The sequence below is a fragment of the Saccharothrix luteola genome, from assembly GCF_020859565.1.
GTDB classification, from domain to species: Bacteria; Actinomycetota; Actinomycetes; order Mycobacteriales; family Pseudonocardiaceae; genus Actinosynnema; species Actinosynnema luteola.
On the sequence record NZ_JAJHUO010000001.1, the window covers coordinates 162,685 to 278,027 of the forward strand.

General features: G+C 71.5%; 92 protein-coding genes and 1 pseudogene (2 of these 93 only partly in view). 36 read left to right on the top strand and 57 right to left on the bottom strand.

From position 1 onward, the window contains the following. On the top strand, nt 1-1,490 hold the 3' portion of the coding sequence (locus LNK82_RS00625) for an ABC transporter ATP-binding protein (protein WP_230564888.1). 259 nt of this gene lie to the left of the window's left edge; 1,490 of the gene's 1,749 nt are visible here — the last part of the coding sequence; its start codon lies off the left edge, out of view; its stop codon occupies nt 1,488-1,490. An 8-nt stretch (nt 1,491-1,498) separates the two neighbouring features. On the opposite strand, the gene LNK82_RS00630 is transcribed toward LNK82_RS00625, so the two are convergent. From LNK82_RS00630 to LNK82_RS00660, 7 genes are all read right to left on the bottom strand, one after another. Further along, complete coding sequence (locus tag LNK82_RS00630) at nt 1,499-2,614, bottom strand: sensor histidine kinase (protein WP_230564889.1); 1,116 nt, start codon at nt 2,612-2,614, stop codon at nt 1,499-1,501. Continuing rightward, entirely contained in the window at nt 2,611-3,270 is a 660-nt protein-coding gene (locus tag LNK82_RS00635) for a response regulator (protein ID WP_230564890.1), read from the bottom strand. Before LNK82_RS00635 ends, LNK82_RS00630 begins: the two co-directional genes overlap by 4 nt. 134 nt (nt 3,271-3,404) lie before the next feature. Then, entirely contained in the window at nt 3,405-4,544 is a 1,140-nt protein-coding gene (locus LNK82_RS00640) for a DUF418 domain-containing protein (protein WP_230565129.1), read from the bottom strand. A 228-nt stretch (nt 4,545-4,772) separates the two neighbouring features. Beyond that, on the bottom strand, nt 4,773-5,144 hold the full coding sequence (locus tag LNK82_RS00645) for an amidohydrolase family protein (RefSeq protein WP_230564891.1): 372 nt from the start codon (nt 5,142-5,144) through the stop codon (nt 4,773-4,775). 8 nt (nt 5,145-5,152) lie between these two features. Further along, the gene (locus LNK82_RS00650) at nt 5,153-5,932 is read right to left on the bottom strand and encodes a hypothetical protein (RefSeq protein ID WP_230564892.1); all 780 of its coding nucleotides are present in this window, start codon (nt 5,930-5,932) and stop codon (nt 5,153-5,155) included. Next, nucleotides 5,929-6,090 (bottom strand): hypothetical protein, encoded by a 162-nt coding sequence (locus LNK82_RS00655; protein ID WP_230564893.1) that lies wholly within the window; start codon nt 6,088-6,090, stop codon nt 5,929-5,931. The genes LNK82_RS00650 and LNK82_RS00655 overlap by 4 nt, the downstream gene beginning before the upstream one ends. A gap of 262 nt (nt 6,091-6,352) precedes the next feature. Next, nucleotides 6,353-7,486: a hypothetical protein gene (locus LNK82_RS00660; RefSeq protein WP_230564894.1), complete on the bottom strand. Its 1,134-nt coding sequence runs from the start codon at nt 7,484-7,486 to the stop codon at nt 6,353-6,355. A 421-nt stretch (nt 7,487-7,907) separates the two neighbouring features. On the opposite strand from LNK82_RS00660, the gene LNK82_RS00665 reads away from it, so the two are divergent. Beyond that, the gene (locus LNK82_RS00665) at nt 7,908-8,399 is read left to right on the top strand and encodes a cellulose binding domain-containing protein (RefSeq protein WP_230564895.1); all 492 of its coding nucleotides are present in this window, start codon (nt 7,908-7,910) and stop codon (nt 8,397-8,399) included. Between the two features lie 259 nt (nt 8,400-8,658). Here the strand turns inward: LNK82_RS00665 and LNK82_RS00670 are convergent, their stop codons facing one another. Both LNK82_RS00670 and LNK82_RS00675 read right to left on the bottom strand, forming a co-directional pair. Then, complete coding sequence (locus LNK82_RS00670; RefSeq protein WP_230564896.1) at nt 8,659-9,912, bottom strand: SGNH/GDSL hydrolase family protein; 1,254 nt, start codon at nt 9,910-9,912, stop codon at nt 8,659-8,661. 244 nt (nt 9,913-10,156) lie between these two features. Continuing rightward, entirely contained in the window at nt 10,157-10,900 is a 744-nt protein-coding gene (locus tag LNK82_RS00675; protein WP_230564897.1) for a methyltransferase, read from the bottom strand. A gap of 11 nt (nt 10,901-10,911) precedes the next feature. On the opposite strand from LNK82_RS00675, the gene LNK82_RS00680 reads away from it, so the two are divergent. Next, nucleotides 10,912-11,070 carry a hypothetical protein gene (locus tag LNK82_RS00680; protein WP_230564898.1) on the top strand — a complete coding sequence of 53 codons (159 nt, stop codon included), beginning with the start codon at nt 10,912-10,914 and terminating at the stop codon, nt 11,068-11,070. Nucleotides 11,071-11,147: 77 nt separating this feature from the next. Here LNK82_RS00680 and LNK82_RS00685 read toward each other — a convergent pair whose 3' ends face one another. Together LNK82_RS00685 and LNK82_RS00690 are read right to left on the bottom strand one after the other, a co-directional pair. Beyond that, nucleotides 11,148-12,443 carry a lactonase family protein gene (locus LNK82_RS00685; RefSeq protein ID WP_230564899.1) on the bottom strand — a complete coding sequence of 432 codons (1,296 nt, stop codon included), beginning with the start codon at nt 12,441-12,443 and terminating at the stop codon, nt 11,148-11,150. Between the two features lie 80 nt (nt 12,444-12,523). Further along, nucleotides 12,524-13,024 (bottom strand): hypothetical protein, encoded by a 501-nt coding sequence (locus tag LNK82_RS00690; RefSeq protein ID WP_230564900.1) that lies wholly within the window; start codon nt 13,022-13,024, stop codon nt 12,524-12,526. Nucleotides 13,025-13,265: 241 nt separating this feature from the next. Here LNK82_RS00690 and LNK82_RS00695 point away from each other — a divergent pair, with 241 nt between their 5' ends. The 4 genes from LNK82_RS00695 to LNK82_RS00710 all read left to right on the top strand — a co-directional run bounded on the left by LNK82_RS00695 (nt 13,266) and on the right by LNK82_RS00710 (nt 16,890). Next, nucleotides 13,266-13,643, top strand: coding sequence for a response regulator (locus LNK82_RS00695; protein WP_230564901.1), 378 nt, complete (start codon nt 13,266-13,268; stop codon nt 13,641-13,643). Next, complete coding sequence (locus LNK82_RS00700; protein WP_230564902.1) at nt 13,643-15,373, top strand: histidine kinase; 1,731 nt, start codon at nt 13,643-13,645, stop codon at nt 15,371-15,373. The genes LNK82_RS00695 and LNK82_RS00700 overlap by 1 nt, the downstream gene beginning before the upstream one ends. Next, nucleotides 15,364-16,005: a response regulator gene (locus tag LNK82_RS00705; protein WP_230564903.1), complete on the top strand. Its 642-nt coding sequence runs from the start codon at nt 15,364-15,366 to the stop codon at nt 16,003-16,005. The genes LNK82_RS00700 and LNK82_RS00705 overlap by 10 nt, the downstream gene beginning before the upstream one ends. Before the next feature lie 99 nt (nt 16,006-16,104). Next, entirely contained in the window at nt 16,105-16,890 is a 786-nt protein-coding gene (locus LNK82_RS00710) for a hypothetical protein (RefSeq protein WP_230564904.1), read from the top strand. A 494-nt stretch (nt 16,891-17,384) separates the two neighbouring features. On the opposite strand, the gene LNK82_RS00715 is transcribed toward LNK82_RS00710, so the two are convergent. The 15 genes from LNK82_RS00715 to LNK82_RS00780 all read right to left on the bottom strand — a co-directional run bounded on the left by LNK82_RS00715 (nt 17,385) and on the right by LNK82_RS00780 (nt 44,250). Further along, nucleotides 17,385-18,509: a hypothetical protein gene (locus LNK82_RS00715; protein WP_230564905.1), complete on the bottom strand. Its 1,125-nt coding sequence runs from the start codon at nt 18,507-18,509 to the stop codon at nt 17,385-17,387. Further along, a complete protein-coding gene (locus LNK82_RS00720; protein ID WP_230564906.1) occupies nt 18,506-19,174 on the bottom strand; it encodes an HAD family hydrolase in 669 nt (222 codons plus the stop codon). Before LNK82_RS00720 ends, LNK82_RS00715 begins: the two co-directional genes overlap by 4 nt. Further along, on the bottom strand, nt 19,161-20,360 hold the full coding sequence (locus tag LNK82_RS00725) for an ATP-grasp domain-containing protein (RefSeq protein WP_230564907.1): 1,200 nt from the start codon (nt 20,358-20,360) through the stop codon (nt 19,161-19,163). The genes LNK82_RS00720 and LNK82_RS00725 overlap by 14 nt, the downstream gene beginning before the upstream one ends. Next, a complete protein-coding gene (locus LNK82_RS00730) occupies nt 20,357-21,874 on the bottom strand; it encodes an AMP-binding protein (RefSeq protein ID WP_230564908.1) in 1,518 nt (505 codons plus the stop codon). Before LNK82_RS00730 ends, LNK82_RS00725 begins: the two co-directional genes overlap by 4 nt. After that, complete coding sequence (locus tag LNK82_RS47485) at nt 21,871-23,196, bottom strand: enoyl-CoA hydratase/isomerase family protein (protein ID WP_230564909.1); 1,326 nt, start codon at nt 23,194-23,196, stop codon at nt 21,871-21,873. Before LNK82_RS47485 ends, LNK82_RS00730 begins: the two co-directional genes overlap by 4 nt. A gap of 26 nt (nt 23,197-23,222) precedes the next feature. Beyond that, complete coding sequence (locus tag LNK82_RS00740) at nt 23,223-26,105, bottom strand: non-ribosomal peptide synthetase (RefSeq protein WP_230564910.1); 2,883 nt, start codon at nt 26,103-26,105, stop codon at nt 23,223-23,225. Next, nucleotides 26,095-27,324, bottom strand: a complete 1,230-nt coding sequence (locus tag LNK82_RS00745) for an MFS transporter (RefSeq protein ID WP_230564911.1) — start codon at nt 27,322-27,324, stop codon at nt 26,095-26,097. The genes LNK82_RS00740 and LNK82_RS00745 overlap by 11 nt, the downstream gene beginning before the upstream one ends. Next, nucleotides 27,317-31,270 (bottom strand): non-ribosomal peptide synthetase, encoded by a 3,954-nt coding sequence (locus LNK82_RS00750; RefSeq protein ID WP_230564912.1) that lies wholly within the window; start codon nt 31,268-31,270, stop codon nt 27,317-27,319. The genes LNK82_RS00745 and LNK82_RS00750 overlap by 8 nt, the downstream gene beginning before the upstream one ends. Beyond that, nucleotides 31,267-32,454 carry a MupA/Atu3671 family FMN-dependent luciferase-like monooxygenase gene (locus tag LNK82_RS00755; protein ID WP_230564913.1) on the bottom strand — a complete coding sequence of 396 codons (1,188 nt, stop codon included), beginning with the start codon at nt 32,452-32,454 and terminating at the stop codon, nt 31,267-31,269. Before LNK82_RS00755 ends, LNK82_RS00750 begins: the two co-directional genes overlap by 4 nt. Further along, on the bottom strand, nt 32,447-36,622 hold the full coding sequence (locus LNK82_RS00760) for a type I polyketide synthase (RefSeq protein WP_230564914.1): 4,176 nt from the start codon (nt 36,620-36,622) through the stop codon (nt 32,447-32,449). The genes LNK82_RS00755 and LNK82_RS00760 overlap by 8 nt, the downstream gene beginning before the upstream one ends. Beyond that, nucleotides 36,619-38,322 carry an amino acid adenylation domain-containing protein gene (locus tag LNK82_RS00765; RefSeq protein WP_230564915.1) on the bottom strand — a complete coding sequence of 568 codons (1,704 nt, stop codon included), beginning with the start codon at nt 38,320-38,322 and terminating at the stop codon, nt 36,619-36,621. Before LNK82_RS00765 ends, LNK82_RS00760 begins: the two co-directional genes overlap by 4 nt. A gap of 209 nt (nt 38,323-38,531) precedes the next feature. Continuing rightward, a complete protein-coding gene (locus LNK82_RS00770; protein ID WP_230564916.1) occupies nt 38,532-38,723 on the bottom strand; it encodes an MbtH family protein in 192 nt (63 codons plus the stop codon). 782 nt (nt 38,724-39,505) lie between these two features. Next, nucleotides 39,506-39,631 carry a hypothetical protein gene (locus tag LNK82_RS46465; protein ID WP_268995573.1) on the bottom strand — a complete coding sequence of 42 codons (126 nt, stop codon included), beginning with the start codon at nt 39,629-39,631 and terminating at the stop codon, nt 39,506-39,508. Between the two features lie 294 nt (nt 39,632-39,925). Beyond that, nucleotides 39,926-40,327 (bottom strand): peptidoglycan-binding domain-containing protein, encoded by a 402-nt coding sequence (locus LNK82_RS00775; RefSeq protein ID WP_230564917.1) that lies wholly within the window; start codon nt 40,325-40,327, stop codon nt 39,926-39,928. 251 nt (nt 40,328-40,578) lie between these two features. Beyond that, on the bottom strand, nt 40,579-44,250 hold the full coding sequence (locus LNK82_RS00780) for a WD40 repeat domain-containing protein (RefSeq protein WP_230564918.1): 3,672 nt from the start codon (nt 44,248-44,250) through the stop codon (nt 40,579-40,581). Between the two features lie 292 nt (nt 44,251-44,542). On the opposite strand from LNK82_RS00780, the gene LNK82_RS00785 reads away from it, so the two are divergent. Further along, complete coding sequence (locus LNK82_RS00785) at nt 44,543-44,980, top strand: hypothetical protein (RefSeq protein WP_230564919.1); 438 nt, start codon at nt 44,543-44,545, stop codon at nt 44,978-44,980. 17 nt (nt 44,981-44,997) lie between these two features. After that, nucleotides 44,998-45,447 (top strand): hypothetical protein, encoded by a 450-nt coding sequence (locus tag LNK82_RS00790; RefSeq protein WP_230564920.1) that lies wholly within the window; start codon nt 44,998-45,000, stop codon nt 45,445-45,447. Between the two features lie 250 nt (nt 45,448-45,697). On the opposite strand, the gene LNK82_RS00795 is transcribed toward LNK82_RS00790, so the two are convergent. The 4 genes from LNK82_RS00795 to LNK82_RS00810 are packed head-to-tail and all read right to left on the bottom strand — an operon-like array spanning nt 45,698 to nt 51,019. After that, on the bottom strand, nt 45,698-47,410 hold the full coding sequence (locus tag LNK82_RS00795; protein WP_230564921.1) for an ABC transporter ATP-binding protein: 1,713 nt from the start codon (nt 47,408-47,410) through the stop codon (nt 45,698-45,700). Beyond that, nucleotides 47,407-49,077: an ABC transporter substrate-binding protein gene (locus tag LNK82_RS00800; RefSeq protein WP_230564922.1), complete on the bottom strand. Its 1,671-nt coding sequence runs from the start codon at nt 49,075-49,077 to the stop codon at nt 47,407-47,409. Before LNK82_RS00800 ends, LNK82_RS00795 begins: the two co-directional genes overlap by 4 nt. Before the next feature lie 26 nt (nt 49,078-49,103). Beyond that, the gene (locus LNK82_RS00805; RefSeq protein ID WP_230564923.1) at nt 49,104-50,099 is read right to left on the bottom strand and encodes an ABC transporter permease; all 996 of its coding nucleotides are present in this window, start codon (nt 50,097-50,099) and stop codon (nt 49,104-49,106) included. Further along, a complete protein-coding gene (locus tag LNK82_RS00810) occupies nt 50,099-51,019 on the bottom strand; it encodes an ABC transporter permease (protein ID WP_230564924.1) in 921 nt (306 codons plus the stop codon). Before LNK82_RS00810 ends, LNK82_RS00805 begins: the two co-directional genes overlap by 1 nt. Before the next feature lie 592 nt (nt 51,020-51,611). Here LNK82_RS00810 and LNK82_RS48180 point away from each other — a divergent pair. From LNK82_RS48180 to LNK82_RS00855, 10 genes are all read left to right on the top strand, one after another. Then, complete coding sequence (locus LNK82_RS48180) at nt 51,612-51,680, top strand: putative leader peptide (protein ID WP_372470388.1); 69 nt, start codon at nt 51,612-51,614, stop codon at nt 51,678-51,680. Between the two features lie 44 nt (nt 51,681-51,724). After that, nucleotides 51,725-52,870, top strand: a complete 1,146-nt coding sequence (locus LNK82_RS00815; RefSeq protein WP_230564925.1) for an ROK family transcriptional regulator — start codon at nt 51,725-51,727, stop codon at nt 52,868-52,870. Between the two features lie 118 nt (nt 52,871-52,988). Beyond that, on the top strand, nt 52,989-53,948 hold the full coding sequence (locus LNK82_RS00820; RefSeq protein WP_230564926.1) for a TauD/TfdA dioxygenase family protein: 960 nt from the start codon (nt 52,989-52,991) through the stop codon (nt 53,946-53,948). Next, the gene (locus LNK82_RS00825; protein WP_230564927.1) at nt 53,948-54,442 is read left to right on the top strand and encodes a flavin reductase family protein; all 495 of its coding nucleotides are present in this window, start codon (nt 53,948-53,950) and stop codon (nt 54,440-54,442) included. Before LNK82_RS00820 ends, LNK82_RS00825 begins: the two co-directional genes overlap by 1 nt. Further along, complete coding sequence (locus tag LNK82_RS00830) at nt 54,439-55,494, top strand: ABC transporter substrate-binding protein (protein ID WP_230564928.1); 1,056 nt, start codon at nt 54,439-54,441, stop codon at nt 55,492-55,494. The genes LNK82_RS00825 and LNK82_RS00830 overlap by 4 nt, the downstream gene beginning before the upstream one ends. After that, nucleotides 55,491-56,336 (top strand): ABC transporter permease, encoded by an 846-nt coding sequence (locus LNK82_RS00835; protein ID WP_230564929.1) that lies wholly within the window; start codon nt 55,491-55,493, stop codon nt 56,334-56,336. Before LNK82_RS00830 ends, LNK82_RS00835 begins: the two co-directional genes overlap by 4 nt. Next, nucleotides 56,312-57,058, top strand: a complete 747-nt coding sequence (locus tag LNK82_RS00840) for an ABC transporter ATP-binding protein (protein ID WP_230564930.1) — start codon at nt 56,312-56,314, stop codon at nt 57,056-57,058. The genes LNK82_RS00835 and LNK82_RS00840 overlap by 25 nt, the downstream gene beginning before the upstream one ends. After that, nucleotides 57,055-58,386, top strand: coding sequence for an LLM class flavin-dependent oxidoreductase (locus LNK82_RS00845; RefSeq protein ID WP_230564931.1), 1,332 nt, complete (start codon nt 57,055-57,057; stop codon nt 58,384-58,386). The genes LNK82_RS00840 and LNK82_RS00845 overlap by 4 nt, the downstream gene beginning before the upstream one ends. After that, the gene (locus LNK82_RS00850; protein ID WP_230564932.1) at nt 58,383-62,030 is read left to right on the top strand and encodes an ABC transporter ATP-binding protein; all 3,648 of its coding nucleotides are present in this window, start codon (nt 58,383-58,385) and stop codon (nt 62,028-62,030) included. The genes LNK82_RS00845 and LNK82_RS00850 overlap by 4 nt, the downstream gene beginning before the upstream one ends. Further along, nucleotides 62,027-63,049 carry an aldo/keto reductase gene (locus tag LNK82_RS00855; protein WP_230564933.1) on the top strand — a complete coding sequence of 341 codons (1,023 nt, stop codon included), beginning with the start codon at nt 62,027-62,029 and terminating at the stop codon, nt 63,047-63,049. The genes LNK82_RS00850 and LNK82_RS00855 overlap by 4 nt, the downstream gene beginning before the upstream one ends. 124 nt (nt 63,050-63,173) lie before the next feature. Here the strand turns inward: LNK82_RS00855 and LNK82_RS00860 are convergent, their stop codons facing one another. Next, nucleotides 63,174-63,509, bottom strand: coding sequence for a hypothetical protein (locus tag LNK82_RS00860; protein ID WP_230564934.1), 336 nt, complete (start codon nt 63,507-63,509; stop codon nt 63,174-63,176). Between LNK82_RS00860 and LNK82_RS00865 the strand changes: the two are divergent. The 5 genes and pseudogenes from LNK82_RS00865 (at nt 63,468) to LNK82_RS00885 (ending at nt 68,192) form a co-directional block, all read left to right on the top strand. Beyond that, nucleotides 63,468-63,961 (top strand): annotated as a pseudogene (locus LNK82_RS00865) (ROK family protein). The gene LNK82_RS00860 and the pseudogene LNK82_RS00865 sit on opposite strands and share 42 nt — an antisense overlap. A gap of 110 nt (nt 63,962-64,071) precedes the next feature. Next, nucleotides 64,072-64,521, top strand: coding sequence for a Fur family transcriptional regulator (locus LNK82_RS00870; RefSeq protein ID WP_230564936.1), 450 nt, complete (start codon nt 64,072-64,074; stop codon nt 64,519-64,521). After that, nucleotides 64,496-66,799, top strand: coding sequence for a catalase/peroxidase HPI (katG, locus tag LNK82_RS00875; protein ID WP_230564937.1), 2,304 nt, complete (start codon nt 64,496-64,498; stop codon nt 66,797-66,799). The genes LNK82_RS00870 and katG overlap by 26 nt, the downstream gene beginning before the upstream one ends. Nucleotides 66,800-67,040: 241 nt before the next feature. Continuing rightward, the gene (locus tag LNK82_RS00880; protein WP_230564938.1) at nt 67,041-67,532 is read left to right on the top strand and encodes a Gmad2 immunoglobulin-like domain-containing protein; all 492 of its coding nucleotides are present in this window, start codon (nt 67,041-67,043) and stop codon (nt 67,530-67,532) included. A gap of 306 nt (nt 67,533-67,838) precedes the next feature. Next, nucleotides 67,839-68,192, top strand: coding sequence for a zinc-binding dehydrogenase (locus LNK82_RS00885; protein ID WP_230564939.1), 354 nt, complete (start codon nt 67,839-67,841; stop codon nt 68,190-68,192). A 110-nt stretch (nt 68,193-68,302) separates the two neighbouring features. On the opposite strand, the gene LNK82_RS00890 is transcribed toward LNK82_RS00885, so the two are convergent. After that, nucleotides 68,303-69,436, bottom strand: coding sequence for an epoxide hydrolase family protein (locus LNK82_RS00890; RefSeq protein ID WP_230564940.1), 1,134 nt, complete (start codon nt 69,434-69,436; stop codon nt 68,303-68,305). 60 nt (nt 69,437-69,496) lie between these two features. Here LNK82_RS00890 and LNK82_RS00895 point away from each other — a divergent pair, with 60 nt between their 5' ends. Next, entirely contained in the window at nt 69,497-70,444 is a 948-nt protein-coding gene (locus LNK82_RS00895; protein ID WP_230564941.1) for a helix-turn-helix transcriptional regulator, read from the top strand. 40 nt (nt 70,445-70,484) lie between these two features. Here LNK82_RS00895 and LNK82_RS00900 read toward each other — a convergent pair whose 3' ends face one another. From LNK82_RS00900 to LNK82_RS00910, 3 genes are all read right to left on the bottom strand, one after another. Continuing rightward, a complete protein-coding gene (locus LNK82_RS00900; protein WP_230564942.1) occupies nt 70,485-72,494 on the bottom strand; it encodes an ABC transporter permease in 2,010 nt (669 codons plus the stop codon). Continuing rightward, nucleotides 72,491-73,912, bottom strand: coding sequence for an ABC transporter substrate-binding protein (locus LNK82_RS00905; protein WP_230564943.1), 1,422 nt, complete (start codon nt 73,910-73,912; stop codon nt 72,491-72,493). The genes LNK82_RS00900 and LNK82_RS00905 overlap by 4 nt, the downstream gene beginning before the upstream one ends. A 239-nt stretch (nt 73,913-74,151) precedes the next feature. Beyond that, nucleotides 74,152-74,844, bottom strand: coding sequence for a FadR/GntR family transcriptional regulator (locus LNK82_RS00910; protein WP_230564944.1), 693 nt, complete (start codon nt 74,842-74,844; stop codon nt 74,152-74,154). A gap of 121 nt (nt 74,845-74,965) precedes the next feature. Between LNK82_RS00910 and LNK82_RS00915 the strand changes: the two genes are divergently transcribed. Together LNK82_RS00915 and LNK82_RS00920 are read left to right on the top strand one after the other, a co-directional pair. Continuing rightward, the gene (locus LNK82_RS00915) at nt 74,966-76,123 is read left to right on the top strand and encodes a mandelate racemase/muconate lactonizing enzyme family protein (protein ID WP_230564945.1); all 1,158 of its coding nucleotides are present in this window, start codon (nt 74,966-74,968) and stop codon (nt 76,121-76,123) included. A 185-nt stretch (nt 76,124-76,308) separates the two neighbouring features. After that, nucleotides 76,309-78,624 (top strand): protein kinase domain-containing protein, encoded by a 2,316-nt coding sequence (locus tag LNK82_RS00920; protein WP_230565130.1) that lies wholly within the window; start codon nt 76,309-76,311, stop codon nt 78,622-78,624. A 335-nt stretch (nt 78,625-78,959) separates the two neighbouring features. On the opposite strand, the gene LNK82_RS00925 is transcribed toward LNK82_RS00920, so the two are convergent. The 3 genes from LNK82_RS00925 to LNK82_RS00935 are packed head-to-tail and all read right to left on the bottom strand — an operon-like array spanning nt 78,960 to nt 82,347. Beyond that, complete coding sequence (locus LNK82_RS00925) at nt 78,960-79,961, bottom strand: sporulation protein (RefSeq protein WP_230564946.1); 1,002 nt, start codon at nt 79,959-79,961, stop codon at nt 78,960-78,962. A gap of 29 nt (nt 79,962-79,990) precedes the next feature. Further along, nucleotides 79,991-81,037 carry a hemolysin family protein gene (locus tag LNK82_RS00930; protein ID WP_230564947.1) on the bottom strand — a complete coding sequence of 349 codons (1,047 nt, stop codon included), beginning with the start codon at nt 81,035-81,037 and terminating at the stop codon, nt 79,991-79,993. Continuing rightward, nucleotides 81,034-82,347, bottom strand: a complete 1,314-nt coding sequence (locus tag LNK82_RS00935) for a hemolysin family protein (RefSeq protein WP_230564948.1) — start codon at nt 82,345-82,347, stop codon at nt 81,034-81,036. The genes LNK82_RS00930 and LNK82_RS00935 overlap by 4 nt, the downstream gene beginning before the upstream one ends. Before the next feature lie 150 nt (nt 82,348-82,497). Between LNK82_RS00935 and LNK82_RS00940 the strand changes: the two genes are divergently transcribed. Beyond that, complete coding sequence (locus tag LNK82_RS00940) at nt 82,498-82,896, top strand: helix-turn-helix domain-containing protein (RefSeq protein WP_308257135.1); 399 nt, start codon at nt 82,498-82,500, stop codon at nt 82,894-82,896. Nucleotides 82,897-82,929: 33 nt separating this feature from the next. Here the strand turns inward: LNK82_RS00940 and LNK82_RS00945 are convergent, their stop codons facing one another. After that, complete coding sequence (locus LNK82_RS00945) at nt 82,930-83,682, bottom strand: TauD/TfdA family dioxygenase (protein WP_230564949.1); 753 nt, start codon at nt 83,680-83,682, stop codon at nt 82,930-82,932. A gap of 228 nt (nt 83,683-83,910) precedes the next feature. Then, the gene (locus tag LNK82_RS00950) at nt 83,911-85,152 is read right to left on the bottom strand and encodes an MFS transporter (protein WP_230565132.1); all 1,242 of its coding nucleotides are present in this window, start codon (nt 85,150-85,152) and stop codon (nt 83,911-83,913) included. Between the two features lie 373 nt (nt 85,153-85,525). On the opposite strand from LNK82_RS00950, the gene LNK82_RS00955 reads away from it, so the two are divergent. Together LNK82_RS00955 and LNK82_RS00960 are read left to right on the top strand one after the other, a co-directional pair. Then, the gene (locus tag LNK82_RS00955) at nt 85,526-86,458 is read left to right on the top strand and encodes an ATP-grasp domain-containing protein (RefSeq protein WP_230564950.1); all 933 of its coding nucleotides are present in this window, start codon (nt 85,526-85,528) and stop codon (nt 86,456-86,458) included. A 7-nt stretch (nt 86,459-86,465) separates the two neighbouring features. Next, a complete protein-coding gene (locus LNK82_RS00960; protein WP_230564951.1) occupies nt 86,466-87,716 on the top strand; it encodes an MFS transporter in 1,251 nt (416 codons plus the stop codon). An 83-nt stretch (nt 87,717-87,799) separates the two neighbouring features. Here LNK82_RS00960 and LNK82_RS00965 read toward each other — a convergent pair whose 3' ends face one another. The 7 genes from LNK82_RS00965 to LNK82_RS00995 form a co-directional block, all read right to left on the bottom strand. Continuing rightward, nucleotides 87,800-88,306 (bottom strand): Fur family transcriptional regulator, encoded by a 507-nt coding sequence (locus LNK82_RS00965; RefSeq protein WP_308257136.1) that lies wholly within the window; start codon nt 88,304-88,306, stop codon nt 87,800-87,802. 38 nt (nt 88,307-88,344) lie between these two features. Beyond that, nucleotides 88,345-89,463: a pyridoxal-phosphate dependent enzyme gene (locus LNK82_RS00970; protein WP_230564953.1), complete on the bottom strand. Its 1,119-nt coding sequence runs from the start codon at nt 89,461-89,463 to the stop codon at nt 88,345-88,347. A 16-nt stretch (nt 89,464-89,479) separates the two neighbouring features. Then, the gene (locus LNK82_RS00975) at nt 89,480-90,286 is read right to left on the bottom strand and encodes a Rossmann-like domain-containing protein (protein ID WP_230564954.1); all 807 of its coding nucleotides are present in this window, start codon (nt 90,284-90,286) and stop codon (nt 89,480-89,482) included. Then, nucleotides 90,286-91,002: a methyltransferase gene (locus LNK82_RS00980; protein ID WP_230564955.1), complete on the bottom strand. Its 717-nt coding sequence runs from the start codon at nt 91,000-91,002 to the stop codon at nt 90,286-90,288. The genes LNK82_RS00975 and LNK82_RS00980 overlap by 1 nt, the downstream gene beginning before the upstream one ends. Nucleotides 91,003-91,513: 511 nt before the next feature. Further along, nucleotides 91,514-92,290 (bottom strand): ABC transporter ATP-binding protein, encoded by a 777-nt coding sequence (locus tag LNK82_RS00985; RefSeq protein ID WP_230564956.1) that lies wholly within the window; start codon nt 92,288-92,290, stop codon nt 91,514-91,516. A gap of 49 nt (nt 92,291-92,339) precedes the next feature. Continuing rightward, nucleotides 92,340-93,425, bottom strand: a complete 1,086-nt coding sequence (locus tag LNK82_RS00990; RefSeq protein WP_230564957.1) for a FecCD family ABC transporter permease — start codon at nt 93,423-93,425, stop codon at nt 92,340-92,342. A gap of 83 nt (nt 93,426-93,508) precedes the next feature. Beyond that, complete coding sequence (locus tag LNK82_RS00995) at nt 93,509-94,387, bottom strand: ABC transporter substrate-binding protein (protein ID WP_230564958.1); 879 nt, start codon at nt 94,385-94,387, stop codon at nt 93,509-93,511. A 1,549-nt stretch (nt 94,388-95,936) separates the two neighbouring features. On the opposite strand from LNK82_RS00995, the gene LNK82_RS01000 reads away from it, so the two are divergent. Continuing rightward, complete coding sequence (locus tag LNK82_RS01000; RefSeq protein WP_230564959.1) at nt 95,937-97,097, top strand: GTP-binding protein; 1,161 nt, start codon at nt 95,937-95,939, stop codon at nt 97,095-97,097. A 118-nt stretch (nt 97,098-97,215) separates the two neighbouring features. Here the strand turns inward: LNK82_RS01000 and LNK82_RS01005 are convergent, their stop codons facing one another. The 3 genes from LNK82_RS01005 to LNK82_RS01015 form a co-directional block, all read right to left on the bottom strand. Beyond that, the gene (locus LNK82_RS01005) at nt 97,216-97,512 is read right to left on the bottom strand and encodes a hypothetical protein (RefSeq protein ID WP_230564960.1); all 297 of its coding nucleotides are present in this window, start codon (nt 97,510-97,512) and stop codon (nt 97,216-97,218) included. Between the two features lie 302 nt (nt 97,513-97,814). Beyond that, entirely contained in the window at nt 97,815-99,686 is a 1,872-nt protein-coding gene (locus tag LNK82_RS01010) for a PLP-dependent aminotransferase family protein (RefSeq protein WP_230564961.1), read from the bottom strand. Between the two features lie 700 nt (nt 99,687-100,386). Then, on the bottom strand, nt 100,387-100,848 hold the full coding sequence (locus LNK82_RS01015) for a hypothetical protein (protein ID WP_230564962.1): 462 nt from the start codon (nt 100,846-100,848) through the stop codon (nt 100,387-100,389). A gap of 417 nt (nt 100,849-101,265) precedes the next feature. Between LNK82_RS01015 and LNK82_RS01020 the strand changes: the two genes are divergently transcribed. After that, nucleotides 101,266-105,537, top strand: coding sequence for a S8 family serine peptidase (locus LNK82_RS01020; RefSeq protein WP_230564963.1), 4,272 nt, complete (start codon nt 101,266-101,268; stop codon nt 105,535-105,537). Nucleotides 105,538-105,609: 72 nt separating this feature from the next. Here LNK82_RS01020 and LNK82_RS01025 read toward each other — a convergent pair whose 3' ends face one another. Next, on the bottom strand, nt 105,610-107,268 hold the full coding sequence (locus tag LNK82_RS01025) for an amidohydrolase (protein ID WP_230564964.1): 1,659 nt from the start codon (nt 107,266-107,268) through the stop codon (nt 105,610-105,612). Between the two features lie 353 nt (nt 107,269-107,621). Between LNK82_RS01025 and LNK82_RS01030 the strand changes: the two genes are divergently transcribed. Further along, complete coding sequence (locus tag LNK82_RS01030; protein ID WP_230564965.1) at nt 107,622-108,620, top strand: putative Ig domain-containing protein; 999 nt, start codon at nt 107,622-107,624, stop codon at nt 108,618-108,620. Nucleotides 108,621-108,625: 5 nt separating this feature from the next. Next, nucleotides 108,626-108,757 carry a hypothetical protein gene (locus LNK82_RS46470; RefSeq protein WP_268995575.1) on the top strand — a complete coding sequence of 44 codons (132 nt, stop codon included), beginning with the start codon at nt 108,626-108,628 and terminating at the stop codon, nt 108,755-108,757. Between the two features lie 46 nt (nt 108,758-108,803). Here the strand turns inward: LNK82_RS46470 and LNK82_RS01035 are convergent, their stop codons facing one another. The 3 genes from LNK82_RS01035 to LNK82_RS01045 form a co-directional block, all read right to left on the bottom strand. Next, on the bottom strand, nt 108,804-109,274 hold the full coding sequence (locus LNK82_RS01035) for a cupin domain-containing protein (protein WP_230564966.1): 471 nt from the start codon (nt 109,272-109,274) through the stop codon (nt 108,804-108,806). A 155-nt stretch (nt 109,275-109,429) separates the two neighbouring features. Next, entirely contained in the window at nt 109,430-109,666 is a 237-nt protein-coding gene (locus LNK82_RS01040; RefSeq protein WP_230564967.1) for a hypothetical protein, read from the bottom strand. Nucleotides 109,667-109,698: 32 nt separating this feature from the next. After that, nucleotides 109,699-110,295: an ATP-binding protein gene (locus LNK82_RS01045; protein WP_230564968.1), complete on the bottom strand. Its 597-nt coding sequence runs from the start codon at nt 110,293-110,295 to the stop codon at nt 109,699-109,701. A 43-nt stretch (nt 110,296-110,338) separates the two neighbouring features. Here LNK82_RS01045 and LNK82_RS01050 point away from each other — a divergent pair, with 43 nt between their 5' ends. Continuing rightward, nucleotides 110,339-111,844, top strand: coding sequence for a S1 RNA-binding domain-containing protein (locus tag LNK82_RS01050; RefSeq protein WP_230564969.1), 1,506 nt, complete (start codon nt 110,339-110,341; stop codon nt 111,842-111,844). On the opposite strand, the gene LNK82_RS01055 is transcribed toward LNK82_RS01050, so the two are convergent. Next, entirely contained in the window at nt 111,803-112,075 is a 273-nt protein-coding gene (locus tag LNK82_RS01055; protein WP_230564970.1) for a hypothetical protein, read from the bottom strand. The genes LNK82_RS01050 and LNK82_RS01055 overlap by 42 nt on opposite strands. 185 nt (nt 112,076-112,260) lie before the next feature. Next, the gene (locus LNK82_RS01060; protein ID WP_230564971.1) at nt 112,261-113,406 is read right to left on the bottom strand and encodes a glycosyltransferase; all 1,146 of its coding nucleotides are present in this window, start codon (nt 113,404-113,406) and stop codon (nt 112,261-112,263) included. Between the two features lie 130 nt (nt 113,407-113,536). Here LNK82_RS01060 and LNK82_RS01065 point away from each other — a divergent pair, with 130 nt between their 5' ends. Continuing rightward, nucleotides 113,537-114,331 carry a cellulose binding domain-containing protein gene (locus LNK82_RS01065; protein ID WP_230564972.1) on the top strand — a complete coding sequence of 265 codons (795 nt, stop codon included), beginning with the start codon at nt 113,537-113,539 and terminating at the stop codon, nt 114,329-114,331. A 78-nt stretch (nt 114,332-114,409) separates the two neighbouring features. Here the strand turns inward: LNK82_RS01065 and LNK82_RS01070 are convergent, their stop codons facing one another. Further along, nucleotides 114,410-115,343 carry the 3' portion of a hypothetical protein gene (locus tag LNK82_RS01070; protein WP_230564973.1) on the bottom strand. 284 nt of this gene lie beyond the right edge of the window, so 934 of the gene's 1,218 nt are visible here — the last part of the coding sequence; the start codon falls outside the window, past its right edge; the stop codon is at nt 114,410-114,412.

Here is a 115,343-nt window from a genome sequence, read left to right on the forward strand (position 1 = left end):
CCGAGTCGGTGGTGCTGGTCGCCCGGAAGCGACTGGCCCGGCGCCTGCTGTCGGTGCGCGTGCCCGCGGTGCAGCGCGCCGAGCCGGGTGATCTGCTGTCGCGGTTCACCGGCGACACGACATTGCTGCGAGAGGTGTGCACGCACGCCCTCGTCGCGCTGGTCACCGGCTCGGTCACGACCACCGTCATGGTCGTGATGATGGGTGTGATGGACCTCGTGCTGCTGGGGGTCACGCTGGTCGTGCTGCTGGTGGTGGGGCTCCTCGCCCTGGCTGGGTTGCCGATGATCGAGAAGGCGTCCCACGCCGCCCAGACCGCAGTCGGTGAGACGAGTGCGCGGCTTGAGCGCGTGCTCGGCGCCTTCCGCACCGTGAAGGCGGCCGGGGCCGAGGGCAGGGAGGTCGCCGTGATCGAACGCGGCATCGAGGACGCGTGGCGCGCCGGCCTCCGTTCCGCGCGGTGGGAATCGTTGGTGCACGGCGCCAACGGCCTCGCGGTCCAGGTGGCGTTCCTCGCCGTGCTCGGCATCGGTGGCGCCCGGGTCGCGACCGGGGCGGTCCCGCTGTCCACGATGGTGGCGTTCCTGCTGTTCCTGTTCTACCTGCACGAGCCGATCGGGCAACTGCTGGAGGCCGGCAGCAAGCTGCAGGTCGGGCTCGCCGCGGTGCGCAGGCTGGACGAGGTGGACCGGATGCCGGTCGAGTCCGCCGGCACCGGTGGCGCCGAGGTCGACGGGCGGTGCGCGGCTCGCCTGACCTTCTCCGACGTCCGGTTCCGGTACGGGCCGGACCGGCCGGAAGTCCTGCGCGGCGTGAGCGTCGACGTGCCGGCGGTGGGCATCACGGCCATCGTCGGTCCGTCCGGTGCGGGCAAGTCCACGCTGTTCGCGCTGGTCGAGAGGTTCCACGAACCCGACTCCGGCCGCATCCTGCTGGACGGGCTCGACCTGGCGGACTGGGACCTGGCCGAGCTGCGGGCGGGCATCGGCTACGTCGAACAGGACGCGCCGCTGCTGTCCGGGTCGTTGCGCGAGAACCTCGTCTACAGCCGCCCGCGAGCGACCGAGGAGGAGGTCCGCGACGTGGTGGCGCAGACCCGGCTGGACGCGCTCGTCGAGCGGCTGCCCGACGGTCTGGACACCCCGGTCGGGCACCGCGGCACCTTCCTGTCCGGCGGCGAGCGGCAACGGGTCGCGCTCGCCCGCGCGCTGCTCGCCCGTCCGCGCTTGCTGCTGCTCGACGAGATCACCTCGCAGCTGGACGCCGCGAACGAGGTGGCGATCAGGGACGTGGTCAGCGCCGCAGCGAAGACGATGACCGTGCTCGTGGTGGCGCACCGGCTGTCGACGGTGGCGCGGGCGGACCGGATCGTGGTGGTGGACGACGGGACCGTGCGGGCCACCGGCACCCACGACGAACTCGTCCTGGCCGACCCGTTGTACGCGGGGTTCGCCGCCACTCAACTGCTCACCGGCGAATCCGGCGGATGAGCACACGCTCACCCGGGTTCTGTCCTGGCAGAGGTGACCGGCAGGCGCAGCCGCAGCCGGAAGCCGCCGTCCGGTGTGGGACCGGTGTGCAGCGTTCCGCCGAGCAGCGCGGCCCGTTCCCGGAGTCCGACGAGTCCGTGCCGGGCGCTGGGCAGGGCAAGGTGGGGTCGGGTGGGCGGGGTGTTGGTGACGGTGACGGTCAGCTCGTCGTCGTCGTGGCTGATCTCGATGGTGGCGCTCGCGCCGGGGGCGTGCTTGCGCACGTTGGTCAGCGCTTCCTGGATGGTCCGGTAGATGGCGCGCTGCGCCGGCGGCTCCAGGTCCTCGGGGGCGTTGCCGACCAGGTGCGCGTCGATCGCGCTGTTGTCGACGAGCCGGTGCAGATCGGTCAGCGTGGGCTGCGGGGTCAGTTCGGTCGCCGGGGTGCCGGAGGCGCGCAGCAGGTTCACCATGTGGCGCAGCTCGTCGAGGGTGTTCACCGAGAGCTGCCGCACGTTCTCGGCGGCCACCTTCGCGTTCGGGTCGGTGGTGCTGACCTTCAGCGCTCCCGCTTGCACCGCGATCAGGCTCACCTGGTGGGACACGACGTCGTGCATCTCACGGGCGAGCTGGTTGCGTTCCCCGGCCAGGATCGCCTCGGCGTCGAGCCGGCGCTCGTGCTCCCGCGCCTCCTCGACCTCCACCAACCGCAGCGCCAGCTCGCGCCGGGACCGCAGGAACTGGCCGAGGAGGATCGGCGCCAGCGCGGTCATCACGGCGTAGACGACGCCGAGCAGCGTGTAGGAGTCCCAGATCGAGGGAGCGAAGTCCGACATCGGGAAGACCAACGCGGTCGCGGCGACGAGGCCGCAGCCGACGAGCAGCCACCAGTCGCGGTAGCGGCTGGAGACCACGTAGAGGGCGACCAGCGCGGGGACGATCGTGCCGGGGAACAGCACGGCCGGCAGCGTCACGAGGAAGACCGGCAGCGGGAGGCGTTCGCGCGCGAGCAGGGCGAGCAGGGCGATCGCGATCGGGACGACCACGTGCGGGTCGGCCTCGCTGATCGTGGTCAACGCCCCCTCGACCACGGCGACCGCGAGCACCGCGGCATCGACGAGCCGGCCGGACCGCCCAGGGCTCACCCCTGTTCCCCGTTGCCGCTCAGCAGGCCGGCTCGCTGTGCCACCAGCGCCGCCTGCACCCTGCTGCCCACGCGCAGCTTGCCGAGGATGGCGCTCACGTGGTCCTTCACCGTGCCGACGCTGACGTGGATGCGTGCCCCGATCTCGGCGTTGGACAGCCCTCCACCGATCAGCACGAGCACCTCGCGTTCGCGCTCGGTGAGCAGGTCGACCTGTTCGGCGGCCGGCGAGCCCGCCCCGGAACCGAGGTAGCCGTCGACGACGGTCCGGGTGACCTTGGGGGAGAGCACCACGCCACCGGCGGCGAGCGTGCGGACCATCTGGGCGAGCTGCTCGGGTCCGGTGTCCTTGAGGATGAACCCGGCCGCGCCGCTCCGCAGCGCCGTGGCGATGTACTCGTCGGAGTCGAACGTCGTCAGCATCGCCACGACCGGTGGCGGCTTGAGGCGCTGCAGTTGACGCAGGATGGTGAGCCCGTCCACGTCCGGCATCCGGATGTCGAGCAGCACGACGTCGGGTTTGAGCAGGCTCGCCTCGCGCACCGCCTGCGCACCGGTCGGCGTCGCGACGACCTCGATGTCCCCGGCCGCTTGGAGGATGAGGCGGAACCCCGTCCGCACCAGCTCCTCGTCGTCCACGACGACCACCCGGATCATGTCCCCGCTCCTTTGTGGATCCCGCACGCCGCCATTGTCACGGAGCCCGGCTCCGGCCCGCCATCCGGGGAACCGGCAGGTCGTCCCCGCCGATTGGCGGGCCGGGGCCGGCCGGTCGGCGGGTGCGCCGGGTCTCACCGGATGTGCCGCGCCGGCGTGGTGGCGAGGTGGAGCAGCTGCTCCAGCGGTCCGCGGCGGAAGAAGCGGGACCAGGTCCAGGCGAAGACCGCGGCCCCGAGGACGAACAGGAGCACCGGCAGCCAGGAGTCCTGGGTCTCGGTCCCGGCGGGCACCGCCACCAGGGAGGACACCACGAAATGGCCGACGTAGGCGGTCAGGGACATGGTGCCCACGGCGATGACCGGTGCGGCCAGGCGCCGCAGCCACCGCACGCGGTCGACCGCCACCGTCGCGCACACGACCACCGTGATCGCGACTCCCACGCAGCCGACGACATCCAATGTCATCCCGCTGTGCGGCCCCGCCGTCACCAGCGCCCAAGCCGACCCGATCTCGTCGGGTGGCGCCATGTCGCCGAAGGACTTCGGCCCCGGGTCGTGCGCCGAGCCGGCCTGCACCTCCGTGACCGCCCGGACGCCGTCGACCAACCGGGACAAGAGCCAGGCGGTGCCGTAGGCGAGCACGACGAGCGCGGGACCGACCACGGCCAGCCGCCGCCGCACGGTGCCGGAAGCCAGGTCCAGGCGGCCCAGCGCCATGCCGGCCACGACGAAGGCCATCCAGGTGATCGCCGGGTAGAAGCCGGTGAGCAGGAGGTCCAGCAGTCCCACGCCGCCGAGGCGGTCGAGCGGGTCGTAGGCCTTGAGCGCGGCGGTGACCGGCTCGGTGAGCAGCGACCGCAAGAGGAACGCCAACGGCGGCATGGTGACCGCGAGCACGCCCGCGACGACCGCGAGCGTGCGAGCACGCAGCCGTACCAGCGGCAGGGCCAACAGGAAGTAGAGGCCGTAGAAGGCGAGGATCACCACGCCCCCGTACACCACCGCCATCACCGTACCCAGCGCCAGCAGGATCGCGGCCCGGATCGCGATCCGGGCCTTCGCCTGCCGGCCCGCCACACCGGTCTTCGGTTCGAGGCGGCCGGCGATCAGCATCAACGAGAACCCGGCGAGGGTGGCGAACAGGGCCGACGAGCGCCCTTCCGCCAGGCCCCGCACCCAGGCGCCGACACCCTCCGCGGCGGTCGCCGACGGGCCGAGGTGCACGACGTACATCCCGAACACGGCCAACGCGCGAGCCAGATCGACTCCCACCAAGCGCCCAACCGTGGAAGCGTGCACTGCCGCCGTCCCGGACCGGGGAGTCGACGTCTCGGGCGCAGCCGAGATGTCCTGTTGCGGTCGCATCAGATTCACGCTGCCACTGTCGCGGCACGGTCGGGCTGTGAGCGATCCGTCAGGTTTCGGTGCCACCCCCGCCGGTCGGCGGAACTTCACCCCCGAATGACGCCGCGGGCATGGATCGGGATACTGCCGCGCACCTCACTGCCACCCGCTCCCGATGTGGCGAGGAGGCCTGGTGATCGCGTTCAGCTGTACCGGCGTTCGAAGTCGGCGAAGGCGGCCTCGTGGTTCCACTGGGGGGCGGCTTTGGGATTGCCGTCGAGGAAGGCGTGGTCCAGGGAGGTGCGGGCGAGGGTTTTCAAAGTCGCGGTAGGACAGGCGGTAGTCGGTGGTGGCGCGGGTGTACTCGCGGGTGAGGTCGGTGCGGGAGATGCCCTCGTCGTCGGTGGCCAGGGTGATCGGCACGTCGAAGGTCCGGTAGGTCGGGAAGGGGTGTTCCGGGCCGGACACCTGGAGGATCTGTTCGTTGCTGGTCAGCGGGCTTTCCACCATGACGTGCCGCTCGCGCATGACACGCATCAGCTGCGGCCGGTCCTGCTCGTGCCGCGATGGCGACGCCGTGGCCGATTCGCTCGGCGTGACCGACCATCACGGCTTCGCGGATGTGGTAGGTCAGCTCTTCCGGTTGTGCCTGAACCAGTTCGGGGATCAGTTCTCCGGCGTGCAGCGTGATGTGGGCCTTGGGGCAGGTGCCGCACAGGTAGTCCAGCATCCGCATGTGCAGCCGGTAGTTGCGGTTGTCTGCCTCGGCCAACTCGAAGCCGTAGACCATGTCGGTGAACCACGTTGGGTTCGTTGTTGCGGCCGACCTGGTGGAGGTAGCGCAACGTCAGGTCGCAGCCCGGTGAGGCGTCCGGGGTGTCGCAGCCGAGCAGTTCGCGGTTGTCGGCCTCGTCGCGGTCGGTGTCCGCGCGGGCCTCGGTGAGGATGCGCGACAGCACGCCTTCGGCGAGCACTTGCCGGTGCATCGCGGCGAAGTCCTCGCTGAACGTCACCCGCTTGGCGAGCTCGGCCACCGCGCCGCCCTGGCGGGTGGTGATGGTCTCCATGCACGACTCGTTCTGCCGCCCCGCCTTGTCCACCACGTCGGCCAGCATCTCCGGCCGGTGCACGGTCGTGGGTGTGAAGCCCTCCATGGACCACGCGGCGATCACCTCGGCCCGGAACTCCGGATCGGTCACCGCGTCCGCCACCGGGCCCTCCCCCGGATCGCACGGACCGTCCACCGCGACGTGGTCCTCCACGTCGGCGCACATCCCGGCGCGGGCACCGAGGTCGATGAGCGTCTCGGTGGTCACCCCTTGGGCAGCTCGCGCGGGAACGCGTCCAGCCGCGCCGGGTCGTCGCGCACCGAGTCCAGGTAACGCTCCACCCCGAACTCCGCCGCCACGGCCGGAACCGCGCCGACGATGCCGTGACAGCCGGACACGCTGCGCGTCCAGGGAATCCCCGTCACAGCGGTGACGCAATCGACCACGGGATGTCCAACGGGAAGTGTCACGCGGCGGAGATCATCACTGCGTTCTGTGCGCAGACGAAGGAACTCCTGGTAGGTCGGACGTTACGGAAGCGCCGCTCGGCCAGGAGTTCCGTTGTCAGTAGCTGTTTCCGAGCTATCGGGGTTGGGTGAGTCGGCAGGTTGTGATTCCGGGAGGCCGACGCCGACCACGTGGTCGAGCCCGCCCCGGGCCACGAGTGCCCGGGGCGGCCGGCAGATGTCAGCGGGACAGGGTCGTGGCGACCGGGGTCCAGCGGACGCCCTTCCAGGTGCCGTCGGCGGTGGTGCTGCGACCGACCACGACGCCGTGGTTGTTGATCGCGACCGGCGTGCTGTAAGCACCGCCCAGCGAGTCGAGGTAGGTGAGCTGCCCGTCGCGCCAGAGGAACACGCGGGTCGACGAGTAGTCCGGCGACGAGGCGTGCCCGATGACGTCGCCGCGATCGTTGATCGCGGTCGCCACGGAGTTGCCGGGCAGGCCCAGGTCGACCTGCTTGCCGCCGGCCGGCCACAGCACGGCGCGGGACATGCCGTTCTCCAGGACCCAGCCGACCGCGTCGCCGCGCTCGTTGAGGGACTGCTCGCCGTGGGCGAGCCGCCCGCTCTCCGACAGGACGGTCAGCTCCTCGCCGTCCCAGCGCAGCGACACCATGCCCCGGTTGGCGACGATCACACCGGCCTCGTTGATCGCCTCCGGGTCGTACGTGCCGTAGCCCGGACCGGGCGCCAGCTTGGTGCACACGCCGTCGGTGCAGCGGAGCGCGGCGAACTCCTGGAAGGAGGCGGAGGCGTAGCTCGCCGCGACGACACCGGCGTTGTTGATCGCGTACGTCGACACGTGATCACCGGCCACCGGCAGCTCCAGGTGCCGCTCCCCGTCCCACACGGTGGCGTGTTGCTCGCCCCGGGCCGACGTGGCGTAGGACATCGGCACGCTGCCGTCGTCGTTGATCACCTGCGCCAGGGCCCACGCTGCTCCGGGCGGCGAGATGGCCCGCCGCTGACCCCCGAACCAGACCCACGGCCTCTGCGTGTCCGGCACGCCGTCGGAGGTCAACCCGAGCACCTGGCCGCCCTGGTTGATCGCGCCGGCCAGACCGGGACCGAGGTCGGTCGCACCACCGCGCGGCGACCACAGGACCGCGCGCGTCGGCGCGTCGCCCTGCGCGCTGCCGACGACCTGGCCGAGGTCGTTGACCCCGGTCGGGTAGTAGCTGAGGGTGCCGGGCAGCCCCGCGACGCCCGGCAGTTCGGCGATGACGTGCGTGGCGGACGCGACCGCCGCGGGAGTGGTGGCCAGTGGCAGGGCTGTCGCGAGCGCCAACACGGCCAGCGACGCGCGTAAGTCGGGCATGATCGCTCCGTTGCGAGTATGTCCTGAAGTCGTACTGGATCGATCAACGGTAGCCCTCGCGCGCCCGCGACGGTGACGGCCGGACAGCGCAACGGTCCACGAAACCGTTGCGCCGCACGGAGGTCCATGATGCGGATTTGCTCCGCCGACGGTCCCGAGGACTACAGCGGATTCGATTGCCAGGAGACCACTTTCCGCGGCGTGGACGGCTGACCGAAGCCGCAACCGAACGCAATCGGCCCACGGGCCGGTTGCGGCATGAGCGCGACCGGCAGGTCACGGACCGCGCAGCCGGTCGAGGGCGTCGGGCTTCGGCGTGCCCGCCCGTTGACGACGTCGAACCTTCACCTGATCCTGAGCGGGTCCGCAGTCGCCTCGGATGTGCCGCCCGCATCCGCCACCGGAGGAAGGACCTCCCGACATGAACACCTCCGCTCGTCCGAGACGCGGGTCGACAGCGGTCGGCCTCGTGCTGACCCTGCTGGCGGCTCTCGCCGGCTTACTCGTCGTCGCCAGCCAGTCCGGAGCCACGGCGCAACCCTCCCCGACGAACACCTCTTCGAACACCCACCCGACGGACTACCCGCCCTCCAGCACCACCACGCCGACACCGACCGGTCGGTGCACCGCCGTCTACCGCCTGGTCGGCACCTGGCCGGGCGGGCTGCTCGGCGAGGTCGTCGTCACGGCCGGCTCGCCGATCACCACCTGGAACGTGCAGTGGACGCTCGCGCCCGAGCAGGAGGTCACCAACCTCTGGGGCGGCGTCGCCTACGACCTCGGCCGGACGGCGAACGTGCGCAACGCCCACTGGAACGGCGCGCTCGCGCCGCAGGCCACCGCGACCATCGGCTTCACCGTGTCCGGCAGCCCGCACCCGCACAACCCGATGGTCAGCTGCCTCGCGTCCTGACGAGCGGGGCGCGGACACGCCGGCCGGCACGCTGCCCGGAGAACTCCTGCCCCACTGCCCTCCGGAGGACCTGACCCACTGGTCCGACGGCAGGCCGATGCTGTGCGCCAACCCCAAGCGGGACGCGAGGACCGCCTAGCGCAACTCCATGTCGTCCCACTGCCTCGAGGCCTGTGCAGTGCACCGGCTTCACCGTCACGTTCCACGCGGTGGCCTGATAGCCCTACGGTGCGGCCCGGGGCCCCCGGGCCGCACCGGGTCAGCCGACCGTGATCGTGCCGTCCGCCGACCGGACGCAGGCGACGCCCCGGGCCGTCGTGGTGGCGGCACCGGTGAGGCAGCGGCCCAGCACCGCGTGGCCGGAGGCGTTCGGGTGCCACGACTCCTGGCACGTCTGGAAGTGCGTCACGCAGGTGTTGGCGATGCGCTGCACATCGATCTTGTCCTTGCCGGCCAGGCTGGTGACGAAGGTGCCGCTCGGGCCGTCCTGGAGCCGGATGGGGGTGGCCAGGGCGTTCGCCGGGCTACCGCCCCGCTCGCACAGCCGCGCACCGTCGAAGGCTCGCTGCACGTTGAGCAGGACCAGGTCGGCGCTGGGGAACTCGGCGGACAGCGCGGCGTGCGCGCCCTGCACCACGGTGCCCAGCCGGGACGAGAACACGTGGCCCGGGGAGAGGCTGGCGCGGTGCACCGGGCAGCCCGCGGCGTAGCGCTCGGCACCGAGGTCGCGGAACTTGTCCCGGGTGTCGGTGCGGCCGTCCTCGTCGTGGTACTCGGCGACGAGGTCCAAGGGCAGCGGGTTGGTGTAGTCCTGGAGGACCACCCGGTGCCGGCCGTCGGCGTCGACCTGGGCCAGGGTGGTGAGCAGCTGCCGCAGGGCCGCGGTGGTCTCGGCGGTGGCCGCCGCGATCTCGGCCTCGGTGGCCAGGTCGGACACCGCGCACGGCTCCTGCGGCACGGGGCCGCCCAGGTAGGCCCAGAACTCCCACCAGCCGGTCCAGGCGTCGGCGATGAAGCGGTTCGCGCACAGCGTGGCCACGTCGCCGAAGGTGAACGAGCTGTTGTTCGAGCCAAGGCCGACCAGCACCAGGTCGATGTCGTGGGTGCCCGCCACCGAGCGCAACTGGTCGAGCTGGGAGGCGACGGCCCGCCCCTTCGTCCGGCTGCCCGAAGGGCTGGCGATGTCGTGGGGTTGGCCGCCCGAGCAGGCCAGGTTGAACCGGGCCTGGATGCCGGGCAGGTCGGCCCGGTGCAGGGAGGCGTTGGCGGACCGGTGGCAGAAGAAGGCGTTGTCGTTGGGCGCGGACCAGCCGGGGAAGGACTGGGGCACCCCGTTGACGTCGGTCACCGGCTGGTAGGCACCCGCGCCCTCGCCGCTGACGAAGCTGTCGCCGAGCGCGATGGCGGCGGTGGGCAGCGCGGTCGCGGTCGGCGCCGCTTGCGCGGTGGCGGCGGACCAGGTGAGCACGACGGCGAGCACCGCCGGTAGCACCGGGTGTCGAAGCAGGGGCATCACGACCTCCTCGTTGACGGCCGAACTGACGTGAAATCTGTTCACGTGGCATGGCTGCGGTCAAGACCGAAGGCGTTCTTCGGGAGGGCGTTGACGGGCGTCATCACCCGGACCCGCTACCCGCGGAACCGAGGGCGGGACCTGCCGAGGAAGACTGAGTTCCCGTAGAGACGATTGACGGCTCGACCGCGAGCTGAAGCGCCAGGAAGGCGAGGGCCGCCTCGTGGTCGAAGTGCTCCGGAGGTCACGTTGGCCGGAAGTCCTGGGTCAGGCGGAACGTGAAGTAGTCGACCCTCCAGCCGTCCTTCTCCAAGCCCTCCTGGGCGATGACCTCTGTCCTGAAGCCTTGCTGATCGGCCAGGTGCTCCAGGTAGGGCAGGTCGCCGGAGGTGCCGAAGAAGATCAGCATCCTGCCGGTCGGTGTGAGGTGGCGTTTCGCGGCGCGGAAGAACTCGGTCATCGCGCGGTAGTTCTCGTCGGTCATGGCGGCCTCGAACAGGTCCCGAGGGGCGAACCACCGGAATGGGGGGTCGAAGACGATCAGGTCGAATTCGCCGTCGACATCGCTGAACACGTCGCTGTGACGGACCTCGACCCGATCCGCGACGCCGTTGCGCTCGGCGTTTCGCCGGGCTGCCGCCACAGCGCCAGGGTTGATGTCGACCGCCAGGACGTCTGCGGCGTGCGAGGCCGCCAGGATGGCGTTGACGCCGCTTCCGGTCCCCATGTCCAGCACGCGGTCGCTCTCGCGGACCTCGGCCAGGACGGCCTCGCCGAGGAGGTGGGACACGCCCGTGATGGGCATGACCTCAGGCGGGATGACCAAGGTCCGGCCCAAGTAGGTGACTGTTCGACCTGGGCCGGCTTCCGCCTTCCCGTTGTTGTAGGCGTTCTCATGCCATCGACGGATGCGCTCGGCGTGTTCCTCGGTGACCATTGGGGTGTAGCCGGCGGCTGGGCGCTTGGCTGTTGGGTCGGTTTCGGCCATGTCGGCACCTTATGCAGACGCTCGATGCGGGGGTATTGATTTGGCCGTTCGTCAGACGGCGCCGGCTCGACATGTCCGGCCAGTTCGCGGCGATCGGCTGGGTAGCCGGTGATTCGTCCGAGAGCTTGGGCGAACTCGACGCGCAGGCGGGCGCGGGCGCCAGCCGGTAGATCGGGTTGGTGGCAGGAGTGATGGGGTGGCTTGCGCGCAGCGCGCGGAGTCGCACGAGCCGGCGCAGGCTCGGGATTCACGTCAGGGCGCGGCCGAGTTGGGTCACTGCCCCGTTGAAGTAGCCGGAGGTGGCGTAGACCGAGCGTGAGTCGGCACTGACGAGCACGGTGGTTACCGGGTTCATGACGGCACGCAGGCCGATGTCGGCGCACCAGGCGGGGTTGGCTTCGCCGATGCACCCCCCGTAGGTCAGGTCCCCGTTGCCCGCCCGTCGGAAGTGGACCACCGCTCCCCACGACCAGCTCGGGCCCTGGACGCCGGCGTAGACGCTGGTGCCGTCCGTCGAGGCGGTGACGTCGGTGAAGGCGCCCGCCGGGCCTGCCGGACGGCAGCCGTCGGCCGTGCCGATGCAACCGGCGAACGCGAGGTCACCGTTGCTCATCCGGCGCAGGTGGGTCGTCGCACCACCCCCAACGACGTAGACGCCGTCACCGGCAGGTGTCACGGTGCCGCGAACCGCGCCCGCCAGACCACCGGACAGCGGATCACGACACCCGGTCGGAAGCCCGTTGCCCTTCCTGGCGATGCAACCGGCGTAGGTGAGCGACCCGGTGGTCGTGTCGCGGCGGAAGTGGGTGATCGAGCCGGGGTTGCCGGACACCACGTACACGCTGACGCCGTCCGGGCTGACGAGGACTTCGGAGGCCGAGGGCATGACGCCCGCCGCGCCGAGCGACGTGCATCCCGCGGTGCCCTCACCGATGCAGCCGCTGAAGAGGAGCGTGCCGTCGGCACTGTTGCGCCGGAAGTGGTTGAGGACGCCCTTGCCGGAACCGGTCGACGCCACGTAGACGTCCCGACCACCCGGTGCCGAGGTGACGGCGACCGGGCTCAACAGCGTGGCGGGAGCGGCCGTGCACAGGCCTTGAGCGGTCCGGTAGAGGCACGGTTGGTGGGTCAGGGCACCGGAGGACGAACGGCTGTAGCCCACGACGGCGTAGCGGGTCGCGCCGTAGAGGGTGGTGTCGAGCACGGCGATCGATCTCAAGCCGTACAGGCTGACGTCCCCCGTGCACCCGCGTTGCCGTCCGAGGCAGCCGCGGAAGGTGAGAGCACCGTCGGTGGCCCTGTGGAAGTGCGACAGCGCACCCACGTCGCTGCCGGAACCACCGTCGCCTTCGGAGGCCACGTAAACGCTCGTGCCGTCGGGGGACGCTGCGGTGTCCTGCGCCCACCGCAGCGGGTTGTCCACGGCGCCCAGCTCCACGGCGCCCGGCACGCCTTGCGAGATCGTTCGCACGAACCACAGGTCGCCTGTCGAGGCCTGTGCCGGTGACAGGCCCCAGAACACGGTGATGATCACGACTGTCACCGCGATAGTGGACTTTCGCAGATTCACTTGTCCGCCCTCCTGTCGTCCCGGGATCGTGTTCGGCGGCACGCGCGCCGGAGTCAGGGCCCCCACCAGAGTTGGACCGTCACGCGCCAGCTGCCGCTGTTGTCGCCGAGGTTGTGGTCGTTCATGGTCAGCCGCAGGTGCTGCCTGGCGGTGAAGTTGCTGGTGGTGCAGGAAGATTGGCTGCCGATGAAGAAGTAGCCCGCCGAGTCGCGGAGCTTCGCCACCAGCGAGTACTTGTTGGCGCCCGGCATCGGGTAGTTGGAGTCGGCGGCCTCGGCCTTGCCGACGGGTGGCCAGTTGGTGCTCGACGGCCAGCCACCGTCGTTGACCAGTCCGTCGGCGAAGACGCGGAACGTGTCGCCCTGCCAGATGCCCTCCGGGAAGAACGCCTGGTTGGTGAAGAGGTTGTCCCTGGTCAGGAAAACGGTCTGGGTCTCGTTCGGTGGCTGGCCGGTGGCGCAACGGACGCCGTTGGCGCCGGCCGGGGAGGCTGTGGCGGTCAGCAGCGAGGCGGTCAGCGTCGTGACGGCGGCGAAAGTCGCGATGCGGGACATGGTCGGGTTCTCCGATCAGGCTCGGCGGCGGGGTCCGCGATGGGCAGGGCCAGTCTCGACCGGCGGCGGGTGTTGGCGCGTCACGGAAACCCGGGACACCGGCGGGGTTCGTGGTACGGCCATTGAGGTGGTCCTGGACGCACCCGGTTGGCACGACGGCGGGTGTAGCGGCATCCTGCCGGCGTGCGCAGGTCGTGGAGATCCGTGATGTTCGGCCCGGGGTCTCGCGTCCGGTCCATCGATGGCGGATGGTGTGGGCATGCGGCGGCGCGTGCTCTTGGTCGACGACCAGGTCTCCTACCGGCGGCTGGTCGCGCGGCTGTTGCGGTCCGGTGGGTTTGACGTCGTGGGCGAGGCCGGGACGGGACGGGAGGCGCTCGCGCTCGCCGCGGCGTGCGTGCCGGACCTGGTGCTGCTCGACGTGCTGCTCCCGGACTTCGACGGGTTCGAGGTGGCCAGGCGGCTGGAGACGGGATCGGCGGCGCCGGCGGTGGTGCTGGTGTCCAGCAGGCAGCGGGAGGACCTCCGGGACTTCTCGAACCTGGTGCTGGTGCGTGGGTTCCTCGGCAAGGCCGAGTTCACCGTCGAAGGGCTCGTGGCCCTGCTCGGGGAGCGCTGATGCGCCGGCCGTTCGTCGTGACCTGGGCGTTGTCGACGGCGTCGGTCGTGGTCGCCGTCGTGGACGTGGCGATCGTCGTGACCGGCGGGAGGCAATCCGCCGCCCGGTACGCGTGGGAGATCGGATCGCCACTGGTGTGGGGCGGCGTGGGCGTGCTGGCGGTCGTGATCCGGCCGGATCGGCGGTTCGGCCTGCTGATGCAGGTGCTCGGCCTGATCCTGCTGCTCGACGCCCCGGCGGGCTTCGTGATCGAGACGACGCGCGCGTGGGCCGCGGCCGACCTCGTCGTGGCCCGGGCCGCGCAACCGTTCCAGATCGTCGTGTTCGCGCACCTGTTGCTGTCCTACCCCGAAGGTCGGCTGCACCGCGCGTTGCCGCGCCGGTTCATCGCCGCCCTCTACGGCTACGGCGCGGTGGTCGCCGTCATCGACGTCGTGCACACCGTCGGCACCCTCACGTCACGGCCGTGGACCGGGGCGTCGCCGGAAGCGGGGTTCGCCGGCGGAGGCTCGTCCGCCCTGCTCAACGCCGGCTGGCTGGCCTTCGCCGTGACCTACCTCGTGCTGATGTGGCTCAAGATCAGGCAGGCCAGCCCCGGCAGGCGCCGCACGCTCGCCTATCCGCTGGTCTGCGGGTTCGTCATGATCGCGCTGTTCGTCGTGACGACGGCGCTGGCCGCGCTGAACGCGGAGCCGGCGGGCAGCGCGGTGTCGGACGCGCTGCCCTATTTGGCCGTCCTGACCATGCCCGGCGCGTTCCTGCTGGGCCTGCTGCGCGAACGGCTGAGGTACGGCTCGGTGGCGGACTTCGTGCGCGCGATCGACCACGCGCCCATCGGCGGGCTGCAACCCGCGCTGCGCTCCGCGTTGCGTGACCCGACGCTGCGGCTCGCGTTCCCGCAGGACGACCGGTACGTGGACGAGAACGGCGACGAGGTCGGGATCGGCGGCGACCAGGCGGTGCTGCCGATCGGCGGCAACCCGCCGATCGGCCTGGTGCTGCACGACCCCGCGTTGAACGACGAGCCACGGCTGCTGGCGGCCGCCTCCGCCGCGACCCGCCTCGCGCTCGACAACGCCCGCCTGCACGCCACCGTGCGCCGGCAGCTCGTCGAGGTCCGGGCGTCACGGCGGCGCATCGTCGAGGCCGCCGCGGCGGAACGACGGCGGCTGGAACGCGACCTGCACGACGGCGCCCAACAGGACATCCTGGCCGTCGGCATCGCCCTGCGGCTGCTCCAGCAGCAGCTCCACCCCACCGACAAGGCGGTCGACGAGGCGTTGGAGGAAGTCCAGCAGCAGCTGGCCGCCGCGATCGCCGGGTTGCGCGAACTGGCGCGCGGCATCCACCCGGCCGCGCTGACCGAGAAAGGGCTGTCCGCCGCCGTCCGCGCCCTCGCCCGCCGCCAGCCGATCCCGGTGACCGTGGACGAATCGCTGCCCGGACGCCTGCCGCCACCGGTGGAGACGGCGGCCTACTTCGTGGTCAGCGAGGCGTTGACCAACGTGGTCAAGCACGCGCGGGCGCGGCAGGCGCAGGTGCTGCTCGCGCTGCACGGACGTGTGCTGCGCGTGGACGTCGTCGACGACGGGGTAGGTGGGGCCGATCCCGGGCGCGGCAGCGGGTTGCGAGGGTTGGCGGACCGGGCCGCCGCGTTCGACGGCACGATGTCCGTGGGCGATGTCGAGCCCAAGGGCACCCGACTGCGAGTGGAGCTGTCGTGCGACTGATCCTCGTGGACGACTCGTGGCTGATCCGTGAAGGTCTCGCCCGGTTGCTGTCCGCACGCGGGCACGCCGTCGTCGTGGCCGAGGAACCCGGCCGGGTGGAGAAGCTGGTCCGCGCCACCGCACCGGACGTCGTCATCTCGGACATCAGGATGCCGCCGACCTTCACCGACGAAGGGCTGGAGCTGACGCGCGTGCTGCGCCGGGCGCACCCCCGCCTGCCGCTGCTGTTGCTGTCCCAATACGCCGAACCGGCCTACGCCACCGCGCTGCTCGAACTCACCGGCACCCGCGCCTGCGGTTACGTCCTGAAGGACCACCTGCTCGACGCCGCGCAACTGGAGACGACGCTCGCCCGCCTCCTCGCCCAGGAAGTCGTGATCGACCCGACCGTGGTCCACGAGGCGCTCGGCACCCGGCTCGACACGCTCACCGGCCGTGAACGCGAGGTGCTCGCGCTGATGGCGCAGGGGTTGACCGACCGGGGCATCGCCGAACGCCTCTTCGTCTCCCTCAACACGGTCGGCACGCACGTCCAGCGCGTGCTCGCCAAGCTCGACCTGCCCGACACCCACGCGGACAACCGGCGGGTCCTCGCCGTGCTCACCTACCTGGACCACCTGGCCGGCCGCTGACATCCGGGCGCCGGCGGAATCACGGTTATCCGGGACGCGCGGCCGTGGGCCCGCTGCCACGATTCCGGGCGAGACCGAGGTCGTGGGGAGGGAGCCGGGATGTCGCACACCCAGACGCCGGACACCGGGCGGGCCGAGCCGGAGCAGACCGGCTCCGCCGCGGGCCGTGCCACGGTGCTGGCGGGCGTCGGTTCGGTCGCCGACGTGGCGGCGGTGGCCCAACTGGCGACCACGGGCGCCAACACGGGTGTGCTGGTCACCGGGCTGCTGTCCGTGCTGGCAGGGTTCCTGGGACTGGTGGCCGGACGACCCACCAGGCGCCGCGCGACGCTGATGACCATGGTGGTCGCGGTCGGCGCGGGGATGGCGGGAGCCGCCCTGCACGGGTACTGGGTGGACGCGTCCGCCGAGCGCACCGGGACCACGACCACGGCCGCGACCTCCACCACCGCGTCGCGTTCGTCCGGTTCGGTGGCCGCCACTTCATCGACGACCAGCGCCACCACCACCGTCGCGTCGGGGTCCGTCATCCGCACCGAGAGCGTGACGCTGCGGGACCAGGACTACCTCGACGTCGAGACGGGCCGGATCGGCGAGGTCGAACCAGGGGCGAGCGACCTGTGGTACGTCGGCCCGTACCGCGAGCTGTGGACCTCGGGCGGTGGGGAGCTGCCGATCACGCCGATCGCCGGCCAACCCGACGCCACGGCGTGCACCGACGAACTGGGCCGACGCAGCTACGACCAGGTGTCGATCGGGCAACTGGCGCCGGGCGCCTGGATCTGCGCCCGCACCGCCGAGGACAACGTGGTCGCCGTCCAGGTCACCGCCGTCCCCACCGGGGACGACCCGTTGGCCATCACGTACACGGTGTGGCAGGCCTGACCGCTGCTCGGCCTCGCCATCGAGGACGGCCGGATCGCGATGGCCGAAAAGCGTGCTTGACCTTGCCCCTGGGGCAGGGGTTCGAGGATCAACGGATGAACAAGAGGTGAGCCCTAACAAGTCCCTGGCAGGTCGGTGAACCGTCACGGGTTCAGAACCGGCCTCGGTTTCGGACCAGCGCCGGGCGGCGTGAGAGTGCGCGGCTTCGCACTCGATCGGGGACAGGTAGTCCAGTGGCGTGTCGAGCAGCGTCGATCGTCGAGCAGCGTCGATCGGGGTTCGGGGATAGGACGGCGATCAAGCGCTGGTGGTCGGCATCCGGCGGCTCGGGCTGCGACCGTGCGGCCGGGTCGTGAGCGCAGTTGTCGGGCAGGCCCAGGTCGACCTGCTTGCCGCCTGCCGGCCACAGCACGGCGCGGGACATGTCGCGAGTATGTCCTGAAGTCGTACTGGATCGATCAACAGCAGCCCTCGCGCGCCCGCGACGGTGTCGCTCAACCCGGCACGCGGTTCCGGTACGCCTCGAACCGCTCCGCGATCTCGACCGCGCGGCCTTCCGCCTCGGCCAACGGCATCGAATGGCACTCGTAGCCCAGTTCCGCCGTCAGCACGGCCATCGTGGACGGCTCGAAGTGGACCGTGCCGTCCGGCTCGATGGACGTGATGCCGTCCTGCACCTGCCCGCTCAGGTTGATCGCCGCGGCCTCCTCCGGCGGGATGCTGTCCGGCAGCGCGGTGCGGATGCGGCCGTCCGCCACTTCCACGGGGTAGCCGCCGGTGAGACCACCCGGTCCCGGCGCGTGGACGAGCGCGGTCCTGCGATCCGCCAGCGGTTCCAGCAGGCTCAGCCCGGACGCGGCGGTCATCGCCTGGCCGGGCATCCCGCCGGTGCGGCGGTACTCCAGCGGGAGGCTCTTGAGCAGCGACGCGACGTCCAGGCGATCGGTCACGTCCACGCCGTCGTGCGCGATCGCCAGGCCCATCCGGGCCGGTCCGGAGTCACCGGCGCGGGACAGCCGGTGCGACACGTAGTGGTGCGCCACGAGTCGGACGTCGACCTCGCGCACCGGCACACCGAGCCGGTCGGCCGCGGCGACGCGGATGCCGGGCACGTTGTTGGCCACGTTGCCGATGCCGACGTCGGGTGACAGGCCGACCGCGTTCAGCACCGGGTGCACGGCGTCCGGGTAGGCGGCGTTGACCACGACCGCCCGGCTGTCCGCCAGCCGCACCGCCCGCATCGCCTTGTGCACCGGGACGAGGTGCATCGGCAGCCAGGGGCCGTAGTTGGCCGCGTACAGCCGCTTGAACGCGTCACCTGGCAACGTCGTGATCACCCACCACGACTGGAAGCTCGCCGCGAGGAACAGCACGTCCGGGTCGAACGCGGCGATGCGCTCGGCGGTGCGCTCGACGTCGTGCAGGTCCGTGGTGGCGTAGTCGACCGACGCGCCGAAGCCGCGTTGCAGGCTGCTGAACCGGGTCAGGTTCGCCGCCCGCAGGGTCGCGTCCTCGTCCCGGCCGACCAACCGCACGTGCCGGTCGGCCGGACCGTGCGCCAACTCGTGGAACACCCGGCGGCCGAGGTCCCCGGCGCCCAGCACCATCACCTTGCTCATGACGGACTCCCCCCGTGCACCAGCTCGGGCAGGACGTGCATCGACGAGAACGTCGGCACCCCCGCCCGGTGCGGCGCTTCCACCGGAACGACGTTGAACTGCAGCACCCGCATGCCGGCCGACAGGGCGGCGTCCACCCCCACCAGGCTGTCCTCCACCACGACGCACCGGTCGACGGCCACGCCCCGGTCGCGCGCGGCCCACCGGAACAGCTCCGGGTCCGGCTTCCACGCGTTGACCTCGTAGGCCGAGTAGAGCCGATCGCCGAAGAGGCCCAGGAGGCCGCAGTCGGCCAGCCGCTTCTCGATGATCTCGCGCGGGCTGTTGGACGCCACGCACAGCTCCACGCCGACCCGACGCAGGGCGTCCTCCACCCCGGGCACGGGTTCCAGCGTGCCCCCGATCAGCTCCTGGCACTTGGCCCGCACGATCCGCACCGCGTCGGGCGGCGGCGGGCGGTGCGCCATCTCCGCCAACAGGTCCAGGCACTCCTGGACGCGCTTGCCGGAGAACAGCGCCGACGCCTGGTCGGGCGTCAGGTGCACGCCCATCAACGTGCCGACGTAGGCCAGCGCGCCGTCCTCCGCGTCCTGGGTGTCCACCAGCACGCCGTCCAGGTCAAGGATCAGCAGGTCCACGTCGAACGCGCGGTCACTCGTAGCCAACCCAGTCCACCTCCTCGATCGTGGCGATCGCCTCCGCCAACCGGTCGTGGCTGTCCACGTGGCCGGAGACCGACGCCACGTGGGAGCGGGTGCCCAGCCGCCAGTCGACCGACGTGCCGGGCGTGGACAGCACCATCACGCGGTCCACGTCACGGGTCCGGCGCAGCCGGGCCACGCCGTGCAGCGACCGCACCCGCTTGGCCGACAGCGGCGGGATGACGAGGTAGTTGAACGCGATCGGCCCGTCGTAGCGGGGCTCCAGGTCGAACGCCACGTCGACCGCCGACCGGACCGCGACCGCCGCCGGGTCCGAGGTGGACGAGCGCACCGCGAGGTCGTCCACCCACGCGCCGAGCCTGCCGTTGACCTCGATCACCCGCGGCCCGGACGGGGTGAGCTTGATCTCCACGTCCGCGACACCGCGCCGGATGCCCAGCGCGTGCACCGCCCGGCACGCCAGCTCCTCGATCGCGCGCACCTCGTCGGGCGGCACGACGGACCGGCCCCCGTACCCCCCGCGTTCCCGGAACGGCTCGGCCACCGAGAACTTGCTCGTCACGAACACCGGCCGCACCAGGTCCCCGGTGGCCACGCAGTCCACCGCGATGTAGTCGCCCCACGGCTCGTCGGTGGGCCGGCCGACCAGGAACTCCTCCAGCAGCACGGAGTCCTCGGTCAGCAACGCCTCGGTCACCCACGCGCGGCACGCGTCCGGGGTGCGCACGACGGTGGTGTTGCGGCTGCCGGCGCCGAGCACCGGTTTGATGATCGCGGGCAGGCCGACGTGCCCGATCGCCTCGTCGACCTGGTCGGCGGAGGCCAGCGTGCGGAACCGGATCGCGTCCAGGCCGGCCTCGGCGAACCTGGCGCGCTGCCGGTCCTTGCGGGTGATGGCCTCGATGTCGGCGGCCGAGTGGTAGGGCAGGTCCAACGCCTGCGCCAACCCGACCGTCGGCACGAGCTGCTGCTCGCTGAACGTGACGATCCCGTCCGGCCGGTGCGCCTTCAGCTCGGTGACCGCGTCGGCGGGCACCACCGAGCCGAGCAGCTCCAGCATCGGCCGCATGTCCCGGCCGTGGTCGGAGTCGGCGACCGCGAACACCAGCTCGCAGTCGATCTCCCCGGCGGCCTCGGCGATCCGGGACGGCGCCAGGCTGCCGGTGTCGTAGACCACGACGAGCTTCACCGCAGCACCTCCGCGAGCTTGGACCGGTCGGTCTTGCCGTTGTCGTTGAGCGGCAGGACGTCCAGGTGGCGGACCCGTTCGGGCACCATGTGCAGCGGCACCTGGCCGCGCAGCCACCGGTCCAGGTCGGGTCCGGGCACGGGACGGCCGGTGTAGCCCGCCCACAGCCGGGTCTCGCCGGCCACGGTCACCGCGACCACGCCGGCCGACACGACGTCCGGGTGCCGGAACAGCGCGGCCTCGACCTCGCCCAGCTCCACCCGGTGGCCCATGATCTTGACCTGGTGGTCGAGCCGGCCCCGGTGCACCATGTCGCGGCCCTCGCGGCGGATCCGGTCGCCGGTCCGGTACCAGTGCTCGCGGGTCAACGGCGTGCTGCCGTCGTAGACGACCGCGGGCGCGCCTTCCTCGTAGCGCACGAAGCGGCCGACGTTCTCGCGCGGGTCCAGGTAGCCGTCGAACCGCTGCGGCCCGCGCAGGCACAGCTCGCCATCTTCGGCGGGCAGGCCGTCGTCACCCAGGATGACGCCTTCCGTGCTCGGGTACATCCGCCCGATCGGGACGGTCGCGCCGCCGGCCCAGGCCTCGCGGTCGCCGAACGGCACCCGGTACTCGGTGCAGGTGATCGTGCACTCGGTCGGCCCGTAGAGGTTGTGGAACGCGCTGTCCGGCGCGACCTCGTGCCACATCTCCGCGTCCTGCACGGTGACCGGCTCCGCGCCGAACAGGCTGTGCCTCAGCGTGTCCACCCGGCCGCGCGGGAGGTTGCCCACCTGCTCGGCCACCCGGATCACCGACGGCACGGAGAACCAGTGCGTGAGCCGGTTGCGGACGATGAAGTCCACCGGCCGGTACAAGTCCTCCTGGTCGGGCACCACGAGCGTCGCGCCCGCGCCCCAGGCGACGAACATGTCGAAGGTGGAGGCGTCGAACGTCAACCCGAACACCTGCGTCAGCCGTGAGTCCGCGTCCACGTCGTAGCGCTCGATGTTGTAGCCGATGTACGGCGCGATGCCGCGTTGCAGGATCGGCACGCCCTTGGGCTGCCCGGTCGAGCCGGACGTGAACAGCACGTACGCCTCGGCCTCGGGGTCGGCGGGGATGTCGGGCAGCTCGCCGTCGCCGACCGCGTCCAGCGGGATGACGGCGGGCCGGAACCGCTTGGGCAGCGCGGAGAACAGGTCGACTCCCGGCTCCACCAGCGCGACCTTGATGCCGGCCCGTTGCGCGATGTCCAGGTTGCGGTCGCGGGGGTACCGCGGGTTGAGCGGCAGCACGCCGGCGCCGACGCGCTGAATCGCCAGCCAGCCCGCGTAGGCCCCGAACGTCTTCGACGTGACGAGGGCGATCCGGGTCGGTGTCGGTCCGGGCAGCGCGGTGATCGCGGCGGCCAGGGCGAGCGCGCGCTCCTCCAGCCCGGCGTAGGTCTGCTCCTCCTCGCCGATCACCAACGCGGTCCGGTCGGGGAACTCCCGTGCCGCCGCGTCGAACCACTGGTACAGGACCTCGCTCACCGCTTCCCTCCCCCGTGCCGGGTGATCCACGTGCGTTCCAGGTTCGCGACCAGGTCGGGGCTGTGCAGCAGCCGTGCCTGCTCCAGGGCGTACCAGGCCATGTACTCGCGGAACCGGGACTCCGGCTCCTCGACGCGGCGGAGCATCCGCCGGTTCGCCAGCACGGCGGGATCGGCCAGCGCGACGGCGGCCGCCGTGGTCCGGCCGGCCAGCTCGTCGGTGTCCACGACCTCGTCGCACAACGACCAGCCCTCCTGCGTCCCCGCGTCCACCCGCCGGTCGCGGAAGATCATCTGCCGGGCGAGGCGTGGGCCGGCCGCACCGGGCAGCCGCAGGTTGGCCGCGCCCGGGATGATGCCCTCGCGCAGCGCGGGCAGCGTGAAGTACGAGCCGCGTTCGGCCACCACGTGGTCGAACACCAGCAGCAACTGCGCGCCGCCGCCGATCGCGAACGTGTCCACCACGGCGATCCACGGCTTCTCCACCGGCTCCGGCAGCCAGCCGTCCCGGTCGGTGACCAGCCCGCGCACGATCTTGTTGATGTAGCCCAGTTCCCGGCTCAGGAAGAAGTCCAGCAGCGAGATCTCGCCCTGGTAGAGCCGGGTCAGGTTGATGCCGGCGCCGAACACGCGCCGCCCGGCGTACCGCGGGTGCGTCATCGCGCCGCCGCGCAGCACGCCGACCTCGGTCGCGTCGTCCAGCAGCACGAGGTCGACCGCGACCTCCAGCGCGGCCACCACGATGTCGTCCTCGGCGTTGAGGAACGGCAGGTTCAGCAGCGTCACCTCGGACACGCCGTCGACCCGCCGCACGGTGACCACGCCGAGGTCGGCGAACCCGGTCGCGCGGAACGCGGGCAGCGCCACCATCGCCTGCGGGGTGGGCCTGCGCATGGACTCGACCAGGTGCTCACCCGCCGTCGCGTCGCGCAGCAGACCCCAGGTGAAGATGCCGAGGTCGACCTCGCGGCCCTCCTTGTCGGCCTGCGGGAGCACGCGCTCGCGTTCCCGCTGCGCCTTGGTCGGCACCAGGCCCGGCCACAGCTCGGTCGCCTGGTCGACCAGGTCGTGCAGGCCCAGCGGCGCCCGGCCGCCGTCGGTCAGCTCGGCGTGCACCCGCCCGGCGTGCCGCTCGACGAACCTGCGACGCACCAGGCGCGCGGCGTCGGTCACGGTGTCGGCCGCGCGCCGCTGGTCCGGGTCGCGTTCCGCCTTGGGCGGCAACGCGGCCAGCTCGTCCTCGACCCGGGACAGGAACGCCGTCACGGCGCCGCTGTCCTCTTCGAAGCCACGACCGAGCGCCGGCGTGTCGTCGATTCCCACTGTCGGATCCCCCAAGTGCTCCCGCGTTACCGGTGTTGCCTGGCCCTGCCCCGCGCCCGCAGCGCCTCCTGCCGTGCCCTGCCGCGTTCGGCGGTGTCCGGCGCGGTCGCCTCGGCCGCGCCCGTGAGGTGTTCGGCCATCGCCCGCACGGTCGGGTGGCGGAACAGGTCGATCACGCTGATGTGCCGGCCGAACTCGACCCGCAACCCCTCGCACAGCCGCACGAGCAGCAACGAGTTGCCGCCCGCGTCGAAGAAGTTCTCCCGCGCGCCGACCGTGCGGCCGAGGACGGAGGTCCACGCGCGGGTGACGGTCTGCTCGGCGTCGGTGAGCGGCAGTTCCTCGCCGTCCCGGTCCGGTGTCTCCGCCAACAGCCGCAGGATGCCGTCCCGGTCAGGTCGGCCGTCGGGGAGCACGGGCAGGGTGTCGACGGCCTGCACGCGTGCCGGGACCGTGTAGTGCGGGAGCCGTTCGGCCAGCCAGTCGCGCAGGCCGGTCGCGGACATCCCCTGCCGCACGACGGCCACCGCGTTCTCGCCGTCGAGCGCGCACGCCCGCCGCACGGCCGGGTGGGTGAGCAGGGTCGACTCGACCACGCCCAGGTCGACCCGGCCGGCCCGCCGGAGCACGTGCACCGTGCCGTCCGGGTCGAGGCGGGCGAGGTCGCCGGTGGCGAAGACCCGGACGTCCGGGTCTGACGGGTCGGCTCCGAACGGGTCGGGTCGGAACCGGGCGGCGGTCTCGTCGGGGTCGTCGAGGTAGCCGTCCGCGAGGCCGTGTCCGCCGAGGTGCAGCTCGCCGACCACGCCGGGCGGGAGCGGGCGGGACCGGTCGTCCAGCACGTACGCCCGCACGCCGGGCAGCGGTCGGCCGTTCACGAGCGCCACCGACGTCTCGGCGGTGGCGTACAGGTCGACGAACTCGCGGTCCGGCAGGGCCACGCGCAGTGACGCCGGCGGTTCCGCGCCGGTCGTGACGATCGTGCGCACGGCGTCCGGCAGCCCTCCGGCGACGTGCAGTTCGGCGATCGCCGCCGGGGTGTCGAACAGCGCCGTGCCGGACCCGAGCGTGCCACCGTTGACCAGCGGCGCCAAGACCTCGACCATCGTCGCCGCCCCGGCGAACGACCCGGACATCGACCACGACGTGACGTGGTCCCAGCGCAGGGAGTTCGCGAACGCCCGGTGTCCGACGACGACCGCACGGGGATCGTCGCCGGCGGTGTGCAGCACGAATGCCGGGTCGGCGGGTGTCACGGCGGCCGTGACCTCACGGGCGGGCCACTGCTCCAGCCGCAGCACGGGCGTCGGCGACGACGCGAACAACGGCTCGGCCCGTTCATCGGCCAGCACGACCGCCAGGCCGTACTCCTCCGCCATGGCCCGCAACAGGTACCCGGGCTGCGCGGGGTCGAGCGGCACGCACACCCCGCCCGCCGTCAACACCCCGAGCACGGCGGCGGGCAGCGCGGCCGACTTGGCCACGCACACCCCGACCCGGGGCCGCGCGCCGAACCCGGCCAGCCGCCCGGCGACACCGGCCACGACCTCGGCCAGCTCGCGGTAGGTCCACCGCCGGTCGGCGTCGACCGCGAGCGCGTCCGGCCGTTGCGCGACCTGCCGCGCGAACAGCTCGTGCACGCACCGCTCCACCGGCCCGGCCAGGCTCGCGCGCTGGTCGACGCCGGCCGTCCGCAGCTCCGACACCCGGAGGTCGGGGTTCTCCCCCACGTGCCGGAGCACGACCTCCAGCCGCTCCAGCATCGAGTCCACGACGGCCTCGTCGAACAGGTCCCGCCGGTAGTCGAACACCGCCTCCAGGCCCCGCGCGGTCTCGAGCAGCCCGATGCTCAGCTCGACCTTCATGCTGTCCAGCCCCATGGCCCGCCGGGTGAACGTCGTCGCGCCGACGACCCGCGGCGCGGCCTCCACGTCGTGGCTGAACATCACCTGGAACAGCGGGTGGTAGCTGGGGTCGCGCACCACGGCGAGCTTCGCCAGCACGTCCTCCAGCGGCAGGTCCGGGTGCTCGTGCGCGTCCAGCACGTCGTTGCGCACGCGGCGCAGCACCTCGGTGAACGTCGGGTCGTCGCCGAGTTCGGTGCGCAGCACCACCGGCTTGACCAGGTACCCGATCAGCGCCGCGTGCGCCGAGCTGTCCCGCCCGGACAGCGCCATGCCCATCAGCACGTCGTCGTTGCCGTAGTGGGCCAGCACGACGTCGCAGGCGGCCTTGAGCGCCATGTACGTCGTCGCCCGCCCGCGCCGCGCGACCTGCCGCACGCGGTCCAGCACGTCGGCCGGGATCAGCCGGGTGCGGCCGGCCGACCGGTGGTCGGTGGTCATCGGGCGCGGCCCGGTGGTGGGCAGGTCGATCACGTCCCGGGCGCCTGCCAGCCGGCGGGTCCAGTAGTCGCGGTCGTCGCCCGCGGGCGGCAGGTCGCCGAACCGCACGGGCAGGTCCGGCAGCGCCTCGCCGCCGTACAGCGCGACCAGCTCGGCCGTGAACACGTCCAGGGACAGGCCGTCGATGGCGATGTGGTGCACGTTGACCACGAGCCGGTGCCGGTCCGGTCCCAGCCGCAGCAGCAGGACCCGGAACGGCGGCCCGGCGGCCAGGTCGAACGGCTCCTGCCCGAACCGGTGCCCGGCCTCCTCGTCGCCGTCCACCGCGGACAGCTCGATCGGCACGACCGGTTCGACCACGTGCGCGCCGTCCTCGACGCGGGAGCGCAGCGGCTCGTGCCGCGCGACGATCGTGGTCAGGCACCGGCCGAGCAGGTCGACGTCGAGCGGGCCGTCGACGTCGACCGCGAACGGGTGGTTGAAGAACGGGTCGCCGGGCCGGATGCGCGACAGCGTCCACAGCCGCTGCGCGGCGGGTGAGAGGGGGAACCGGTCAGAGCCCACTGGTCGCCTCCACGCGGGTCGCTCGGCGGACGGGGATCGCGAACACCAGGGAGCACACCAGCAACGCCAGGCCCGCGTAGACGATGGAGTCGGCGATGCCGGGCCACGACGCGGTGATTCCGCCCAGGGCCACCCCGACGACCATGCTGGTGGTCATCACCGAGTTGAGCAGCCCGACGCCGCGACCGCGCAGCACCTCGGGCAGGTCGCGCAGCACGGTGTTCGCGATCGGCACCTGGAACAGGCTGGACCCGAGCCCGGCGATCAGGCACCAGACGACCACCGACGCGAACCCGAGCTGCCCGCGCAGCCACTCCGTCGGCGCGAGCGCCGCCAGCGACAGCCCGAACAACGCCACGGTGACCAGCAGCAGCCCGCGCACCGGGTACTTGCGGACCATCACCGGTCCCAGCAGCGCGCCGAGCACGGCCCCGCCGCCGAACACGGCGTGCGCGAGCCCGTACTCGCCGGGCGGCAGGCCGAACACGGTCAGCAGCTGGGCGTTGAAGTTGGTGGTGAACAGGCCGAGCACGACCATCATGGGCACCAGGAACGCGAACAGGAACCGCAGCGTCGGCACCCGCAGCACCTCGCGCAGCCCTTCGCGCAGCGCCGCCCAGTACTTCTGCGGCGGCCCCGTCGAGACGGGCACCTTCTTCAGCACGCCCATGCTGCCCAGCAGGACCGCCGAGACCGCGAACGTGGCCGCGTTGATCACCAGCACGGCGGGCACGCTGCCCAGCGCGATCAGCAGGCCGCCCAGCGCCGGGCCGACCAGGTTCAGGGTGTGGTTGGTGCTCTGGAACAGCGCCACCGCGGACGGGATGCTGTGGTTGCCCACGATCGCCGGGATGGCCGCGATCCGCGCGGTCTCGAAGAACGTCTTGCCCAGGCCTTCCAGGAAGATCAGCGCGAGCAGCAGCCAGGACGAGCCCAGCGCCGGGATCATGGCCAGCACGATCACCACCCGGGCCAGGTCGGACCCGACCAGCAGCACCCGCTTGGGCAGCCGGTCGGTGAGCGGACCGGCGAACACGCCCAGCACGCCGGTCGGCAGCAGCTGCGCGATGATCACCAGCGCGATCAGCGCGGCGGGCGCGTCGCTGAGCGTCGCGGCCACGTAGATCAGCGTGATCCGGGCCATCGCGTCACCGAGGAACGACGCCACCACCGCGAACCAGTAGCGGATGTAGGTGCTGTCCTTGAGCAGTTCAAGCATCCGGCGTCACCTCGTGCAGCAGGGCCGTCAACGACTCCACCAGCGGCGGCCGCATCACGGTGTAGTGGTTCCCGGGGGCCTCGCGCACGTCCAGGTCCGGTGCCAGGGAGTGCCAGGTCCGGAACGGCTCGCGCGACTCGTCGGCTGCGTGGATCAGCGTCACCTTGCCGCGCAGCGGTTCAGGCCGGTAGGCCCACAGCAGCCGCAGGTTCGCCACCCACAGCTCCAGCACGGCCCGGATCTGCTCGCGGCCCGCGTCCGGCGGCAGGTAGTCGGCCGCGCGGGCGATCGCGAGCAGGTGGTCCAGGTGCTCCTCGTCGGTCATCGCCCGCAGGTCGTCGAGCGTGCGGCGGCCGTCGAGGTAGTCCCACTGGAGGTTGGCCGCCACGGCTTCGACGATCTGCGCCCGGTCGGGCTCGGGGCCGTCCTCCAGGGCTGGCGGGTGCGACTCGATCAGCACGACCGACACCTCCTCGCCCTGTTCCTCCAGCGCCCGGCCGATCTCGTAGGCGTTCGCGCCGCCGTAGCACCAGCCGGCCAGCGTGTACGGCCCGCTGGGCTGCACCTCGCGGACCAGCTCGGCGTAGGCGCGGGCACGTTCCTCGAAGGTGGCGAAAGGCGAGCGCCCGTCCACCGGCGGCGGTGACGCCAGCGCGTACAGCGGCCGGTCGGCCGGCTCCAGCAGCTTGGCGAACGGCATGTAGCAGACGACCTCGCTGCCCGCCGGGTGCGCGAAGAACAGCGGCGGCACCCCGGCTCGGCCGGCCCGCAGCTCGATCAGGTGCGCGCGATGGTCCTCGTGGTAGCCCTCGCGCAGCATCCGCGCGAACCGCTCCACGGTCGCGCCCTGGAAGATCGCGGCCATCGGCAGGACCTGCCCGAACCGGCGCTCGATCTCCGCGATCAGCCGCAGCACCAGCAGCGAGTGGCCGCCCAGGTCGAAGAACCGGTCGTGCAGGCCGATCGGGCCGGTGCCCAGCACCTCCTCCCAGACCCGCGCCACCTCCAGCTCCACCGGGTCGCGCGGGGCCACGTAGTCCTCGCCCCGTTCGGCGGAGGGCACGGGCAGCGCGCGCCGGTCCACCTTGCCGCTCGTCGTCAGGGGGAACCGGTCCACCGCGACGACGGCGGACGGCACCATGTAGTCCGGCAGCGACTCGCGCACCAGCGCGCGCAGGTCCTGCGTCCGCAGCTCGGGGTTGCCGGTCTCCACGTACCCGACCAGCCGCCGGTCGCCCGGCCGGTCCTCGCGCACGACGGCGACCGCGCGCCGCACGTCCGGGTGGTCGGCCAGCCGCGCCTCGACCTCGCCCAGCTCGATCCGGTAGCCGCGCAGCTTCACCTGGCCGTCGTCGCGGCCCAGGAACACCAGGCTGCCGTCGGCCCGCTGGCGGACCCGGTCGCCGGTGCGGTACAGCCGGGCGCCGGGCCGGCCGGACAGGTGGTCGGGCACGAACCGCTCGGCCGTGGCCGCCGGCCGGCCGCGGTAGCCGCGGGCCACGCCCGTGCCGCCGATGCACAGTTCGCCCGGCACGCCCACCGGCGCCGGCGCGAACCGCTCGTCCAGCACGTACACCTGCGTGTTGGCCAGCGGTGTGCCGATCGAGATCACGCCGTCCTCCAGCCGCCAGGCGGTGGACCAGATGGTGGTCTCGGTGGGTCCGTAGACGTTCCAGGTGCGTCCGACGGCGAGGTGGTCGGCCAGCGCGCGCGGCAACGCCTCGCCGCCGACGATCGCGCGCAACGCCTCGCCGTGCCGCCACCCGGCCTCCACGAGCAGGTGCCAGGTGGCGGGGGTGGCCTGCACGACCGTCGCGCCGACGTCCGCCAGCAGCGCGGCGAGCGCCCGGCCGTCCTGTCCCTGCTCCTTGGTCACCACGACGCACCGGGCGCCGACCGCCAGCGGTCCGAACAGCTCCAGGCCCGCGATGTCGAACGACACCGACGTGACGGCGGCCAGCACGTCGTCCGCGCCCAACCCGACCTCGTCGGCCATGGCGAGCAGCAGGTTCACCACGCCGCGGTGCGGAACCTCGACGCCCTTGGGCCGCCCGGTGGAGCCGGACGTGTAGATCACGTACGCCAGCCGCTCGCCGTCCGGGTCCGGCGGCCGGTGGTCCGCGGTCCCGGTGGGCAGTTCGGTGAGCACGAGCAACGCGCCCGCGTCCTCGACCATCTCCGCGCGGCGGCGTTCCGGGTGGTCCGGGTCCAGCGGCAGGTAGGCCGCGCCGGACATCAGCACGCCCAGCAGCGCCACCACCAGGTCGCACGACCGGGGCAGGCACACCGCCACCACCGCGTCCGGCCCCGCGCCGCGGTGCTGGAGCAGCCCCGCGACCCGTTCCGCCTCGGCCACCAGCTCCCGGTACGTCAGGCTGCGGTCGCCGCAGGCCAGGGCCACCGCGTCGGGGGTGCGGGCGGCCTGCCGGCGGACCAGCTCGTCGACGGTGAGGTCGGGCTCGCGGTCGACGTCGGTCCGGTTCCACTCCACGAGCTGCCGGCGTGCCTGCTCGGCGTCCACCAGGGACAGCTCGCCGACCGGCCGGCCGGGGTCGGCGACGGCCTGCTCCAGCAACCGGGTCAGCTGCCCGGCCATCCGGACGATGGTCGCCTCGTCGAACAGGTCGGTGTTGTACTCCAGCAGCCCGAGGAACGCGTCACCGCCCAGCGCCTCGTCGTCGAAGAAGCCGAGCGTGACGTCGTCCTTGGCGGTGTGGTTGTCCAGCAGCAGCGATTCCTGGGTCAGGCCGGGCAGCTCGCCGCGCCGCTCGTGGTGGAAGTCCACGAAGATGAACGTGGTCTGGTGGATCGGGCCGCGGCTGGGGTCGCGGTCGACGTCCAGCTCGTCCAGCAGCACGCCGAACGGGATGTCGCCGTGGTCGAACGCGCCGTACATCGCGGCGCGGGCGGAGGCGACCAGCTCGCCGAAGCCCCGGTCCGGCTCGACCCGCACGCGCAGCGGCAGCATGGTGAGGAAGTAGCCGATGAGCTGCTCGGTCTCCGGACGGCTGCGGGTGGAGGAGGTGGTGGCCACGATGATGTCGCGCCGGCCGGTCAGCCGGTGCAGCAGCAGTTGCCAGGCCGCGAGCAGCGCCACGTTGACCGTGACCGACTCGCGGCGGGCGAAGTCGCGGATGGCGGCGGTGAGCTCGCCGGTCAGCCGGAACTGGTGGCGCGCGCCGTTGAACGTCTGCACCGGGGGGCGCGGGCGGTCGGTCGGCAGCTCCAGCACCAGTTCGGCGCCTTCGAGGTGCTTCTTCCAGTACGGCAGGTGGCGCTTGGCCACCTCGTCCTCGATCCACTGCGGCTGCCACTCGGCGTAGTCGCCGTACTGGATGGCCGGTTCGGGCAGCTCCGGCGCGCGTCCGGTGGTGAACGCGGTGTAGTACTCGACCAGCTCGTCGGCGAAGATGCCCAGCGACGCCCGGTCCCACACCAGGTGGTCGATGGTGCCGACCATGAGGTGGTCGCGGTCGTCGAGCCGGTAGAGCGTGACCCGGAACAGCGGCCCGGTGGCGATGTCGAACGGCACCCGGATCTCTTCCTCGGCCAGGCGCAGCATCTCCGGCTCGTCGGCCACGTCGACGTGGCGGATCGGGACGTCCACGGTGTCGTGCACGACGGCGACCGGCCGGTTGTCGGCCAGTTCGTAGGTGGTGCGCAGCGACTCGTGCCGCTGGACGAACGCCGTGATCGACCGCTGCAACGCGGGCGCGTCCAGCTCGCCGCGCAGGCGGGTGGCGAAGAAGATGTTGTACGCCGGGTCGGTCGGGTCGAACTGGTGGATCAGCCAGATCCGTTCCTGGTCCAGCGTGAGGCGGTGGGTCCGGCCCGGCGCACGGCGGGCGATTCCTCGTTGTGGGGCGGGTTCACGGCGCAGCCGCTGGTCGAGCAGCGCGCGCTGCGCCGGGCTGAGCTTGGCCAGCCGGTCCGACAGCTCGGTCACGGTCGGGCTCCTCGGTAGCGGTCCTTCAGCTCGGTCAGCCGCCGCAGCCCGGCCAGCACGGTCTCCGGTTCCAGGCCGAAGTCGACCAGGCACGCGGCCTCGTCCACGCCCAGGTCCACCAGGTCCTCCACCAGTGACTCGCCCTTGTCGGGCGTGCCCAGCAGCGCCAGGCCCTCGAAGTAGCGGTCGAAGGTCGCGGCCAGCATCGCCTCGCGGCCGGCGTCGTCGAGCTCGTTGTACCGGCTGTCGAAGTTGCCCTGCTGCGCCAGGAACGTCCGCAGGTAGTCGATGAGCGGCTCGCGGACCTGCTCACGCACCTCGTCCTCGTCCTCGCCGAGGAACGTGTGCACCATCGCGGTGACCCGGCCGTCGCCGTGCCCGGCCTCCTTCGACGCCTCGCGGTACGTGGTGATCTTGTCCCGCAGGTCGGCGGGCCGTTGGGCGACCAGGCCGGTCAGCACGTTCGCGCCGATCTCACCGGCCCGGACGAACGTGTCGACGCTGCCCTGCGAGGAGATCCACAGCGGCAGCCGGGACTGACGCGGCCGGGGCAGCGTGCGGACCGGCACGCCGTCGATGTCGACGGTCTCGCCGGCCCACAGCCGTCGCACCAGGTCGATCGCCTCGAACATGTCGTCCTTGCGGCTGGCGTACCGGGCTCGGCCGCCGGGTGCGAGCACGAAGTCGTCGGGGTGCCAGCCGGACGCGCACGCGATCGCCACCCGGCCGCCGGACAGGTTGTCCACCACCGACCACTCCTCGGCCAGCCGCACCGGGTGGTGCAGCGGCACGGCGACGCTGCCCGCGCGGATCTGGATGTGCTCGGTGCGCACCGCGATGGCGGCGGCGAGCACGGACGGGTTCGGGTACAGGCCGCCGAAGTCCACGAAGTGCCGTTCCGGCACCCAGATCGCGGAGTAGCCGTTGCGGTCGGCGTACTCGGCGCTGTCCAGCAGCAGCCGGTAGTTGTCCGGCCGCTCGACCGAACCGTCGCCGGAGAAGAAGAACAGGCTGAAGTCCATGGTGCTGGACCCGCGCCGGGTGCGGCGGGGCGGTTTCGGCGTCGGCCGCGCGGTCGGCGCCTTGACGTCCCGTTCCCGCATCGCGCGTGCCAACGCCTCGCGCTGCGTCGGGGTCAACGACGACAGCCGCTCGCGCAGCTGCCGGCGGCGTTCGTCAGACATCGCCCTCGCCCCTCAGCCGCGCCTCGACCTCGTCCGGGGACAGGTTCTCGATCTCCCGCAGGAGCGCGTCGAACTCGTCCAGCCCGATCGACTCCGCCTGGTGCGCCCGGATCGCGGCGGCCAGGCCGGTCACCGTCGGCGCCTCGAAGATCGCGCTCATCGGCAGGTCGCCGTGCAGCCGGCGGAGCCGGGAGACGATCTGGATGGCGAACAGCGAGTTGCCGCCCAGCTCGTAGAAGTCGTCGTCCGGGTCGATCCGGGCCACGCCCAACGTCTCCTGCCAGACCGTCGCCACGCCGCGGGCGACCTCGTCGTCCGGCCACACCTGCGCCGGGTCCCAGTCGGCGTCCGCGCTGCCGCCGCCCAGCGACGCCACGAACGCGGACGCGGTCAGCCCGTCCTTGGCCGCCAACACCTCCTGGAAGTCCACCGCGGACACGATCAGGCGGTGGTGGCCGGCGGCCAGCGCGGCTCGGGCGATCGCGACGCCCTCGGCGGCGGTGATGCCCTCGGTGAGGCGTTGGCGGCGGAACCGCTCGCGCACGTCCGGCAGGTCGGCCATCTGCTGTTCGAGCCAGTCGTCCCAGGCCCACTGCGCCCAGTCGAGGACCAGCCGGCCGCGCGCGGGCGCGAAGGCGTCCAGGAAGGCGGCCGACGCGCAGTTCTCCGCCTGCCCGAAACCGCCCAGGACCCCGGTGGTGGACCCGCACAGCAGCACGAAGTCCACGTCCGGCAGCAGTTCGTCCAGCAGCAACGTGGTCGCCACGTGCGCGGACAGCACTTCTTCGGCCTGCTCGCGGGTCTTCAGGGCGATGAGTCCCGCGCCTCTGGTGTCGGCCGCGTGCACGACACCGCGCACGTCGTGCTGCCGGGCCACGTCGGCGAGGTGTTCGGGCTCGGCGGTGACGACCTTCGCGCCGGCCTTCGTCATGTCCTCGACGAACGCCCGGCCGAGCTCGCCGTCCGCGCCCGTCACCAGGTAGGTCGCGCCTTCCTGCCACGGCTGGGCGTCCGGCAGCTCGACCGGGGCGTAGGACCGGGTCCAGCGTCGGCCGTCGCGGTAGGCGACCTGGTCCTCGCGGAGGTCGGCGGACAGCTCGGCGAGCAGGTGGTCGACCAGTCGTCGTCGGTCCTGATCGTCCCGGGGCAGCGTCACGTCCACGCAGTGGCACGACACGTGCGCGTACTCCTGCGCGATCACGGTCGCCGCGCCGAGCACGGTCGCGCGCTCCGGGAGGATCACCGGGCCGATGTCCTGGAGGTCGTTGGTGAGCACGTCGATCCGGACCGGGTCCGAGCCGAGGCCGCGCACGACGTCCAGCAGGCTGTGGAAGCCGTCGTCCTGGCTGGTGCGGTACCGCGTCGCCGCGTCGGCGTCGTGGGGCGCGCGGACGCTGCGCGCGTGCACCACGCGGTCCGGCCGCACGTCCGGCACCTCGCCGCCCGGCGGCACCACGGTCACCTCGCCCGGCAACTCCGCGGCGAGCGCGTCCGCCACACCGAGGTCGTCCGCCAGCACGAGCCACACGGCGGGTTCGAGCGGCGCGCGCTTCGGCGGCGACGGCAGCCACACGGGGGCCGACGCCCACTGCGCCGGCGCCCGGCGGTTCGCCTTCCCGACCGGGGTGACCAGGTGTTCACGCCGTTCGAAGGGGTAGGTGGGCAGCGGGACGCGCAACCGGCGCTCGCCCGCGTGCAGGGCCGCCCAGTCCACCCGGCCGCCGTGCTCCCAGACCGACGCGACGGCCTCCAGCGCCGTCCGCGCTTCCGGTTCGCCGCGTCGCAGCGTGACCGCCGTGGCGGGGCGCGCCGGGTTGGCCCGCGCCAGTCCGCTGAGGACGACGCCCGGCCCGACCTCGACCAGCATCGCGTCACCGCGCGCCAGGACCGCGTTCAGACCGTCCGCGAACCGCACCGGTTGCCGGGTGTGCGACACCCAGTACTCCGGGTCGACGGCCTGCTCGTCGGTGATCCAGGTGCCGGTCACGTTCGACGCGAACGGCAGCCGCGGCGCGGCCAGGGCGGCGCTGCGCAGCGCCTTCCCCAGCTCCGGCAGGACGGGGTCGACCATGGCGGTGTGGAAGGCGTGCGACGTCGGCACGTCCTTGACCACCAGACCTCTGCCGGTCAGCAGCTCGCGCGCCTCGGCGATGGCGTCCTCGGTGCCCGCGACCACGCACGAGCCCGGCGCGTTCACCGTCGCGACGCTCACCAGACCGGCCAGCTCGGCGTCGGCGGAGGCCTCGTCCAGCGGCACGGCCAGCATCCGGCCGGGCGGCAGGTCCTGCATCAGCACCGCCCGCGTCGCCACCACGCGCAGCGCGTCCGGCAGGTCGAACACCCCGGCCAGGCACGCGGCGACCAGCTCGCCCAGGCTGTGCCCGATCAGGGCGTCCGGCCGCACGCCCCACGACTCCAGCAGCCTGGCCATCGCGTAGTCGACGCTGAACACCGTGGGCTGCGTGTGCAGGGTGGACCGCAGGTCGTCTCCGCGGAACGCGACCTCGCGCACGTCCCAGCCCAGGTGCGGGCGCAGCAGCTCGGCGCACTCGTCCATCGCGTCGCGGAACACCGGCTCGTCCCGGTAGAGCTCCTCGCCCATGCCGGTGTGCTGGCTGCCCTGACCGGGCAGCAGGAACACGACGGCGGGTTCGCCGGCCTCGGTCCGGAGCGGGCGGGTCAGCGCGCGGACGGCGGCGGCCCGGTCGTCCACGACCACCGCACGCCGATGGGCGAACGGCACGCGTCCGACTTGGAGCGTGTACGCGGCGTCGGCCAGGTCGACGTCACCGGCCAGGTGGTCCGCCAGCCGCCGGGACGCCGCGTCCAGGGCCGTCGTGGTGCGCGCGGAGACCGGCAGCACCTGCCACCGCCGCCGCGGCGGGTCGGCACGCGGCGGGGGTGCGGCCTGCACCACCACGTGCGCGTTCGTGCCCCCGATGCCGAACGAGCTGATCCCGGCGCGCGGCGGGTGCGCGGCGTCGGGCCACGGCGCGGGCTCGGCGTTGACCCGGAACGGCATCGCGCCGAGTTCGGGGTTCGGCCGGGTGAAGTGCGCGGTGGGCGGCACGACCCGGCGTTCCACGGCCAGCGCGACCTTGATCAGCCCGGTGATGCCCGCCGCCGCGTCGAGGTGGCCCACGTTGCCCTTGACCGAGCCGAGCAGGCCCGGTTCCGCCCGGGAGCCGAACACCTCGGCCAGCGCGCGGGCCTCGATCGGGTCGCCCAGCGGGGTCGCGGTGCCGTGCGCCTCGACGTACTGGACGGTGTCGGGGTCGACGCCCGCCACGGCCAGCGCCTCGCTGATCGCGGCGGCCTGCCCGGCCGTGGACGGCGCGGTGAAGCCGATCTTGTCCGAACCGTCGTTGTTCACCGCGGAGCCGAGCACCACCGCGTGGACGTGGTCGCCGTCGCGCACCGCGTCGGCCAGCCGCTTGAGCACCACCACGCCGACGCCGTCACCGGACGCGGTGCCGGTGGCGTCCGCGTCGAACGGGCGGCAGCGGCCGTCCGCGGAGTGGATGCCGCCCTCCTCGTGCAGGTGGCCACGCGGCCCGAGCAGCCGGATCGCCGCGCCGCCCGCCAGCGCGAGGTCGCATTCCAGCGTCAGCAGGCTCTGGCACGCCAGGTGCAGCGCGACCAGCGACGATGAGCACGCGGTCTGCACGGTCATGCTCGGTCCGGACAGGTCGAGCTTGTAGGACACCCTGGTCGCGGCCATGCTCGGGTCGTTGCCGATCCGGACCTGCATCGGGTGCGCGAAGCCCTCGTCCGCCAAGCGTTCCGCGAGGTACGTGGCGGCCGAGATGCCCGCGAAGACGCCGGTGCGGTCGGCAGGCGACGGGTGTCCGGCCCGTTCCAGCGCCTCCCAGGCGCACTCCAGCAGCAGCCGCTGCTGCGGGTCGGTGAGATCTGCCTCGGTCCGGGTGAGACCGAAGAACTCCGCGTCGAACAGGCCGAAGTCGGCCAGCGTGTGCGCGCTGTGCACGTAGGCCGGGTCGTCGACCAGGTCCCGGGGCACGCCGGCGGCGAGCAGTTCCTCGGCGGTGTAGTGGCTGACCCCGTCCGTGCCCGCCATCAGCATCGACCAGAACCGGTCGAGGTCGGGCGCGCCGGGGAAGCGCCCGCTCATCCCGATGACCGCGACGCCTTCGAGTTCGTCGTTCATGACCTGCGCTCCAGTGCCTTGGCGCACAACCGGATCGTCGGCTCGTCGAGCAGCAGCCGCAGCGACGCGTCCACCCCGAGCCGTTCCCGCATGGTCGCGGCGACCTGGGTGGCCAGCAGCGATTGGCCGCCCAGGTCGAAGAAGTCGTCGTCCAGGCCGATCTCGTCCACCCAGAGCGCCTCGGCCCAGATGGCCGCGATCGCCCGCTCCAGCGGTGTGCCGGGCGCGGCGAACGGCTCGGCCAGGTCGGGGCGCGCGTTGTCCGGGTCGGGCAGCGCCTGCCGGTCTACCTTCCCGTTGGGCGTCAACGGGAACGCGTCCAGCCGCACGAACGCGGCGGGCACCATGTACTCGGGCAGCGTGCGCTTGAGGTGGTCGCGCAGGTCCGGCGCGGTCTCGCCGACCCAGTAGGCGATCAGCCGCCGGTCGCCGGACGGGTCGGGCGCGGCGGTGACCACCACGTCGCGCACGCCGGTGTGGCCGCGCAGCGCGGCTTCCACCTCGCCGAGTTCGATCCGGTGACCCCGGATCTTGACCTGGTGGTCGAGCCGTCCGGTGTACCGCAGGTCGTCGCCGACCGCCCGGGCGGTGTCGCCGGAGCGGTAGACCCTCATGCCGGGCCTGTCCGGGTCGGGGAGGTAGCGTTCGGCGGTGAGCGCGGGCCGGCCGAGGTAACCACGCGTGACGCCGGTGCCTCCGACGTGGATCTCGTGGTCCACCAGGGTGATCGACTGGCCGGGCAGCGCGCCGCCGATCATGCTGCCGGGCGCGGTGCCCAGGTCCGCGGCGGTGACCACCCGGAACGTCGAGTGCACGGTCGTCTCGGTGATGCCGTACATGTTGACCAGCAACGGGTTCCGGTCGCCGTGCCGGTCGAACCACGGGCGCAGCGACTCGAACTTCAGCTCCTCGCCCGCGAACACCACGACCCGCAGGCTCAGGCCCGTGGTGTCGAGGTCGACCAGTTGGCCGAACGCCGACGGTGTCTGGTTGAGCACGGTGACCTCGTGCTCCCGCAACAGGTCCCGGAACTCCTCGGGCGACCGCTTGACCCGGTCCGGGACGACGACCAGCGTGCCGCCGTGCAGGAGAGCGCCCCACATCTCCCAGACCGAGACGTCGAACGCGGCCGAGGCGAACATCGTCCAGACGTCCCGCGGCCCGAACTCGAACAGGTCGCGGGTGGCGGTGAGCAGGCCGATCACGTTGCGGTGCTCGACCATGACGCCCTTCGGCCGGCCGGTGGAACCGCTGGTGTACATGATGTAGGCCAGGTTGTCCGGCCCGAGGCCGTCGACGGCGGGCGGTGTGTCCGGCCCGTCGTGCACGTCGGGGTCCACCGCGTGCTCGGCGCGCAGGTCCACCGAGCCGTCGCCGACCAGCACGGTCGCGCCCGCGTCGGCGATCATCGCGGCGAGTCGGTCGGCCGGGTGCGCGGGGTCGAGCGGCAGGTAGCAGCCGCCCGCCTTGAGGGTCGCGAGCAGGGCCGTCACCAGGTGGGTCGAGCGCCGCACGCACACCGCGACCGGCGTTTCCGGCCCCACGCCGAGCCCGCGCAGGCGGTGGGCCAGCCGGTTGGCCCGCAGGTCCAGGTCGCGGTAGGTCAGCCGGTCCGTCCCCGAGACCACGGCGATGTCGTCGCCACGCGGTCCCACCTGCCGCTCGAACCACCGGTGGATGCAGTCGCTGTCGCCGGACAAGGTGCGTCCTTTCTGCGCCGGGCCGTCGTCGACGCACGGGAAAGGTCGGCCGGACTCCGGGCACGGGCCCGCCGCCCGCGCCCCGCCCACACCGGGAAATTCATGCGTGCGCGCGAAATCGAATCCCAGGAACGCGCACTGAACAATTCTCACAACCGGCGCGGAGCAGCCGGGACAAACACCGTGTCCGCGTTACCCCGCCATCCGTGCTAGCCGTTCATCCGGGCCACCACGCCCGCCGGGCGCAGGTCGGTCCACACCTGGTCGATGTGGGCCAGGCACTCGTCCTTCGGTCCGGTCCAGCCGACATCGGCCCAACCGACCGGAACATCCTGGTCCGCGGGCCAGATCGAGTACTGCCCGGCGTCGTTGCGCACGACGCGATACCCGTGCTCCCCCATTTCGCCCCCTTCGCGGCCGCTTACCGGATCGCCCCGGTCGAGTTCCCGCTCGACGCGGCCGGGTGATGTGCCGCGCCTCCGGAGAGTGCACCACCGCACAGTCGGAGTCAACCCGTCGGCGGAGGTCGAACGGATGAGGAAGATATTCCAGGTGAGTGCGAATGGTGCCGCAAAAGAGGGCTCACCGATCTCGACCTCCGACTGGCACGCGACGGGCGATCCGGCCTGGCCGGCACTTGTCGCCCGGTGCCGTGGTGGGCGCCGCGGACGAGGCGGAACACCTGACCGGATTGGCGGATCCACGCCCATCGCCGAGTTCGACACGATCGGCGACCCGATCACCGACAGCTTCTCCGACCAAAGCCCGGAAGTGCGGGAGGACGACAGAACGCAATCTCGGCGGAACCGATCGGCATCGCCCGCGAGACTTCGGAGTATCAGACGTCGACCACCAGGACCGACACACCACACTGGGCCATCACACCAGGGCTGCGGGTTTTCCAGAAATGGCATTCGGCGATAGACAACGCCGGGTGACCACGCCACACCGAGGCGGGTGCCTGGGTCGCTTCGGGCCGAGTGGCCTTCGACTTCGGTGTCACTGCTCGTCCGTACAGGTCCGGGTATGGGTGGAAGGCAGGCAGTGGCGCCATTCGACGGGGTTGGGATCCCGACCCGCCGCAGCGCGGAGGTGAGTGATCGCGTGCGCCGGATCGACGTCCCGAAGGATCGAAGTCTGATCTGGACCAGCCGTAGCGAGTTGATCTCCGCTCGTGGCACAGTCAGGTGAGACGCGGGTACAGCCGGCGTAGGCGCTGGACGATCTCGGGATCGGCGACGGCGCAGGGAGTGGCCTCGTAGATGATGACGCCGTAGGCAGCCCCGTAGGTGGCGGTGAGGGTGTCCACCACCAGACGGGCGCCGGGCGCGGGGTCGTGCTCGGGAGACCAGTCGGCCGGCAGCGATCAGGCAGGCCGACCAGCGGCGGGCAACCGTGATCACGCTGTCGGCGACGTCGTCGGGGGGCGAACCCGATCACGTCCAGCGGCGCGGTCCGCGCTGGACCCGCTCGTCCTCGGCCGGCATCCCGAGAGCAAGGGCGGCTCGAAACCCGACAGCTCCTCCGGCAGAGGCGGACGGCCGGACACCGTCGCCGGTGGAGTCGTCGCTCGAACCGGAGCGGTGTCCGACCGTCGAAGTGGTCAGTAGACCCGGACGCAGGGACCTTGCCCGGTCGCGGGCTCGTGCACCATGGCCCTGCGGGTGTTGGGACCGTACTCGCCGTCGGCGGGGGTGCCCGCCTTCCTCTGGGTGCGGATGAGCGCGGACCTGGTCGCGGGACCGAAGTCACCGTCGAGGGCGATGTTCTCGCCGTAGCAGTAGCGCATGCTGAACTGGAGCTGGTAGACGCCGGAGCCGTAGTTCCCCTGGACCAGGTGGCAGTTCACGTTGTTGGAGGTCGTGTTGTACGGGACCGCGGCCGTCATGAACTCGGTCAGGCTGTCGCAGACCGGAGTCGCGGCACTCGCGGTGCCCGCTCCGTTCACGGTGAGGCAGCAGCCGACGAACAAGGCCGCGCCGATGACGTTCCTCAACGATCTCATGGGACTCCTCATGGAATGCTGTCGAGCCGGTTTCACCCGAACGTGGTCGAACCGTGCGATCAGAACAGGGCGGCGGGTTGTTCAGTAGTGGCGTTCGGCGATAAACAACCCACGCGGACGCCGGGTCACGACGCCACACCGCAGCGGGTGCCGCTCTCCGCAGGTCAGCGGCCGGATCCACGTGCGGTGTCGCGATCCGTCACGCCCGGGCGTCAGCTCGATCCCCCGTCGCGTGGCCTGGGACTTCGGTGTCACTGGTCGTCCGCGCAGGTTCGGGCGTAAGGGGTGGAGGGCAGGTAGCGACGCCATTCGTCGGGGGTGAGATCCCGCCCTGCCGCGGCGCAGACGTGGGTGATCGCGCGCTCCGGATCGACGTCCCAAAGGATCAGGTTCTGATCCGCGCCGGCGGTGGCGAGGTGATGTCCGTCCGGGCTGAACGCGATGGCGTGGACGCGTTGGGTGTGGCCGGTGAGGCGGGCTGTGGTGGTCCGGCGCGAGACGTCCCACAAGGCGATGGCGGCGTCACCGCTGGTGTAGGCGAGGGTGCGACCGTCGGGGCTGAACGCCACGCCGGTGAAGTCCGCGTCGGTGTGGTCGGTGATGGTGTCCAGCCGGGTGCGGGTGGTGACGTCCCACAGGATGACGGTCTGGTCGTGACCAGCGGTGGCGAGCGTCCGCCCGTCAGGACTGAACTCGGCGGTTCGGATCCACCCGGTGTGGCCGGTGAGGGTGGCCAGCGGGGTTCCGGTGGCGGGGTCCCAGAGCTTGACGGTCTGGTCGTGGCTCGCCGTGGCCAGCAGTCGTCCGTCGGGGCTGAACCGGACCCCGTTGACCGCTCCGGCGTGCCCGGTGAAGCTCTTGAGCACGGTGCCGGTGGCGGTGTCCCGGATGAAGACGGTCCGGTCGACGCCCGCGGTGGCGACGCGGCGGCCGTCAGGGCTGAACGCGACGCTGAGCACCTGGCCGGTGTGCCCGACCCGGCGGACGGGTGTGCCGGTGTCGAGGTCCCAGAGGGTGAGGGTGTTGCCGGGGACGCCGTCCGGGCAGCACGGGAAGGGCTGCGTGGCGGTGGCCAGCAGGCGACCGTCGGGGCTGAAGGCGGCGGCGTTGGTGAACACCTCGCCATCGGTCAGGACCGCGCGGACGCTGCGGTCGGCGGTGTTCCACAGGGTGGTCCGGTTGCCGCCGGCGGTGGCGATGGTGCGCCCGTCGGGGCTGAACGCGACGGCGCTGACCATTCCGGGGTGTTCGGCGACGGCGGGCTGGTCCGGGTCCCACAAGAGGATGGCGCCGTCTTCGCCGCCGGCGGCGAGCTCCGAGGTGCGCGGGTTGAAAGCCATGGTGTAGACGGTGGTCCGGGGCCCGGTCAGCCGACCGCGCAGGACCCGGTGGCGGGTGTCCCACAGCAGCACGGCCGTGTCGTCCCCGGCGGTGGCCAGGGTCCGCCCGTCGGGGCTGAACGCCAGTGCCATGACCAACCCGGATCTGTGGTGGGTGAAGGTGGTCAGCCGGGTACCGGTGGGCACGTCCCACACCGTCGCGGTGGTGTCGCCGGAGCCCGTGGCCAGGGTCGCGCCGTCCGGGCTGAAGGCGACGGCGTACGCGCCGTCGGTGTGGCCGGTCAGCGTGGCCAGTGCGACCGAGCGGGTGACGTCCCAGAGGATCACCGTCGAGTCCGCGGAGGCGGTGGCGATGGTGCGCCCGTCAGGGCTGAACGCCAGTGCGTGCACGGGTTCGGCATGACCGGACAGGGTGGCCGATCGGGTGTGCCGTGCCATGTCCCAGAGGATCACGTCGTTGTCGGCGGTGGTGGCGAGCGTGGTGCCGTCGGGGCTGAACGCGATGTCCCGCACGCGTTCGGTGACACCGGCCAGGGTGGCGACCCGGACGCGGCGGTCGAGGTCCCAGATCGCGAGTTGGGTGTCCTCACCGCCGGTGACGGCCGTGCGCCCGTCCGGACTCACGGCGGCGGCGGTCAACCAGGTGTGGTGGCCGGTGAGCGCGGCGGTCCTGACCCGTCGGTCGGAGGCCCACAGCGACAGGGTCTGGTCGCGGCCGACGCTGAGCAGGGTGTTGCCATCCCGGTGGTAGGCGATCTGGGAGACCGCGCCGCTGTGGCCGAGGAGTTTGCCGAGGTGGCCCCGGTGGGGCGACATGCTCAGCAGCGCACCGCGCGCCTCGGTCGTGGGTGCGGAGCGGTAGGCCTGCGCGGCGAGCAGCATCGCCGTGCCCGGTTCGGTGCCGGCCAGGCCGAGCGATTCGGCGGCGAGCTGGCGGGAGGTCGCGGTCTGCCGCTGCGCGACCGCGTCCCGGCGTTGCACGAGTGCGACCGTTCCGGCGCTGACCGCGGCCACCAGCAACACGCTCAACGCGACGACGAGGTATCGGAGCTGTCGGTGGCGACGGGCGGTGTCGGCGCGTTCCCGGTCGGCCAGGTCGATCGACGTGGCCAGGAACTCCTGCTCCGCCGCGGTCATCGTGACGGGTCCGGCGTTGCGGGCAGCCCACTCGCGGGCGACGGCGAGCCGCGCGCCCCGGTACAACGCCCCGGGGTCGCGGTCCAGCGACATCCAGGACTGGGCCGCCTCACCGAGTTGCCGGTGGATGCGCAGTCCGTCCCGGTCCGTGGACAGCCAGCGCCGCAGTCGCGGCCACGCCCGGATGACGGCTTCATGCGCTATCTCGACGGTGTCCTCACCGAGCACGACCAGCCGGGCCTCGGCGAGCCGGGCGAGCACCGGGTCGATGCCGGGCAGGTCCAGCTCGTCGCGCGGGACCCGGCGGCGGGTGTCCTCCACACCTTCACCGAAGGCGACCAACCGGACCAGCACCTGCCGGGCGGTCTCGCGCTGCTCGTCGTCGAAGCCGTCGTAGAGGGTTTCCGCGGTTCGGGCGACCGCGCCGGCAACGCCTCCGGTGGCCTCGTAGCCGGCCACGCCCAACACGTCACCGCGGCGTTGCCGCCAGGTCTCCAACAGCGCGTGGGACAGCAGCGGCAGCGCACCGGGTTGCCCGGACGCCTCGGCGAGGATCTTCGTCACCAGGGCGCGTTCGACGGTCAACCCGACCAGCGCGGCGGGTTTGGTGACCACGTCGCGGAGCTCGTCCTCGGTCAGGGTCGGGACGGGAACGCTCGCCCCGGCCAGCAGCCCGGCCAGCACCGGCAGATCCGCACAGCGGGCGTAGAAGTCCGCCCTGATCCCCAGCACCACCGTGGCCCTCGGGTCGGGACCGGTCACGAGTCCCGCGATCCGGTCCACGAACGCGCGGCGCCGCACCGGGTCCGGGCAGTGGGTGAACACCTCCTCGAACTGGTCGACGACGAGCACCAGCTCACTACCGGCCGGCACCGAGCCGATCGCCTCCACCGCGGCGGCCTCCGGATCACGACCCGGTGTCACCAGCACCACGGGGCGCCCGGGCGGTCCCCCGCCGTCCCCGTTCGTCACGGCGGTGAGGGCGGGGATCAACCCCGCGTGCAGCAACGAGGACTTGCCGCTGCCCGAAGTCCCGAAGACCGCGACGAACCGCTGCCGCTCCACCAGCCGGACGAGCTGCGCCACCATCGCGTCCCGGCCGAAGAACCGGGCGCCGTCACCCACCCCGTAACCGAGCAGCCCGCGATAGGGCGGATCGCCGTCGTCCGATCGGCGGCTCGCGGCGGACTCCGCGGCGGCCTGCCGCCACCGCTGCTCCCAGAGGATCGGGTCACCGTCGCACACCCGCACATAGGCCAACGTCACGGTCAGGGTCGGCAGCGATCTCCCGCCGGCCGCGTTGGCCAGCGTCGAGGCCGAGAACCCGGACCGCGCGGCCAACTCCCGGTAGCCCGGACTCCCGGCCCGCCGACGCAACTCCCGCAATCCGGCGGCCAGTGACTCGACCGGACCGGAACCAGCCAACTCCCGCTCGGGCCGCGGCATGATCCCTCCCCTGGAGCTGCGCCCATCCCAGGCTATTTGTACACCGACGCACCACAGCCGGTTTATTCCAGTCGGCGCATCACGCACGAACCGCGCAACGGATTCCGCAAAGGTCCGATTCCACGTCGGCAGAGTTTTTCCTCCCCCACCGGAACGTCGTCGACAGTCCTCCGTCAGCGCTTTCAGACGGGTTGTTCGACGCGCGGCACCGCTACTGGACAACCCGCCACCCTGCTGTGCTGGGAACGAACGTCCGATCGTTTCCCGCCCGCACGTCGTGGATGGAGTCACCATGTTCAGGAGTCCGAGATGGCTCACCGGGTTGTTCGTCATCGCTTCGTTCCTGGGATCGGCCACAGCCGGCGCGACGTCGGCGTCCGCCGCGCCGGGCGTGTGCCTGGACAACGCCGTGGTCGGGTACGTCACCGGCGGCCCGGCCAACGCCTACCTGCCCTCCGCGTCCGGCACCTACCGAACGACCAGCCGGTGCCAGGACGTCAACTTCACCAATCGGTCGGGAAGCGGGGACGAGTCCCTCCAGGCGCTCATCCGGGTCTGCTTCGTGGCCGCCGGCTACTGCCAGAGCAGCTGGAAGTACTACTACACGGACGCCGGCCCCGGCTGGATGGTCATCGCGTCCGACGTCAAGGACGGCACGACCTTCCGACTCGAGTTCCAGTTCTACGAATCCACTTTCGGTTCCAGTTACGGAAATCTGATCGCTTTCTGATACGGAAGGGTGACACGGTGAAAACAGGGCACTTCACGCGCAAGATCGGCTCCATCCCCGGGTCGGCGGCAGTGGCCGTGCTGGTCGCGGCGTTCCTCCTCGTGCCGACGGGGCAGGCCGTGGCAGGACCGAACTGCGCAACCGGCTACCACTGCGGTTGGGACATCGGGTTCGACACCGGGAAGGTCAGCTTCTTCAACGGGGACGACGACTTCCGCGACAACAGGTTCAACACCGGCGTGATCGTCGACAACAACATCAAGACCGTCAGCAACTCCACGAGTTCCGACTACGTCAGCGTCTGGTTCATCGAACCGGGCTTCGAAGGGGCCTGGTTCTGCGTGAACCCGGGAAGCTGGGCGGGAAACCTGCCCGACGACGGCACGCCGGGAAACGGCCGCGGATTCGCCAACGAGGCCAGTTCGATGATGCTGGTCAGCGGTGGCCCGTTCAGCGGCTGCTACTGATCGCTCGGCAACCACCAGCAGCACCTCACCTGGTCGTGGCCGACACCCGCGGAGCCCTGTCGACTCCGTCGGAACGCGACCACGGGTGTGGTCCGGTCGACGGCTTCGGCAACGCCGGGACGCCTGTCACCACTCCAGGGGCAGGCGTCCTGCGCGCACCGGCTCGCCCGCTGGCTCCGTGAACGGGCAGAAGGCACCGCGTTTCCCGCTCCGCGACGCTCAGTGGTCGCCGGTTCGCCGGGGCGCGCGGTCAGGGGGCGGTCGTCCGCCGCCGGGCGTGCCTTTCCCGCTGGACGTCGGGGTCGGCCACGGGTGCGGCGGCGATGAGCCTGGTCGTGTACGAGTGCAGCGGACGGGTCAGGACGTCGGCCGTCGGGCCTTGTTCGACCAGCCTCCCGCCGTGCATGACGGCCACCCGGTGGGCCAGCCGCTCCACCACCGCGAGGTCGTGGCTGATGAACAGGCACGCGAATCCCAGGTGTTCCTGCAACGATCGGAACAGCTCCAGGACCCGAGCCTGCACCGACACGTCCAGCGCGCTCGTGGGTTCGTCGGCGACGAGCAGGGCGGGGTCCAGGGCCAGCGCGCGGGCGATGCCGACGCGTTGCCGTTGCCCGCCCGACAGCTCGTGCGGGTAGCGCTCGCGCAGCGCGGGCGAGAGCCCGACGAGGTCCAGCAGTTCGTCCACCCTGGTCGCGGGTTCCACGCCGCCCGGCGCGCCGTGCAGGAGCATCGGCTCGGCGATGGTGCGGGCGATCGTGGCACGGGGGTTGAGCGACGACGCCGGGTCCTGGAACACCGTCCCGACCCGACCTCGCACGATCCGCCGCTCCCTGCCGCGCAGGGCGGTGATGTCGCGGCCGGCCAGCCGCACCGTCCCGCCGGTGGTCGACCGCAGGCCGACGACGACCGAGGCCAGGGTGCTCTTGCCCGAACCCGACTCGCCGACCAGGCCCAGCACCTCACCCGGCCGGACGTGCAGGCTCACGCCGTCCACCGCACGGGTGCCGGACAGCCCGAACCGGCCGCCGTAGACGACGGTCAGCCCGTCCACGACCAGCGCCGCGTCCGCCGCCGGGTCGTCGGGGACCGAACCGGACCCGGCGACGGCCACCTGACCGCCACGCACCACCAGCCCGTCCCGCGCGTCGGGTACCGCCACGCCCTCGGAGGGCGCGGTCAGCGACACCACCGCGTCCAGCAACTCCTTGGTGTAGCTGTGCCGTGGCCGGCGCAGCACCTGCACGACGTCGCCCTGCTCGACGACCCGGCCCTCGCGCATCACCGCGACCCGGTCGGCGAGACCCGCCACGACACCCATGTCGTGCGTGATGAGCAGGATGGCCACGTCGAGCCGGTCGCGGAGGTCCCGCAGCAGCTCGATGATCTCCGCCTGCACGGTGACGTCCAGCGCGGTGGTGGGCTCGTCGGCGACCAGCAGCGCCGGTTCGCACGCCACGGCCATCGCGATGACCACGCGTTGGAGCTGCCCGCCGGACAGCTCGTGCGGGTAGCCGCGCAGCCGCCGTTCCGGGTCCGGCAGCCCGACCAGGCGCAGCAGCTCCGCCGACCGGTCCCGCGCCTGCCGCCTGGTCACCGGCCGATGTGCCCGCACGGCCTCCACGAGCTGGTCGCCGATGGTGAACACCGGGTTCAGCGCGCTCATCGGCTCCTGGAATACCATCCCGATCCGGCCGCCGCGCACCGCACGCAGCTCCGCGTCGTCCACCGCGTACAGGTCGCGGCCCTCGAACACGGCGCGGCCGGACAGCCGGGCGGCGACGGGCAGCAGCCGGAGCAGCGACATCGCCGTCACGGTCTTGCCGGAACCCGACTCGCCGACGACGGCCAGGACCTCCCCTGCCGCCAGGGACAGCGAGACGTCCCTGACGGCAGGGTGGGTGACGCCGCCGCTGACGAAGTCGACCGACACGTTCTCCAGCGCCAGCAGCGGTGCGGTCACGGGGTCACGCCGACCTGGAGGTAGTTGGGGTAGGCGGGGAAGTCGGCGATGAACAGGTTGGCCACCTTGGAGCCGCGCAGGAACGAGTTGCGCGTGTAGATCAGCGGAACGACCGGCGAGTCCTGGAGGATCCGCTTGTCCAGTTCCGCCCACTTGCGGCCGGCCTCGGCCGGGTCGACGGCGGCCTGCGCCTCGCCGATCTGCCGGTCCACGTCGGCGTTGCGGTAGCGGGACAGGTTGTACCCGCCGCCGCCGATCTCCGAGGACGCGAACAACGGCTGGATGTTGGCGTTGGCGCTGGGGAAGTCCGGCTGCCACGAGCTCAGCGTCAGGTCGAACGTGGCCGTGTCGCCGGTGGTCTCGCTGGTGTAGGCGTCGCTGTCGAGCGTGTGGATGGTGGTCCGGATGCCCGCGCGTGCCAGCGAAGCCTGGACCGACTGCGCCTTGTCCGGGTAGTTGTTGCTCTTGGAGACCACGAAGTCCAGCTCCGGCAGACCGTCCGGGAAACCCGCCTCCGCCAGCAGCTCCCTCGCCTTCCCCGGGTCGCCGGTGGGCTGGGTCGGGTACAGGTCGAACTTCCCCCGCCCGGCGATGCCCTCGGTGATCAACGTGGTGGCGACGTCGCCGGCGAGCTCGGCGTTGCCCGCCGAGGCGATCTGGTAGGAGGTCTTGTCCACCGCGTACTGGAACGCCTGGCGCACCTTCGGGTTGTCCAGCGGCGCCTTGCCGGTGTTGAACGCGAGGTACGCCAGGGCGCCGGACTTCGACGTCACCAGGCGCTGCTTCGCCGAGGGGTTGTTGGCGAGCTGGGCGAGCTGCGCGGGCGAGACGAACGACGAGCCGAACGCGAACTTGTCGTCACCGGAGTCCGCGACGAGGCGCTGGGAGATCACCGAGGCGTCCTGGCCGAGCTGGAAGACGACCTCGTCGGGCAGTCCGGCGCGGACCTTGTCCACATCGGTGCTCCAGTGGGGGTTGCGCGTCAGCCGCGCCTCCACGCCCTTCTGGTACTTCGCCAGCTGGTAGGGACCGGACGTCACGGGGTGCTCGCTGTAGTCCGCCTCGGCGCCCTTGCCCTTGGGGACCGGGGCGAAAGCGGGCGTGCTGACCACCCACGGCCAGTCGCCGTAGGGCCGCACGAGGGTGAACTCGATCGTGCGGTCGTCGGGGGTCTGGATGCCCTTCAGCTCGGCGCCTTCGAACGGGCCCCGGTAGTCGGCGCCGCCCTCGATGAGCTGCTTGTGGTAGCCAAGCCCGCCGGAGAACGCGGGCGCGAACGACCGCTCCACGCCCCACTTGACGTCGGCGGCGGTGATCGGGCTGCCGTCGCTGAACTTCAGGCCCTCCTGCAGGGTGAACGTCCAGGTCTTGCCGCCGTCGTCGGTCTTGCCCACGTCGGCCAGGTCGGGGACGACCTTGGCCTGCTCCCCCGGCTTGTTGTGCCAGGCGGTGAGCCTTCGGTGCACCAGGCCGAGCGAGGTGATGGCGAGGTTGGAGCTCTTCGCCGGGTCGAAGTTCTGCGTCTGGCCGTCGGACAGGATGCGCAGCGTGCCACCCCGGGTCGCCTGCGCCTGGGACGCGCCGGACGGCGGCTCGTTGGCACCGCAGGCGGTCAGGACCAGTGCACCCGCGAGGGCGATGGCGACGGCCGAGCGACTTCTGGTCATCTGTCTCTCTTCTCCTACCGGGGTTGTCACGACAGGCGGGCTCGGGGATCGAGCACGCCGTAGCAGAGGTCGACCACGACGTTGGCCGTGACGATGAGGAAGGCGGCGAACAGCGTGCAGCCCAGCAGCAGGGGCAGGTCGCGCTGGTTGACCGCGTCGATCAGCAGCGCGCCGAGACCGGGCAGGCCGAACACCCGCTCGGTGATGACCGCGCCGCCCAGCAACGAGCCCAGGTCGACGCCGAACACCGTGACGACGGGCAGCAGCACGTTGCGCAGGGCGTGCTTGCCGACGACCTTGGTCTCGGTGAGGCCCTTGGCGCGGGCGGTGCGGATGTAGTCCTCGTCGAGGGTGTCGAGCATCTGGGAGCGGGTCAGCCGCGTGTAGATCGCGGCGTGCGCGAACGCCAGCACCGACCACGGCAGGGCCAGCCGCCACGCCCAGTCGACCGGGCTGGTGGCGAACTCCACGTACCCGCCGACCGGCACGACGTCCAGCGTGAAGCCGAAGAGCAGGATGCCGAGCAGCCCCACCAGGTACACCGGCGCGGACACCCCGGCGACCGACACCGCCAGGGCGATCCGGTCCAGCGGTGTGCCGCGGCGCAGCGCCGCCACCACACCGGCTCCGACGCCCGTCAGCAGCCACAGCACCGCCGCGCCCGCGGCCAGGGAGAACGTCACCGGCAGCCGCTCGCCGATGAGGTCGAGCACCTCGGTGTTCTGCTGGAACGAGTAGCCGAAGCAGGGTGCCTCGCAGGTGATGGCCGTGGGGCCGGCGCCGAACGTGCGGCCGGTCGCGATGCCGCCGACGAAGTCCACGAACTGCCGCCACCACGGGTCGCCGAACCCCATGAAGTCCCGGGCCAGTGCCAGGTTCTGCTCGGTGCACGGCCGTCCGCACGAGGCCAGCGCCGGGTCCGCGGGCACCAGGTAGAACACCGCGTAGGTGCAGAAGGCGACGATGAGCAGCACCACCACCGCGCCCGCGAGCCGGACGCCGATGAACTTCGCGGTGCGCATCAGCGGGCCGTCCGCGGGTCGAGGACGTCGCGCAGGCCGTCGCCCAGGACGTTGAACGCCCACGTGGCGAGGAACAGCGCCGCGCCGGGGAAGACCAGGAACATCGGGTCGGTGGCCACCCAGTCGATGGCGCTGCTGATGGTCCGCCCCCAGCTCGGCGTGGGCGGCGGGATGCCGACGCCGAGGAACGACAGCGCCGCCTCCAACCCGATCTTGCCGGGGATGGACAGGGTGGAGACCACGATGATCGGCCCCCACAGGTTGGGCAGCAGCTCGTAGCGGAACACGTGCACCGGTCCCGCGCCCAGCGACCGGGCCGCGGAGACGAACCCGCGTGCCCGCAGCGTCAGCGTCTGGGCGCGGACGATGCGGGCTATCGACGGCCAGCCGAAGAACCCGATCACCACGATCAGCAACAGCGGACGGGGCACCTCGGCGGGCACGACGGCGCCCAGGGCGATCATGAACACCAGGTAGGGGAACCCGAGCAGGACGTCCGCGGTCCAGGTGACGAGCCGGTCGGGCACGCCACCCAGGTACCCGGCCGCCGCGCCGAGCAGCACACCCAGCAGCACCGACACCGCCGTGGCTGCCAGACCGATGAGGAACGAGGTGCGGGCGCCGTGCGCGACGATCGCGAACAGGTCGCGCCCGGTGAGCGGCTCCACGCCGAACCAGTGCGTCCCGCTGACACCGCCCAGCGCACCGGCGGGCGCGCCCGTCGCCGGGTCCAGCGCCTCGGTCCGATAGGTGTAGGGGTCCTGGCCAGAGATGGCGGTGAGCACGTCGGCACCGATCGCGAGCAGCGCGAGCAGTGCGATGCAGAGCGCACCGGCGAGCGCCCAGCGATCCCGGCGCAGGGCGGTGGGGGCCGCCACGCGGACCGGGCTGACAGCGTTGGGGCGCATGGGATCGGACAACGAACACCTGACCTCGGGTGACGGGACGCGCCCACAATAGGAGGCCCGGAATTGGCGTGGACCCCCTCCCACGATCTGGGAATCGACCCGAAGCGACCGGTGATTCGCACGTGGTTGCCCCATCGCCGTCGGCCTGCTCGGTCGGGATCGGGCAAGGGGTCGGACCGCGATCAGCGAGCCCGTCCCGGCGCGTGGACGAGCCGATGTCGACCTACCCGGCGAGCCGGTCCGGCGGGGCGGATGTCCGCACGCGGCCGGCAGCCCTCGACGCACCGCGCTTCGGGTTTCCTTTGTGACGAACGCATTACGCCACCTGAGTCCCGACGCGCTCGGGACAACAGCCCTGCTCCGCCGCCTCCGACCGTGCCCACATCGTGGACAACCGTTCCTCCAGGCGAGATCCGCCGGTCCAGCGCCGCCGATGGGAGGTGCGACCGGTGGACATCACCGACCACCCGGACGCGCCGATCGGCACCGCGGGCAGCGGATCACGCGCCCGTCGCGCCACCCCCGGCACGGGTTTCCCACATCCTGAGCCCTCTTGGCCGGACCGCGGGCCGGGTGCCAGCATCGACGCGTGTCCCAGGCATCCGTGCTCAGCACGCGCCGCCACGTCGACCTCCGTCGGCAGGCGAGCGCGATCTGTGCGCTGCCCGCCTGACCAGTCCACACAGGACAACGGCAACCCCGACCAGGGGAGGGACAGTGACGCACGAAGCACGCCACCGCAGCACCACCGCCGCCACCGTGCTGCGCTCCGTGTTGGACAACGGCCCGGTCGCGCGCAGCACCATCGCCCGGCTGACCGGCCTGAGCGCCGCCTCCGTGACCAGGCAGTACACCGAACTCGCCGACCGGGGGCTGCTGCGCGAGGTCCACACCCGCGTCCCGCGCGCGACCTTGGGCCGCCCTCACGTGCCGGTGGACATCGACGTGGACCGGTACGCCGTGTGCGGCGTCCACATCGCCTTCACCCACACCACGCTGTCGCTGCTCGACCTGCGTGGCCGGGTGCTGAGCCAGGAACGCGAGCCGCACCCGGGACGGACTCCGGACGCGGTCTTCCACGGCATCCTCGACCGGTTCCCGCGCTTCCTCGACCGCCACCGCAACGGGCGCGTCCCGCTGGGCATCGGTCTGGCCACCGGCGGTTGGGTGGACCCGGAACGGGGCGTGATCGTGCGGCACAGCCAGCTCGGCTGGCGGGACGTGCCCGCGCGGGAAGCCCTGCGCCCCCTGCACCTCCCGGTGCACGTGGAGAGCCACTCACGCGCGCTCGTCCGCGCCGAGCAGCTGTTCGGCGACCAGCGCAGCCGCACCAGCGTGGTGCACCTGTTCGTGGGCAACGTCGTGGACGCGGCGATCGCCACCGCGGGCACGGTCCACCACGGTCCGGGCGCCGCCGCGGGCGAGATCGCGCACCTGCGGCTGGACGGCAGCACCGCGCGCTGTCCGTGCGGGCGCCGGGGCTGCCTCCAGGCCACGGTGTCCGACCGGGCGCTCGCCGAACGCGCCGCCGGCTCGGGGCTCATCCCCGAGCCGGACTTCCCGCTGCTCGTGGCCAGGGCCCGCGAGGGCGACCGCGAGGCGACGGGCCTGCTGCGGGAGCGCGCCCGTCACGTGGGCCGGGCCGCCGGGCTCCTGCTGGACGTGATCAACCCCGAGGTGCTCGTGCTGACCGAAGCGGGTGTCGTGCACCTGCCGGAGTGCCTGGCCGAGGTGCGGACCCAGGTCGGCGATCGCGCCGAAGCGGTGGTGCCGACCAGTTTCGGCCGCGACGTGCTCAGTGTCGCGGCCGGTTCCGTGGTGCTGGACGCCATTTACGGCAGTCCGCTCGACCTCTGCGCCTGAACTTAATTTCCCGAATCGCAAAATTGACTCCAACCGCTACTGCGGCAAGACTGTAGTTATTGCGGCGACAGCCCCCTGACCTGCACAGGTCTATTTTCCCATGCCCGGAGGAACAGCAATGACCGCAACTCTCGACACACTCACCGTGCACCCGGTGGCGGGCCACATCGGGGCAGATGTCTCGGGGATCGACATTTCTCGCCAATTGGACGGTGAAACAGTCGCCCGAATCAAGGAGGCACTCAACCGGTATAAGGTAATCTTTTTCCGGGGCCAGGAGTTGGACCACGCGAGCCAGATCGCGTTCGGCCGCCGGTTCGGCGACCTGACCTACGCGCACCCGCACGACGAGGCGCCGCCGAACGGCTTCCCGGAGATCTTCACCATCGACCCGCGGCGGTACGAGGAGCGCTACGGCGCCGGGTTCCGCGACCGGGTGCGGCGCCGCCAGTACAGCTACTTCTCCGGCTGGCACACCGACGTCACCGCGGCGGTGAACCCGCCGGCGGCCTCCATCCTGCGCGCCGAGGTCGTCCCCGAGCAGGGCGGCGACACGACGTGGACCAACCTGGTCGCCGCGTACGAGGGCCTGTCGGAGCCGGTGAAGTCCTTCGTGGACGGCCTGCGGGCCGAGCACCGGTACGGCGGCGCGGACAAACCCGCCGGCGACGACTCGTACGCCAAGCGGGTCAACGACAACCTGCTCGTGGCGGTGCACCCGGTGGTCCGCGTGCACCCGGAGACCGGCGAGAAGGCCCTCTTCGTCAACCCCGGGTTCACCAGCCACGTGGTCGACGTCTCGCCGCGCGAGAGCAAGGCGATCCTCGACCTGCTCTACGCCGAGATCACCCGGCCGGAGTACACGGTGCGGTTCCGCTGGGAGCCGGGCAGCGTCGCGTTCTGGGACAACCGCGCCACCGCCCACCTGGCCCCGCGCGACCTGGAGCACCTGGACGTCGAGCGGCGGCTGCACCGGATCACGCTGATCGGCGAGACCCCGGTCGGGCCGGACGGTCGCGAGTCCGAGCTGGTGGCGGGCAAGCCCTTCACCGACGAGCACACCGTCAAGGTCGACTGATGACCGCCACGCTGCCGGGTAGCTCCCTCCGCCGGGCGTTCCGCCGCCACCCGGCGGGCGTGGTGGTGATCACCGCGGACGCCGAGCGCGGTCCGGTCGGGTTCACCGCGACGTCCCTGACCTCGGTGTGCGCCGAACCGCCGCTGATCTCGTTCGGCATCTCCACCGGCTCCTCCAGCTGGCCGCACGTGCGCGAAGCCGCGAGCGTCGTCGTCAACTTCCTGGGCGCGCACCAGGAGGACGTGGCACGGCGCTTCGCGACGAGCGGCGTGGACCGGTTCGCCGCGCCCACGTGCTGGCACCGCCTCGCGAACGGCGACCCGGTCCTCGACGGCACGGCCGGCTGGCTGCGGGCCGAGGTCCAGACCCTGATCCCGGTGGGCGACCACCACCTGGTGCTCGCCCTGGTCATCGCCACCGACCTGCGGGACGGCACCCCTCCCCTGCTCTACCACGACGGCCGCTACCACACGATCCAGGACGACGCGTCATGACACAGACATCCACGCCGCTCGGTCGGCGCTCCTTCCTGGCCGGACTGCTGGGGGTGGGGGCACTCGGCGTCGTCGGGTGCGCCACGGCGGGCGGCGCGAGCAGCCCGCCGCCCGCCGGGCCGCTGCCCACGGCGATCCCTCCCGGCACGAAGCTGAACATCTCCATCCGCACCACGCTCAAGCAGCTCGAAGCCTCGGGCAAGCTGGCCGAACTGCCGTTCCAGGTGCCCGAGTGGCCCAACGTCAGCGCGGGCCCCGACGTCATCCAGGCGTTCCGCGCCGGGTCGGTGGACCTCGCGAGCAACGCGGGCATCCCGCCGATCCAGGCTGCCGCCATCGGCTTCGACGCCAAGATCGTCGCGGTCGCCCACCGCGAGCAGCCCACCTACAAGTTCGCCACCGCGCCGGGCACCGACATCAAGTCGCCGGCGGACCTGAAGGGCAGGAAGATCGCGTTCTCCCAGGGGCAGGCGCAGGGCGTGGTCGTGCTGCGCACGCTCAAGGAACTGGGGCTGCGCAACGACGACGTGCAGCTGATCGCGCTCAACAGCCCGCAGTTCCCCACCGCGCTGCAGTCCAAGCAGGTCGACGTCGCGGTCCTCGCCGAGCCCAGCACCACCAAGTACATCAGCCAGTACGGCAAGGACGGCGCCCGCACCATCGACATGAACGCGGTCGACCTGTTGACCGTGCTGTGGGCGCCGACGTCGGTGCTGCACGACGCCGCCAAGACCGCCGCGATCAAGGCGTTCATCCCGTTCTGGGCGCAGGGCCAGGTCTGGGCCTGGGAACACCCCGACCAGTGGATCGACGCCTACTACGTCAAGGACCAGGGCGTGTCCACGGCCGACGGCGAGCGGATCGTGAAGTCCAACCCGCGGCCGTACTTCCCGCCGAGCTGGGACCGGGCCGTCGCCTGGGAGCAGGAAACCGCCGAACTCCTCGCCGAGGGTGGGTTCACGCCGCCCGTCACGGCCGCCGACCTGTTCGACCGGCGGTTCGAGGGCATCGCCACCGAGTCCGTCCCCGCCGTGTATCGGAGCAAGCCATGACCCGGACTCTCGCACCACCCGTGCTCGCGACCAAGACCACGTCGCCCGCCAGGACCGCGCCCCGGGCCCGCCGGCTCGGACCGGGCAAGCCGATCCCCTACGGTCGCGCCGCCGGACCGCTGCTGGTCATCGCGATCTGGAGCGTCGCCTCGGCGAGCGGCTGGCTCGACCCGCGGCTGCTCTCCGCGCCGTGGACGGTGGTCGAGACCGGGATCGCGCTGATCGAGAACGGGAAGCTGCCCGAGAGCGTGCTGACCTCCTTGCAGCGCGCGGGACTGGGTTTCGTGCTCGGCGCGGTCGTCGGCACGACGCTGGCGATCGCGGCAGGCCTGAGCCGCGTGGGCGAGTCGCTGATCGACGGGACCGTGCAGGTCAAGCGGGCCATCCCGTCGCTGGGCCTGATCCCGCTGCTGATCCTGTGGCTGGGCATCGGCGAGACGTTCAAGGTCGTGGTGATCGCGATCGGGGTGGCCGTCACGATCTACATCCAGACCCACGCGTCGCTGACCGGCATCGACAAGCGGTACGTCGAACTGGCCGAGGTCGTCGGGCTGAGCCGGACGCAGTTCGTGCGCAAGGTGGTGTTCCCCGGCGCGCTGCCCGGCTTCTTCGTCGGCCTGCGGCTCGGTGTCACCGGCTCGTGGCTGTTCCTGATCGTGCTGGAGCAGATCAACGCCACCAGCGGCATCGGCTACCTGATGTTCCAGGCGCAGAACTACGGGCAGAGCGACGTGATCGTGGTCGGCCTGGTGGTCTACGGGCTGTTCGGGTTCCTCTCCGACTCGGTGTTGCGACTGGTGGAGCGGAGGGCGCTGTCGTGGCGACGGACACTGGCCGGCTGACCGCGGTCCGGGTGCGGAACCTGGTGCGGCGCTTCGGGGACCGGGCCGTGCTCGACGCGCTGGACCTCGACATCGCGCCGGGCGAGTTCGTGGCCCTGCTCGGCCGCAGCGGCTCGGGCAAGTCGACGCTGCTGCGCGCCATCGCCGGCCTGGACTACGACGTCACCGGCAGCGGCGACCTCGAAGTGCCGCGGGAGGTCTCGGTGGCGTTCCAGGACTCCCGGCTGCTGCCGTGGCTGCGCGTGCTGGACAACGTCGTGCTCGGCATCGGCGCCCGTGGCGCCCGCGAGCGGGGCCGGCGTGCGTTGGCCGAGGTCGGCCTGGAGGGCCGCGAAGGCGCCTGGCCCAACCAGCTCTCCGGTGGCGAGCAGCAGCGCGTGGCACTGGCGCGCTGCCTGGTGCGCGAGCCCGCGCTGCTGCTGGCCGACGAGCCGTTCGGCTCGCTGGACGCGTTGACCCGCATCAAGATGCACGACCTGCTGCGCGAGCTGTGCGCGCGGCACCGCCCCGCGGTCCTGCTCGTCACGCACGACGTGGACGAGGCCGTGGAGCTCGCCGACCGGATCGTCGTGCTGGAGGAGGGCCGGATCGGACTGGACGTCCGCGTCGAGCTGCCCGGGGTCCGCTCCCACCGCGACCCGCTGTTCCAGTCCCACCGCGACCGGCTGCTCACCGCCCTGGGCATCACCGCGTCGGGGATCACCGAAGGAGTCACCCCGTGACCCAGCTGCACCTGAACCTGTTCCTGCACGACACCGGGCACCACGAGGCGTCGTGGCGGCTGCCGGAGAGCGACCCGCACGGGCACCTGAGCATCGACTACCACGAGCGGCTGGCCCGCACCGCCGAGGCGGCCGGGTTCGACTCGGTGTTCCTCGCGGACTCCCCGGTGCTGTGGGGTCAGGTCGGGCGGCGGCCGTCGGGCAAGTTCGAGCCGACCGTGCTGCTGACCGCGCTGGCGCGGGCCACGGAGCGGATCGGTCTGATCGCCACCGCCTCCACCACGTACAACGACCCGTTCAACCTGTCACGGCGGTTCGCGTCCCTGGACCACATCAGCGGCGGTCGGGCGGGCTGGAACATCGTCACCACGGCGGGCGACGACGCGGCGCGCAACTTCGGCCTCGACGGGCAGCCCGCGCACTTCGACCGCTACGAGCGGGCCGACGAGTTCCTGCACGTGGCCAAGAAGCTGTGGGACTCGTGGGACGACGACGCGATCGTCGCCGACAAGGAACGCGGCGTGCACGCCGAGGCCGACCGGGTGCGCACGATCGACCACGAGGGCAAGTACTTCCGGGTGCGCGGGCCGCTGAACGTGCCCCGCTCGCCCCAGGCGTACCCGCTGCTGGTGCAGGCCGGGTCCTCCGAGGACGGCAAGGGGTTCGCGGCCAGGCACGCCGAGGCGGTGTTCACCGCGCAGCAGACGCTGGAGGAGGCGCGGGCGTTCTACGCCGACCTCAAGCGGCGGGCCGCCGCGTTCGGCCGCGACCCGGACCACGTGAAGATCCTGCCCGGCCTCGTGCCGGTCATCGGCTCGACGGAGGCCGAGGCGCTGGCCGCGGACGCCGAGCTGGACCGGCTCATCGTGGCGGAGTACGCCCGCGGCCAGCTTGCCAAGCTGCTGCGCGTGGACCCGGAGTCGCTGGACCTGGACCGGCAGCTCCCGGCGGACCTGCCGTCCGAGGACGAGATCGAAGGCGCCAAGTCCCGCTACACGCTGATCGTCGAACTGGCACGGCGGGAGAAGCTGACCGTGCGGGAGCTGATCGGGCGACTGGGCGGCGGACGCGGGCACAAGACGTTCGCGGGCACCCCCGAGCAGGTCGCGGACACCATCGAGCAGTGGTTCCGCGCGGGCGCGGCCGACGGGTTCAACATCATGCCCGCCGTGCTGCCGTCCGGGCTGGAGCTGTTCGCCGCCGAGGTGGTGCCGATCCTGCGCCGACGCGGGCTGTTCCGCACCGAGTACACCGGCACGACGCTGCGGGAGCACTACGGCCTGCCACGCCCGGCCAACCAGTTCACCCGTGCCCTCGCCGCCGTATGAGCGAGCACGGTGTGAAGGTCGGCTGGTCGCGGAGACTGCTCGGCTACTGTCTGCGCCACCGCGCCGACCTCCTGCTCGCCTTCGGCTGCGCGGTCGTGGCCGCGGTCACCACGGCGGCCCTGCCGCTGGTGCTGCGCCACGTGGTCGACGAGGTGGCAACCGGCGCGGTGGCCGACGTGGCACCCTGGGTCGCGGTGTTCCTCGCCGTGGCGGCGGTGCGGTTCGCGGCGGGCTACGTCCGCCGCTACCGCTCCGGCACGCTGTCGCTCGGCGTGCAGCAGGACCTGCGTGACGACGCGTTCAAGTCGTTGCTGCGGCTGGACGGCGCGGCGCAGGACGACCTGCGGACGGGGCAGGTCGTGAGCCGGTCCATCTCGGACATCACGCTCATCCAGACCCTGCTCGCGTTCCTGCCGAACATCTCCGGCAACGTGCTGATGTTCGCGCTGTCGGTCGGGGTGATGGCTGTGCTGTCACCGCTCCTGACGCTGATCGCGCTCGCGGTCGGTCCGGCGCTGTGGTTCATCGCGCACCGCAGCCGCCGGGACCTGTTCCCCGCCAACTGGCACACCCAGCAGGAGGCCGCCGAGGTCGCCGCCGCCGTCGAGGCGGCAGTGACCGGCGTCCGGGTCGTGAAGGGCTTCGGGCAGGAAGGACGCGAGCAGGAGGCCCTGGAGGCGCGCGCCGGAGCGCTGTACGCGTCCCGGCTGCGCGTCAACCGGCTGACCAGCCGGTACAACCCGGCCATGCAGGCGGTGCCCGCACTGGGCCAGGTGCTGGTGCTGGCGCTCGGCGGGTGGATGGCGTTGCGCGGGTCGATCACCCTGGGCACGTTCCTGGCGTTCACCACGTACCTGGGCGCCTTCGTGAACCCGGTGCGGCAACTGGCGACGCTGGTGACCGTGGCGCAGCAGGCGCGCGCGGGCGTCGAGCGCGTGCTGGAGATAATCGACGCGACGCCCGGGATGGTGGACGGCACGCGGGACCTGCCACCCGGTCCGCTCGACGTCGAGTTCTCCGACGTGGTCTTCGCCTACCCCGGTTCACCGGCCACGGTGGAGGGCGCGTCGCTGCGGATCGAGGCGGGCGAGACCGTCGCGGTCGTGGGCGCGGCCGGGTCGGGGAAGTCCACGCTCGGCCTGCTGCTCCCCCGGTTCTACGACGTGTCGGCCGGGTCCGTGCGGGTGGGCGGGGTGGACGTGCGGGACGTGCGGGCGTCGTCGCTGCGGGCCGCGGTCGGGGTGGTGTTCGAGGACACCTTCCTGGTGTCGGACACCGTGCGCGCGAACATCGCCTTCGGCCGGCCGTCCGCGTCACTGGAGGAGGTCGTCGAAGCGGCCCGGCTGGCGTGCGCGGACGAGTTCGTCGCCGGTCTGCCGGACGGCTACGACACCGTGATCGGCGAGCAGGGGCTGACCCTGTCCGGCGGGCAGCGCCAGCGGATCGCCCTGGCCCGTGCGCTGCTGCACGACCCGCGGGTGCTGGTGCTGGACGACGCCACGTCGGCGATCGACGCGCGCGTGGAGGCGGAGATCCACCGGAACCTGGCGCGCGTGCGGCGGACCACGATGGTCATCGCGCACCGCCGGTCGACGCTGGCGCTCGCGGACCGCGTCGTGCTGCTCGACAACGGGTCCGTCGTGGACGACGTCGGGGTCGACCTGGAGGCCCTCCCGCCCGCGGTCAGCGGACGGCGCCGGAGCACCGCGGTGTGGCACGGCGCACCGGCGGCGCGCACCGGCGGTTCGGCCCGGACCGCGCTGGCCTTCGCCACGGCCGCGTCGGGCGCGCCCGGCCCCGGAGCCGTCGGCGGCGGCGTGCTGGCCTCCGCACCGCCGAGCCCGGAACTGCTGGCGCGGCTGGACGACCTCGCGCCCCTGACCGAGCGCCCCGACGTGGACCCCGCACGGGCTCGGGCAGGAGACCTGTCGTTCGGCCTCGCCCGGCTGCTGCGGCCGTTCACGCCCGCGCTGCTGGGCGGACTGCTGCTGGTCGCGCTGGACGCCGCCGCGCAGATCGCCCTGCCGGTGCTGGTCCGCGCGGGCGTCGACGGGCACGTGCTCGTCGCGTCGCTGCTGGCCGCCGCGGTGGTCCTCGCGGGCTGGGGCATCGGCGTGGCGCAGATCCGGGTGACGGGCAGGACCGGCGAGAAGCTGCTCTACACCCTGCGGGTCAAGACGTTCGCCCAACTCCAACGGCTCGGGCTGGACTACTACGAGCGCGAGCTGGGCGGCCGGGTCATGACCCGGATGACCACGGACGTGGACGCCCTGTCGAACTTCCTCCAGACCGGGCTCGCCACCGCCGTCGTCACCGCCCTGACGATCGTCGGCGTCCTGGTGGCGATGGTCGTGGTCGACGCGCCGCTGGCCGTGGTGGTGCTGCCGGTGCTGCCCGTGCTGCTGGTCGCGACCGCGGTGTTCCGCCGCGCGTCGGTGCCCGCCTACACGGAGGCCCGGGAGCGGATCAGCGCGGTCAACGCCTACCTCCAGGAGACCGTGGCCTCCCTGCGGGCGAACCAGGCGTTCCGGAGGGAAGGGGTGGCGGCGGCCGAGTTCACCCGGCGTGGTGACGAGTTCCGGGTGGCGCGGCTGCGGGCGCAGCGCAACATCGCGACGTACTTCCCGTTCGTGGAGTTCCTGAGCGCCGCCGCGTCCGCCGCCGTGCTGGCGGTCGGTGCCGGCCAGGTGCGGGCGGGTGAGCTGACCGCCGGGACGCTCATCGCGTTCCTGCTGTACGTGGACATGCTCTTCGCGCCGGCGCAGCAGCTGCCGCAGGTGTTCGACGGCTACCAGCAGGCGACGATCGGCATGGCCCGGCTGCGCGGCTTGATGCGGACCCCGACCAGCACTCCCCCCGCCCCGTCACCCGTCCCGGTGACCGGGCTGCGCGGCGAGGTCGTGTTCGACGACGTGCACTTCGCGTACGCGGGCGGTTCGCGAGAGGCGCTGCGCGGGGTGTCCCTGCGGATCGCGCCCGGCGAGACGGTGGCCCTGGTCGGGCGGACCGGCGCGGGCAAGTCGACCCTGGTCAAGCTGCTGGCCCGGTTCTACGACCCGACCGGCGGCGCGGTCCTGGTGGACGGGCACGACCTGCGGTCGCTCGACCTCGCCGGCTACCGGCGGCGGCTGGGCGTCGTGCCGCAGGAGGCGCACCTGTTCAGCGGCACGGTCCGCGACGCCATCGCCTACGGCCGGCCGGACGCCACCGACGCCGAGGTCGAGGCCGCGGCCCGGGCGGTCGGCGCGCACGAGGTCGTCGCGCGGCTCCCGCTGGGCTACGACCACCCCATCGGCGAACGCGGACGCGGCCTGTCCGCGGGCCAGCGGCAGCTCATCGCGCTCGCCAGGGCCGAACTGGTCGACCCCGACGTGCTGCTGCTCGACGAGGCGACCGCCGCGCTCGACCTGACCACCGAACAGGCCGTGACCCGCGCCGTCGAGGTGCTGTCGAGGCGCCGCACGACGGTCGTGGTCGCGCACCGGTTGCCGACCGCCGCCCGGGCCGACCGGGTGGCCGTGCTGGACGGCGGCCGGGTGGTCGAGGTCGGCACGCACGCCGAACTGCTGGAACTGGGCGGGGCGTACCGCCTGCTGTGGGACGCCTTCGCGGGCGAGGACCTCGTTGAGGAGAGGACGGCATGAGCCACCGACCGTTGGGCCGGACCGGAGTCCGGGTCAGTCCGCTGGCGCTGGGCGCGATGATGTTCGGCGAGCGCGGGAACCCGTCGCACGAGGACGGCGTCCGGATCATCCACCGCGCGCTGGACGCGGGCATCAACCTGATCGACACCGCCGACGTGTACTCGGCCGGCGAGTCGGAGACCATCGTCGGCAAGGCGCTGCAGGGCAGGCGCGACACCGTCGTGCTGGCGACCAAGTTCCACGGCGCGCTCGGCGACGACGTCAACCAACGCGGCAACTCCCGCCGGTGGATCTTCCAGGAGGTGGAGCACAGCCTCCGCCGGCTCCAGACCGACTGGATCGACCTCTACCAGGTGCACCGGCCGTCACCCGACACCGACTTCGACGAGACGCTGGGGGCGCTGACCGACCTGGTCCGCGCGGGCAAGATCCGGTACATCGGCACGTCGACTTTCCCGCCGTCGGAGATCGTCGAGGGCCAGTGGATCGCGGAGAAGCGCGGCTACCAGCGGGTCGTCTCCGAACAGCCGCCGTACTCGCTGCTCGCGCGCGGGGTCGAGCGCGAGGTGCTGCCCATCGCGCAGCGGTACGGCCTCGGCGTGATCCCGTGGAGCCCGCTCGCCGGCGGTTGGCTGACCGGCCGCTACCGCAAGGGCGCGCCCCAACCCGCCTCGTCGCGGGCGAACCGCTTCCCGGAACGCTTCGACATCACCGCGCCGGAGAACGCGGCGAAGCTGGAGGCGGTCGAGTCCCTGGCCCACCTGGCGGACGAGGCGGGTCTGCCCTTGGTCCACCTCGCGCTGGCCTTCGTGCTGGAGCACCCGGCCGTGACGTCGGCGATCATCGGGCCGCGCACGTACGAGCAGTTGGAGGGCCAGCTCGGCGCGGCGGACGTCCGGCTCACATCGGACGTGCTCGACCGGATCGACAAGATCGTCCCGCCGGGCGTGACCCTGTCGTCCCGCGACGAGGGCTACCAGCCGCCGACGTTGACCCACCCCGCCCTGCGCCGACGGTGATCGGCCCCGGTGCCTGGCCCGGCGGCCGGTCGGAAGCATCCGCCTGCCGGGCCGGGCGCCGGGCGCGAACTCGGCGTCGACGTTCCCCTGATCCAAGCGTCCGACCGGTCCCGGCCGGGCCGAGTCAGCTCGATCTGCCGATCCGCCACCAGACGGCGGCGTCCTGGTCGGTCAGCTTGCCCGTGTAGTAGAAGTCGATCCACTTCACGGCGGCTTCCTCGCCGCGCTCGCCGATCTTCGGGCTCACCACGACCGGCGTGCCGCCGCCGAGCACGCCCGCCTCCGTCTTGTCCGCCAAGGGCGGGGCGGCGACTCCGTAGTCGGCGGCCCTGAGGCCGTTCTGGGTGACGAGGTTGCCGTAGTTGCCGCCGCCGGCTGATCGCCGGGATCGGCGGCGGGGGTGGTGGTCGCCGGCGAGGTGTACCGGGGCAGCACGTCCGACACCGCGGAGATCGGCCACATCTCGATCGACGTCAACGGCGCCGAGTGCCCGTGCGGCAACGTCGGGTACCGGCCGCGAACGCCGGCGACCCCGAGGCCCGTGAGCTCGTCGAGCGGTCGGCGCGCTACCTCGGTCACGCCGCGGTCACCGTGGCGGTCCTGTTCGACCTGGACACGATCGTCCTGGCCGGACAGAGCTTCGCGGTCTCGGGCTCGACCTACCAGGCGGTGATCCAACATAAGCTGGACCGCCGGTTGTTCGCCCGCGAGGCGCACCCGGTCCGGGTGGTGCCGTCGGTGAACGGGTCGGACGCCGCCGCGATCGGCGGGGCCGTCCTCGTCCTGCAGAGCGAACTGATCCTCGGCCACGGCCGCCCCGAGGACGGAGCACGACCGGCGCCGTCGAGACACCGTGACCGTTCGCGCCCAGCGCTCGTGACATCACCCACACCTTCCGTGCTTTGTGGATGACGCTTCGCGCACGACTTGGCGCGTAGCCAAGGAGTTACGCGGAGTGCGCCGACTGCGGTGTGACGAAGGCTATTTTGATTCATTCCAGACAAACCACATAGGGTCGACGCGTGACATCCGACTTCGAGACGCAGTTGCGGGCGGTCTCGCTGCGGGTGACCCGGCCCCGGTTGGCCGTGCTCGCCGCGCTGCACGACCACCCGCACGTCGACACCGAGACGGTGATCACGTTGGTCCGGGCTGACCTGCCGACGGTCTCCCACCAGGCCGTTTACGACGTGCTGCGGGCGTTGACCGACACCGGCCTGGTGCGGCGCATCCAGCCCGCCGGCGCGACGGCCCGCTACGAGTCCCGGGTGGGCGACAACCACCACCACGTCGTGTGCCGTTCCTGTGGCGCGATCGCGGACGTCGACTGCGCCGTCGGCCACAGCCCCTGTCTCACCGCCTCGGACGACGGCGGCTACGTCGTCGACGAGGCCGAGGTCGTCTTCTGGGGCACCTGCCCCGACTGCGCGACCCAGAACACCGCCGATGATCCGCCCGCTGGAAGGAAGTAAATTGAGCGACCCCGGGAAGACGCCACCCTCAAGCGCACAGGGCGTGGACCAGAAGGCCGCGGTCGGCTGCCCGGTCGCACACGACTCCGTGACCGCGCACGGGAGCGAAAGCGAGAACCCCGCGATCGACTCACCGACCGCGAAGACCGGCGGTCGTCCGCGCGCGAACCGCGACTGGTGGCCCAACCAGCTGGACCTCTCGGTGCTGCACGCGCACTCGTCCAAGGGCAACCCGCTGGGCGTGGACTTCAACTACGCCCAGGAGTTCGCCAAGCTCGACGTCGAGGCCCTCAAGCGCGACATCGTCGAGGTCCTCACCACCTCGCAGAGCTGGTGGCCCGCCGACTTCGGCCACTACGGCGGTCTGATGATCCGGCTGAGCTGGCACGCCGCCGGCACCTACCGCACCCACGACGGCCGCGGTGGCGCGGGTGACGGCGGGCAGCGCTTCGCGCCGCTGAACAGCTGGCCCGACAACGCCAACCTGGACAAGGCGCGGCGTCTGCTGTGGCCGGTCAAGCAGAAGTACGGCCAGAAGATCTCCTGGGCAGACCTGCTCGTCCTCGCCGGCAACGTCGCCCTGGAGTCGATGGGCTTCAAGACCTTCGGCTTCGGCTTCGGCCGCGAGGACGTCTGGGAGCCGGAGGAGATCTTCTGGGGCCCGGAGGACAGCTGGCTGGGTGACGAGCGCTACGTCAGCGAGACCGAGATGGCGCCCGAGGTCGGCGCGACCGAGATGGGTCTCATCTACGTCAACCCCGAAGGCCCTCGCGGCAACGCGGACCCCTTGGCGGCGGCGCACTTCATCCGGGAGACCTTCGGCCGGATGGCGATGAACGACGAGGAGACCGTCGCCCTCATCGCCGGCGGTCACACGTTCGGCAAGACCCACGGCGCCGGCGTGGCCGACGACCACGTGGGTCCGGAGCCCGAGGGCGCGCCGCTGGAGGCGCAGGGCCTCGGCTGGCTGAGCACCTACGGCAGCGGCAAGGGCGCCGAGACGATCACCAGCGGTCTCGAGGTGACGTGGACCGACAAGCCCACGCAGTGGAGCAACCGCTTCTTCGAGATCCTCTTCGGCTACGAGTGGGAGCTCACCACGAGCCCCGGCGGCGCCAAGCAGTGGGTCGCCAAGGACGCCGAGGCGATCATCCCCGACGCTCACGACCCGGCGAAGAAGCACAAGCCGACCATGCTCACGACGGACCTGTCGCTGCGCGTGGACCCGGCGTACGAGAAGATCTCCCGCCGCTTCCTGGAGAACCCCGACGAGTTCGCCCTGGCGTTCGCCAAGGCCTGGTACAAGCTGCTGCACCGCGACATGGGTCCGGTCAGCCGCTTCCTGGGTCCGTGGGTCCCCGAGGCGCAGCTGTGGCAGGACCCGGTGCCGGCCGTCGCCGACGAGCTCGTCGGCGAGGCGGACATCGCCGCCCTCAAGGCCAAGGTCATCGACTCCGGCCTCACGACCGCCGAGCTGGTCACCACCGCCTGGGCCTCCGCCGCGACCTTCCGCGCCACGGACAAGCGCGGCGGCGCGAACGGCGCACGCATCCGCCTGGAGCCCCAGCGCAACTGGGAGGTCAACCAGCCCGGGCAGCTCGAGAAGGTGCTGGAGGTCCTGGAGGGCGTCCAGCGGGAGTTCAACGAGGCGGGCGGCGCGAAGATCTCCCTCGCCGACCTGATCGTGCTGGCCGGCTCGGCCGCGGTCGAGAGGGCGGCGCGCGAGGCCGGCTTCGACGTGACCGTGCCGTTCCACCCGGGCCGCACCGACGCCGACCAGGAGCAGACCGACGTCGAGTCGTTCCAGTTCCTGGAGCCGCGCGCCGACGGGTTCCGCAACTACGTGCGTTCCGGTGAGAAGCTCCAGCCGGAGGTGCTGCTCGTCGAGCGCGCCTACATGCTCGACCTGACGGCGCCGGAGATGACCGTGCTCGTCGGCGGCCTGCGTTCCCTCGGGACGAATGTCAACGGCACCCGGCACGGCGTCCTCACCGACCGGCCCGGCGTGCTCACCAACGACTTCTTCGCCAACCTGCTGTCGCCGGGCACCCGATGGAAGGCGTCGGAGTCCGAGGAGCACGTGTACGAGATCCGGGACGCGGCGACCGACGAGCTGAAGTGGACCGCCACGGCGGTCGACCTCGTCTTCGGCTCCAACTCCCAGCTGCGGGCCCTGTCGGAGGTCTACGCCAGCGAGGACGCCCGCGAGAAGTTCGTCGCGGACTTCGTCGCGGCCTGGACCAAGGTCATGGAACTCGACCGGTTCGACCTCGTCTGACCCTGCTCCACCGGCGCGGGGGGGGGGGCCGGCCCCGGGCCGGCGCGGCGCCCGCGCGGGGCCTCGTCTGACCCTGCTCCACCGGCGCGCCCGGCCGATCACTCCGGTGACCGGCCGGGCGCGCCTCTTTCGCAGGACCCCTGTGCCGGCGTGTCACCAATACGGGTGACGTGCCGGCGGTCGAGGGACAGCCGCGGGTCTCCGGCATAGGCTGCCGACACCGACGACGGGAGGCGCGGACATGTCGATCGACGTGCAGCAACCGAAGGCCTTCGACCTGGTGGGCAACGACATCCTGATCGGCGGGACGGCCGGTGGGGCGTTCGAGGCGGGCTTCAACTACCGGGTCCACGAGGGCCACGACGAGGTGACCGGCTTCTTCATGGCCGGTGACGGTGTCGGCGGGCACAGCCAGTTCCAGCTCAGCGTGGACGTGTCCGGTGCGGGCTTCACGCTCTCCCGGCTGTTCGTCGAGGTCTTCCACCTCTCGCCGAAGGACGGCGAGGAACTGGACAAGGTCGTCGTGCCCGTCGTGCTCGGCCCGAAGATCATCCCGGGCTACCGGACCTATTTGGAGCACGTGGTCGTGGCGGGCGAGACGCTGTGGGCGCTGTCCACCCGCTACTACGGCGCGGGCAACCTCTACGAGCGCCTGGTCGCCGCGAACCCGGCGACCATCACCGATCCGGACGCCATCCACCCTGGCGACGTCATCCGCGTGCCGCAGGAGTGACGTCCGCCCGGCGCAGGTGATCCGGTGCCGAGACCTGCTCCTCCGGTGTCCCGACCGGGGTCTTGCGCTCATCCTGCCCGACGGACCGGCCAACATCCCTGCCCACCCGAGACCTCGGACTCTCCCCCGCGGACCGGCCCCGGTGGACGCTCGAAGTGGACGGATTCCGAGGAGGAAGCCATGAAGGCGCTCGTCTACCAGGATCCCGGCCACAGGGCCTGGGAGGACGTGCCGGACCCCGAGGTGGTCGACCCGACCGACGCGATCGAGACCGCGCGCCTGTAGAGCCCCAACCACGTTGTGGCGGTGGATCCGGCCGAGTCACGGCGGGAGGCGGCCAAGCGGTTCGGCGCGGACGTGACGGTGAACGCCGCCGACGACGTCGAGCGCCTGGTGGCCGGCGTGACCGGCGGGATGGGCGCGGAACTCGCGGTCGAGGCGGCGGGCGTGCCGGAGACCTTCGAGCTGCGCGCGGCTGATCCGCCCCGGTGGCCGGGTCGCGAACGTCGGCGTGCACGGCAAGCCCGTGATGCGCGGGTTCGTCCAGGCCCACCACACCCCCTGCGCCTGCCGGAACACCGCGTCACCGCCGGGGTGGGGTCGGCGCGGTGTGCGACGCGGCGGCACGCTGACCGGCTTCGTGCCGGACGCCGGTCGTGAGCGGTCTCGCCGGCATTCGCAGGTCCGGGTGCGCCGCCGACCGGGGCACGAAACCCGACCCCCGCTCCGCCTGTCGTGGAGCGAGGGGTCGGGAGGCCGTCGCCGGGAGGTCACCGCAGTGCGGCGAAGAAGGTCCGGATGTCGTCCACCACGATCTCGGGGACCTCGAGTGCGGCGAAGTGGCCGCCCTTCTCGAAACGGCTCCAGTGCACGATGTTGGAGTTGTCCCGTTCCGCGAACACCTTGATGGTCTGGAAGTCGTCGGCGAACACGGCCACGCCGGTCGGGGCGGCGTTCACCGGGGTGGGCTCGTCGGCGGGGGCGGCCGCGTTGTCGAAGTAGGAGCGGGCCATGCCGGCGGCGGCGTTCGCGAACCAGTTGACGGACACCTCGGTGAGGATGGTCTCCAGCGGCACCAGGGAGGTGCCGTTGCCGAAGGAGTTGAACAGCTCGCTGTAGGCGAGCATCCCGATCGGTGAGTCGCTGAGCCCGGCCGCGACCGTCTGCGGCCTGCTGGCGTTCATGGTGTTGTAGCCGCCGACCTTCTGGAACCACTGCATGTGCTCCAGGCCGGCGTAGTCCTGCGGCTCGAGTCGTTCGAACTCCGCGGGGTCGCCCGACGGGAAGGAGAACAGTTGCAGCACGTGCAACCCGAGGAAACCCTCCGGGGCGAGGAGGCCGAGTTCGCGGGCGACCATCGCGCCGTGGTCGGAGCCGTGGACGCCGTAGCGCCGGTAGCCGAGCCTGCGCATGAGGGTGTCGTAGGCGCGGGCCACGCGGGCGGTGGTCCAGCCCGGTTCGGTGACCGGGTTGGAGAAGCCGAAGCCGGGTGCGTCCGGCACGACGACGTGGAACGCGTCCTCGGCGCGCCCGCCGTGGGCGACGGGGTCGGTGAGCCTGTCGATCATGTCGAGGTAGTCGACCGAGGAGCCGGGGTAGGTGTGGGCGAGCAGCAGCGGCGTCGCGCCCTCGTGCGGCGACTCGACGTGGATGAAGTGGATCGGCTGGTTGTCGATCTCGGTGATGAAGTGCGGGTGGGCGTTGATGCGCTCCTCGGCGGCGCGCCAGTCGAACGCGCGCCACGCCGTCACGGCCTCACGCAGGTAGTGGTTGGGGGTGCCGTGCTCCCAGGTGTCGCCCGGTGCCGGCTGCGGCAGGCGGGTGCGGTCGAGGCGACCGGTCAGGTCGTCCAGCTCGGCCTGCGTGACCTCGATGCGGAAGGGGCGGATCTCCGTGTTCGTCATGGCACAGACGCTAGAGTGCATATAGGAAAGTTTTGTTCCTATAAGACGGAGGTCGTCGCAGTGACCGCGGACACATCGGCGCGGCTCCTCGCGCTCTTGGCGCTGTTGCAGTCGCGCCCGTCGTGGAGCGGGACCGAACTCGCCGACCGGCTGGGCGTCACGACCCGCACCATCCGCAACGACGTGGAGCGCCTCCGCGTGCTCGACTACCCCGTCGAAGCCACCCGCGGCGCGACGGGCGGCTACCGTCTCGGAGCGGGCGGCAAGCTCCCCCCGCTGCTCCTGGACGACGAGGAGGCGGTGGCCGTGGCGATCGGGTTGCGCGCAGGCCGCGGCATCACCGGGCTCGAGGCCTCCAGCGCCCGCGCGCTGGCCAAGCTCGAACAGGTCCTGCCGCCACGCCTGCGGCCGACGGTGGAGGCGCTGGCCTCGGTCGTCGACCACGCGCCGGAGAACACCGACACCGACGCCCCGGACCCCGAGGTCGACCCCGTCGTGCTGCGCACCATCGCGACCGCGATCCACGACGTCGAGTGGTTCCGCTTCGACTACCGCGACACCTCGCTGCTGGTCGAGCCCTACCGCCTGCTCGCCTGGAAGCGCCGCTGGTACCTCGTGGCCCGTGACCCGTCCAGTGGCGAGTGGGACGTCTACCGGGCGGACTGGATCACGCCACGCATGCGCACCCACCGCCGGTTCGCCCCCACCGCGCTGCCCGACGAGGACTACACGAGCTTCACCATGCGCCGCGTCGCGTTCAGCGGCTGGCAGGTGCACGCACGCCTGCGGGTCGACGCACCGGCCCAGGCCGTCCTGGACCGGATCCACCCGGCCGTCGGTGTGGTCGAGACGGTCACCGACACCACCTCGGTCCTCGTCACCGGCGCCGACTCGCTGGACACGATCGCCGCCTACATCGGCATGCTGGGCATGGACTTCACCGTCGAGTCACCCACCGAGCTCAGGCCACTGCTGCGCACCCTCGCGGAACGCTACGCCCGCGCCTGACCACCGCGGCGATGGCTCTTCGAGCGACGCTTCCACGAGTTCATCCCTTCACGGCCCCCGCGGTGAGGCCCTCGGTCAGGAACCGCTGCCCGAACCCGTACATGATCGCGACCGGGATGCTGATCAGCAGGGAGGCGGCGGCCAGCTGCCCCTGCGGCACGACGTCACCGAAGATCATCGACTGCATGCCGACGGGCAGCGTCTTGTAGCCGTCCTTGGTGATGAACACGAAGGCGAACAGGAACTCGTTCCACGCGTTGGTGAGCGTGAACAGCGCGACCGCGAGCAGACCCGGCTTGGCCAGCGGCAGCACGATCCGGATGAACGCACCGAACCGCGTGCAGCCATCGACCAGCGCGGCCTCCTCGAGGTCGGCCGGGATCGACTTGAAGTAGCCGACGAGCAGCCACGTCGCGAACGGCAGGGTGAACGTGGGGTAGGCGAGCACGAGCGACCACAACGAGTCGTTGAGCCCGATCCCGCTCATCATCTGGTACAGCGGGATGAACAGCAGCGCGCCCGGCATCACGTAGGTGAGCAGGATCGTCACCGTGAAGCTCTCCGAACCCCGGAACTTCAGCCGCGCCAGCGCGTAGCCGGCCAGCGCCGCGCAGACCAGGGCGATCACGGTGGACGCCACCGACACCAGGATCGTGTTGACGTACCAGGTGCCGAACGCCCTGCCCGTGAACAGGTTGGTGAACTGCTCGGTGCTCCACGGGGTCGGCCAGAGGTCGTCGGTGCGCGCGACGATCTGGTTGTCGGACTTGAAGGCCGTGACCGTCATCCAGTAAAGCGGGGCGAGGACGAAGCCCAGCAGACCCACGAGGGCGATCCCCGTGCCGGTGCCGCCGACCAGGCGTGCGGCCAGTCGGTTACCGCGCGCGGCGAGCGCGGAGACGATCCGTCCGACGGCGGCGGCGAGCACCACGAACACGCCCAGCACGAGCGCGGCCTTCCACACGATCTGCGGCGACGCCCAGACCAGCACGAGGACCGAACCCACGACGACCGCCCACGGCAACGCCCGGCGCTGGGCGGGGGTCAGCCGCCTGCGCCCCATGTCGCGTGCGCCTGGCTGGTCGCCGCGTCGCATCATCCGCACGAGGATCACCACGAGGATGCCGATGATCGGCAGCATCACCAGCGTGACCGCGGCGCCCGCGCCCAGTTGCAGCTGCTGGATGGCCTTCGAGTAGGCCACCATCACGTACGGGGCGGTGGCGTCCCCCGGTCCGCCCTGCGTCATCAGCCAGATCAGGTCGAAGTTGTTGAACGTCCAGATCGACGACAGCAGCACCGTCACGATCATGATGTTGCGCAGCCCTGGCAGCGTGATGTGCACGAAGCGCTGCCACGGCGAGGCGCCGTCCACCATCGCCGCCTCGTAGAGACCGCTGTCGATGGCCTTGAGCCCGGCGAGGAACGTCACCGCGAAGAACGGGATGCCCTTCCAGACGTTGACCAGGATGACCGCCGGCATCGCCAGCGCGGGATCGGACAGCCACTCCGCGGGCCAGGAGTCGACGAGCCCGATCGTGGCGAGGGCGGGCCCGATCCCGGAGTCGGTGAGCAGGACGTTGATGCTGCCGAAGATCGGGTCGAACAACGACCGCCAGGTGAAGGCCGTGACGACGGTCGGCACCACCCACGGCAGCAGGATCACCCCCGCGACGATCGCGCGGCCGCGGCGCATGTGGTGCAGCATCAACGCCGCGATGAGACCGAGGGTCACCTTGAAGATCTCGGCGTACGCGGTGAAGACGAACGAGTTGAGCACGCCCTTGTGGAACACGGTGTCGTCGATGAGGGCGGTGTAGTTGTCCAGCCCGACCCAGACGGTCTCCGCACCGTGGCGTTCCGTGGCGCTGGTGACGATCGAGCTGACGATCGGGAACAGGATCAGGCCTGCGACCAGCACCAGCGTCGGCCCGATGAACACCGCGGCGAGGCGCCAGTCGCGCCCGAGCAACCGCTGCGACGTGGTGAGCGAGGACGACGTGCCCGGCGCCGGACGGGCCGGCGCCGGACGCGGACGCAGGACGGTCACTGCTTGTAGCCCTGCTGCTCGAAGACCTGGACGATCCTGGCGTGGGTCGAGGCGACGGCGTCGGCCGGCCGGGTGCCCTGGATGACCGCCTGCATCATGTCGGTCAGCAGGTAGGCGGCGGTGGCGGCTTGCTCGCCGGGGCTCGGCGCCTGGGGGAACGCGTAGCCGGTCTTGGTGGTCAGCGGGAGCGGCACGCGGGTCTGCTCCCGCAGCGCGGGGAAGGCCGGGTCACCGCTGGTGTAGTACGGGTCGGAGTCCCACACCTTGTCCCACGCGGGGTTGACCAGGCACGGTGCTCCCTTCGCGACACCGAGCAGCGCGCTCCCGCTGACCATGAACTTCGCCACCAGCTTGGCGAGGTCGGGGTTCTTCGCCCCCTTGAACACGACGAACGAGTTGGACTCGCCGAACGCGAGCGGCCGGTCGATCGCCGGTCCGGTGGCGCCGTTGAACGGGTGCGTGTTGGCGTAGACCGGGTTGTTCTTGGTCTTCGAGTCGGCGTAGACGCTGAACTGGTTGAGCGTGAGCCCCAGGATCTGGGCCAGCCAGTTCTCGTTGTTGCTCGAGTCGGTCCAGCTCCCGATCCCGGGTGGCAGCATCGGCGCGTACTTCGGGTTCGTGTAGATGTCGCCGATGAACGTGACGGCGGCGACGGTCTCCGGCGAGTTGAACACCACCTTCTCGCCGGTGTTGTCCGCGATCGCCCCGCCGTAGCAGTTGATGACGTTGGTGATGAAGCCGTTGGCGTCGCCGGAGCGGTTCACCGTGATACCCCAGCCGAAGCGCCGCTTCGCCGGGTCGGAGACCTCCAACGCGTTGTCGCGCAGCTCCTCCCACGTGTAGTGGGGCTTGAGCGGGAGACCCTTCTCCTCGTACCAGTCCTTGCGCAGGTACATCGCGGTCGCGATGAAGTGGTACGGGATCGCGAACCAGCGCCCGTCGAACACGCAGAAGTTGGTCGCCTCCGTCGCGGGCTCACCGTAGAGCGCGCGCATCTCCTCGACCACGTCGGTGACGTCGGTGAGGGCGCCGAGGTTGTGGAGCTGGCCGACGAACCGCCGGTCGCTCAGGAAGGCCAGGTCGCGGGCGGTGCCCGCCTTCACCTCGGTGTCCATCTTCGCGACCATGTCGCCGGCGTCGCCGGAGACCAGGTCGTTGTGGACCGTGGTGCCGGTGGCCTGCGCGAACGCCTGCAGCGACTTGTCCAGCGCCTGGTTGGCGGTCTCCGAGTACAGCTTCTGCGAGAGCATCCCCACCGACCCGCCGCGGAGCGCGGCCGCCTGGTCGAGCAGGGCCTGGGGGACCTGGACGTCGACCTGCGGCACGGCGGGGCCTCCCCCGCACCCGGCGAGACCGAGCACGCCCAGCGCGCTCATCCCGAGGAACGTGCGCCTCGATAAGTCCGTTTTCTCTTCCATGACAACTCCTCTCGCGCCCGATCGAGCGGACGCTCACCGACGGGGCGACGTTGCGACCGGCGGGACAGCGAGGCGAATGCCGCGCTGCTGGTTCGTTCCTGCGGCGAACGGCGTCGAACTGCTGCGGCACGGCACGGCGAACCGGGTGCCGATCAGACCCGGCCGGATCGGCGGGATCATCGGTGCTGCCATGCCTCGTCCGCCCTTGTCATCGGTCCGGATCTCGGTCGTGCAGTGCGCTAGCGCCGCCGGGCGGCCCGCTTGGTCTGCTGCTCCATCTCCGCGAGGAGCATGGAGTTGTTGGTCAAGTGCGTGCGCATCGCCGCACGGGCACCTGCCGGGTCGCGCGCCACGATCGCCTCGTAGATCGCCGTGTGATCGGCGGTGGCGCTGCGCAGCGCGGCCGGTGCCCCGTTGGTGACGCGTCGGCTGGCCGTGCCGAGCCAGCGGGCGGAGTACATGATCCGGTCGAGGATGCGGTTGTCGGCCGCCCGGCAGATCTCCATGTGGAACTCGTGGTCGACCTCGAGGTAGGCGTCGGGGTCCGCCTCCAGCTCCGTCATGCGGTCGATCAAGCCCTTGAGCCGGTCCAGCGTCTCGTCGGTGGCGGTGGCCACGGCCATCGCGGCGAGTTCGGGTTCGAGCAGCGCGCGCAGCTGGTGCAGCTCCCGCAGCAGCTCGCCGACGATCTCCGAAGGCAGCCACTCGACCAGCAACGGGCTCAGGTAGTCCCACTCCGCGCGGGGCCGCACGACGACGCGGCGGCCCTGGGCGACGTCGACGATGTCGAGCGAGGCGAGGATCTTGAGCGTCTCCCGCGCCACCACGCGCGACACCCCGAACTCCCGGGAGATGTCGAGCTCCGACGGGGCCCGACCGTCCTCGATCCCACCGCTGACGATGCGCCGGGTCAGGTGTGCCGCCACCTGCACCGGGAGAGTGCGGACTTTGACAGCGTCCGGAGACTCCTGTCCCCTTTGCATGTCATCAGCTTATAGGACAAGTTGGGTACCACGACAGTCCGTTGAGGCACGACCCGGCGGCGGGAGAGCAATGCGGATCGTGAACGTCACGACGGCGGTGGTGGCCTACCACGGTCAGGCCACGCTGGTGCGGATCGACACCGACGAGGGCCTCAGCGGGTTCGGCGAGGCCAATCCCGATGCCGGCGCGGCCGCCGTCGTCGGGATGATCGAGTTCCTGACGCCCCTCCTGATCGGCGAGGACCCGCGCAACGTCGAGCGGTGCTGGGAGAAGCTGCGCCGCGGCAGGGTCTTCGCGGGCCCTCAGGGCGGCGTGTTCGTGATCGCCCTGTCCGGGATCGAACTCGCGCTGTGGGACATCGCGGGCAAGGCCGCGGGCCAGCCGGTCTACCGGATGCTCGGCGGGAAGTTCCGCGACCGGATCCGCCTCTACGCCGACTGCGGCGATGGCGACGACCCGGCGGGTTCGATCGCCGGGTGCGTCGACCGGGCCCAACGGGTGGTCGCCGAAGGCTTCACCGCCATCAAGTTCGACATCGACGACCTGCACCACCCGGTGAAGTTCGACGCCTTCAACCACACGATCAACGCCGCCGAGCTGCGATCGATGGTCGAGCGCGTAGCGGCCGTCCGGGAAGCGATCGGACCGGACGTCGACCTGGCCATCGACCTGCACGCCCGCTACGACGTGCCGAGCGCGTGCCGGATCTCGTGGGAGCTCGAGCCGTTCCGCCTGATGTGGCTCGAGGAGCCGCTGCCGGCGGAGAACGTCGACGCGCTGGCGCGGGTGCGCGCCCAGACCCGCACGCCGATCTGCGCGGGCGAGAACCTCTACCTGCGGTGGGGATTCCGCGAGCTGCTCGACCGCGGCGCCGTGGACGTCATCGAGCCGGACGTGCCGAAGTGCGGCGGCCTCGCCGAGGCCAAGAAGATCGCCAACCTCGCGGAGCTGCACTACATCCCCTTCGCGCCGCACCTGGTGTCGACGCCGCTGGGCACGATGGCCACGTCGCACCTGTGCGGAGCGATCCCCAACTTCTTCGTCCAGGAGTGGCACGCCTTGGAGGAGCGCGCGGTGTGGGACGGCTACGTCCACGCCCCTGACGGGAGTGGCTCGATCGTCAAGGACGGCTACATCACGCTTCCCGACACTCCCGGCATCGGCGTGGAGCTCGACATGGACGGCGTCCGGGCACACGCCGTCGCGGGCTACGGGGTGTTCGAGTAGCGGAGCCGGCACCCTGCCGGGGAGTCTCGCGCACGAGCGCACGCCCCTCGCCGGTCAGGCCCCCGAACGGGTGTGGTTCGACGTCGGTTCGGCGGATCCACCTTGCGCGTCGCGCACGATTTCGTCGAGAAAGCGCCAAGTTGCGGCGGCCCGGCGTGGGGGTCGCACTAGGGTTGATCATCGTGATGCCCCAGTCGCAGGTGCCCGGGTACAGGGTGGTCGACCTGGTGGGCCGCGGCGGGTTCGCCGTCGTGTACCGGGCCGTGCAGGTGAGCGTGGACCGCGAGGTCGCGATCAAGATCGACAGCCGGATGGTGCTCGACGAGAACGACCGCCGCCGGTTCCTCCGCGAGGCGAGAGCGGCCGGACGGCTGTCCGGGCACCCGAACGTGGTGGATCTCTACGACGCGGGCGTGCTCGCCGACGGGCGGCCCTACCTGGTGATGGAGCTGTGCACCGGCGGGTCGTTGCTCGACCGGCTGCGCACCGGGGGCGCGCTGCCGGCGGACGAGGCGTGCGGGTTGGCGGTGAAGATCGCCGACGCGCTGGCCGCCGCCCACGACGCGGGCGTGCTGCACCGGGACATCAAACCGGCCAACATCCTGGTCAACCGGTACGGGGTGTGCGGGCTGGCCGACTTCGGGCTCGCCGCGCTGGCCGAGCCGGGACGGGAGTCCTCGGCGAGCCTGACCGCGTTGACCCCGGCTTACGCGGCGCCGGAGGCGTTCCGGCAGGAAACGCCCACCGAGCGGGCCGACATCTACGCGCTGGGCGCCACGCTCTACGCGCTGTTATCCGGCCGGCCGCCCCGGTTCCCGCGGTTGGGCGAGCCGAACCTGGCCGAGATCATCCGGATGCACGACCAGCCGCTGCCCGGCATCAGCGGTGTCCCGGACGAGGTGATGGCGGTGCTGGCCAAGGCGCTGGCGGCCGATCCGGCGCACCGCTACGGCTCGGCGACGGAGTTCCGCGACGCGCTGTCCGCCGTGGACCTCGTGCCCACCCCGCCGGTCGTGTCCGCCGAACCACCACCGGCCGCCGCCACCGTTCCGCCTGCCGCTGTCCCGCCTGGCACCGAGGACGACACCGGTGACGACGGCGTGGCCGAGGACGAGACTCCCGCGACCGAGATCGCCGAGGACGGCACGGACCCGGAACCCGCCACCGTCACCGGACCGACGCCCGACACCGCGACCGAGGCGGTCCCCCGGGAAGCGCCGGCCGGCCCGACGAGGTCGTTCGGGTTCGGGCCCAAGCGCGATGAAGCCCTCACCCTGGGCCGGGTCGTCGCACCCGACCCCGCGGACGCCGATCCCGCCGAAGAGGCGACCACGCACGTCCACCCGGAGCCGGTGGAGGTGCCCGCCGACACGCGCGGTCGACGGGTCCGACGGCTGGCGGGCAACGCCGGGCGTGGCGCGATCGCCCTGGTCGCGGTCGTGGTGCTGGTGGCCGCCGGCATCACGTGGGTGGTGTTGACCGGCATCGGCGACGACGTGAAGGGGGGCCACGTGCTCGACGTGCCGGGCAGTCCGGACGCCACCGACGGCGCCACCGACATCCTGCTGGTCGGCAACGACAGCCGCACCGACGCCGAAGGCCGACCGCTGCCGGATGACGTGCTCAAGCAGCTGCGCACCGAGCAGAAGTCCGGCGTCTCCACGGACACCATCGTGCTGATCCGCGTGCCGGACGGGGGCGGGAGGGCGGCCGCGGTGTCCCTGCCTCGTGACATCCGCGTGCCGATCCCGGACGCCCCGGACGGGCCGGTCAACAGCGCGTACGGCGTGGCCAGGCAGCGGGCGGAAACCGCGTTGCGCGGCGAGGGCGTCACCGACGAGCGGCGGCTGGCCCGTGAGTCCGACGACGCCGGGCGCAAGCTGCTCGTGCAGGTCGTGCAGCAGTTGACCGGGGTCAGGGTCGACCGGTACGCCGAACTCAACCTCTACGGCTTCTACCTGATCAGCGAGGTGATCGGGGGCGTGGACGTGTGCCTGAAGGCGGACGTCGTCGACCCGGGCTCGGGCGCGGACTTCAAGGCGGGGCCGCAGTCGGTCTCCGGTGGCGACGCGCTGTCGTTCGTCCGCCAGCGGGGAGGGTTGCCGCGCGGCGAACTCGACCGCATCGCCCGGCAGCAGGCGTTCATGGAGGGGCTGGTGGACAAGGTGCTGTCCAGCGAGACCCTGACCGACCCGGCGACCGTCACCCGGCTCACCGACACGCTGCGGCGCACGGTGGTCATCGACGCGGACTGGGACATCCTCGACTTCGCCCGGCGGATGCGGGAGTTGGCGGCGGGCAACGTCGAGTTCCTCACCGCGCCGGTGACCGTTACCCCGGACGGGACGACCAGCGCCGACCCGGTCGAGCTGCGCGCGTTCGTCGGCGGGCTGGCCGGTGGCGCGCCGACGACTTCGGCGACGGCCGCCGGGGCGGAGCGCTCTTCGGGAACGGTGGTGCCAGTGGGCCTCGTGCGGCGCGCGCCCACGTGCGTCAACTGACGCCGTCTACCGCAGGACCGCCCGTGGTGCCGGAGATACCCTCCTCGTGGGACACGCCGGACACTGCGTGAGCTCGCTGGGCGGCGACTCTCGGCGAACGCGGACAGCGCAGCCCAGGGCCGTGCCGAGCGGCGGACGACCCGGTTCACTATCCGTGACGCGCGCGAGGCCCACCACGATGCGCCGCAGGCCGGGAACCCGGGCCCGACGCCGTGCCGGATATGTCGCTGAGGCCACCCGGCAGGTGCGCCCGCGACAGCTGACCACGGGACGCACGAAGGCCGTGGCACTTCACCGTGCCACGGCCTCGTGATGATCAGGCGATCAGCGGAGTGTCACTCCTCGAAGCCCAGGTCCTCGCCGCCGTCCTCGAAGACCTCTTCGACGACCTCGCCGAGGACCATCCCGCCGACCACACCGGCGGCAACGCCGCCGACGACCGCGCCCATGCCGGGACCGCGGTGGCGGCCGTGGTGGTCGTCGTCGTAGTGGCCGTGGTGGCCGCCGTGGTGCCCGTAACCGGGCTGGCCGTAAGCAGGGGCGTGGCCGCCGAAGGCGGAGTGGCCGCCGCGTTCGGCGATCTGCACCATCCACTGGTTGATCGCGCCGGCCCAGTCGGTGTTCATCGCGTCCTGGTGCGACACGTGGAAACGACCGAAGGCGTCGGAGCCGGAGGAGAACATGCCGCCGCGCTTGTCGGCTTCCAACACCACGACCAGCTCGTGGGGGTTGGTGACGAAGGTCAGCTCGACCTGGTTGATCCGGCCGGCGAACTGGCCGGGCGGGAAGAACTCGATCTCCTGGTAGAAGCCGAGTTCCTGCTGGACGCCGTGGATGCGGCCGGCTTCGACGTCGGCGCTGCGGAACTGGAAGCCGAGCTGGCCGAACGCCTCCAGGACCCGGTCCTGCGACGGCAACGGCCCGACCAGGAGCGGGTCGAGGTCGCCCTTGTCGGGGGCACCGGAGATGACCAGCTCGGTGCGCACGCCGACGGTCATGCCGGGCAGTGGCTGCCCACCGACGGCGGTGATCGGGGTCTCCCAGGGGATCGGGAGCTGGAACGGCACCGCCATCGGCTGACCGGCCGGCACGCGCACGCCTTGCGCGACGGACACGCGCAGGAACTCCGACACGCCGCCGAACTCGTGGTCGCCGTGCTCGACCTCGACGCGCGTGACGAGCGACAGCACGATCTGGTCGATGTTGGCGTCGTTGCTGCCGCCCTGGATGCGGACCTGGCCGGTGATCACCTGGCCGGGGGTGGCGTGCGGGGTGTCCAGGACGGTGTCGACGGACGGTCCGCCGACGCCGAAGGCGCTGAGCATCCGTTTGAACATCAGGTTCTTCCTCCGGGAGGGGTGGGTGTTCAGGTGGTGCGGAGCAGGGTGTCGGTCTCGTCCTCGAAGTCGCCGATCAGCTCTTCGAGGAGGTCTTCCAACGCGGCGATGCCGATCACGCCGCCGTCGGCGTCGGACACCAGCGCCAGCTGGGCGCGGTCCGCGCGCATCGCGGTGACCGCGCTCGCGACCGGCATGGTGGCGGGAAGGGCCAGCGCCGGAGCCATCATCTCGCGGGCGGTCCTGCGATGGCCGGCGGCCACGGCGCGCACGGCCTCGCGGATGTGCACCAGGCCGACGTAGTTGCCGTGCACGTCCATCACCGGGAACCGGGAACGCCCCGACTCACGGCTGCGGCGTTCGACCGCTCGTGCGCTGCTGTGCACGGACACGCTCAGCGCGTCCTCGATCGGCACCATGACCTGGGCCAAGGTCGTGCTCTGCAGTTGCAGCATCCGGGTCAGCAACCGCTGCTGCCCCTCGGGGATCAGACCGTGCTCACCGGACTGCCGCACCAGCATCCGCAGGTCCTCCGGCCGGTGTGCCTGCGCCAACTCGGCCTGCGGCTCGACCTTCATCGACCGCAGCAACGCGTTCGTCACACCATTGAGTCCACTGAGGACCCATCGGACCGAGTGGGCGAACGCGCGGAACGGCAGCGCCAGCAGCAGCGCCGAGCGCTCGGGGTGGGAGATCGCCCACGACTTCGGGGCCATCTCGCCGACCACCATGTGCAAGAACACCACCAGCACCAGGCTCAGCGTGAACGCGATGCCGTACGACACCCCCGACGGCAGGCCGGTCGCCAGCAGCAGCGGGTCGACCAGGTCGGCCACCGCGGGCTTGGCCAGCGCGCCCAACCCCAGCGTGCACAGCGTGATGCCCAGCTGCGCGCCGGCGAGCATCAACGACAGCTCGCGCACACCCGCCACGGCCGCACGGGCGGCGCGACTGGTCTCGGCCTCCTGCTCCAGGCGGTGCCGCTTGGCGGCGATGAGCGCGAACTCGGCGGCCACGAAGAACGCGTTGGCCACCAACAACACCAGTGAGATCAGCAACGACCACGTGGTGCTCATCGGGCGTCCTCCCGATCCGGGGTGCGGGCGGCGAGCAGGATGCTGTCGGGCACGTTGCGCGCGACCGCGGTCACCCGCACCGACGCGCCGTCGAGCTCCACCTCGTCGCCCACCCGGGCCGTGCGGCCGAGCCGGCTCAGCACCAGGCCCGAGACGGTGTCGTAGCTGTCGTGCTCGGGCAGCTCCACGCCGGTGGCGTCGGCGATCTCGTCCACCCGCATCCGGCCGGGCACCCGCCACACCCCCTCGCCGACCGGCTCGATGACCTCTTCGACGAGGTCGTCCTCGTCGTGGATCTCACCGACCAGCTCCTCTGCCAGGTCCTCCAGCGAGACGACCCCGGCGAAGCCGCCGAATTCGTCCACCACGCACGCCAACTGCCGGCGCTCGGCCCGCAGCCGCTCCAACACCGCCGGGAGCGGCAGCGAGGAGGGCACCACGAGAGCGGGCGAGGCGATGTCACCGATCAGCGCGTCCGCACGCCGCTCGGCGTCCACGGTCAACACCTCGGCCAACCCGACCACGCCGCGCAGGTCGTCCAAGTCCTCGCCGAAGACGGGGAAGCGGGAATGACCGGTGTCCAGCAACTCCACCACGCGGACGACGGGCTCGTCAGCGCGGACGCTGTGCACCACCACCCTGGGGGTCATGGCCTGCTCGGCGACCAGGTCGCGGAAGCCGAGGCCGCGATCCAGCAGTCGGGACAGCTCAGCGTCCAGATGACCTTCGGCACCGGCGTCGTTGACGATCTGGCGCAGGTCATCCGGGGTCGCCCCCTGCGGCAGCTCCTCCACCGGCTCGATGCCGACCGCGCGGAGCAGGCGGTTGGCCGCGGCGTCGAACAGGCGGATCACCGGACCGGCGACCTTGAGGTAGACCAGGGTGGAGGCGCTCAAGGCCTTGGCCAACGGCTCCGGCCGCGCGATGGCGAAGTTCTTGGGCAACAGCTCGCCCAGCACCATCTGCACCACCGTGGCGAACACCAGTGCCACCACCATCGACAGCGACACCGCCACGGCCGTGGACAGGCCCGTCAGCCCGAGCAGGTCGGCCAGACCCGTGCCCAGGAGGGGCTCGGCCACGTAACCGGCGAGCAGCGCCGTCACCGTGATCCCGAACTGGGCGCCTGAGAGCATGAACGACAACTTCTGCGTGACCCTCAGGGCCCGCTCGGCGGCCTTGTCGCCGGCCTCGGCCATCTGGTGGAGCCGGCCCCGGTCCACCGCCATGTAGGCGAACTCCTGGGCCACGAAGTACCCCGTGGCCACGGTGAGGGCCACGATCGCGAGCAAGCCGGTGAAGATCAACACGGCGCACCCGCCACGAGCGGAGAATCCATGATCAGCCGGGTCCCACCCGGCCCACTACTACAACCGTCTGTGTCAGCGCTATCGGGCATAATGCACGGTAGCACGTGCAACTGTACGGTTCACGGTGAGTACACGGAGGTGAGGCCGGCAGTGACTGTCGTCTTGCTCAAGATCGGCGAACTCGCCGCCCGAGCCCAGGTCAGCCCGCGCACCGTCGACTACTACACCAGCCTCGGCCTGCTCACGCCGGCCAAGCGCACCGCGAGCAACTACCGCCTCTACGACCCCGCCGACGTCGAGCGCATCCACCTCGTACAACGTCTCGAGGTCCAGGGTGTTCCCCTGGAGGAGATCGCCACCGCGCTGCAGAACCAGCACGCGGACGTCGGCGCGATCCTCGACCGCATCGACGAAGACCTGCGCACCCTCCAAGCAGCGGCGGAGGCAGCCTCGCCGGAAGTCCACGGCCTATTGGCCGCGGTAGCCACCCGCGTCCACTCCCTCATCACCGTCGCCCTCCAGATCCCGCCCGACCTGCCTCTCCCCTGACTCGAACCGACCAGGCCGCGCTCAACGCGGGTGCTACCGGGCCGCGTCGGTGCGCAGCGTCAGGATCCGCACCGCCCGGTCGCCGGTGTGCGGGTCGCGGCCGTGCCAGCAGCGGTAGTTGTCGACCGCCAGGATGTCGCCTTCCTCCAGGCGGACGCGGGGCAGGTCCGCCTCCAGCGCGTGCACGGTGCGCTGGAACCGGTCGACCATCGCGGTGATGTGCTCGGCGTCGGGGTCGCGGTGCAGGGGCACGGCCCCGTCGGTGCGGCGGGCGATGCGCCGACCGGTCCGGGTGTACTCGACGTGGCGGCCCACGCGCGGGGCCGCGGGCAGTCCACGCAGCCCGGCCCACTCGCCGTAGAGGTCGACGTCCACGTCCGTGAGGAAGTCGACCAGCTCCTGATCGGGGCACGTGTCGAGGTAGCGGTAGGCGTCCAGGAGGAACGAGTCGCCGCCGGTGGGCGCGGGGCGGACGCACTGGACGAGCACGGCGTCCTCGTCGGGGTCGCGCCGCCGGGACGGCACCCCGCCGATGTCGACCACCTGGTCGAAGCTGTCGGCGTGCAGGTGCACCGGACCGCCCTCGCGCGACGCCCGTTCGCGAATCGGGAACAACTGCCGCAGGTGCTGCCCGTACAGGTGCGCGGCGGCCACCACCAGAGCGTCCGGGGTGACCGATAGGCCGGTGAGGATCACCGAGCCTGTCCCGGCGAGCGCATCGCGGGCCTTGTCGGCGTCGTCGGCGTCCACGCGGGCGGGCACGACACCGAGTTCCCGACCGTTCACCGGCCGGCTCCGGCAGTGGCGGGACCCCACGCGCCGGGCACCAGCACCGCGGCGGCCGGGGCCGTGAAGCACACGGCCGCGCAGGCGCCCGGCGACGACGTGGTCACCTGGAACTCCCCCCGTATCCGATCCGGTTGTCGACCGCGCAATTACAACACGATGGCAACTGCAAGTGCGATGCACCAGAGGCCGGGCTCGCTCCCCACCAAGGTGGTGCCGAACGAACGGTCATCGACGGGCCGCGGTGGGGCGCCGGGCGAAGTCCCGGGCGCTGGGGACGAGGGCGGCTGCGGCCGGGGCGAGGAAGCAGAGGGCCGCGCACACGCCGAGCACGGTGGTCACGCCGAACGCGTCGATGGCAGGCGCGATGAGCGCGAGCCCGATCGGAGCGAGGCCGTACGACAGCAGGAAGTCCAAAGAGGACACACGGGCCAGCTTGTCCGGTTCGACCTCGCGCTGGGTGGCGGTGAACCACGGGACGTTGAACAACTCGATGCCCAGACCCGCGATCACGTACGCGGCCACGATGACCACCCAGTGCACCGGCAACAGCAGTGCGAGCGGCGCGAAGCCGTAACAAGCCAGTGCGGTGAGCGCGGCCCAGCCCTGGGCGCGCGGCCGCCAACGGGTGACCAGCAGCGCGCCGAGCAGCCCACCCACGGTGTAGGCGGTCACCGATGCGGCGAGCACCACCTCCGTGTCGTAGCGGTCGCGGCTGATGAGTGGCAGGGCGACGCTGGTTGCGGAGTAGCCGGTGGCGATCACCGCGGTGAGCGCGGCCAGCCCGGCCAGGAACCAGGGATGCCGCCGCGCCTCACGCACCCCCTCGGCGAACTCGGCCAGGAACCGAACCCGGGCACCGCGGGCGTTCGGGCCGGTGGTCGCCGCCGGCCGCCCCTTCGGCGGAACCAGTGCGGCGCACAACCAGACGACGCCGGTACCCACGAGCAGCGCACGGGTGTCCAGCAGGGTCGCGAGGAGGGCGGTCAGGCCGGGCGCGGTCAGCGTGGTGATGCGCACGGCCAGCGCCAACGCCGCGTTGGCCGCCTGCCGCCGCTCGGCGTCGACGACGTCCGCGACCAGCGCCTGGAACGCCGGCCGGCAGGCGCCCTGCCCGACACCCACCACGACCGCCGCGACCGCCATCAGCGGCACCGACCAGCCGAGCCCCAGCGCGATCACCGGCGCGCCCGCCGCCGCCGCGAGTCCCGCCCACAGCACCACCCCACGACGGGAGTACCGGTCCGCCAGCACCCCGGCGACCGGCAGGGCAACCAGGAATCCGGCCGTTCGCGCGGCCAGCACGACGCCGAGCCCCGCCGCGCTCAACTCCCGCTCCAGCACGCCCAACCCGAGCACGAAGGGAAGCGCCCAGGTAGCCAGGCCCGATGCCGTCATCCCCGTCCACAGCCGCACGAAGTCCGGCTCACGCAGGATCGACGGCGACCGACGGGTCTCCCCTGCCTCCATCGACATCGACGACGTAGCCACCCGGCAACCCCCTGTATCGATTCTGACGGGCGCATCCACTTTTCGCCACGTCATGGCAACTGCAAACGGTGTGCAGCTACGGTACTTGCAATGGTTACGGTTACCAATAGCAGGTCGATCATCGGGGTCGACACCCGGGCGACCCTTCACCGACGACCGCGCTCACCGAACCTCCACCGATCCCCCACCGGCCGCGACCTGCGGAGTGCCGAAGCGCACGCCGGGCCTGCGACGGACAAGTGCCCCATTCGACGGTGGCGACACTCACACGGATATGTTAGTAATGAAAATCGTTTGCACTCTTGCCTCTGCCGACCGGCCACCCGACCCCACTACCCGGCGAGGAGTTCCCATGACCGAGACCCCGTTGATCGTCTTGCTCGGCAACGACGATGACGACAGCGACCACCGCATCGTGTTCTCCGAGATCGAACGCTTGGGCGGGCGCCCCTTACGGGTGCACCCCGACGAGCTGGTGATCGAGGTGACCCCGGCGTCCACCCGGTTCTTCGTCGGCGGTGAGGAGTTGGCGATCGACCTCATGATGGGCTGGGTGTACGAGGATTACCTGATCCTGGGCATGAACCAGCTGGAAACCGCCCGGCTCGCCGGGGTACCCGTGGTGAACTCGGCGATGACGCTGATGCGCGGCCAGTCGAAGTACCTGAACTCGGCGCTGCTCAACGGCGCCAAGGTGCCTCACCTGCCGGTGCTGTGGGGTCGTGACGAGAACACGCTGGCCTCGTGGACCAACGAGCGCGGCTACCCGCTGGTGACCAAGCCGCTGATGCTCTCCTGCGGCCGGGGCCTGCAACTGCTGGAGGACGAGGCGGCAGTGCGTGCCCACGTGCGCGAGCTGGACCCCGGGCCGGACACCTACTACGTCCAGCCCTACGTTCCGGCGCGGCACCAGGACATCCGCGTGCTGTGCGTGAACTACAAGGCGGTGGCCGCGATCGAGCGGACCGCGCCGGACGACTCCTGGATCAGCACCGCCGACGGCTTCACCCGACGTCGGCTCGAACTCACCCCGGACATCGTGGAGATCGGCGAGCGCGCCGCCGAGACGATGGACGCGCTCTGGGCCGGCGTGGACGTCGCGCGCAACGAGGAGACCGGAGAACTCGTCGTCTACGAGGTCAACACCTGTCCCACCTGCGCCGAGGCCTTGCACGCCCTGGGCGGGGACCCGGTCCCGCTGACCCAGCTCGCCTCCTTCCTGGTCGCGGCGGGCCGCGACTTCGAGGACGCGCGCCGCAACTGGCGTCCGTCGGCCACCTACTGAGCCGGCGATGCTGGGAATCCTGCGCAACTCCCGTTTCCGGCTCGCCTGGCTGAGCTCCACCGCCTCCGGTGCGGCGACCTCCGTCATGCCGGTCGCGCTCACCCTCTACCTGCTCGACACCCGGGGCGGCATCACCGTGCTGGGGTTGGTCCTCGGCTGTCGCACCGCGGGCTTCGTGCTCGGCGCGGTCCTCAGCGGGGTGTTCACCGACGGCTACGCCCGTCGCACGGTCCTGACGCTGGCCAGCGCCGTCCGCGGCGTGGCGATCCTGGCCGTGGTGCCCGCGTTCACCGTGTCGGTGTTGGCGATCTGCGTCGCGATCCTGATGGCCGGGGTGGGTGAGGGCCTGTTCCGCGGCGCTTACCAGGCGCTGATCGGCGAGGTCGTGCCCGATGACGACCTGCAACGGGCCAACGCGCTGTCCACGCTGAGCAGCAGGCTGCTGCTGATCGCCGGCCCGACGGCGGCGACCCTGCTGTACGTGGCGATCGGCGGCGCGGCGACGCTGGTGGCCACGGGGGTGCTGTGGATGGGCTCGGCCGGGCTGGCGCTGCGCCTGCCGCGCAGCGAACCGCCGCCGTCCGACGACGCCCGCCGCCGCCCGTTCGCCGACTTCGCCGAGGTGCTGCGCGAGGCCGGTCGGCACCGCTGGTTCGTGGCCGGTCTGGGCGCGCTGGTGATCTGGTTGGCGCTGGGGTGGGCCGTGCAGCAGCTCACCCTGCCCCTGGTGAGCCGCACCGAGTTGGGCGGTGACACGTTCATCGGGATCGCGCTGGGAACCTACTCGGCCGGGGCGGTCGCCGCCGCCGTCGTGATGGGCCGCTGGACGCCGCGTCGGCCGGGCTTGGTCGCCTTCGTCGGGTTGAGCCTCTACGGCCTGGTTCCGCTCGCGCTCACCGTGCCGGGCGTGTCGCCGTACCTCGGGGCGGCGCTGGTGCTGGTCGCGTACTTCCTGGGCGGCGCGGGCATCGAGGCGTTCAACATCCCTTGGTTCAGCGCCATCCAGCGTGAGGTGCCGCCGGAGCGGATGGGGCGGCTGTTCTCCCTCGACTTCATGGTCTCGCACGGCGTGGCGCCGCTCGGGTTGATCGTGCTGCCGTACGCGTTGACCTCCGTCGGGCAGACCCCGGTGCTGGTCGTGTGCGGGGTGTTGACCGTGGTTTCGGCGCTCGGCGCGCTTGCCGTGCCGGGCACGCGGAAGTTCGCCGACCCCCGGTCGGCGCGTCGTCCCACCCGGGAGGCGGAGGTCGACGGGTGATCCCGCGGGCGTGGGGGGGGGGGGGGGGGGGGCGGGGGGGGGGGGCGCCGCCCCCCCCCCCCCCCCCCCCCCCCCCCCGCACCTCAAGTGCGGTCGGGCGGGTTGCGACTCGAACGGCCGAGCCCTTCCGGTTGTGCCACCTGATCACCCCCGCACTGGAGGCACAGAACGGTCAGGTCGATCGACAACCGGATGTCCGAGAAGCCGTGGACACCTGCGGTTCGAACGGCCCACCGCACCACGGCCGAGGCGTTCACCCGGACGGTGCGACCACACTTCACACAGGTGAGGTGGTGGTCGTCCTCGTCGTCGTACCTCAGGTGGTACAGGTGGGTCCCGCTCCGGTTCTGCGTCGTGCAGGTGACTCCTGCTCGGGTCAGCGCGTCCAAGTGCCGGTAGACGGTGGCCAGACCGATCCGCTCGCCCGCCATCCGCGCGCGTTCGTGGATCTCCTGCGCCGTCACGGGCCCCGACGAGGCGTGCAGCACGCGCAACACCGCTCGACGTTGCGACGTCCTCCGCACTCCACCGACGCTGTCATCGGCCTCCCCGCCCACTCCCGCTCCCCACACTCGATCGACCGCGTGCACGTGCGAGCCGCTGCGCCGGCCGGCCTGCCCGCCCCCGGTCAGGTCGAGGACGAGAAGCGGGGAAGGTAGGCGGAGGAACGGACCTCCTCGGCCAACACGCCGCTCCGGGGCTGCGGCGCGGAGCTGCCGCGGGACGGCGACAGGGCGGCGGCGACCGCGGCAGGAGGCGCGGGAGCCCGGTTCCAGTCCATCCGCGACCAGGGAAGCGCCATGTCGTCGAGGGCGTCGATCTCGCGCGGACGCAGTTCGTCCGCGGCAGGCGCCTGGCGGTGTCTCGCGAAGGCGCTGTCGACGTAGCGGTGGCCGGTGTCGGGTGCGATGAACACGATGTGCCCGTCAGAGGTCGATCGGTCTTCCCAACGCGCCGCTAGGTACGCCGCGCCCGTCGACAAGCCGGCGAAGACGGCGTGCTCCCGGAGCAGTGCCACGCTGCCCGCCAGAGCCGCGTCGAAGCCCACCCAGTGCACGACGTCGTAGAGGTCGTGCACCACGTTGGCGAACGGGATCGAGCTGCCGATGCCCGCGATGATGATCTCCGGGTCGCGCACGTGCTCGCTGCCGAACGTGATGCTGTCGAAGGGCTGGACACCGATGAGGCGGGTGTCGGGCCGGCTCTCGCGCAGGTAGCGCGCGAGCGCGCCGGTCGAGGACCCGGTGCCGACCGCCCCCACGAGCGTGATCGGCTCGCCGCCCAGCTCGCGGCGCAGCATCTCGGCGATCGGCTGGTAGCCGAGGTAGTGGATGTCGTCGTGGTACTGCTGCATCCAGTAGTGCCCCGGGTTGTCCCGCAGGATCTCGCGCACCCGCGAAACCCTGCGGTTCTGGTCCAGTTTGAGGTTGACCGTCGGGGGCATCGGTTCCACCGTCGCACCCAGGATCTCCAGTTGGATGCGCAAGGTCTTGTCCACCGTGGTGGAGGCCACGATGTGGCACTTCAGGCCGTACCGGTGGCACGCCAGCGCCAGGGCGTGCGCGTAGATGCCGCTGGAGCTGTCGACGAGGGTGTCGCCGGGGCCGATCGTGCCGTCGTCCAACAGGTGGCGTACCGCCGCCAGCGCCGAGGCGACCTTCATGGTCTCGAAGCGCAGGCAAGCGGTGCGGTCGTCCAGGCGCACGAGTGCCGGGCGGCCGAGTGCGTCGCTGATGTGGTGGTCCACTTCGTCCTCGGTCCGGTCAGGAGTGGGCGCGGTAGCGGTACAGGACCGTTTCCTCGGCGCTGAACTGGGAGAAGGGGAACGGCTCCGCGGACAGCGCGGTCACGCCAGCGCCGAGGAAGTGCCGCGCCACCGCACTGGCGCTCTGGGCGTACACCACGAGGGGGACGTCCCGTTCCCGACAGGTCGTCAGGATCTCGTCGAAGGTGCCGTTGCCGATGGTCATGCCGGTGGCGACCACCGCGTCGGCGACGTCGAGCACCTCGCGCATGTCGGTGGCGACCGGGTCACCCCACTGCGTGGTCCGCAGCACCAGGTCGCACGGCAGGCATTCGGCGCCACGGTCGCGGATCGCGGCGACCAAAGGGTTGACCACCCCGATCAACGCGACCTTGGACCCGGGCCGGGGATCGAGCAGACCGGCCACGGCGGCGTCGCGCGCCTTGGCCCGTGCTTCAGGGGTGCCGGCGGGCAGGACCACCTGCTCGGCGCCGCCGGTCCTGTGTGGACTCACGTGGGCGAGGTAGGCGTCCAGTGCGGCGACGCGCACCGCGGTCGGCGCGTCGGCGAGCAGGTCCGCCAGCGTGGCCCCGGACGCTTCGGCGCAGATCGCCGGGTCCACCTCACCCTCGGCGAAGGCGCATCCGCCGATGGCGGTGCCGACCCGCACCAACACGTACTGGTTGCGATAGGTGGTGTCACCGCCCGCCAAGCGGGTTCCGTGGTGCGCCCAGAAGACACTGGTGGCCACGGTGGTGGTCGGGTCCGGGCCGTAGCCGCCCTCGCTCACCGCCGCGAGCAGTTCGTCGACCGTGGTCGGTCCCATCACGCCGCCTTCCGGGTCAGGCCGAACAGGAAGGTGATCACGCCGTCGTCCCAGTCGTGCCGGTAGCGAACGCGCGCGACCAGGCCGCGCTCCACGGCGTGACCGACCACCGTGCGCAGGTCCGCCGTGTTGGACACGATGATGAGCACCTCGCCGTCCTCCGCGAGCAGGTCGCGGTCGACCAGCTCGTCGAAGAAGCGGGTGACCAGCGACGCGCCGACGCACACGTTGCGGATCACGTCGGGGTCGTCGCTCACGGTCTGGCTGACCGCGGGCGGGTTGAACGTGACGACGTCGAACCGGGTGCCGTCCGGCACGGCGTCGAACAAGTCCGACACCAGGGGGTGGAAGTCGGTCCCCGGACGCGGTCCGACGTGCTCGGTGTAGTGCTGCGCGGTCACGGCGACGCTCTCGGGGTGGATGTCGAGCGCGTAGATCTCCCGCGCCCCTCTCAGTCCCGCCGCGACGGCTTCGACACCGGCGCCGGCGCCCATCGCGGCGTAGACCCGGCCCTTGGTCTCGATCTCGCCGTCCAGCAGCCACTTGTGCAGCATGCGACTGGTCTCACCGGGGTGGAACACCCCGGGCGGCAAGCGGAATTCCAGGCCGTTCCAGCTGTAGTCGCGCTCGGTGTGCAAGTCGCGCTTGGGTTTGTTGATGGCGATGATGTGCTCGGCGGGAAGGATCGGTGGCAGTTCCTCGACGACGACGTCCATCCTCGTTCCTCCTGTCGTGGCGGCGCACGGCCGTTCGCGACGTGCCGGTGCGGCGCGTCACGGTGTATGGGTGCGTAGTGGGCCGGTCCGGCCGACGCGATCCGCTCGCCAGAGCGCGTCAGTGCGGAGCCGTCGCGCCGAGCTGCCCGTCATGGACGACGGTTGGTCGCAGAAACGCCTGGCGAACGTGAGCGGTCGTTGCAGCACAACGGTTTCCGCACGGGATCCCGCGGACGAGCGACGTGGTCGTCAGACCAGGACGTGACATCTGCCCTCCACGGCTAGACCGGCCACCCTTACCTTGAACGATAATCATTACCAATGCAAGGCTCAGGGAGCGGAAAACCCCTGAGGTGGGCATGCGGCACAACAAGAACCCGCCACGGCATCGGTGTTCCGAAGCCTGTCCTTCTCCCGGCCCTGGACCAGTGCCAACGGCTTCTGGTATCGCGTTGCGCGCGGAGGTCGCCCGTCGGCCGGACCTCGCCGGGACGAGCCGTTCCGCGCCCGCCTATCGCTCAGCAGGTGTCCGCAGCCCGGGGCTGAACACCAGTTGGACGCAGTGCTCCTCGTGGAGCACCCGCACGCCCACCCCGTAGACCGGTTCGAGGACCTCCGGCGCCAGCACCTCGACCGGCGGGCCCGCCGAGACGACGTGACCACCGTTCAGCAGGACCACCTGGTCGCAGTAGCGCGCGGCCAGGTTGAGGTCGTGCAGGACGACGACCGTGGTGATGCCGATCGTCCGCACCAGTCCCATGACCTCGTGCTGGTACCGGATGTCCAGGTGGTTGGTGGGCTCGTCCAGCAGCAGGTGACCGGCCTGCTGGGCGATGGCCCGCGCGATGAGCGTGCGCTGCCGCTCACCACCGGACAGCGCGGTGAACGAGCGGTCGGCCAGCCCGCGCATCCCGACCCGGCTCAACGCCGCGGCGGCGAACTGGTGGTCCTCGACGGTGTAGGACTGCAGGGCCGACCGGTGCGGCGCACGGCCCAGGAGCACCATGTCGGCCACCGTGACCGGCATGTCGGACGGGGTTTCCTGGGCGACCACGGCGATCCGCCGGGCCCGTTCCCGCCCACGCAGCGCCGCGACCGGTTCGTCGTCGACCAGGACGACGCCACCCCGCGGCACCAGCGCCGAGTAGAGGACGCGCAGCAGGGTCGTCTTGCCGCTCCCGTTGGGCCCGATGAGCCCGACGACGTCACCGGCACCCGCCTTCAGCGTGACCCCGGCGAGCACCGGGGTGTCGTCGTAGGCGAACGTCACGTCGGATGCGCTGATCACGTGGCACCTTCCAGGGTGTTCCCGGGCACGGGGTCCGTTACCGTCCGGTCTAGGGCAGGCGGCGCACCAGGATCGCCAGGAACGGCGCACCGACGACCGCGGTGACGATGCCCAGCGGCAACTCACGCGGGGCGAACGCCAGCCTGGCGACGACGTCCGCCCACACCAGGAACGACGCGCCGATCAGGGCGGCGACGGGCAGCAGCCGGCGGTGCACGCCGCCCACGCACAACCGGGCGACGTGCGGCACGATCAGGCCGACGAACCCGATCCCGCCGGACACCGCCACCGCGGCGGCGACGCAGACCGCCACGACCACGAGCGCCTGTGCCCGCACCCTGGCGGGCGGGCTGCCGAGCGCGTGAGCGGTGTCGTCGCCGAAGTTCAGCGCGTCGAGCCGCCGCGACCACATCACCAGCACCACGAAGGCGAGCAGCGTCAACGCGCCGGCGATCAGCACACCGGACCACTGCGCCCTGGTCAGCGAGCCGAGCAGCCAGAACAGCACGGCTCGCGCGCCTTCCGGGGTGTCGGAGGCGAAGATCAGGAAGCTGGTGGCGGCGTTGAGGACGTACCCGACCGCGACCCCGGCCAGCAGCAGCCGAACCGCGGTGATCCGGCCGCTGCCCCGCGCCAACGCGAAGACCACCGCGGTGGCCGCGACCGCACCGATGAACGCGCTGCCGGCCAACGAGCCGGCGCCGAGGGCGGCGCCCACGCCGAACAGCAGGGTCAGGGCCGCCCCCGTGGACGCGCCCGCGCTGATCCCGAGCAGGTACGGCTCGGCCAACACGTTGCGCACCAGCGCTTGGAGGGCCACACCGGAGATCGCCAGCGCCGCCCCCACCACGACGGCGAGCAGCACGCGGGGAGCGCGGACCAGCCACACGACGTTGTCCTCGGCCGGGGTCCACGTCACGTCCGGGACGCCGAAGAGGTGGTGACCGAGGATTCCCGCCACGGTGCCAGGGGGTATCGACACCGGTCCGAGCCCGATCGCAACGGGCACGCTCGTCAGCAGGACGAGGGACAGACCGGTCACCCACAGGATCGTCCGCTTGGAGCGGGACCTGCGATCCAGGTCGTCCGGGGTGGTGCCGTCCCCGTCCCGGACGGTCCCGGTGACCGTTGCCATCCTGCCGCCTTTCGGTGGTCTCGTGGTTCGACTGCCCGGTCGGAGGACCTGGGTCGAGGACCGGTCGGCCGGGGCCGAGCGCCTCAGCCGCCGAGCTGCTCGGCCAACCGCTCGATGCCGTCCACGGCCAGAGTGCCGTGACCCGAGTAGTAGAAGTCCAGCACCAGGACCCGGCCTTCGGCGATGGCCGGGATCGTCGCCAACTCGGAACGACCGGTCAGCGCCTCGCGCACCGACTTCTCGTCGATGTCACCGGGCTCGTACAAGGCGATCAAGCGCTTGGGCGCGGACGACACGAGGCTTTCGGTGTTCGGCTCGAAGTAGCGCTCGTCGGTCCCCTCGAAGACGTTCGACAGCCCGACGCCCTCCAACTGCTGGTGAACCATGCTGCGACGACCATAGGCGCCCAGTGGGCTGTCCGAGGTGGCGACGAAGACCGCGGCGGTCTCGCGGTTCGCGGGCGGCGTCTGTCGTGCCTTCTCCCGGACGGCTTCGACCCGGTCGCGCAGCCCGGCGGCGGCGCGAGTGGCCTGCTCGCCGGTGCCGAGCACCTTGCCCAGGGTCTCGACGTCGGAGAACAGCTCCCCCAGCGGGTCGGTGACATCCGACTGACCCGCGCCGAACCCGCCGCAGTAGCCGCTGATCACCAGGGTCGGGATCCCGGCCTCGGCCAGGTCCTCGGGACCGAACTCGTTGAGGCCGTAGGTGACGACCAGGTCGGGGCTCGCGGCGATGATCGCCTCGCGTGAGATGTCCTTCGAGCTCTTGATGGGAGCCTGCGTCCGCTGCTTGAGCGCTTCCTCCGCATCGCCCAAGGGCTCGCCCGCGAGGGGGGAGAAAGTGCCGATCCGATCGGTGCCGCCCGCGGCGTGCACCAGGGTGCCCGCTTCACCGCCGATGACGTACAACTTCTCCGGCCGCTTCTCGATGGTCACGTCCCGACCGCAGTTCCGCACCGTCATCGGGTAACCCTCGGCGGCGGTCCGCGTCCCCTGATCCGCACTACCGCAAGCAGAGGCCGTCAGAGCGACCACGGACGCCAGCACCAGCCCGGTGCGCCGCATGGGGTATCGCATCAGCGAGAGATCCTTTCCAAAGGAGCGTGACGACGTCTCGATGGCCGTCTGTGCGCACCAGCGACCGCGACAACGATTATCGTTTTAGCACAGGTACACCTGCGACCGCCACGTCCAATCGAGGCGCAACCCCCGCACATCGCGGCCCGGTGCACGACGATCAGGCCGTGACGCCGCGCACCGGCAGGACCGGACACGCGATGTTGTTGACCCGACCAGGTCGTATCGCTAGGGTCGGGCCCGGCGTGGCCCGCGCCCAACCTCCATCGACTGTCCCCAGCGCAGTCCTGGCCGGAGGCAAAGGGACTTCTCGTCTCGGGTCGCTGCCGTAGTCCGTCCGCCTCGGTACCCCGCTGCCCTGCGGCCTTCCGCCTGGGGCACTTCCGGTCGACTCCGCCAGGAGAAGTCATGCCGGACTCCGAGGAAACCGAACCCGTGCGACTGGCCGTGGCGCAGACCGCCATGCGCAGCGACCCCCGCGACAGCGCCGAATTCCACGTCAGCGGACGGGAAATACGTCAGGCGATGAGGGAGGCCCGCGAGGCGGGCGCAACGCTGGTGCACTTCCCCGAGAGCGCGATCTGCGTTCCCGACAAGCACATCCTGTCCGGGGCGACCCGGCCGAGGCCGGGCCGGCGAACTGGGAGTTGTTCGCCTGGGGCGCACTGCGGCAGGAGTTGACGGCGATCGCCGAACTGGCAGGGGAACCGGGGCTCTGGACCGTTCTCGGCTCATCCCATCGCCTGACAGCGCCCAACCGCCCGCACAACAGCCGGTACGTGATCTCCGACCGCGGGAGGCTCGTCACGCGGTACGACGAGCGCATGTTGTCGAACACCAAGATCAGTTACATGTACACGCCCTGATCGACCCCGAAGACGTTCACCGTCGGCGGCCTGCGGTTCGGGCTCCTGCTCGGGATGGAGGTCCACTTCGCGGAGCTGCTCCTCGAGCAGAACGGCTCGACGTCGACTGCGTCCCGTTCTCGACGCCCGGGCCGGGCGAGCCGCCCGATGACGGAACCTTCGCCGCTCAAGCGCGGGCGCACGCGGCCGCCAACCGCTACCGGGTCAGCTATGCAGGGCCTGCGTGGGGCACGCACTTCGTCCAGGACGACCGCAGAAGCGACGATCTTCACGCGTTCTAGGGTCCTCGCGTTCTCTCACAACAACATTCGACTGTTCCGAGGTCGACCTGGCAGGGCATGGACCGCGGCCACCGCCTCGGCCACGTGTCGTGCGGCGCGAGACCGGCCACCAGTAGGACCCGGGGTCCCACGTGGGCTAGTCTAACGGAAACGATTGTCGTTTCCTACTGGAGGTAGCGTGCGGTCGCGGGGAGATCATCCTGCCGACATACCCCGCCAAGGACGTTGACCAGCGGGTGCTCCACGCCGTGACCGCGAGGCGCACCGCCATCACCCGGAAAGAACCCCATGACCACCGATTCGCGCGTTCCCGTCACGGTGCTGTCCGGCTTCCTCGGCGCGGGCAAGACCACCCTCCTCAACCACGTGCTGGCCAACCGCGAGGGGCGCCGCGTGGCGGTGGTGGTCAACGACATGAGCGAGGTCAACATCGACGCCGCCCTCGTCTCCGGGCGCGGCGGCGAACGGCTGGTGGAGCTGACCAACGGTTGCATCTGCTGCACGCTGCGCGAAGACCTCCTGGAGAGCGTAGGCGCGCTGGCCAGGGAAGGCCGCTTCGGCACCATCCTGATCGAGTCCACCGGCATCTCCGAGCCGATGCCGGTGGCGGCGACGTTCGAGTGGACGTTCGAGGACGGCACGAGCCTGTCCGACCACGCCCGCCTCGACACCATGGTCACCGTGGTCGACGCATCGACGTTCCTGGTGGAGCTCGAACGCGGCGACCGGCTCGACGAGCGCGGGATCGAGGCCGCCGAGGGTGACGAGCGCGGCATCTCCGACCTGCTGGTCGACCAGGTCGAGTTCGCCGACGTGCTGGTGCTCAACAAGACCGACCTCGCCACACCGGACCGGCTCGCCGTGGTCGAAGGCTTGCTGCGCAAGCTCAACCCGAACGCCCGCCTGATCCGATCCCACCGCGGCGTGGTCGACCTGTCCGAGGTGCTCGACACCGGCCGGTACGACCCCGTCACCGCCGCCACGTCACCGGGCTGGGCCGAGGAGCTGGCGGGCTCCCACACCCCGGAGACCGAGGAGTACGGCATCCGCTCGGTCACCTACCGCGCCGACCGCCCCTTCCACCCCTCACGGCTGGCCGCCGCCCTGGAAGACTGGCACGCCGTCGTGCGCAGCAAGGGCTTCTGCCACATCGCCAGCCGCCCGCACACCCTCGCCGTCTGGTCGCAGGCCGGGCCGAACATGACCATCGAACCGGGTGAACTGCTCGACGGCCACACCGCCCGCCAGGAACTGGTGTTCATCGGCGTCGACCTCGACCTCGATGAACCCCGCCGCAGGCTCGACCCCGCCCTGCTGACCGACACCGAACTGGCGGCAGGCCCCGCCGCGTGGCGGCAGTTCGACGACCCGTTGCCCGCATGGGACGACCTGGAGGCCCACGACCACGCGCACGTCGCCCCACTCCCGAGGCATCTGCTGGAGCTTTGAGCGCGGTGCGGGCTCGGGCGAGCGTCGTCCGAGCCCGCACGGGACGTCCGGGACGTTCACCAGCGCGTCCGGCCCCGTGGCGGGCGCCATGACCGCCGAGGCGCGGTCCGAAGTGAGATCAATGCTCGTCGTAGTGCTCGCCGTGCACGGCGTGGCGGTGGCCGTCGTGCACGTAGTCCACGTGGTCGCCGTGCGGGACCGCCACGTGCCCGCAGCCTTCGCCGTGCGCGTGGCCGTGGTCGTCGTGGGCGCCGTGGTCGCCGGGCTCGCACTCGTCGAAGTGCCCGTCGTGCACCCGGTGGAGGTGGCCGTCGTGCACGTAGTCCACGTGGTCGCCGTGCGGGACCGCCACGTGCCCACAGCCTTCGCGGTGGGCGTGGGTGTGGTCGGCGTGTTCGAGGTGTGCGGTGGTCATGAGCGACCCGCCTTTCGATGTCCTGGACTCCATCTCACCCGGATGTCCCAACACTGGTGACCGAGCGCAACAACACATTAGGTCATGCGCATGTATGCCGCATGTCCGACTTCACCCGACAGGCTTAACGACACTCGACACTCGACACTCGACCTTGAGATGACAGTTGCGCCGTGCAGGACGCCACGCTCGCCCTGGAACCGCGCATCGCGGCCGACCCCGACCGCCGGCGGGCCGTTCGAGACATGCCGGTCAGTCCTGTTTCAGATGCGGCGTAGCCAGATGTCGACGGCGCTGTCCGGTCACTGGAAACCTCGGCCGATGACGGGCACCAGGGCCAGGGGCTGCACGTCGGTGGCGAAGGTCGACGCGCCGGCCGGTCGTTCGGGCCGCGGTTGTGGTTCGGGCCGGTCGAAGGCGCCTTCCGCGAAGAGGTCCTCGATGAACACGTCGATCTTCTCCTCGGTGACCGACGGCATGGCGAAGACGTGGGCGTACTGGCGCAGTTCGCCGGAGTTCATGCGCATCGGTTGGCAGGACAGCGACCACTTCTCGATGATCGCCTCGATGGGTTGGCGGAAGCGCACCGTCAGGGCCATCGCGCTGCGGTCGACGTACAGGCCGCCCTCGGGGAGCCTGTCCTCCCGGTCGAGCCGGTCCTCCAGTTCGCGCAGCGAGCTTTCCAGGTAGCGGGTGACGCGCAGCGCGCGCACCGCCGAGGCCGCGTGCTCGCGGATGGACTTGGACGCCAGGTGGTTCCACAGCACCAGGGGTGACAGTCCGTTGCGCGAGCCGGCGAACGTGGTGTCGGGGGAACCGGTGTAGGCCGGTTTGGCCGATGGTTCGACGCGGAACTTGTTCTTGGTCATGAACACCCCGCACGGCCAGGGCGCACCGGGCCACTTGTGCCCGCTCATCACCAGGGAACTGACCACGTCGACGCCCTGGACCTCCAAGCCGAAGTCGAACTCGGGGATCTTGCCCTTGATCTCCCGGCGCAGCTGGATGGCCAGTTCGCTGCTGTGCTCCTCGGCCGCCGCGATCCGCAGGAACGGCATGAACCCCGCGCCCAACGCGCCGTCGACGTGGACCCAGAAACCCCGGCGCCGATCGGTGCGTCCGGGCTCGAATTCGATGTCGCGCTCCAGCAGGCCGTTCTCCGCGAGGATCGGGATGAGCCGGACGGCGATCTTCTCGACGTTGTCGTAGGCGCCCTTGAAGGTGGTGCCGAAGTTGAGCAGCAGGAGGATCGGGTGCCCGCGCTCGGCGAAGAACCGGACCAGTCGCTCCAGCTTGTCCACGTCGATCTCGCCGCTGCCGTCCGCGCCTCCCTTGGACGGGACTTCCATCGGCCACTCGTCGGCGACGGGGCACTGCCCGGGGTACTCCTGCCTGCCGATCGCGGCGAAGGTGTCGATCGCCAGCGTCCGGACGGCCTTGATCACCGAGTAGTGGGTGTCCTCGGAGTAGAACGCCACCGGTCGGTAGGCGTTGTTCGGGTTCTCCGGACCCGTGCCACCTCTGCCGGCTGCCGGCGTCGGCGGCGCGGCCTGCACGTACATCATCTGTGACTCCTGCTGCTCACCACCGCCGCCGGGTTCGGTGATCAGCTTCTTGCCCGACAGGTAGTCGCGGGCGGCGGCGAGGGCGTAGAGGTTGCCCTCGGTGGAGCCCATCGTCAGCACGTAGCCCCAGTAGCTGTCGGGGTTGTCGGCGTCGTAGGGCCACGACGCCCGCCAGAGCGACGCGTAGTGGTCGAGCACCGCGCGTTCCACGATCTTGGTGTTGAGCTTGTAGTTGCCCTGCTGGAACGGGTCGCCGATGTTGTTGAGGTGGAACTCCAGGAACCGCGCCAGGTCCTGCTGGCAGTGGCCCATGTCCTGGTTGCCCTGGAACCCCACCATGGTCTCGTGCTTGCCGACCAGGTAGGTCTCCAACCGGTTGAGGGCCCGTTTCCGCTGCTGGGCGTTCAACCCCTCGGCGGGGATCTCGAACTCCCCGATCTCCAACTCCGGGTCGCTCGGGTATGCCTCCCTCGGGTCGCGAGCGGGCCCGGCGATGACCGACGCGCGCCCGTCGTCCAAGCCTGCCGAGGTCAACAACGAGGACCACGCGGTGTCGTTCGGCCCGTAGGGGAAATCGGGGTGCTGCCGCTCGGTGGAGTGCCCGCTCATGGCGTCCCTTCTCGACCCGGCGGACCACCCGCACCGGTCCGCCGTCGTGTGGGTCGGAGCGTGCCACCGGCTCACAGACGATCCACATCACGAACCGGCGGATTCACCTGTCCGTGGCGGATGTTCCCCCTTTGGCAGCCGCCGGCGTTCCAGACGGTGCAACAAGGTCAGGGGGACGCACCCGAATGGACCCCCGTACGCGTGTGAACCTCGTGCCCTTGTCCGCGCAGCCAATCCACGCCCGTTCGTGCTCCTGGTCGCGACGATCCGGGCGGTTCGGAGACCTGCTCGATGCAGTCCTGGCCGTTGCGGCGGCATCGTCGGTGTACGTGACCCTCTACGGCCGGCTCTACGACGGGCGCTGCGAACCACGCCGGAGGCTTCTGCTCCGCCGCCGGGGGCAACGCGCGAGGCACCACTGCGGCACGTCGACACGGCGGATTCCCGGGGCAACGGCGCGGTTGACGACTCGAAGGTGTCATCACCCAGAACGTGCGCCGGTGACACACACGATGTGAGCATTCCGAATCAGGCGCCGAAAAAGTCAACGTCCGGCCCGCGAGTTCCCAGGGGTTATGGAAGCAGCGCAAGGAGACGCCCAGTTCACGACGCGATCATCCGGATTGCGTCTTTGAGCCTGACCTTCGGTCAGGTGCGGCGCTTCTCCTCCTTCGGCGAAAGGCGGGGAGTGGATGGTCGGTCAGCCGATGTGGTGGCGGCGGTGCCATGGGGTCGGCGGGCCGGTTCGCAGTCGGGTGTCGTCGGCTTCGTTGTAGATCACAAGCTCGGTGTTTCCGATGGTGAGGGCGACCGCGATGTCGCGGATCTCGTCGTCCTCGTTGTCGTCGTGGACGAACCACTCGAGCAGATCGACAGCGCGTACGGGCCGGCCCCGCAAGAGCACCAGTTCGGACGCGATGTCATCGCGCCAACTCCACCGGAGGTTGTGCCGGACCACCGGTCGGGTCGGATCGATGGTGTTCCAGGTGATGGACATGTCGAAGGCCCCTTTGTGGTTGATCTCGACCTGCTCGCCTTCGACGTCCAGCAGCACCGGGCACTGGGTGGACCACATGTCCGTTGCCGGGTCCACCGTCACCCAACCGCGGGTGAGCACGCGACCGACCAGCCCACGCAGCCGCTCACCGTGCTCGGTCCGCACAACCCGGCACCCGCGCAACCACCGCGGCTCGTAGCCCTCGATGCCGTAGTCGAACTCCACACCACCCCTGTCGCTTCGGCATGATCGCCCGTTAGCGCACTTGCAGCAGTCCGGGACGCGTCGACGGTCGACGACACCGGCTTCCCCGCTCCAGTCCGAGCCGCTGACGGACCTCACGCCCGGCGACTTCGACTACCCGAACTCCGGAGAGGACGCGCGACCGCGGGCGTTTGCTCCCGCCATATCGTCACCAGGACGAAAGAACCGGGTCAGCCGCCCTTCACGCGCCAGGCAGAGCGGGTCGGGTCGGCCACGTGCGGCATTCGGCTCCGCCCGTGGAGCCAACCGATCCCTTGACGGACGGTGAATTTCAACCAGGGTCAGAGGGGCAAAAACATCTTACCAAGGAGACGCCGGATGCCCCACTCGTCCCTGCCGAAGCTCAGACGCCCTCCCGGACGTTCCGCCAGACCGTGGCTGGCCGTCGCGACCGCCGTCGGTCTGTTCGCCGCCTTGTCCCCGTCCTCCCCACCGCCGGAGGCCTCCCCCGCGGCCGTCGCACCCGAACTCGTCGCGGAGGTCCGGGCGGCCACGCCGGGTGAGCCCGTGCAGGCGCTGCTGATGCTCCCGAACGCCGTGCTGTCCGGCGACCGCGACGAACTCCTCGGCACCCTCCGCGACCACGCGGCCGACACGCAGGCAGAGGTCGCCGCGGCGATCGGCGAGACCGCCACCGTGGTCAACCGGTTCTGGCTCACGAACATGCTGCTGGTCGAGTTCCCCGCGGACACCGGCACCCTCGACTCGCTCGCCGCCGTGCCCGGCGTGACGCAGCTCGTCCCGAACTTCGAGGTGCTCGCACCCGAGCCCGTCACGAGCACCTCCGACGTCGCCCCGGCCGCCGAGCTCACCTGGGGCCTGCAGAAGATCGGCGCGGCGCGGGTCTGGGACGAGCTCGGCGTCAAGGGCAGTGGCGTGCGCATCGCCACGCTGGACACCGGTGTGGACATCACCCACCCGGACCTCGCCGGGAAGATGGTGACCGACAACCCCGCCGACGCCAAGCACCCCGGTGGCTGGATGGAGTTCGACTCCTCGGGCAACCGGGTCGCCTCGGCGCCTCGCGACTCCGCCTACCACGGCACCCACGTGGCGGGCACCATCCACGGCGGCGCCACCTCCGGCACCGCGATCGGCGTCGCGCCCGCCGCCGAGATGATGCACGGCTTGGTGATCCCGGGTGGCAGCGGTTCGTTCGCGCAGGTCGCCGCCGGTATGCAGTGGGCCGTCGCACCGGTCGACTCGGCGGGCAACCCCGCGGGGCGGCCCGCGGACGTCGTCAGCATGTCGCTGGGCGGCAACGGCTTCCAGGCCGCGATGGTCCAACCGACGCGCGCCATCCGCGCGCTCGGCTCGTTCCCGGCCTTCGCGATCGGCAACAACTGCGGCACGATCGGCACGGCCAGCCCCGGCAACGTGTTCGAAGCCGTGGGCGTCGGCGCCACCGACAGCTCCGACAGCGTCGCGTCGTTCTCCTGCGGCGCCGTGGTGCGCAAGGACCAGTGGACCAACCCGCCCGCCGACTGGCCGGGCAGCTGGGTGAAGCCGGACATCTCCGCACCGGGCGTCGACGTGTACTCGGCCTCGCCGGGCGGCGGCTACCGGACCCTGTCCGGGACCTCGATGGCCACCCCGCACACCGCGGGCACCGTCGCGCTGATGCTGTCGGCCGCCGGCGACCTGCCCGTGTCCGAAGTGGTGGACGTCCTGGCGGACACCGGGTTCTGGGACGACCGGTACGCCGGCGCGCCGCCCGACACGCGGTTCGGCAGGGGCCGCATCGACGCCTACGAGGCGACCCGCTTCGTCGCGCTGGACTCGGGCGTCCGGGGCACCGTCACCAACGCCGCCTCCGGCTCGCCGGTCGCCGGCGCCACCATCACGGTCGAACCGGGCGGCCGCACCCTCGCCACCCTCGCGGACGGCTCCTTCACCACCAGGCTCGCACCGGGCGACTACACCGTCACCGTCGAGGCGTTCGGGTTCGGCAAGGCCACGGCCGCCGCGACGGTCGCCCCCGACTCCTTCGCCGCGGTCGACGTCGTGCTCACCCCGGCGCCCTTCGGCCGGGTGACCGGGGTCGCCAAGCTCGAGGCCTCCGGGTCCGGGATACCCGGCGTCACGGTCGAGGTGACCGGCGTGCCCACCGACCTGTCCGCGGTGACCGGCGCGGACGGCAGGTACACGATCGACGGCGTGCCCGCCGGCACCTACCGGGTCGCCGCCTCGTACCCGGCGTTCCGGGCGCCGGGCGAGGTCGAGGTGACCGTCGTCGCCGGCGAGGCGAGCACCGCCGACTTCGCCTTCGGCGTGCCGCCCCGCACGGTGGCGATCGTGGACAGCTCGGAGTCGAGGGCGAACCAGTACCGCGACGTCGTGTTCGCGCCCCGTGGTGTGGAGACCGCCTACTACAGCTGGGACGAGCTGGACGAGGCGGCGCGGCACGCGACCGTCGTGCTCGGCTACGGGACCCTGACGGCGGACTACGACGCGGCGGCGTTCCAGGCGTTCCTGGACGCGACGGACGCCAACGGCACCGGTGTGATCTTCACCGACCACGCCTACACGACGGGCAACGGCATCCGCCAGCTGTCGAAGCACACCGGGCAACCGGTGTCCACCGGCTCCAACACCGGTGGCGGCACGTCCGCGGTGTCGTACTACGAGGTGACCGCGGCGCACCCGATCTTCGACGGGTACGCCGTGGGCGACCGCATCCCGCTCGACGACAGCACCCAGGCCAAGTGGGTGGCGTGGTTCGACGGGTACTCCGGCGAGGGCAGGCAGACCATCGCGAGCCTCGGCCGGACGGTGGAGGGCGTGATGGGCGGCGGCATCGGTGTCGACCAGCGGGCCTCCAACCGGCACGTGCTGCTGTCGCTGCACGGCGTGTCGGCCACCCGCGGACCGGTCGACTGGTCGCCCGAGGCGACCGACGTGTTCCTGAACGCGATCGACTGGGCCTCACCCGCGCCGGACCCGGATCAGCCCTACTACGCCTTGCACGACCTGAAGGTGTCGCCGGGTGTGCTGAAGGCCAGTGAGAACGTCACGGTGACGGTCCAGGTCAAGAACGTCGGATCGGCGGCGGGCACCTACCGCGCGGCGCTCGAGGTCGGCGGCGTGGTCGAGGCGACCACGCCGGTGCAGCTGGCGGCCGGCCAGTCCAAGACCGTCACGTGGACGGTCGACCCCGACCGGCTGGGCACGTTCGCGGTGAAGGTCGGTCACCTGACCGGCTCCTTCCGGGTGCGCGCGCCGCGCGTCGACCTCGCGGTGTCCACAGTGGACGCGCCGGGCGCGGCCGCGGTCGGTCCCCTGGCGGGCGCGGTGGTCGAGCTGATCGCCGCCGGCCAGGTCCGCGGGCTCGGCAAGACCGACGGCGCGGGCAAGCTCTCGTTCGAGATCCCGGACCCGGTCGGCAGGTACACGCTCGTCGTGCGCAAGCCGACGCCCGAGGGTGGCGGCGACGCCTACCTGCTGCACCGCGAGATCACCGTGATCGACGACGACGCGATCTCGTTCGCGCCACGGGTGCTCGCGGGTGGCGCACGGACGTCGTCCATCGGTGAGAACTTCGCCGTGCGGGCGGACATCGCGCTCGACGCCGCCGACGGGCGGCACACCGGTTCGGTGTTCGTGCGCCCGTCGGCCACCGCACCTCACGGGTACCGCTACGAACCGGGCACCTTGGTAGCGACGCTGGACCGGTACGAGGCGGTCACCGTGCACTCGGTGCGGCACCTCGAACAGGACTGGTTCCTGCCGAGCACGAAGGTCTCCGGGCTCGACTGGACCACCCCGTACGACGTCTCGTTCGCCTTCGGCGGCGCGGCGAAGGTCACGCTCGGCGACGTCGTGGTCGGCGCCGACGGCAAGGCCACCGCGGACTGGTCGGTGACCGACGCGCACGGCGTGCCGTTCGCGACGGTGATGGCCTCCGCCGTGCGGCCGTTCCTGGACCTGCCGGAACGCGCGGCGCTCGAAGACGTCGAGGGCCTGGTCCGGGCGGCGGCGCCGAACGAGCTCAAACCGGTCCTGCGCCTGTTCGCGCCGGACGGCACGCCCGTCCGGGCCGGTTCGATCAGCTGGAACGCCCGGCCCTACACGTTCACGCTCGCACCGGGGACCCCTGACGGGGCGTACCGGTTGGCCCTGGACGTGGACACCGGTGGCTATTCCGGTGACCTCACCGGTGAGTCCCGACTGCGGGTCGGGCCGGAACCGGTGGCCGTGGTGTCGGTGACGGACACGCGCGCCACGTTCGTGCCGGGTGTGCACACGCAGTACGACGTGCGGGTGGTCAACAGCGGCACCGCCGGCTCCGGGCCCATGTCCTGGACGGTGCGCGTCGCGGCCGAGCGGAGCCTGGCGCCGAGCGACGTCGTGCTGCGGATCAGGGTCGGGACGACGTGGCAACGCGTGGCGCTGACCCGTGATGGCGGCGCCCTGACCGGCGTGGTCACGGCCGACGCGGCGGTGGCCGCCGGCTCGGAGCACACGTGGCGGATGTCGTTGTTGGTGCGTGCGCCCGGCACGTACCACGTGGCCGACACGTTCACCGGTGCCGGCATCTCCGTCACCAACGCCGACGAGCTGGTCGTGGCCGAACCGGCGGGCGTCAGGTAACGGGACCGTCCGGTCCCGCGGCGGTGCGGCCGCGGGACCGGACGTCACACGTCGCTTGGCCTCGAACGCCGGTCAGCCGGCGGACCTGCCGTAGACGGCCTTGCCCTGGAAGAAGGTCCGCTCGACCTGGGTGGTGTGGATCCGGTCGGGCGTGATGTCGAACAGGTTGTGGTTCAGCACGACGAAGTCCGCGGAGAAACCGGGGCGGATGGTTCCGACGACGTCCCCGAGCCCCATGGCCTTGGCGGAGTTGCGGGTGAACGCCGCGATGGCGTCGGGCAACGACAGCCGCTGCGCGGGATTGAGCTCGCCGGGGACCGCCGGGTCGGGGTTGGCGCGCGTGACGAGCGTTTCCAGGCCGATCCACGGGTTGGGCAGCGGCACGACCGGCCAGTCGGAACCGGCCGACAGCAGCGCGCCGCTGTCCACGAAGTCCTTGCAGGGCCAGCTGCGGCTGAACGGTTCCGGCGGGATCTGGTTGGCGATGCTCTCCTGGAAGACGTTCGGGTACCAGATGTAGGGCGAGGCGTCGGGGATGACGCCGAGTCGGGCGAAGCGAGGGAGGTCGGCGGGATCGACGTACTCCACGTGCGCGATCTGGAAGACCGGGCCGTCGCCCCGTGCCGCTCGGACTGTTTCGATCGCATCGAGCGCGAGCCGCACCGAGGCGTCCCCGGTCGCGTGCAGCTTGGCGCCGAGTCCGAGTTCACAGCACCGTTCGAGGGTCCGCACCAGGTCCTCGTGCGTCCAGTACGACTCGCCCTTGTAGGTGGGGTCCTCGTGGTCCCCGTGGCACAGGTACGGCGTCAGCATGGCCGTCGTCCGGGTCATGGGAACGCCGTCGAGGAACAGCTTGACGAAGTCGGGCCGGACGTGCGTCCGTCGGTAGGTGCCCGCGACGGCGTAGAGGTCCTCCCCGACCAGGCCCTCCTCGAAGAACGGCCGAGCCGGGAGGGAGGCCACGACCCAGGCGCTCAGCTCGCCCCTGTCGTCGAGATCGGCCAGCGCCCGCAGCCCGTACTCCAGGGTGCCGGCGTCCTGGGCGGCGGTGATGCCGAACGAGTTCAGGATACCCAGCGCGGTCTTGAACGAGACCGCGTGCCGGTCCGCCAGGTCCGGGATGGAGGCGATCGCGGTGTCCTCTGCCACTTTGGACGCCATCTCGTGGAGCACGCCGGTCAGCTTGCCGTCGACGTCGCGCACGTAGGCGCCGCCCTCGGGGTCCGGCGTGTGCTCGCCGACCCCCATCAGCTCGAGCGCACGCGAGTTGACCCACCGGTTGTGCATGGAGTCGTCACGGAGGATCACCGGTCGGCCGGCACCGGCCTCGTCCAGAGCGTGCAGGTAACCGCCCTTGGCCACGGTGTCGAGAACGGTGCTGCCGACGATCCCGCCCACGAGCCACTCGTCCGGCGCGAGCGTGGCGGCACGCTCCCCCACCTTCGCCAGGATCTCGTCGACGGTGTCGGTGGGCGGGAGTGCCAGCTCCCAGGCGGCCTGCGTGCCGCCCGGCCCGATGTGGGTGTGCACGTCGCACAGCCCGGGCATCACCATGCGCCCGCCGGCGTCGAGAACCTCGGTGTCCGCTGTGGACAGTGCGGCGATCTCTTCCGTGCTGCCGACGGCGATGACCTCGCCGCCGGCGACGGCGAACGCCTCGGCCCACTCCCGGGAGGGGTCGCAGGTGTAGACGGCCCCGTTCGTGACGATCAGGTCCGCGCGTTGGCTCATGGTGGCGTCTCCTGAGTGGGAAGGGGGAAGAGCTACGCCGAGACGGTCGACTCGAAGGTACTTCGGGGGCAAGATCCACGACCAGCGGTCGCGCGTGTTCGAGCACGAAATCCGAAGTCTCGTCACCGGGACGGTCCGCGGCCCAGCTCAGGTGGGTAGACCCGCGGGCGGGCACGACCGATAAACAAGAACCGCGGCTCCCCTGTGACACCCCACCGCGCCCGCCTGGTCCACCTGCGGCGGTGAAGCGCTCTCTCGAAAGTGCCGCCCGGAAGCGGATGTGATCCGGACGTTCTACGTTGCTGGAGGGCGAAACCCCGGCCAGGCCAGCCCGCGACCAAGCCGGTCCCCCGTTGCGGGGAGAGCTGACCTCGATCAAGGCGACGTACGCCGTCGGTGAGGCGGTGGAGCTGACGTGCTCGACGACGTTCCCGACCGACGAGAACCGGGTGGCGCTGTTCCGGCTCCCCGACCAGGGGCCGGTCGACCAGGGCCAGTGCCCGTCCACGCCGTTGTGGAAGGCCGCGCCGGGGAGCAGCGGCGTGGTCGAGTTCTGGGATTTCGACGTGCTCACCGAGGGGAGGTACCTCGCGTACTTCCTGCACGACAACGGCTACGCCTGGCTGGCGCCGCCCGTCCCGTTCACCGTCGGCGCGATCGCGACACCCGGGGTGGAGTTCCTCGCGCCCCGGTTCTCGCTCCGCAACGCGCAGGTCGGGGTGGACTACTCGGCCACCGTGTCGGCCACTGCCACCACCCCGTACCCGACCCGGATCACCTACACGCCGGCCGAGGGCCCGGAATGGGTCGTGCTGTCCGCCGTCGGCGAGATCACCGGGTGTCCCGGGGACGAGCACGTCGGCGCCGACCGGCTGAGCGTGACGGCCTCCGACGGGAAGGGCACGGCCACCGCCGAGGTGTCGATCACCGTGAGCGCACGCGGAGCGCCCCTCGTCGGCGAGTTGGTGGTCGCGACCTGGAACCAGTGGTACGGAGGTCGGGAGGTCAACGGCCACCACACCAAGGAGCTGCGGTTCCTCCTGGAATCCGACGCGGATGTCGTCGGCATCCAGGAGTCGTACGGCGACGGCGCGATCCGACTCGCGCAGGCCCTCGGCTGGCACTACGTGCAGACCTCCTACGACCTCGGGATCGTCAGCAGGTACCCCGTCGTCGAGGAGTACCGGGTGTGCGCCGGGGAGAAGTCGGAGCCGGACCGGCCGATGGCGATCGGGGCCCGGCCGCCGACCCCGGCCTCACCTGGTCCCCGGTCAAGAAGAGGAACGAGGACGACCCGGGCAAGGAGGAGCCACAGGACCGCATCGACTTCATCCACGTGGCGGGACGGGTGATCGTCGTGGACTCCGCCACCTACGTGAAGGGCACCCCGCGGCACTACATCAAAGGGAAGAAGTACCACGTCGACAACGAGTGGACCTCCGACCACGCCGCCGTCATCACGAAGCCGGCCTGGCCGCCCCGTCAGTGATCCCCGGCCTCGACGTCGTTCGCACCGGTCGGGGCGGACGAACCGCCTACCGGTCAGGGACGCCGGCCAGGCCGGTGCTGGGCCAGGGTGGCAGGCGGCCGGAGGCGAAGTCCTCGCGCAGAGCTGTGACGCGACCGGAGATCAGTTCGTCGAGTTCGGGCATGGGGACCACGTCGCCGTTGAATTCGGGATCGGTCCGCGCCTCCGCCGCCAGCACGCGCGTTTCCGTGGAGAGGTTGACCGCCATGTGCGGTGTGCCGGCCGCGATGTACATGAAGTCGCCGGGACCGCGGAGGCTGACGTCCTCCAGTTGCTCGCCCAGGAAGGTCGCGGCCCAGCCGTCGACGATGACGACGAGTTCGTGCTCGGCGTGCTTGTGCGCTTCGGACATCCCGGCCGGGGGCGTGATGACCACGCCGGCGCCGATGGCCCGGCTCCCCGCTGTCGCGGTGTTGACGCAGGTCAGCAGGGCTTGGCCCTGAATGCTGAAGACTGGTTGCAGGTTGCGCGAGGACACGGTGTACCACGGGCGGTGCTGGGGTCCCTTCTCCACGAATGCCGACGCTAACCGCCGCAAACCCGGACCGCCCGCACGAGCACACCGACGAGTGAGCCCGGGTTCGGGACGAGCCGTTGTCGGTCACGAACTCGGTGACGCCTGCGGGTCCCGGCTCATCGGCGCGTGCCCCATCGGGGCCTTCCAGAAGGGGTCAGGCGGGAGAAGATCCGGAACGAACGGTCGCCGTGGTAGTCGAGGTGGTACGGCGTCCCGACGATGATTTCTTCGAGCGGATCCCACTCGTTGTGGGTGCTGACCGGGCTGACCAGGTCGTCGACGGTTTCGATTTCGACTGCGGCGGTCTCCGCTGTGCGCCGCCCTCCCTTGCTCGAGTGAAGTTCGCCCTTCAACCTGAATTGCGGTGGAGCGGATGCCGCCGGGTTCAGCGGGACGGGGGCGGGCCGCAGAGCGCGGCCAACTGGTCCACCACTTCGACGATCGGCTTCCGGGTGTCGATCTCCACCGTGGCCGTCGCCCTGAGCAGCGGTTCCACCTCGGCCGTGTCCGCGGCGATGCGGGCGCGCTGGTCGTCGGTCTTCCCGAACGGGTTGTCCGAACGTCCGGCGATGCGCTCGAACATCACCTCGAGCGGCGCGCTGAGCAGCACGACGTGGGCGAAACGGGAGTAGAACCGGCTTTGGTTCCACACCGTGCCGAAGATGAACAGGGGTTCCCCGGAACGCTCGTGCTCGGTGAGCAGACCGTCGATCCGGCCCTCGCGCCACTGCCGCTCGACCCCGGTCCCGTCCGATGTCGGGATTTCCTCGACCCACCCCCCGAAGTCGGTGTCCACCACCCGGTAACCGCGTTGTTCGAGGTGGTTCAGGACCGTCGACTTACCCACCCCGGACATGCCGGTCACCAGAATCGCAACCACCCTGTCATCGTAGAGGAAAAAGCGACCGTCCGACCAGGTCGGACAGCCCTCAGCAAGCCAGTCGCAAATAGAAAAGCGATAATCCCCGACTGCGATGACCACGCGTCCAGGTCCTCACCGAGGCCCGTGCAGGAAGATTGGGGATGTGCTGCCCTACGTCTACCGCGTCACCAAGTACGACCCGGCCGACCGTGACGAACACGGCCACTACACCGGTCCCGAGGACGCCGTCAGCGATCACGGCGTGGTCGAGACGGCCTACCTGCGGGCGGTCGAGGCGTTCGCGGCGAACGTCGGCGTCGACCGCTTGTCCGTGCGCGAGCCGCAGATCCCCTCCCTCGCGCACCTCGGCGTCACGCCGCCCTTGGACGCCTTCGGGCTGGACGGGCTCTTTCCGACCGGCCCGGCGGGCTTCCACGACGGAGCCGAGGTGCCGCTCGACATCGGCCTGGAGCTGGTGCGGGTCATGCTGCGTGACCGCGGCGCCTGGTGCCGGCTGGAGGTGGAGGGTGTGTTCGCCGTGCACGTGGGATGGGACCAGTACCTCTACATCGGCAGTGACCGGTCGTGCGAGGAGGCGCTGACGCGGACCCGCGCGCTCGGGTTGTTCCCGGAACGCCTGGACGCCTCCCCGTACGACGTGGAGACCGACGCGGAGGACGTCCAGCGGCCGGGCGACGACGACTTCTGGGCCGGTGTGCGCTGGGCAGTCGCCACCGGCCGCGCCGGAATCCTGGAGGAGACCTACCTCCTGGGCGCCTCGCGATGGCACCACCTCACCCGCGGCACGATCGACGTGGTTCGCGCCGGGCTCGCTCCCCGCGCCCGTCTGGCCGTGTGGCCGCCCCTGTCCCCCGACGTCGACGCCGTCCTTCGGACCATCCCAGCCGACGGGCTCGTCGAAGGCGTCTGGCAGGACGAGGACGGCCGGATCCACAGCGCTATCGCCGACGACATCGAGTTCCCGGAGTTGGCCGCCCGGATGGCCGGTGCCGACGCCGCCGCGGTCCTGCCCGTGTCCGCCGATGACCGGGCGCCCCTGTTCACCGCTGTCATGCCTGATCGCGACGGAGTGGTACGCGCCCGGTGGCGAACCGAGCCGACGTCGAGCGACCGGAGCTGGGCCTTCCTCAAGACCCTGCACCGAGGTCGGGTCGTCACCGGCACGGTGACCCGGATCGCGAGCTTCGGCGTCACCTTCGTGGACATCGGCGGCTTCGAAGCGATGATCAACATCCCGGAGCTGTCATGGCGCCCCGTCAACCACCCCTCCGACGTCGTCACCGTCGGTCAGGAGGTCGACGCCGAGGTTCTCGACGTCGACCCGATCCGCGATCGCGTATCACTGTCCCTCAAGGCGTTGCAAGAAGATCCAATGCCGCTGCTGGTCGGGCAGATCGGCCGGACCATCGTCGGTCGCGTCACCAAACTCGTGCCGTTCGGCGTGTTCGTGCGCATCGAAGAGGTCGAGAACGGGTTCGAGGGGTTGGTACCCGACTCCGAACTGGCCGACGGGCCCTCGGACAACCCTCAGCGCGGCATCCAGGTCGGTCACACCCTCCTGGCCAAGATCGTGGACGTCGACCCGGTCCGGCGCCGGATCACCCTCTCACCGGCCGGCCACGTCACCGGCGCCGACACCGTCCGGTGAGCTCTTCAGCCAGTGCTCACCGATCAGTTCGAACGTGCGCGGCACTTCCCAGTAGGCGCTGTGGGACTCCGGGAACGGGACTCTCGCGTCGGCCTCCTCGTCCTTGATCCCCTGCACGCCGTAGAGCACCGGTGACTGCGAACCCACTGTCACCAGCAGCACGACGGTGGGCGGGTTGGGCAGCGGGAGCAAGTCGACCACCGCGATGCCGCCGAGGCTGTGACCGACCACGGCCCCGGGTTGGCGCACACGTCGTCGGAGGCGTAGTGGTTGATGCCGACCACCAACGCCCACGTGCTCGCGCTCTCTCGCATGGGCCGTCACCTCCTCGCCCAGCGCGGCTGTCGTTGGTTCGATCGGCCGTATGCGCGCGGCCGTCAGCCCGGACTCGACACCGACGGCGAGCTGTCCGCGGTTCAGGCGTGGTCGGGTAGCGTGCGGGCCACGTCGTGGGGTGACGGCATCGAGGCCACCTCGGCGGCCATCGCGCGGGCCGCGTCGCGCACGGCCTCGTCGGTGAGCAGCCGCCGCGCCTTGGTCGTGATCGCCTCGGCGGTCACGTCCTCGGGCAGCAGGTGGTCGCCCAGCCCGGCCCCGGTCACCACCTCGGCGTTGTTGAACTGGTCGGCCGCCTGAGGCAGGACGAGCTGCGGCACGCCCGCGCCGAACGTGCCCATCGTTGTACCCGCGCCGCCGTGGTGGACCACGAGGTCCGCGTGCGGCAGCAAGTCGGCTTGGGGCACCCACGGCAGCACCACGACGTTGCCCGGCAGTTCGCCCAACGCCCCCGGATCGACCTTCGGCCCGGCGGCCACGAGCACCCTCGCGCCCACCACCGCCAATCCGTCGATGGCGGTGCGCAACGACGCCGCCTGGCTGAACGCCGTGCCCAACGTCAGGTACACCAAGGGCTCCCGGTGCTCCCCGACCCACGACGGCAACTCCCCCGCCGCGGCGAACGCCACCGGCCGCAACGGGATCCGGTGCACCGATGAGGCCAGGAACGCCGGGTTCTGCACCGAAGGCGGGCAGATGTCGAGGTACGGGTGGCCCAGCGTCATGGAGTCGGTCGTGGGCACCTCGACGCCGAGCTCCGCGCCGAGGGCGATGAGGTAGTCGCGCGCGGGCTCGGCGAAGGCGGGCTCCTGCCACATCCGACCGTACGAGTGGCACAGCGCGGGCACGCCCGCGACCTTCGCGGCCAGGCCCGCGCCGGGGTTGCCGAACTCGTGCACGACCAGGTCGGGCTTGCGTTCGGCGAGGACCGGCGCCAGCCCGGTGGCGAAGCTGCGCGGCAGCACCGAGGCGAACGTGAACGCGACCCGCTCGACGTCGACGTCGGTCGGCGTCTCGGGCCTGGCCCCCGCGATCGCGAACTCGAACGCCTTGCGCGGCGACATGCCGCCTTCGACGTGCTCGATGCCGTGTGACGCCAGGACGTCCGCGAAGTCCTTGCCCGTGAAGTAGTCGACGTCGTGGCCGAGCTCCCGCGCGGCGACGGCGAGCGGCAGCAAGGGGAAGGTGTGCCCGTACAAGCCGAGGCTGGAGAAGAGGATCCGCACGGGCTCAGAGCGTAGACTCCGGCCGCACCTGGCGACCATGCGTGTTTCCGCTGGTTGCATAGACGTTGCGAGACGACGGGTTCGGGGTTTCCCTTGACACGCACCGGACGCGGTCCCATCGTGTGGAAACATGGCCGTACGCCGGGAAGTGCGCACGCGGTTGACGTTGCCGGCTCTCATCGCCGCGGTGGTGGTGGTCCTGTCCGGCTTCTCGGTGGGGCACGCCCGAGCCGAGTCGCCCACCGTCGTGGTCGACCACGGTGGCACGAGTTACGCGGTCATGCCCGGTTCGGGGAGCGCGGTCGTCCGGCTGTCGCTGTCCGGCCCACCGGCGGCCGCGACGAGCGTGACCATCGCGTTGGCCGGCACCGGCGCGTCCGGACCGGTGTTCGTGAGCTCGCGCCGCACGCTGACGTTCACACCGGCCGACTGGAACGTGCCCCAGCCCGTCAGGATCATCTCCTTGCGCGACTTCGGCACGGCGGCGTTCCGCGTGACGGGGCCGGGCGTGGCCGACGGCGTGATCCAGGTGTACTCCAGCACGATCCCGTTGCCGCCCAACGTGAACCAGAGCTGCCGGATCACCCACTCCACCCACTCGTGGCCCGGAGGCTTCGCGACCACCGCCACCGTGACCAACACCGGCACGGCACCGATCACCGACTGGACCGTGTCCGCGCTGTTCGACGGCGACGAGCAGGTGGTCGGCTCGTGGCCCGGCGAGTGGGGCCAGTACGGTCGCGGCGCGGCCTTCGCCGCACTACCGGGACAGCGCGTCCTGACGCCCGGCGCATCGGTGACCATCGGCTTCCACGGCCGGTACACCCAGCGGGTCGGCGGACCGTGGCTGCGGTGCACCCCCGAGCCGTACCTCCTGCCGACCACCACCCCCACCCCCACGACCACGCCGGGAAGTTCGAGCTGACGGGAGCCGGATCGCCCCTGGCCGCCGTGACCCCCAGGCACGGCGGCAGGACCTCGACGCGGCAACGGATCGGGTCGTTCAGCGCACGGCCAACCCCGGCATCGTGACGCTCACGTTGAAGTTCGATCGCATCGGAAGCACCGAGTTGATCCGGATCAGCTCGTGGTAGGGGTCGGGTGGCGGTGGGGGGATCGGGATCGGCCGGCGCAGCCACCACCAGATGAGCCACCACCACCGGTCGAGACCGCACCAACCGACGTAGAGGTAGTCGTCCCCGCCGTAGACCGCGGAAACGGGCCCGCCGGGAACGTGAGACGCGGGACCGGCGATGACCCACGGCTGCGGATGGGAGCCCCACGCATCGGTGGCCGCTCGGATCGCGCCGTCCGCCCCGGCGTAGGTGACGACGGACTCGCCGGTCGGGGCCATGGTCGCGGTCAGGTGCGCGCCGACCGGCACCGCACCGACCTCGGAGAGCGGAACCATCGGTTGCGGGGTGAGGCCGGAGAACGGAATGCGCCAGAGCCGTCCGTCCGTGCCGGTGAAGAACGCCGCGGCGGGGCCGTTCGTCCTGGAGGCCGCGGTGACGGGTGTGCCGGGCGCGGCCACGTTGGCCGGGGTGGCCGCGGTGGTCGTCCACACGGCGATCGGGCCGGAGGGTCCCGTGCCGACCTGGGCCACCGCGGTGCGGATGCCCCCGTTGGCGCCGACGAACGCCACACCGGTCCGGTCGTACACCGGGAACGCGGCCAGTGGGGTGGACGGCGACACCGAGCCGGGCTGGGCCAGGGGCGCCAACGGGATGGCCGGGACACCGGACCTCGAGTACATGGTGTGGTAGATCGCGCCGTTGGAGCCGGTGAAGTGGACGTGGGTCCCGGTCGGCCCCTCCACCGCCGCGATGCGGCCGCCGGGCGGGGCCAGGCCGCCTTGGGGGTGGCGGACGAAGTTCAGGCCGGACCCGGCGGCACTGGTGAACCCGGCGATCAGGCCACCGTGGCTGCCGATGGTG

Coding starts and splice junctions, on each gene's coding strand:
- LNK82_RS00635 (WP_230564890.1), bottom strand. CDS start 3,270: ATGATCCGGGTGGTCGTCGTGGACGACGAGGAGCTGGTGCGGACGGGG.
- LNK82_RS00645 (WP_230564891.1), bottom strand. CDS start 5,144: ATGCGCGAGCGGCACGTCATGGTGGAAAGCCCGCTGACCAGCAACGAA.
- LNK82_RS00660 (WP_230564894.1), bottom strand. CDS start 7,486: ATGCCCGACTTACGCGCGTCGCTGGCCGTGTTGGCGCTCGCGACAGCC.
- LNK82_RS00665 (WP_230564895.1), top strand. CDS start 7,908: ATGAACACCTCCGCTCGTCCGAGACGCGGGTCGACAGCGGTCGGCCTC.
- LNK82_RS00670 (WP_230564896.1), bottom strand. CDS start 9,912: ATGCCCCTGCTTCGACACCCGGTGCTACCGGCGGTGCTCGCCGTCGTG.
- LNK82_RS00675 (WP_230564897.1), bottom strand. CDS start 10,900: ATGGCCGAAACCGACCCAACAGCCAAGCGCCCAGCCGCCGGCTACACC.
- LNK82_RS00680 (WP_230564898.1), top strand. CDS start 10,912: ATGCAGACGCTCGATGCGGGGGTATTGATTTGGCCGTTCGTCAGACGG.
- LNK82_RS00690 (WP_230564900.1), bottom strand. CDS start 13,024: ATGTCCCGCATCGCGACTTTCGCCGCCGTCACGACGCTGACCGCCTCG.
- LNK82_RS00695 (WP_230564901.1), top strand. CDS start 13,266: ATGGCGGATGGTGTGGGCATGCGGCGGCGCGTGCTCTTGGTCGACGAC.
- LNK82_RS00700 (WP_230564902.1), top strand. CDS start 13,643: ATGCGCCGGCCGTTCGTCGTGACCTGGGCGTTGTCGACGGCGTCGGTC.
- LNK82_RS00710 (WP_230564904.1), top strand. CDS start 16,105: ATGTCGCACACCCAGACGCCGGACACCGGGCGGGCCGAGCCGGAGCAG.
- LNK82_RS00715 (WP_230564905.1), bottom strand. CDS start 18,509: ATGAGCAAGGTGATGGTGCTGGGCGCCGGGGACCTCGGCCGCCGGGTG.
- LNK82_RS00745 (WP_230564911.1), bottom strand. CDS start 27,324: ATGCTTGAACTGCTCAAGGACAGCACCTACATCCGCTACTGGTTCGCG.
- LNK82_RS00755 (WP_230564913.1), bottom strand. CDS start 32,454: ATGTCTGACGAACGCCGCCGGCAGCTGCGCGAGCGGCTGTCGTCGTTG.
- LNK82_RS00760 (WP_230564914.1), bottom strand. CDS start 36,622: ATGAACGACGAACTCGAAGGCGTCGCGGTCATCGGGATGAGCGGGCGC.
- LNK82_RS00770 (WP_230564916.1), bottom strand. CDS start 38,723: ATGGGGGAGCACGGGTATCGCGTCGTGCGCAACGACGCCGGGCAGTAC.
- LNK82_RS00775 (WP_230564917.1), bottom strand. CDS start 40,327: ATGAGATCGTTGAGGAACGTCATCGGCGCGGCCTTGTTCGTCGGCTGC.
- LNK82_RS00780 (WP_230564918.1), bottom strand. CDS start 44,250: ATGCCGCGGCCCGAGCGGGAGTTGGCTGGTTCCGGTCCGGTCGAGTCA.
- LNK82_RS00785 (WP_230564919.1), top strand. CDS start 44,543: ATGTTCAGGAGTCCGAGATGGCTCACCGGGTTGTTCGTCATCGCTTCG.
- LNK82_RS00800 (WP_230564922.1), bottom strand. CDS start 49,077: ATGACCAGAAGTCGCTCGGCCGTCGCCATCGCCCTCGCGGGTGCACTG.
- LNK82_RS00805 (WP_230564923.1), bottom strand. CDS start 50,099: ATGCGCACCGCGAAGTTCATCGGCGTCCGGCTCGCGGGCGCGGTGGTG.
- LNK82_RS00820 (WP_230564926.1), top strand. CDS start 52,989: ATGACCGCAACTCTCGACACACTCACCGTGCACCCGGTGGCGGGCCAC.
- LNK82_RS00825 (WP_230564927.1), top strand. CDS start 53,948: ATGACCGCCACGCTGCCGGGTAGCTCCCTCCGCCGGGCGTTCCGCCGC.
- LNK82_RS00830 (WP_230564928.1), top strand. CDS start 54,439: ATGACACAGACATCCACGCCGCTCGGTCGGCGCTCCTTCCTGGCCGGA.
- LNK82_RS00835 (WP_230564929.1), top strand. CDS start 55,491: ATGACCCGGACTCTCGCACCACCCGTGCTCGCGACCAAGACCACGTCG.
- LNK82_RS00850 (WP_230564932.1), top strand. CDS start 58,383: ATGAGCGAGCACGGTGTGAAGGTCGGCTGGTCGCGGAGACTGCTCGGC.
- LNK82_RS00855 (WP_230564933.1), top strand. CDS start 62,027: ATGAGCCACCGACCGTTGGGCCGGACCGGAGTCCGGGTCAGTCCGCTG.
- katG (WP_230564937.1), top strand. CDS start 64,496: ATGATCCGCCCGCTGGAAGGAAGTAAATTGAGCGACCCCGGGAAGACG.
- LNK82_RS00880 (WP_230564938.1), top strand. CDS start 67,041: ATGTCGATCGACGTGCAGCAACCGAAGGCCTTCGACCTGGTGGGCAAC.
- LNK82_RS00890 (WP_230564940.1), bottom strand. CDS start 69,436: ATGACGAACACGGAGATCCGCCCCTTCCGCATCGAGGTCACGCAGGCC.
- LNK82_RS00905 (WP_230564943.1), bottom strand. CDS start 73,912: ATGGAAGAGAAAACGGACTTATCGAGGCGCACGTTCCTCGGGATGAGC.
- LNK82_RS00915 (WP_230564945.1), top strand. CDS start 74,966: ATGCGGATCGTGAACGTCACGACGGCGGTGGTGGCCTACCACGGTCAG.
- LNK82_RS00920 (WP_230565130.1), top strand. CDS start 76,309: ATGCCCCAGTCGCAGGTGCCCGGGTACAGGGTGGTCGACCTGGTGGGC.
- LNK82_RS00925 (WP_230564946.1), bottom strand. CDS start 79,961: ATGTTCAAACGGATGCTCAGCGCCTTCGGCGTCGGCGGACCGTCCGTC.
- LNK82_RS00930 (WP_230564947.1), bottom strand. CDS start 81,037: ATGAGCACCACGTGGTCGTTGCTGATCTCACTGGTGTTGTTGGTGGCC.
- LNK82_RS00950 (WP_230565132.1), bottom strand. CDS start 85,152: ATGGAGGCAGGGGAGACCCGTCGGTCGCCGTCGATCCTGCGTGAGCCG.
- LNK82_RS00955 (WP_230564950.1), top strand. CDS start 85,526: ATGACCGAGACCCCGTTGATCGTCTTGCTCGGCAACGACGATGACGAC.
- LNK82_RS00960 (WP_230564951.1), top strand. CDS start 86,466: ATGCTGGGAATCCTGCGCAACTCCCGTTTCCGGCTCGCCTGGCTGAGC.
- LNK82_RS00975 (WP_230564954.1), bottom strand. CDS start 90,286: ATGGGACCGACCACGGTCGACGAACTGCTCGCGGCGGTGAGCGAGGGC.
- LNK82_RS00980 (WP_230564955.1), bottom strand. CDS start 91,002: ATGGACGTCGTCGTCGAGGAACTGCCACCGATCCTTCCCGCCGAGCAC.
- LNK82_RS00990 (WP_230564957.1), bottom strand. CDS start 93,425: ATGGCAACGGTCACCGGGACCGTCCGGGACGGGGACGGCACCACCCCG.
- LNK82_RS00995 (WP_230564958.1), bottom strand. CDS start 94,387: ATGACGGTGCGGAACTGCGGTCGGGACGTGACCATCGAGAAGCGGCCG.
- LNK82_RS01000 (WP_230564959.1), top strand. CDS start 95,937: ATGACCACCGATTCGCGCGTTCCCGTCACGGTGCTGTCCGGCTTCCTC.
- LNK82_RS01005 (WP_230564960.1), bottom strand. CDS start 97,512: ATGACCACCGCACACCTCGAACACGCCGACCACACCCACGCCCACCGC.
- LNK82_RS01010 (WP_230564961.1), bottom strand. CDS start 99,686: ATGAGCGGGCACTCCACCGAGCGGCAGCACCCCGATTTCCCCTACGGG.
- LNK82_RS01020 (WP_230564963.1), top strand. CDS start 101,266: ATGCCCCACTCGTCCCTGCCGAAGCTCAGACGCCCTCCCGGACGTTCC.
- LNK82_RS01025 (WP_230564964.1), bottom strand. CDS start 107,268: ATGAGCCAACGCGCGGACCTGATCGTCACGAACGGGGCCGTCTACACC.
- LNK82_RS01065 (WP_230564972.1), top strand. CDS start 113,537: ATGGCCGTACGCCGGGAAGTGCGCACGCGGTTGACGTTGCCGGCTCTC.